Origin of the sequence: Saccharopolyspora rhizosphaerae (genome assembly GCF_003931915.1) — a bacterium.
Taxonomy (GTDB): Bacteria; Actinomycetota; Actinomycetes; order Mycobacteriales; family Pseudonocardiaceae; genus Saccharopolyspora; species Saccharopolyspora rhizosphaerae.
In genome coordinates, this window is sequence record NZ_RSAA01000001.1 from 341,038 (window position 1) to 455,254 (window position 114,217).

The 114,217-nt window shown below is 71.2% G+C and carries 104 protein-coding genes and 4 pseudogenes (1 of these 108 cut by a window edge); 54 read left to right on the forward strand and 54 right to left on the reverse strand.

From position 1 onward, the window contains the following. Positions 1-192, forward strand: partial view of a tartrate dehydrogenase gene (locus tag EIL87_RS01605; RefSeq protein WP_125088301.1) — the 3' end only. The gene continues 876 nt to the left of window position 1, outside the view; 192 of the gene's 1,068 nt are visible here — the last part of the coding sequence; its start codon lies off the left edge, out of view; it ends in the stop codon at positions 190-192. On the opposite strand, the gene EIL87_RS01610 is transcribed toward EIL87_RS01605, so the two are convergent. Together EIL87_RS01610 and EIL87_RS01615 are read right to left on the reverse strand one after the other, a co-directional pair. After that, positions 182-1,525 carry an amidase gene (locus tag EIL87_RS01610; RefSeq protein WP_125088302.1) on the reverse strand — a complete coding sequence of 448 codons (1,344 nt, stop codon included), beginning with the start codon at positions 1,523-1,525 and terminating at the stop codon, positions 182-184. The genes EIL87_RS01605 and EIL87_RS01610 overlap by 11 nt on opposite strands. 61 nt (positions 1,526-1,586) lie before the next feature. Beyond that, on the reverse strand, positions 1,587-2,366 hold the full coding sequence (locus tag EIL87_RS01615) for a hypothetical protein (RefSeq protein ID WP_125088303.1): 780 nt from the start codon (positions 2,364-2,366) through the stop codon (positions 1,587-1,589). A 260-nt stretch (positions 2,367-2,626) separates the two neighbouring features. Here EIL87_RS01615 and EIL87_RS01620 point away from each other — a divergent pair, with 260 nt between their 5' ends. After that, complete coding sequence (locus EIL87_RS01620) at positions 2,627-3,313, forward strand: GntR family transcriptional regulator (RefSeq protein WP_125088304.1); 687 nt, start codon at positions 2,627-2,629, stop codon at positions 3,311-3,313. A gap of 261 nt (positions 3,314-3,574) precedes the next feature. Here the strand turns inward: EIL87_RS01620 and EIL87_RS01625 are convergent, their stop codons facing one another. Next, on the reverse strand, positions 3,575-4,696 hold the full coding sequence (locus tag EIL87_RS01625) for an acyl-CoA dehydrogenase family protein (protein ID WP_125088305.1): 1,122 nt from the start codon (positions 4,694-4,696) through the stop codon (positions 3,575-3,577). A gap of 61 nt (positions 4,697-4,757) precedes the next feature. Then, entirely contained in the window at positions 4,758-5,765 is a 1,008-nt protein-coding gene (locus EIL87_RS01630; protein ID WP_125088306.1) for a 2-dehydropantoate 2-reductase, read from the reverse strand. 302 nt (positions 5,766-6,067) lie between these two features. Between EIL87_RS01630 and EIL87_RS01635 the strand changes: the two genes are divergently transcribed. The 5 genes from EIL87_RS01635 to EIL87_RS01655 all read left to right on the forward strand — a co-directional run bounded on the left by EIL87_RS01635 (position 6,068) and on the right by EIL87_RS01655 (position 13,372). After that, a complete protein-coding gene (locus EIL87_RS01635; RefSeq protein ID WP_125088307.1) occupies positions 6,068-7,765 on the forward strand; it encodes a thiamine pyrophosphate-binding protein in 1,698 nt (565 codons plus the stop codon). Between the two features lie 169 nt (positions 7,766-7,934). Further along, positions 7,935-9,161 carry a formyl-CoA transferase gene (gene frc, locus EIL87_RS01640; protein WP_125088308.1) on the forward strand — a complete coding sequence of 409 codons (1,227 nt, stop codon included), beginning with the start codon at positions 7,935-7,937 and terminating at the stop codon, positions 9,159-9,161. 1 nt (position 9,162) lies between these two features. Then, positions 9,163-11,292: an acetate--CoA ligase family protein gene (locus EIL87_RS01645; protein ID WP_125088309.1), complete on the forward strand. Its 2,130-nt coding sequence runs from the start codon at positions 9,163-9,165 to the stop codon at positions 11,290-11,292. Positions 11,293-11,553: 261 nt separating this feature from the next. Next, a complete protein-coding gene (locus tag EIL87_RS01650; RefSeq protein WP_125088310.1) occupies positions 11,554-12,960 on the forward strand; it encodes an Nramp family divalent metal transporter in 1,407 nt (468 codons plus the stop codon). Position 12,961: 1 nt separating this feature from the next. Next, positions 12,962-13,372: a hypothetical protein gene (locus EIL87_RS01655; protein WP_125088311.1), complete on the forward strand. Its 411-nt coding sequence runs from the start codon at positions 12,962-12,964 to the stop codon at positions 13,370-13,372. A gap of 25 nt (positions 13,373-13,397) precedes the next feature. Here EIL87_RS01655 and EIL87_RS01660 read toward each other — a convergent pair whose 3' ends face one another. Next, positions 13,398-13,586, reverse strand: a complete 189-nt coding sequence (locus tag EIL87_RS01660) for a hypothetical protein (protein ID WP_125088312.1) — start codon at positions 13,584-13,586, stop codon at positions 13,398-13,400. 115 nt (positions 13,587-13,701) lie between these two features. On the opposite strand from EIL87_RS01660, the gene EIL87_RS01665 reads away from it, so the two are divergent. The 3 genes from EIL87_RS01665 (at position 13,702) to EIL87_RS01675 (ending at position 17,764) form a co-directional block, all read left to right on the forward strand. After that, positions 13,702-15,003 (forward strand): MFS transporter, encoded by a 1,302-nt coding sequence (locus EIL87_RS01665; RefSeq protein WP_125088313.1) that lies wholly within the window; start codon positions 13,702-13,704, stop codon positions 15,001-15,003. A 544-nt stretch (positions 15,004-15,547) separates the two neighbouring features. Further along, a complete protein-coding gene (locus tag EIL87_RS01670; RefSeq protein WP_125088314.1) occupies positions 15,548-16,069 on the forward strand; it encodes a lytic polysaccharide monooxygenase auxiliary activity family 9 protein in 522 nt (173 codons plus the stop codon). Between the two features lie 111 nt (positions 16,070-16,180). Beyond that, the gene (locus EIL87_RS01675; protein ID WP_125088315.1) at positions 16,181-17,764 is read left to right on the forward strand and encodes an alkaline phosphatase D family protein; all 1,584 of its coding nucleotides are present in this window, start codon (positions 16,181-16,183) and stop codon (positions 17,762-17,764) included. Between the two features lie 9 nt (positions 17,765-17,773). Here the strand turns inward: EIL87_RS01675 and ilvA are convergent, their stop codons facing one another. Both ilvA and EIL87_RS01685 read right to left on the reverse strand, forming a co-directional pair. After that, on the reverse strand, positions 17,774-19,021 hold the full coding sequence (gene ilvA, locus EIL87_RS01680; RefSeq protein ID WP_125088316.1) for a threonine ammonia-lyase IlvA: 1,248 nt from the start codon (positions 19,019-19,021) through the stop codon (positions 17,774-17,776). Between the two features lie 46 nt (positions 19,022-19,067). After that, positions 19,068-19,463, reverse strand: coding sequence for a DUF5313 family protein (locus EIL87_RS01685; protein WP_125088317.1), 396 nt, complete (start codon positions 19,461-19,463; stop codon positions 19,068-19,070). 99 nt (positions 19,464-19,562) lie between these two features. Between EIL87_RS01685 and EIL87_RS01690 the strand changes: the two genes are divergently transcribed. From EIL87_RS01690 to EIL87_RS01710, 5 genes are all read left to right on the forward strand, one after another. Then, positions 19,563-20,897: a nickel pincer cofactor-dependent isomerase, group 22 gene (locus EIL87_RS01690; protein WP_125088318.1), complete on the forward strand. Its 1,335-nt coding sequence runs from the start codon at positions 19,563-19,565 to the stop codon at positions 20,895-20,897. Between the two features lie 194 nt (positions 20,898-21,091). Beyond that, entirely contained in the window at positions 21,092-21,658 is a 567-nt protein-coding gene (locus tag EIL87_RS01695) for a GNAT family N-acetyltransferase (protein ID WP_125088319.1), read from the forward strand. Between the two features lie 250 nt (positions 21,659-21,908). Then, positions 21,909-23,369, forward strand: coding sequence for an LCP family protein (locus EIL87_RS01700; protein WP_233575940.1), 1,461 nt, complete (start codon positions 21,909-21,911; stop codon positions 23,367-23,369). A gap of 567 nt (positions 23,370-23,936) precedes the next feature. Then, the gene (locus tag EIL87_RS01705) at positions 23,937-24,659 is read left to right on the forward strand and encodes an Ltp family lipoprotein (RefSeq protein ID WP_125088320.1); all 723 of its coding nucleotides are present in this window, start codon (positions 23,937-23,939) and stop codon (positions 24,657-24,659) included. 507 nt (positions 24,660-25,166) lie between these two features. After that, entirely contained in the window at positions 25,167-25,781 is a 615-nt protein-coding gene (locus EIL87_RS01710) for a LysE family transporter (RefSeq protein WP_125088321.1), read from the forward strand. Positions 25,782-26,015: 234 nt separating this feature from the next. Here EIL87_RS01710 and EIL87_RS01715 read toward each other — a convergent pair whose 3' ends face one another. Then, a complete protein-coding gene (locus tag EIL87_RS01715; protein WP_125088322.1) occupies positions 26,016-26,480 on the reverse strand; it encodes a CAP domain-containing protein in 465 nt (154 codons plus the stop codon). A 197-nt stretch (positions 26,481-26,677) separates the two neighbouring features. Here EIL87_RS01715 and EIL87_RS01720 point away from each other — a divergent pair, with 197 nt between their 5' ends. Then, a complete protein-coding gene (locus EIL87_RS01720; RefSeq protein ID WP_199740142.1) occupies positions 26,678-27,565 on the forward strand; it encodes an alpha/beta hydrolase in 888 nt (295 codons plus the stop codon). A 167-nt stretch (positions 27,566-27,732) separates the two neighbouring features. Here EIL87_RS01720 and EIL87_RS01725 read toward each other — a convergent pair whose 3' ends face one another. Then, the gene (locus tag EIL87_RS01725) at positions 27,733-29,154 is read right to left on the reverse strand and encodes a pyridoxal phosphate-dependent decarboxylase family protein (RefSeq protein ID WP_125088323.1); all 1,422 of its coding nucleotides are present in this window, start codon (positions 29,152-29,154) and stop codon (positions 27,733-27,735) included. Continuing rightward, positions 29,151-30,467: an MFS transporter gene (locus tag EIL87_RS01730; protein WP_233575941.1), complete on the reverse strand. Its 1,317-nt coding sequence runs from the start codon at positions 30,465-30,467 to the stop codon at positions 29,151-29,153. The genes EIL87_RS01725 and EIL87_RS01730 overlap by 4 nt, the downstream gene beginning before the upstream one ends. A 266-nt stretch (positions 30,468-30,733) precedes the next feature. Here EIL87_RS01730 and EIL87_RS01735 point away from each other — a divergent pair, with 266 nt between their 5' ends. The 4 genes from EIL87_RS01735 (at position 30,734) to EIL87_RS01750 (ending at position 35,720) form a co-directional block, all read left to right on the forward strand. Then, positions 30,734-31,906 carry an aminotransferase-like domain-containing protein gene (locus EIL87_RS01735; protein ID WP_325049381.1) on the forward strand — a complete coding sequence of 391 codons (1,173 nt, stop codon included), beginning with the start codon at positions 30,734-30,736 and terminating at the stop codon, positions 31,904-31,906. Between the two features lie 127 nt (positions 31,907-32,033). Further along, entirely contained in the window at positions 32,034-34,400 is a 2,367-nt protein-coding gene (locus EIL87_RS01740; RefSeq protein ID WP_125088324.1) for a xanthine dehydrogenase family protein molybdopterin-binding subunit, read from the forward strand. Continuing rightward, positions 34,397-35,248, forward strand: a complete 852-nt coding sequence (locus tag EIL87_RS01745) for an FAD binding domain-containing protein (RefSeq protein ID WP_125088325.1) — start codon at positions 34,397-34,399, stop codon at positions 35,246-35,248. The genes EIL87_RS01740 and EIL87_RS01745 overlap by 4 nt, the downstream gene beginning before the upstream one ends. Then, positions 35,241-35,720, forward strand: coding sequence for a (2Fe-2S)-binding protein (locus tag EIL87_RS01750; RefSeq protein ID WP_125088326.1), 480 nt, complete (start codon positions 35,241-35,243; stop codon positions 35,718-35,720). The genes EIL87_RS01745 and EIL87_RS01750 overlap by 8 nt, the downstream gene beginning before the upstream one ends. Positions 35,721-35,904: 184 nt before the next feature. On the opposite strand, the gene EIL87_RS27790 is transcribed toward EIL87_RS01750, so the two are convergent. The 3 genes from EIL87_RS27790 to EIL87_RS01760 form a co-directional block, all read right to left on the reverse strand. Further along, positions 35,905-36,243 carry an ATP-binding domain-containing protein gene (locus tag EIL87_RS27790; protein WP_325049382.1) on the reverse strand — a complete coding sequence of 113 codons (339 nt, stop codon included), beginning with the start codon at positions 36,241-36,243 and terminating at the stop codon, positions 35,905-35,907. Beyond that, positions 36,198-37,946: a HelD family protein gene (locus tag EIL87_RS01755; RefSeq protein WP_325049383.1), complete on the reverse strand. Its 1,749-nt coding sequence runs from the start codon at positions 37,944-37,946 to the stop codon at positions 36,198-36,200. The genes EIL87_RS27790 and EIL87_RS01755 overlap by 46 nt, the downstream gene beginning before the upstream one ends. A gap of 97 nt (positions 37,947-38,043) precedes the next feature. Beyond that, entirely contained in the window at positions 38,044-38,529 is a 486-nt protein-coding gene (locus EIL87_RS01760) for an SRPBCC family protein (protein WP_125088327.1), read from the reverse strand. Between the two features lie 196 nt (positions 38,530-38,725). Here EIL87_RS01760 and EIL87_RS01765 point away from each other — a divergent pair, with 196 nt between their 5' ends. Beyond that, on the forward strand, positions 38,726-39,484 hold the full coding sequence (locus EIL87_RS01765; protein WP_125088328.1) for a dienelactone hydrolase family protein: 759 nt from the start codon (positions 38,726-38,728) through the stop codon (positions 39,482-39,484). Positions 39,485-39,524: 40 nt separating this feature from the next. Here the strand turns inward: EIL87_RS01765 and EIL87_RS01770 are convergent, their stop codons facing one another. Next, positions 39,525-39,755 (reverse strand): zinc finger protein, encoded by a 231-nt coding sequence (locus EIL87_RS01770; protein WP_125088329.1) that lies wholly within the window; start codon positions 39,753-39,755, stop codon positions 39,525-39,527. A gap of 248 nt (positions 39,756-40,003) precedes the next feature. Next, on the reverse strand, positions 40,004-40,768 hold the full coding sequence (map, locus tag EIL87_RS01775; protein ID WP_125088330.1) for a type I methionyl aminopeptidase: 765 nt from the start codon (positions 40,766-40,768) through the stop codon (positions 40,004-40,006). Positions 40,769-40,855: 87 nt separating this feature from the next. On the opposite strand from map, the gene EIL87_RS01780 reads away from it, so the two are divergent. After that, positions 40,856-41,122 carry a helix-turn-helix domain-containing protein gene (locus tag EIL87_RS01780; protein ID WP_125088331.1) on the forward strand — a complete coding sequence of 89 codons (267 nt, stop codon included), beginning with the start codon at positions 40,856-40,858 and terminating at the stop codon, positions 41,120-41,122. 2 nt (positions 41,123-41,124) lie between these two features. On the opposite strand, the gene EIL87_RS27795 is transcribed toward EIL87_RS01780, so the two are convergent. Further along, positions 41,125-42,756, reverse strand: coding sequence for an FAD-dependent oxidoreductase (locus EIL87_RS27795; RefSeq protein WP_125088332.1), 1,632 nt, complete (start codon positions 42,754-42,756; stop codon positions 41,125-41,127). A 577-nt stretch (positions 42,757-43,333) separates the two neighbouring features. Between EIL87_RS27795 and EIL87_RS01790 the strand changes: the two genes are divergently transcribed. Beyond that, the gene (locus tag EIL87_RS01790) at positions 43,334-43,537 is read left to right on the forward strand and encodes a hypothetical protein (protein ID WP_125088333.1); all 204 of its coding nucleotides are present in this window, start codon (positions 43,334-43,336) and stop codon (positions 43,535-43,537) included. 129 nt (positions 43,538-43,666) lie between these two features. Here the strand turns inward: EIL87_RS01790 and EIL87_RS01795 are convergent, their stop codons facing one another. From EIL87_RS01795 to EIL87_RS01815, 5 genes are all read right to left on the reverse strand, one after another. Further along, positions 43,667-44,068, reverse strand: coding sequence for a VOC family protein (locus tag EIL87_RS01795; protein ID WP_125088334.1), 402 nt, complete (start codon positions 44,066-44,068; stop codon positions 43,667-43,669). Positions 44,069-44,283: 215 nt separating this feature from the next. Then, complete coding sequence (locus EIL87_RS01800; RefSeq protein WP_125088335.1) at positions 44,284-44,631, reverse strand: hypothetical protein; 348 nt, start codon at positions 44,629-44,631, stop codon at positions 44,284-44,286. A gap of 373 nt (positions 44,632-45,004) precedes the next feature. Next, positions 45,005-45,682 (reverse strand): GntR family transcriptional regulator, encoded by a 678-nt coding sequence (locus EIL87_RS01805; protein ID WP_233575942.1) that lies wholly within the window; start codon positions 45,680-45,682, stop codon positions 45,005-45,007. Positions 45,683-45,780: 98 nt separating this feature from the next. Continuing rightward, positions 45,781-46,569, reverse strand: coding sequence for an alpha/beta fold hydrolase (locus EIL87_RS01810; protein WP_125088337.1), 789 nt, complete (start codon positions 46,567-46,569; stop codon positions 45,781-45,783). Positions 46,570-46,646: 77 nt separating this feature from the next. Next, positions 46,647-47,462, reverse strand: coding sequence for a peptidoglycan-binding domain-containing protein (locus EIL87_RS01815; protein ID WP_125088338.1), 816 nt, complete (start codon positions 47,460-47,462; stop codon positions 46,647-46,649). A 35-nt stretch (positions 47,463-47,497) separates the two neighbouring features. On the opposite strand from EIL87_RS01815, the gene EIL87_RS27650 reads away from it, so the two are divergent. The 4 genes from EIL87_RS27650 to EIL87_RS01835 all read left to right on the forward strand — a co-directional run bounded on the left by EIL87_RS27650 (position 47,498) and on the right by EIL87_RS01835 (position 50,584). Continuing rightward, positions 47,498-47,800 (forward strand): zinc-binding dehydrogenase, encoded by a 303-nt coding sequence (locus EIL87_RS27650; protein ID WP_125088339.1) that lies wholly within the window; start codon positions 47,498-47,500, stop codon positions 47,798-47,800. Positions 47,801-47,885: 85 nt separating this feature from the next. Continuing rightward, positions 47,886-48,338 carry an NUDIX domain-containing protein gene (locus EIL87_RS01825; RefSeq protein WP_125088340.1) on the forward strand — a complete coding sequence of 151 codons (453 nt, stop codon included), beginning with the start codon at positions 47,886-47,888 and terminating at the stop codon, positions 48,336-48,338. Positions 48,339-48,422: 84 nt separating this feature from the next. Beyond that, positions 48,423-49,625 (forward strand): cytochrome P450 family protein, encoded by a 1,203-nt coding sequence (locus EIL87_RS01830; protein WP_199740144.1) that lies wholly within the window; start codon positions 48,423-48,425, stop codon positions 49,623-49,625. Between the two features lie 173 nt (positions 49,626-49,798). Further along, positions 49,799-50,584 carry an NPP1 family protein gene (locus EIL87_RS01835; protein ID WP_125088342.1) on the forward strand — a complete coding sequence of 262 codons (786 nt, stop codon included), beginning with the start codon at positions 49,799-49,801 and terminating at the stop codon, positions 50,582-50,584. A 588-nt stretch (positions 50,585-51,172) separates the two neighbouring features. On the opposite strand, the gene EIL87_RS01840 is transcribed toward EIL87_RS01835, so the two are convergent. Both EIL87_RS01840 and EIL87_RS01845 read right to left on the reverse strand, forming a co-directional pair. Then, on the reverse strand, positions 51,173-52,021 hold the full coding sequence (locus tag EIL87_RS01840; RefSeq protein WP_125088343.1) for an SMP-30/gluconolactonase/LRE family protein: 849 nt from the start codon (positions 52,019-52,021) through the stop codon (positions 51,173-51,175). A gap of 20 nt (positions 52,022-52,041) precedes the next feature. Further along, positions 52,042-53,046 carry a zinc-dependent alcohol dehydrogenase gene (locus EIL87_RS01845; protein ID WP_233575944.1) on the reverse strand — a complete coding sequence of 335 codons (1,005 nt, stop codon included), beginning with the start codon at positions 53,044-53,046 and terminating at the stop codon, positions 52,042-52,044. Between the two features lie 176 nt (positions 53,047-53,222). On the opposite strand from EIL87_RS01845, the gene EIL87_RS01850 reads away from it, so the two are divergent. Continuing rightward, positions 53,223-54,437 carry an MFS transporter gene (locus EIL87_RS01850; RefSeq protein ID WP_125088344.1) on the forward strand — a complete coding sequence of 405 codons (1,215 nt, stop codon included), beginning with the start codon at positions 53,223-53,225 and terminating at the stop codon, positions 54,435-54,437. A gap of 148 nt (positions 54,438-54,585) precedes the next feature. Here EIL87_RS01850 and EIL87_RS01855 read toward each other — a convergent pair whose 3' ends face one another. Continuing rightward, positions 54,586-55,584, reverse strand: a complete 999-nt coding sequence (locus tag EIL87_RS01855; RefSeq protein WP_125088345.1) for an iron-siderophore ABC transporter substrate-binding protein — start codon at positions 55,582-55,584, stop codon at positions 54,586-54,588. Between the two features lie 206 nt (positions 55,585-55,790). On the opposite strand from EIL87_RS01855, the gene EIL87_RS01860 reads away from it, so the two are divergent. The 5 genes from EIL87_RS01860 (at position 55,791) to EIL87_RS27255 (ending at position 60,857) form a co-directional block, all read left to right on the forward strand. Further along, entirely contained in the window at positions 55,791-56,561 is a 771-nt protein-coding gene (locus EIL87_RS01860) for an SDR family NAD(P)-dependent oxidoreductase (protein ID WP_125088346.1), read from the forward strand. 96 nt (positions 56,562-56,657) lie between these two features. Further along, positions 56,658-57,983, forward strand: coding sequence for an amidohydrolase family protein (locus tag EIL87_RS01865; RefSeq protein WP_158628563.1), 1,326 nt, complete (start codon positions 56,658-56,660; stop codon positions 57,981-57,983). A gap of 81 nt (positions 57,984-58,064) precedes the next feature. Continuing rightward, positions 58,065-59,072: a Gfo/Idh/MocA family protein gene (locus EIL87_RS01870; protein ID WP_125088348.1), complete on the forward strand. Its 1,008-nt coding sequence runs from the start codon at positions 58,065-58,067 to the stop codon at positions 59,070-59,072. 214 nt (positions 59,073-59,286) lie between these two features. Next, positions 59,287-59,940 (forward strand): SMP-30/gluconolactonase/LRE family protein, encoded by a 654-nt coding sequence (locus EIL87_RS27250; RefSeq protein ID WP_233575945.1) that lies wholly within the window; start codon positions 59,287-59,289, stop codon positions 59,938-59,940. Next, positions 59,937-60,857, forward strand: a complete 921-nt coding sequence (locus EIL87_RS27255; protein WP_233575946.1) for an NHL repeat-containing protein — start codon at positions 59,937-59,939, stop codon at positions 60,855-60,857. The genes EIL87_RS27250 and EIL87_RS27255 overlap by 4 nt, the downstream gene beginning before the upstream one ends. 53 nt (positions 60,858-60,910) lie before the next feature. Here the strand turns inward: EIL87_RS27255 and EIL87_RS01880 are convergent, their stop codons facing one another. Then, positions 60,911-61,114, reverse strand: a complete 204-nt coding sequence (locus EIL87_RS01880; protein ID WP_199740198.1) for a DUF397 domain-containing protein — start codon at positions 61,112-61,114, stop codon at positions 60,911-60,913. 13 nt (positions 61,115-61,127) lie between these two features. Next, positions 61,128-61,749, reverse strand: a pseudogene (locus EIL87_RS27890) (DUF5753 domain-containing protein). 319 nt (positions 61,750-62,068) lie between these two features. On the opposite strand from EIL87_RS27890, the gene EIL87_RS01890 reads away from it, so the two are divergent. Then, on the forward strand, positions 62,069-62,287 hold the full coding sequence (locus EIL87_RS01890) for a hypothetical protein (protein WP_125088349.1): 219 nt from the start codon (positions 62,069-62,071) through the stop codon (positions 62,285-62,287). A gap of 1 nt (position 62,288) precedes the next feature. Here EIL87_RS01890 and EIL87_RS01895 read toward each other — a convergent pair whose 3' ends face one another. From EIL87_RS01895 to EIL87_RS01930, 8 genes are all read right to left on the reverse strand, one after another. Next, entirely contained in the window at positions 62,289-62,699 is a 411-nt protein-coding gene (locus EIL87_RS01895) for a VOC family protein (RefSeq protein WP_125088350.1), read from the reverse strand. After that, positions 62,696-63,562, reverse strand: coding sequence for a helix-turn-helix domain-containing protein (locus EIL87_RS01900; RefSeq protein ID WP_199740150.1), 867 nt, complete (start codon positions 63,560-63,562; stop codon positions 62,696-62,698). Before EIL87_RS01900 ends, EIL87_RS01895 begins: the two co-directional genes overlap by 4 nt. Positions 63,563-63,602: 40 nt before the next feature. Then, on the reverse strand, positions 63,603-63,860 hold the full coding sequence (locus EIL87_RS01905) for a hypothetical protein (RefSeq protein WP_125088351.1): 258 nt from the start codon (positions 63,858-63,860) through the stop codon (positions 63,603-63,605). Between the two features lie 20 nt (positions 63,861-63,880). Next, positions 63,881-64,978 (reverse strand): transaldolase, encoded by a 1,098-nt coding sequence (gene tal, locus EIL87_RS01910; protein ID WP_199740200.1) that lies wholly within the window; start codon positions 64,976-64,978, stop codon positions 63,881-63,883. A gap of 35 nt (positions 64,979-65,013) precedes the next feature. Then, the gene (locus tag EIL87_RS01915) at positions 65,014-65,511 is read right to left on the reverse strand and encodes a hypothetical protein (RefSeq protein WP_125088353.1); all 498 of its coding nucleotides are present in this window, start codon (positions 65,509-65,511) and stop codon (positions 65,014-65,016) included. Positions 65,512-65,699: 188 nt separating this feature from the next. Then, positions 65,700-66,791, reverse strand: coding sequence for a baeRF2 domain-containing protein (locus EIL87_RS01920; protein WP_233575947.1), 1,092 nt, complete (start codon positions 66,789-66,791; stop codon positions 65,700-65,702). Between the two features lie 90 nt (positions 66,792-66,881). Continuing rightward, entirely contained in the window at positions 66,882-67,688 is an 807-nt protein-coding gene (locus EIL87_RS01925) for an SAM-dependent methyltransferase (protein ID WP_233575948.1), read from the reverse strand. Positions 67,689-67,779: 91 nt separating this feature from the next. Then, the gene (locus tag EIL87_RS01930) at positions 67,780-70,842 is read right to left on the reverse strand and encodes an amidohydrolase family protein (RefSeq protein WP_125088355.1); all 3,063 of its coding nucleotides are present in this window, start codon (positions 70,840-70,842) and stop codon (positions 67,780-67,782) included. 371 nt (positions 70,843-71,213) lie between these two features. Between EIL87_RS01930 and EIL87_RS01935 the strand changes: the two genes are divergently transcribed. From EIL87_RS01935 to EIL87_RS01945, 3 genes are all read left to right on the forward strand, one after another. Continuing rightward, complete coding sequence (locus EIL87_RS01935; protein WP_125088356.1) at positions 71,214-71,546, forward strand: hypothetical protein; 333 nt, start codon at positions 71,214-71,216, stop codon at positions 71,544-71,546. Positions 71,547-71,607: 61 nt separating this feature from the next. After that, on the forward strand, positions 71,608-72,060 hold the full coding sequence (locus EIL87_RS01940) for a hypothetical protein (protein ID WP_125088357.1): 453 nt from the start codon (positions 71,608-71,610) through the stop codon (positions 72,058-72,060). Positions 72,061-72,326: 266 nt separating this feature from the next. Further along, entirely contained in the window at positions 72,327-72,557 is a 231-nt protein-coding gene (locus EIL87_RS01945; protein ID WP_125088358.1) for a hypothetical protein, read from the forward strand. Positions 72,558-72,648: 91 nt separating this feature from the next. Here EIL87_RS01945 and EIL87_RS01950 read toward each other — a convergent pair whose 3' ends face one another. From EIL87_RS01950 to EIL87_RS01980, 7 genes are all read right to left on the reverse strand, one after another. Continuing rightward, entirely contained in the window at positions 72,649-72,960 is a 312-nt protein-coding gene (locus EIL87_RS01950) for a hypothetical protein (RefSeq protein ID WP_125088359.1), read from the reverse strand. Between the two features lie 361 nt (positions 72,961-73,321). Beyond that, the gene (locus EIL87_RS01955) at positions 73,322-74,017 is read right to left on the reverse strand and encodes a DUF899 family protein (protein ID WP_125088360.1); all 696 of its coding nucleotides are present in this window, start codon (positions 74,015-74,017) and stop codon (positions 73,322-73,324) included. 110 nt (positions 74,018-74,127) lie between these two features. After that, entirely contained in the window at positions 74,128-74,946 is an 819-nt protein-coding gene (locus EIL87_RS01960; protein WP_125088361.1) for an Rv0361 family membrane protein, read from the reverse strand. A gap of 148 nt (positions 74,947-75,094) precedes the next feature. Continuing rightward, positions 75,095-77,101: a neutral/alkaline ceramidase gene (locus EIL87_RS01965; RefSeq protein WP_125088362.1), complete on the reverse strand. Its 2,007-nt coding sequence runs from the start codon at positions 77,099-77,101 to the stop codon at positions 75,095-75,097. Positions 77,102-77,185: 84 nt separating this feature from the next. Next, a complete protein-coding gene (locus tag EIL87_RS01970) occupies positions 77,186-77,944 on the reverse strand; it encodes an SDR family NAD(P)-dependent oxidoreductase (RefSeq protein WP_125088363.1) in 759 nt (252 codons plus the stop codon). Between the two features lie 16 nt (positions 77,945-77,960). Further along, positions 77,961-79,520 (reverse strand): AMP-binding protein, encoded by a 1,560-nt coding sequence (locus EIL87_RS01975; RefSeq protein ID WP_125088364.1) that lies wholly within the window; start codon positions 79,518-79,520, stop codon positions 77,961-77,963. Positions 79,521-79,547: 27 nt separating this feature from the next. After that, the gene (locus EIL87_RS01980; RefSeq protein ID WP_125088365.1) at positions 79,548-80,078 is read right to left on the reverse strand and encodes a phenolic acid decarboxylase; all 531 of its coding nucleotides are present in this window, start codon (positions 80,076-80,078) and stop codon (positions 79,548-79,550) included. 94 nt (positions 80,079-80,172) lie between these two features. On the opposite strand from EIL87_RS01980, the gene EIL87_RS01985 reads away from it, so the two are divergent. Further along, a complete protein-coding gene (locus EIL87_RS01985) occupies positions 80,173-80,637 on the forward strand; it encodes a MarR family winged helix-turn-helix transcriptional regulator (protein WP_125088366.1) in 465 nt (154 codons plus the stop codon). Positions 80,638-80,686: 49 nt separating this feature from the next. On the opposite strand, the gene EIL87_RS01990 is transcribed toward EIL87_RS01985, so the two are convergent. The 3 genes from EIL87_RS01990 to EIL87_RS02000 form a co-directional block, all read right to left on the reverse strand. Next, a complete protein-coding gene (locus EIL87_RS01990; RefSeq protein ID WP_199740152.1) occupies positions 80,687-81,961 on the reverse strand; it encodes a NupC/NupG family nucleoside CNT transporter in 1,275 nt (424 codons plus the stop codon). Positions 81,962-82,112: 151 nt separating this feature from the next. Continuing rightward, complete coding sequence (locus EIL87_RS01995; protein ID WP_125088367.1) at positions 82,113-83,057, reverse strand: ring-cleaving dioxygenase; 945 nt, start codon at positions 83,055-83,057, stop codon at positions 82,113-82,115. A 415-nt stretch (positions 83,058-83,472) separates the two neighbouring features. Next, positions 83,473-84,276: a siderophore-interacting protein gene (locus tag EIL87_RS02000; protein WP_125088368.1), complete on the reverse strand. Its 804-nt coding sequence runs from the start codon at positions 84,274-84,276 to the stop codon at positions 83,473-83,475. Positions 84,277-84,520: 244 nt separating this feature from the next. Here EIL87_RS02000 and EIL87_RS02005 point away from each other — a divergent pair. After that, positions 84,521-85,553: pseudogene (locus EIL87_RS02005) on the forward strand (alcohol dehydrogenase catalytic domain-containing protein). A gap of 388 nt (positions 85,554-85,941) precedes the next feature. On the opposite strand, the gene EIL87_RS02010 reads toward EIL87_RS02005, so the two are convergent. Together EIL87_RS02010 and EIL87_RS02015 are read right to left on the reverse strand one after the other, a co-directional pair. After that, positions 85,942-86,577, reverse strand: a complete 636-nt coding sequence (locus tag EIL87_RS02010; protein ID WP_125088369.1) for a TetR/AcrR family transcriptional regulator — start codon at positions 86,575-86,577, stop codon at positions 85,942-85,944. A 74-nt stretch (positions 86,578-86,651) separates the two neighbouring features. Next, the gene (locus tag EIL87_RS02015) at positions 86,652-87,413 is read right to left on the reverse strand and encodes a 3-hydroxyacyl-CoA dehydrogenase (RefSeq protein ID WP_125088370.1); all 762 of its coding nucleotides are present in this window, start codon (positions 87,411-87,413) and stop codon (positions 86,652-86,654) included. 131 nt (positions 87,414-87,544) lie between these two features. On the opposite strand from EIL87_RS02015, the gene EIL87_RS02020 reads away from it, so the two are divergent. After that, on the forward strand, positions 87,545-88,735 hold the full coding sequence (locus tag EIL87_RS02020) for a thiolase family protein (RefSeq protein ID WP_125088371.1): 1,191 nt from the start codon (positions 87,545-87,547) through the stop codon (positions 88,733-88,735). Between the two features lie 75 nt (positions 88,736-88,810). Continuing rightward, positions 88,811-89,548 (forward strand): annotated as a pseudogene (locus EIL87_RS27265) (enoyl-CoA hydratase-related protein). 44 nt (positions 89,549-89,592) lie between these two features. On the opposite strand, the gene EIL87_RS02030 reads toward EIL87_RS27265, so the two are convergent. Further along, positions 89,593-90,252 carry a TetR/AcrR family transcriptional regulator gene (locus tag EIL87_RS02030; protein WP_125088372.1) on the reverse strand — a complete coding sequence of 220 codons (660 nt, stop codon included), beginning with the start codon at positions 90,250-90,252 and terminating at the stop codon, positions 89,593-89,595. A gap of 103 nt (positions 90,253-90,355) precedes the next feature. Here EIL87_RS02030 and EIL87_RS02035 point away from each other — a divergent pair, with 103 nt between their 5' ends. After that, entirely contained in the window at positions 90,356-91,279 is a 924-nt protein-coding gene (locus tag EIL87_RS02035) for an oxygenase MpaB family protein (protein ID WP_125088373.1), read from the forward strand. A 71-nt stretch (positions 91,280-91,350) separates the two neighbouring features. After that, positions 91,351-93,507, forward strand: coding sequence for an acyl-CoA dehydrogenase (locus tag EIL87_RS02040; RefSeq protein ID WP_125088374.1), 2,157 nt, complete (start codon positions 91,351-91,353; stop codon positions 93,505-93,507). Positions 93,508-93,596: 89 nt separating this feature from the next. Here the strand turns inward: EIL87_RS02040 and EIL87_RS02045 are convergent, their stop codons facing one another. Continuing rightward, positions 93,597-94,739, reverse strand: coding sequence for a thiolase family protein (locus EIL87_RS02045; protein ID WP_125088375.1), 1,143 nt, complete (start codon positions 94,737-94,739; stop codon positions 93,597-93,599). Positions 94,740-94,752: 13 nt separating this feature from the next. Next, on the reverse strand, positions 94,753-95,517 hold the full coding sequence (locus EIL87_RS02050) for a crotonase/enoyl-CoA hydratase family protein (protein WP_125088376.1): 765 nt from the start codon (positions 95,515-95,517) through the stop codon (positions 94,753-94,755). Positions 95,518-95,982: 465 nt separating this feature from the next. On the opposite strand from EIL87_RS02050, the gene EIL87_RS02055 reads away from it, so the two are divergent. Beyond that, positions 95,983-96,483: a pyridoxamine 5'-phosphate oxidase family protein gene (locus EIL87_RS02055; protein ID WP_199740156.1), complete on the forward strand. Its 501-nt coding sequence runs from the start codon at positions 95,983-95,985 to the stop codon at positions 96,481-96,483. A gap of 164 nt (positions 96,484-96,647) precedes the next feature. Further along, positions 96,648-97,589: an agmatinase gene (gene speB / locus EIL87_RS02060; protein ID WP_125088377.1), complete on the forward strand. Its 942-nt coding sequence runs from the start codon at positions 96,648-96,650 to the stop codon at positions 97,587-97,589. 98 nt (positions 97,590-97,687) lie between these two features. Here speB and EIL87_RS02065 read toward each other — a convergent pair whose 3' ends face one another. The 3 genes from EIL87_RS02065 to EIL87_RS02075 form a co-directional block, all read right to left on the reverse strand. Then, positions 97,688-99,265 carry a phospholipase D family protein gene (locus tag EIL87_RS02065; RefSeq protein ID WP_199740158.1) on the reverse strand — a complete coding sequence of 526 codons (1,578 nt, stop codon included), beginning with the start codon at positions 99,263-99,265 and terminating at the stop codon, positions 97,688-97,690. Next, a complete protein-coding gene (locus tag EIL87_RS02070; protein ID WP_125088378.1) occupies positions 99,252-99,512 on the reverse strand; it encodes a GlsB/YeaQ/YmgE family stress response membrane protein in 261 nt (86 codons plus the stop codon). Before EIL87_RS02070 ends, EIL87_RS02065 begins: the two co-directional genes overlap by 14 nt. A 99-nt stretch (positions 99,513-99,611) precedes the next feature. Continuing rightward, positions 99,612-102,515: an FAD-binding and (Fe-S)-binding domain-containing protein gene (locus tag EIL87_RS02075; RefSeq protein ID WP_125088379.1), complete on the reverse strand. Its 2,904-nt coding sequence runs from the start codon at positions 102,513-102,515 to the stop codon at positions 99,612-99,614. A 219-nt stretch (positions 102,516-102,734) separates the two neighbouring features. On the opposite strand from EIL87_RS02075, the gene EIL87_RS02080 reads away from it, so the two are divergent. From EIL87_RS02080 to EIL87_RS02115, 8 genes and pseudogenes are all read left to right on the forward strand, one after another. Then, entirely contained in the window at positions 102,735-103,145 is a 411-nt protein-coding gene (locus EIL87_RS02080; RefSeq protein ID WP_125088380.1) for a DUF7144 family membrane protein, read from the forward strand. A 33-nt stretch (positions 103,146-103,178) separates the two neighbouring features. Next, positions 103,179-103,811 (forward strand): GAP family protein, encoded by a 633-nt coding sequence (locus tag EIL87_RS02085; protein WP_125088381.1) that lies wholly within the window; start codon positions 103,179-103,181, stop codon positions 103,809-103,811. A gap of 281 nt (positions 103,812-104,092) precedes the next feature. Then, a complete protein-coding gene (locus EIL87_RS02090) occupies positions 104,093-105,265 on the forward strand; it encodes an MFS transporter (RefSeq protein WP_233575949.1) in 1,173 nt (390 codons plus the stop codon). A gap of 666 nt (positions 105,266-105,931) precedes the next feature. After that, entirely contained in the window at positions 105,932-107,746 is a 1,815-nt protein-coding gene (locus tag EIL87_RS02095; protein WP_125088382.1) for a hypothetical protein, read from the forward strand. A 65-nt stretch (positions 107,747-107,811) separates the two neighbouring features. Beyond that, positions 107,812-108,570 carry a Crp/Fnr family transcriptional regulator gene (locus tag EIL87_RS02100; protein WP_125088383.1) on the forward strand — a complete coding sequence of 253 codons (759 nt, stop codon included), beginning with the start codon at positions 107,812-107,814 and terminating at the stop codon, positions 108,568-108,570. Positions 108,571-108,639: 69 nt separating this feature from the next. Then, positions 108,640-109,738 (forward strand): annotated as a pseudogene (locus EIL87_RS02105) (AAA family ATPase). Continuing rightward, a complete protein-coding gene (locus EIL87_RS02110; protein ID WP_125088384.1) occupies positions 109,638-110,585 on the forward strand; it encodes a DUF58 domain-containing protein in 948 nt (315 codons plus the stop codon). Before EIL87_RS02105 ends, EIL87_RS02110 begins: the two are co-directional and overlap by 101 nt. Beyond that, complete coding sequence (locus tag EIL87_RS02115; RefSeq protein WP_158628564.1) at positions 110,582-111,511, forward strand: VWA domain-containing protein; 930 nt, start codon at positions 110,582-110,584, stop codon at positions 111,509-111,511. Before EIL87_RS02110 ends, EIL87_RS02115 begins: the two co-directional genes overlap by 4 nt. Positions 111,512-111,543: 32 nt before the next feature. On the opposite strand, the gene EIL87_RS26705 is transcribed toward EIL87_RS02115, so the two are convergent. After that, positions 111,544-111,852, reverse strand: a complete 309-nt coding sequence (locus EIL87_RS26705) for a zf-HC2 domain-containing protein (RefSeq protein ID WP_158628565.1) — start codon at positions 111,850-111,852, stop codon at positions 111,544-111,546. Positions 111,853-112,206: 354 nt separating this feature from the next. On the opposite strand from EIL87_RS26705, the gene EIL87_RS02125 reads away from it, so the two are divergent. Beyond that, on the forward strand, positions 112,207-112,743 hold the full coding sequence (locus EIL87_RS02125) for an RNA polymerase sigma factor (RefSeq protein ID WP_233575951.1): 537 nt from the start codon (positions 112,207-112,209) through the stop codon (positions 112,741-112,743). Positions 112,744-112,769: 26 nt separating this feature from the next. Here the strand turns inward: EIL87_RS02125 and EIL87_RS02130 are convergent, their stop codons facing one another. After that, on the reverse strand, positions 112,770-113,672 hold the full coding sequence (locus tag EIL87_RS02130) for a S1C family serine protease (RefSeq protein WP_199740160.1): 903 nt from the start codon (positions 113,670-113,672) through the stop codon (positions 112,770-112,772). Positions 113,673-114,217 lie beyond the last annotated feature (545 nt).

Genomic DNA, 114,217 nt, shown 5'->3' on the forward strand with positions numbered 1-114,217 from the left:
AACCCGATCGGCCAGATCTGGTCGGCGGCCATGATGCTGGACCACCTGGGCCTGACCGAGGCGGGCGCCGACGTGGTCGCCGCGATCGAGCAGGTGCTCTCCGACGACAGCACCCCGCGCACGCCCGACATGGGCGGCACGGCCCGGACGGAGGACCTGGGGAAGGCGATCGCCGAGGCGGTCAAGGACTGACGCGGGAGGCCACGGCGAAGAGCCGGTCCTCCTGGCCCGGTCGGCCGACCAGCTGCAGGCCGACCGGGAGCCCCCGCACCGCACCGGCGGGCAGCGAGAGGGCCGGGACACCGGCGAGGTTCCACGGCCGGGTGAGGCCGATGAGCGCGCCGCGCAGCGGGATCCGGGCGCCCTGCACCTCGACCTGGCGCTCGTCGACCTCGGGCGCCGGCACGCAGGTGGTGGGCAAGGCCAGCAGCTCGACCTCGTCGAGCAGGGCGGCGACCACGCCGCGCCACTCGTCGCGCTCGGTCAGGGCCCGCACGTACTGCCACCCCGCGGTTTCGCCGGCCTTGCGCAGGATCGCCAGCACGTCGTCGGTGAACAGCTGCGGGGCGTCGGCGACGCGCTCGGCGTGCACGGCGTGGGCTTCGCTGAACTGGATCGCGCCGAAGGCGCGCAGCATCCCGTCCAGCCCGGCCGGCCGGACCTCGCGCACGTCGAGGCCGTCGACGTCCAGCGCGGCGCGCGCGGTGGCGGTGACCTGCGGGTCGGTGGGGTGCAGCACGTCCGGGGGGATCCAGCCGATGCTGACCTCCGAGCCGTGCTCGCGGCTGGGCATCGGCCGCAGACCGGCCAGGGCGCGGTAGCCGAGCCGGCAGTCCTCGGTGGTGGCGGCGAGGACGCCGACGTGGTCGAGGGTCTGCGACAGCGGGAAGACCCCTGCGGTGGGGACCGCCCCGTAGGCGGGTTTGAAGCCGGCGACCCCGCACAGCGACGCGGGGATGCGCACCGAACCGCCGGTGTCGGTACCCAGCGCCAGCGGCACCATCCCGGCTGCCACCGCCGCCCCGCTGCCGCCGCTGGACCCACCGGTCATCCGCGTCGGGTCGTGCGGGTTGCGGGACGGGCCGTTGCAGGCGCGGTCTCCGGTGGCGCCGAAGGCGAACTCGTGGGTGGTGGTCTTGCCGACCACGACCGCACCGGCTTCGCGCAACCGCGCCACGCACTCGGCATCCTCTGTGGACACGTGGTCGGCGAAGTGGGCCGACCCCATGGTGGTGCGCACTCCGGCGACGTCGATGATGTCCTTGACCGCGACCGGGATCCCGTGCAGCGGGCCGCGGTCGCGGCCTTCGGCGAGCTCGGCGTCCGCCTTCTCCGCGGCGCGCAGCGCACCTTCCCGGTCGACGGTGACGAAGGCGTTGATCCCGCCGTCGAGCGCGTCGATGGCGCGCAGCGCCGCCTGGGTGAGGTCGACGGCCCGCACGTCCCCGGCGCGCACCTGCCCACCGAGCTCATCGATGGTGCGGCTGTGGAAGAAGCCCGTCGTCTGCTGCGTCCCAGTGCTCACCGCGCCTCCCGCCCCCGACTGGCCAGCGAAGGGCTCATCTTGCGCGTGCGCACCGCGATCGTCAACGCCCCGCCCGCACCGCGGTGATCGCGCTGAGCAGCACCACCAGCACCGTCATCGACAGGCACAGCACCGTCACCGAGACGTCTTGCGCGGGGCCACCTCCGGCCAGCCCGGTCAGCAGCGCTTCGAAGCCGACGAAGACCAGGACCGCGGAGAACGCCACGGCCACGTCGGGCACCCGCACGCACACCCGGGCGGTCAACCGCACCAGCCGGACCGCGCCGAGCAGCGCCAGCAGGTTCGCGCACAGCACGAGAACCCCCGCACCGCCGGCGGCGACGGCGAACGCGCCGAGCACGACGGCGACCGGGATCGCGATGAGCGCCGCCGGCCCCGCCTCGGGCAGCCCTCGCTCGCCGTGCCGGAACAGCCACCAGGACCCGGCCAGCACCACCAGCCCGAACAGCGCCGAAAGCCACGCCACACCGGGAACTCCGGTGGTCACCAGCAGCGCGCGGGTCAGCACCGAGGCCCCGACGGCGACCGCGACGAGGCGTTCCGCGCCCGGTGCGCGGTGGGTCAGCACCACCAGCAGGACCACCAAGTCGACCGTGAGCACCCACGCCGATCCCCAGGCCGCGAGGAACTCCCCCGCCAGCGCGGGCGCGGCGAACGACGTACCCAGGGCGAGCAGCAGTGCGGCGGCGATCCCGGAGCCGATCACGGGCAGGTCGTGGCGGGTGGGAGCACGTCCTCGGGCGCAGGCGAGCAGGTCGGCGGCCACCGCTGCGAGCAGCACGGCCACCGCTGCGGACGGGAATAACGCGGGCACGCTCATGGGCGCCTCCGGCTTGGGGAGCGATCGTTGGTCCCCGCAGGCCTCGGCGATCGGCCTGGCACCGGTGGTTGTAGTCCGGCGGACCCGAGGTGTCCAGGACCACACCGGTGATCCATCCGTTCGGCCCAAGCGCTGCTCCACACTGGACGAAGTCGTTCCGCCACGCGCCAGACGGCCGGATCAGGCGGCATACTGTATGCTAAAGCCACACGGGCGCCAGCCCGCGGCCATCATCGGCACGAGCAACCGGAGCTGACCGCATGTCGCTGACCTCGAAACTGTCCGAGGGCCTCGCCGCCCGTCAGGTGGCACGCCCGGTGCCGCTGCGCGAGACGGTCTACGAGGCCATCCTCGAGCTGATCATCACCGGTGAGCTCAAGCCCGGCCAGCACCTGGTCGAGAAGGAGCTCGCCGAGGCGCTGGGGGTCTCGCGCCAGCCCGTCCGCGAAGCGCTGCAGTGGCTCAAGAAGGACGAGTGGGTCGACCTGCGCCCCGGGTACGGCGCCTTCGTCCACAACCCGACCGTCGAAGAGGCCGACCAGCTCCTGGGCGTGCGCACCCTCCTCGAGGCCGAATCCGCTCGGCTGGCCGCGCTGAACTCCACCAAGGAGGGCGTGGCCGAGCTCAAGCGCATCTACAAGTCCGGCCTGGCCGCGCTCAAGGCCGACGACGTCGACGCCGTCGTGGCGGCCAACGCCGAGCTGCACGCCACGATCACCGAGATGTCGGGCAACAAGGTCCTCAACGAACTCGCCGCGCAGATCAACCGCCGAGTCCGCTGGTACCACACGCCAGTGGCCAAGACCCGCGGCAAGAAGGCCTGGGACGAGCACTCCGCGCTCATCGACGCCATCGCCAAGAAGGACGCCGACACGGCGGCCCGGCTCATGCGCGAGCACACCGAGCACACCCGGCAGAGCTACCACGAGCAGAGCTCGGAGGGGTAGGTCGCAGCCTCCGCTCGCGAGGACTTCTCGTGTGAAAGCCCCGAGAAAGCCGGATCGGGCACCATCCTTGGTGCCTGCCTGGGGCACAGGGCGTCCGCATGAGTCGATGTGGCGGTCGCCCAGGTGGCCGGGTGCCGGTTCGGTGGGTCATGGGGGATTCCACCGCGCCGGCGCCGGCGTCACCGTCAGGGAGGGGGACCACGGGGCAGCCGCTTGTGGGGAGCGGCTGCCCCTCCCCGTCGGCGCACCTCGGCACCGGCCTCAGGACAGCAACGCGCTCCCGCAGGTGATCTTCGCGAGGTGGTCGAGCGCCCGCTCCGCGGGCAACTGGCCGTGGAGCGCCGTGTGGGCGTCCCGGAAGCGGCGTTCGACGCCGTAGTCCTCGCGGAACGCGTGCTGCCCGCAGACCTTGATGCCGAGTTCGGCGACGTGGATGGCGTTCTCGCCGGTGAGCGCCCGGGCCTCGAGCAGTCGCTCGAGGCCGTCGGGCTGCCAGCTGCTCTGGACGGCATCGGTGAGCACCAGCCTCGCGGTGTCGACCTTCGTGCGCATCCGGGCGAGGTCGGCCCGGACCTCCGGCTGCCGGGTCGGCGGTTCCTGCCACCGCGACCAGGAGGGTTGCGGGCCGGTGACGCAGTCGACGCTGCGGCTGAGCACCGCTTCCACCAGCCCCAGCGCGAGCGCCGCCTGCAGCGCGCACGTCCACGGCAAGAGCACCTCGACCAGAGGGTGAGCGCCCTCGCCGTCGGCGCCGATCGCGGCTGATCCGGGCACCCGGACGGGATCGGCGGTGACCGTGGCGGTGGCGCTGCCGCGCAGGCCGACCGCGTCGACGGAAGCGGGGATGCACAAGCCGGGCGCTGCGCCCGGAACCAGCCACAGCGACAGGCCGCCCCGCGCCCCGGCGGGCAGGCTCGACCAGACGTAGCTGTCGGCTTCACCGGCGGAGGTCACCCAGTTCTTGCGCGCTGACAGGGCGACGACTCCCCGCCCGGCCACGGCCTGACCGGCGGGGACGAGTCCGGGGTTGCCGGTCTCGACCAGTGCCAGGGTGCTGAGGTGACGCCCTGCGGCGATGGTGCGGAGCAAGTCCTCTCCGGCGTGCCGGGCCAGCAGTGCCGTGGCGGCGTAGTGCGAAGCCACCACCGCCGCGGTGGAACCGCAGACGCCGGCGAGCCGGCGGACGACCTCGACGGCTTCGCCGAGCCCGTGCCCGGCGCCGCCGTGGCGCTTGGGCAGGGTCAGGCCCAGCAGACCGGCCTCACCCAGGGCGTTGACGTTCTCGCGCGGGAACCGCCCTGCGTCGTCGACCCGGCGGGCGCGCGGTTCGACGCTCGTGCGCACGACCCGTTCGAGGTCGTCGCGGTGGTTGCGGCCCGTCATGCCGGGCCCCGGGACGGGCCCGCCGGCGCGCGGCGGGCCCGGGTCGTCGGGTCGAGCATGCTCACTCCCGTGGAGTCGGCACGGCGGCGGCGGGTTCGCGCGGTGCGAGGCGCCGGCCGAGCAGATCGCCGAGTGCGTTGATGGTGCGCAGGGTCGGGGCGTTGGCGCCCACCAGGTCGGCGAGTTCGACGACCGCGGTGAGCATCGCCGCCAGCTCCAGGGGTTTTCCCCTCTCCAGGTCTTGCAGGGTCGAGGTCTTGTGCTCGCCGGTGCGCTCGGCACCGGCCAAGCGCCGTTCGATGGCGATGTCGGGGTGGCAGCCCAGGGCGTTCGCGATGTCGAGCGTCTCGCGCATCATCGCCGTCACCAGCTCGCGCACCCCCTCGTGGCGGCACATCCCGGCGAGGGTGGCTCCGGTGAGCGCGCTGATCGGGTTGAAGGCGACGTTGCCCATCAGCTTGATCCAGACGTCGCGGCGGACGTCGTCCTCGACCGGGCACTTCAGCCCGCCGGCGACCATGGCGTCGCTGAACTCGCGACAGCGCTGGGAACCGCTGCCGTCGGGTTCACCGATGGAGAAGCGGGTGCCCTCCCGGTGCCGCACCACGCCGGGGGCGTCGAGCTCCGTGGCGGCGTAGACCACGCAGCCGATGGCGCGGTGCGGTGGCAGGACCCGGCTCACGGCACCGCCGGGGTCGACGGCTTCGATGCGGTGGTCCTCGTGGGGCCCGCGCAGTCCGTGGAAGTACCACCACGGAATCCCGTTCTGCGCGGCCACGATCGAGGTCTCCTCCTTGAGCAGTGGCTGGACCAGCGGTCCGCAGGTGGCGTAGGAGTAGGCCTTGAGGCCGAGGATGACGTGATCGACCGCTCCGATCTCGGCTGGATCGTCCGTGGCGTACGGCCTGACCTGGAAGTCCCCTCGGGGGCTGAGCACCCGCACGCCGTGGGCGCGCAGTGCGGCCAGGTTGTCCCCTCGGGCTATCAGGCTCACGTCCGCGCCCGCCCTGTGCAGGCAGGCACCCATGTACGCGCCGATCGCACCGGCGCCGACAACAGCGACTCTCACCTGTGATCTCCACTCTGGTCATGCGGCCAGGCGTGGGTGTCGGTGGCATTCAGTATACAGTATGTGGCTTGTCGGACAAGATTCTCCGGTCCGGCCACTGCGCGATCCACCCGACGGGGAAGCTCGCCACCTGGGCGAACATCTTGCAACGCGTCCACATAGGACGGTTTTGTGCCGTCGTCGCTCCCCCACCCTGCCTATGGACACCCGCCCTTCGCTGCGGTATCCCTGAGACACACCTCATACGGTATGCAGTATGTCGCCGACCGTAGACGCGGCTTCTTCAAAGGGGATGAGCGCACATGGCCCAGTCACCCGACAACGCAGGCGAAACCGAGCAGATCTCCGGCGGACACCTCGTCGCCAAGGCGCTCAAGGCCGAAGGCGTGGACACGATCTTCACCCTCTGCGGTGGCCACATCATCGACATCTACGACGGCTGCGTGGACGAGGGCATCGACGTCATCGACGTGCGCCACGAGCAGGTCGCCGCCCACGCCGCCGACGGCTACGCGCGCATCACCGGCAAGCCCGGGTGCGCGGTGGTGACCGCCGGGCCGGGCACCACCGACGCCGTCACGGGTGTGGCCAACGCCTTCCGGGCCGAGAGCCCGATGCTGCTCATCGGCGGCCAGGGTGCGCTGTCGCAGCACAAGATGGGCTCGCTGCAGGACCTGCCGCACGTGGACATGATGAACCCGATCACCAAGTTCGCCGCGACCGTGCCGCACACCGAACGCGCCGCGGACATGGTGTCGATGGCCTTCCGCGAGTGCTACCACGGCTCCCCCGGCCCGTCGTTCCTGGAGATCCCGCGCGACGTGCTCGACGCGACGGTCCCGGTGGACAAGGCCCGCATCCCGCAGCCGGGCGGCTACCGCGCCAGCACCCGCTCCGCGGGCGACCCCGACGCCGTGCAGAAACTGGCGGACCTGCTGGTCAAGGCCGAGAAGCCGTGCATCCTGCTGGGGAGCCAGACCTGGACCTGCCGCGCCACGGACTCCGCGGTGAAGCTGGTCCGCGAGCTCAACGTGCCCGCCTTCTGCAACGGCGCCGGCCGCGGCACGCTGCCGCCCGCGGACCCGCTGCACTTCCAGCTGGCGCGGCGCTACGCCTTCCAGAACTCCGACCTCATCATCATCCTGGGCACGCCCTTCGACTTCCGGATGGGCTACGGCAAGCGCCTCTCGCCCGAGGCCACGGTGGTGCAGATCGACCTCGACTACCGCACGGTCGGCCGCAACCGCGACATCGAGCTGGGCATCGTCGGCGACGCCGACGCCGTGCTCACCGCCCTGTCGCAGGCCGCCTCCGGACGCACCGACAACGGCGCGAGCCGGAGGAAGAGCTGGGTGCAGGAACTGCGCGAGGTGGAGAACGCCGCGCTGCAGAAGCGCTTGCCGCGCCAGCACTCCGACTCCTCCCCCATCGACCCCTACCGGCTGGTGCACGAGATCAACGAGTTCCTGACCGAGGACTCGATCTACATCGGCGACGGCGGCGACATCGTCACCTTCTCCGGCCAGGTCATCCAGCCCAAGTCCCCGGGGCACTGGATGGACCCCGGGCCGCTGGGAACGCTGGGCGTGGGCGTGCCGTTCGCGATGGCCGCCAAGAAGGCGCAGCCCGACAAGGAAGTCGTGTGCCTGTTCGGCGACGGCGCGTTCAGCCTCACCGGCTGGGACTTCGAGACGATGGTGCGCTTCGACCTGCCGTTCATCGGCATCGTCGGCAACAACTCGTCGATGAACCAGATCCGCTACGGCCAGATCGCCAAGTACGGCGAGGACCGCGGACGGGTCGGCAACACCCTCGGCGACGTCCCCTACAGCACGTTCGCGCAGATGCTCGGTGGCTACGGCGAAGAGGTCCACGACCCCGCCGACATCGCCCCCGCGCTGCAGCGCGCCCGCGAGTCCGGCAAGCCGTCGTTGATCAACGTCTGGGTCGATCCCGAGGTCTACGCCCCGGGAACGATGAACCAGACCATGTACAAGTGACCACCCCGTCCGCGGGATCCCCTGCGCAGCAGCGGAGGCCCGCCGCTGCTCCGGGACCCCACCACGGCGCGGGGCCGGAGCCCTCCGCCCCAACACGAACTCCCAGAACCCGCGGCGGTGCCGGTCGACCCGGCGGCTCGGCCGCTTCGAAGGTGAAGAGGTGCCAGTCATGAGTGCATTGGAAGGTGTGCGCGTCCTGGACATGACCCACGTCCAGTCCGGGCCGTCGGCGACGCAGGTCCTGGCCTGGCTCGGGGCCGACGTGGTCAAGCTGGAGGCCCCCACCGGCGACATCACCCGCAAGCAGCTGCGCGACGTCGACGAGGCCGACAGCCTCTACTTCACGATGCTCAACTGCAACAAGCGCAGCATCACGCTGAACATGAAGTCCGACGCGGGCAAGGAGATCTTCACCAAGCTGGTGGCCGACTCCGACGTGCTGGTGGAGAACTTCGGCCCCGGCACGGTGGACCGGATGGGCTTCACCTGGGAGAAGCTGCGCGAGATCAACCCGAAGCTCGTCTACGCCTCCATCAAGGGCTTCGGCGATGGCCCCTACACCCACTTCAAGGCCTACGAGGTGGTCGCCCAGGCGATGGGCGGGTCGATGTCGACCACCGGCTTCGAGGACGGTCCCCCGCTGGCCACCGGCGCGCAGATCGGTGATTCCGGCACCGGGATCCACACCGTCGCCGGCATCCTCGCCGCGCTGCTGCAGCGCGAGCGCACCGGTGCCGGCCAGCGGGTGTCGGTGGCGATGCAGCACGCGGTGCTCAACCTGTGCCGGGTGAAGCTGCGCGACCAGCAACGGCTGGCGCACGGCCCGCTGCGCGAGTACCCCAACGCCGAGTTCGGTGACGAGGTGCCGCGCTCGGGCAACGCCTCCGGCGGTGGCCAGCCGGGCTGGGCGGTGCGCTGCGCACCGGGCGGCGACAACGACTACATCTACGTCATCGTGCAGCCGCAGGGCTGGGCTCCCATCGCGAAGCTCATCGGCCGTCCGGAGCTCATCGACGACCCGGACTGGGCGACCCCGGAAGCACGTCTGTCCAAGTTGGACAAGATGTTCAGCATGATCGAGGAGTGGACGCTCAACCACGACAAGTGGTCCGTGCTGGCCGCGCTCAACGAGCACAACGTGCCGTGCGGCCCGATCCTGTCGACCAAGGAGATCATCGAGGACACCTCGCTGGCCGCCAACGACATGATCGTCAGCGTCGACCACCCCGAGCGGGGTGAGTTCAAGACGGTCGGCTGCCCGATCAAGCTCTCCGACTCCCCCGTCCAGGTCCAGCGCTCTCCTCTGCTCGGCGAGCACACCGCCGAGGTCTTCCGCGAGCGGCTGGGCATCGACGAGTCCGAACTGGCCGAGCTCAAGGCGAACGGAGTGATCTGACGTGGCTTACGACGGTGCCCGCGTGCGGCAGGTGCTCGACGCGGTGCGGTCCGAGGGCCGGGCTGCCCTGACCGCTCCGGAGGCCAAGCAGCTGTGCGACGCCTACGGCATCCCCACCGCCGGGGAGGGCCTGGCCACCAGCGCCGAGGAAGCGGTCGCGCTGGCCGCCGAGATCGGCGGCCCGGTGGCGCTGAAGATCGTCTCGCCGGACATCCTGCACAAGACCGACGCCGGCTGCGTGCTCGTCGACGTCAGCGGCGAGGCGGACGTGCGGGCCGGCTACGAGAAGATCCTGGCCAACGCCCACGCCCACACCGAGAACCCGGCCATCAGCGGGGTGCAGGTGCAGCAGATGGTCAGCGGCCAGGAGGTGATCGTCGGCGCCACCACCGATCCCACCTTCGGCAAGGTGGTGGCCTTCGGCCTCGGCGGCGTGCTGGTCGAGGTGCTCAAGGACGTCACCTTCCGGCTCGCCCCGCTCACCGCCGACCAGGCGCGCTCGATGCTCGAGGACATCGCCGCCGCCGACGTGCTGCGGGGTGCCCGGGGCGCCGAACCCGTGGACGCCGACGCGCTCTCGGAGGTGCTGCGCCGGGTCTCGGACCTGGTCAGCGACTTCCCCGAGATCGCGGAGCTCGACCTCAACCCGGTGTTCGCCACCCCCAGCGGGGCCACCGCGGCCGACGTGCGGATCGTGCTGAGCACCGAGGAGCCGGTGCAGGCACCGCAGCGCACCCCTGAGGAGATCCTGGAGTCGATGCGGCGGCTGATGACGCCGAGCAGCGTCGCGGTGATCGGGGCCTCCAACGAGGAGGGCAAGATCGGCAACTCGGTGATGAAGAACCTGATCAACGGCGGCTACGCGGGCGAGATCCACCCGATCAACCCCAAGGCCGACGAGATCATGGGCCGCACGGCCTACAAGAGCATCACCGACGTGCCCGGCCCGGTCGACGTCGCGGTGTTCACGGTACCGGCGAAGTTCGTCGCCTCCGCGCTGGAGGAGTGCGGCGCCAAGGGCGTGGCGGCCGCGGTGCTGATCCCGTCGGGGTTCGCCGAGACAGGCAACCACGACCTGCAGGAGGAGGTCGTGGCGGTCGCCCGCGAGCACGGGATCCGCTTGCTCGGGCCCAACATCTACGGCTACTACTACACGCCGCAGAACCTGTGCGCGACGTTCTGCACGCCCTACGACGTCCGCGGCGGCGTGGCGCTGACCTCGCAGAGCGGCGGCATCGGGATGGCGATCCTGGGCTTCTCGCGCACCACGAAGATGGGTGTGTCGGCGATCGTGGGTCTGGGCAACAAGTCCGATGTGGACGAGGACGACCTGCTGACGTTCTTCGAGCACGACGACAACACCAACGTCGTCGCCATGCACCTGGAGGACCTCAAGGACGGGCGCGCGTTCGTCGAGGCCGCCCAGAACATCACCAAGAAGAAGCCGGTGGTGGTGCTCAAGGCCGGACGCACCGACATGGGCGCCCGGGCGGCCAGCTCGCACACCGGGGCGCTGGCGGGCAACGACAAGGTCTACGACGACATCCTGCGCCAGTCCGGCGTGGTCCGGGCACCCGGGCTCAACGAGATGCTGGAGTACGCCCGCGGCATCCCGGTGCTGCCCACGCCGAAGGGCGAGAACGTCGTGATCATCACCGGTGCGGGCGGCTCCGGGGTGCTGCTCTCGGACGCGTGCGTGGCCAACGGGCTGCAGCTGATGGACATCCCGCCGGACCTCGACGAGGAGTTCCGGCGCTACATCCCGCCCTTCGGCGCGGCCGGCAACCCGGTGGACATCACCGGCGGGGAGCCACCGAGCACCTACGAGGCCACGATCCGGCTCGGTCTGCGCGACCCGCGGATCCACGCGCTGATCCTGGGGTACTGGCACACCATCGTCACCCCGCCGATGGTGTTCGCCGAACTGGCTTCCCGCGTGGCCCAGGAGGCCCGCGCGGAAGGGATCGACAAGCCGATCGTGGTGTCGCTGGCAGGCGACACCGAGGTGGAGAAGGCGGCGGACTACCTGTTCGACCACGGGATCGTCGCCTACCCCTACACCACCGAGAAGCCCGTCGCGGTGCTGGGCGCCAAGTACCAGTGGGCCCGTTCCGCAGGACTCCTCGGCTGATCGGCTGGCCGTCAGGCGCAGGGCGGGGTCGTTCCCTCATCCCTCCCTGGGGGTTCGGCACCGCGCGGGTGCTCCGGCGACTGGCAGGCGGTCCGCCAGGCCGCCGGAGAACCCGCCACCTGCACCGCCAACCAAAGCTCCACAGCTCGACAATGGACAAGGAGGTCCGATGTGGACGCTGAGAAGGCGCCTGGGAGAGACGATCAAGAACCGGTATTAGAAGGGGACGGCCGGGTCTGGCACGCGGGCGGGCTGGAACCGATGCCCATCCGCAAGCTGCCCGAAGCACCGCCGTCCATCCACCTGCTCGGCCCCACCGTGTTCCTCGTGGCGCTCGGTGTGGGCATGGGCGAGTCCTACATGTGGCCTCGCCTGGTGCTGATCTTCGGCCCCGAGATCCGCTGGCTGTTCCTGATCGGGGTCACGCTGCAGGCCGTCGTGATGCTGGAGATGGCCCGCTACGCGATGGCGACCGGGGAGAGCATCTTCTCCGGGGCGGCGCGCGTGGCCAAACCCGTCATGTGGTTCTTCTTCATCACCGCCATCGCCGTCTACATCTGGCCCGGCCACCTCTCCGCGGGAGCCGCTGCGCTGGAGCAGATCACCGGGATTCCCTGGTACGTCTCGGGATGCGCCGGTCTGCTGCTGGTCGGGGTCGTCTTCACGATGGCCAAGGTGATCTACAGCCTGCTGGAGAACGTGCTGTCGATCCTGATCGGCCTGCTGGTGGTCGGCACCGCGGTGATCGCATCGCTGGTGGGCAACCTGCAGGACCTGACCAGCACGATCGCCGGGATGTTCCACTTCGGGTACTTCCCGGAGGCGGCGATGTCACCGGAGTGGTTCCCGGTCGTGGTCGGCGCGATCGCCTTCGCGGGACCGTCGGGCATGCAGCAGATGTGGTACACGCTGCACCTGCGCGACTCCGGTGCCGGCATGGGCTCGCACATCCCCCGCATCCGCGGCCTCAGGCACGCGGGCGAGGAGGAGGCCATGCCCTCCCGCGGTTTCATGTTCGACACCGACGACCCGGCCGAGATGGCCAAGTGGAGGGGCTGGCGGCGCTGGGTCACCTTCGACGCGTTGCTGCTGTTCTGGGGCGTGACGATGCTGGTCACGATCTCGTTCACGGTCCTGGCCCAGTCGGCCTCGCGCGAGAACCCGGACGTGAAGACGCTGATCGAGACCGGTGAGCGGGAAGCCGCGCTGACGGCGATGTCGGACGCGTTCTCCTCGGCGGGATCGCCGGTGCTGGGCACGGTGTTCCTCGGGTTCATCGCCTTGATCGGGCTCAACGCGACGCTGGGCCTGTTCGACTCGTTCTCCCGGGGCCAGGCCGACATGACCTACAACTTCGTTCCCGGGGCCAAGCGGTTCGGGATCTCGCGCCTGTACGCCGCCTTCCTGTGGGGCGTGATCCTCTTCGGCATCCTCATCCTGCTGTTCGGGCCCGCCGACGGACCGAGCGCGATCCTGGACGTCCTCGCGTTCCTGTCCACCTTCGCGATGGGCGCCTACTGCGTGGTCCTGCTGCTGGTGAACAACCGGATGCTGCCCAAACCGATCCGGCCGCGGTGGTGGTCCAACCTCATCATCGGGTTGGGCGCCTTCTTCTACCTCGGCATGCTGTTCTACAGCCTGGTGCAGTTCGGCGTGGTCGTGAGCTGACATGACCCTGACGACGAGGATCACCGCACCAGGTCTGGTCATCGGCACCGTGGCCGGGGTGTTCACGGCGCTGTTCATGCTGGTGGCCGGAGCGCCACCGGCGTGGGCGGTGACCGGCGGGCTCATGCTCGCGGCACCGCTGGCCGCCTTCGGCGCCGGATGCAGCGCGCTGCGGCTGCGCGGGGTGTTCCGCGGCGGGGCGTTCGCCCCCGTCGCCCTGTACTGGCTGATCGCCTTCCCGCTGGCGCGGCTGGTGCAGGAGGTGGGCACCAGGTTGGTGGTCGGCGACAGCTTCGCGCTGCCGCCGCAACCGGTCTCGTTCCTGGTCTACCAGGCGCTGATCAGCGTCGGGTTCGCGATCGGGTTCGTGTGGGTGCAGGAGCGGCTGGTGCGGGGTGGTGCCGACAGATGAGCGGACCAGGCACCACCACCGACGATCAGCCGTGCGCGTCGACGAGTCGCCCCTCGTCGTCGCGCTCCGGCTCGGGCCGCGCGCCGCCACGGCGGTCGTGCTGACGAGCCGATCGGACCGCGGCGGACGTGGCCAGTCCCAGCTTGCGCCCGTCCGCCGCGTACCCGCGCGGCATGCGTTCCAGGTGACGCAGGATGGTCCCGATGATCCGCATGCACCTCACCTCCTCTCTTCCTCTCCTCGTGCATACAGTATGCCGACGTGGTGCGTTGTTGATGTAGTGCTTGTGAGCAGCAACACCTCCCCCGCTGACGAAGCTGGTGATGTCCATGCCCGAGCAGTGGACGATGATCGGGCTGCACACCCCGACGCTGGAGGTGCGCGACCACCACGGCCGCCGCTACCGCGTCGGTGAGCAGCCGCGCGAGCTCACCGGCCGCTCGCGCGCGGCGATGCTGTGGGCCTGCTGGCTGCCGATGCTGCTGGTGGGGACCATGCAGTACGCCTTCGGCGCGGCGATGCCGGGACTGCTGGCCGCCGGGCACGAGCTGCCCGTGCTGTGCTGGACCTTGGCCGGGTGGACGGTGCTGCAGGCCGGAGCCGGGTTCCCCGCCGCGCTGCTGCGCCGGCACGGCCGGGTCGGCCCGCGCACGCTGCTGGTGGTCGGCGGAGCGCTGTGCGCGCTCGGGATCACCAGTCTCGGACATGGCGTCACCACCGGGTACTGGCTGCTCGGCGGGACCGGGGCGGGGCTGGTCTACGCCGCCTGCACCTCCACCGCCGAGAAGTGGTTCCCGGAGGGCTCCGCCGCCCGAGTCGGTGTCGTCACCGGCGCGTTCGCCTACGGCGCCACCCCGTTCGTCCTCGCGCTGTCCCTGGCACCCGGCCACGTCGAGGCCGGGCTGACCGCCTTCGCCCCCGTGCTGCTCGTCGCCGTGGCCGGATGCGCCCTGGTCGTGGCCGACCCGCCTCGGCACTGGTGGCCCGCGCACGTCGACCACCGCGACTGGGCGCGGTCCAACCCGCCTGCCGCGCGCGAGTTCTCCGCCACCGAAGCGCTGCGCACCGCGGCGTTGCCGGTGATGGCCGCCTGCTTGTTCTGCGCGGCCGCGGTGTCGCTGTTCGACGCGGCCTTCCTGGCACTGCTGGCCGCTCCCCTCTCGCCGGTCGCGGCGATCGCGGTGTTCGTGGCCACCAACGGCGCGGGCCGGGCCGTGGCGATCCCGGTCACCAGGAAGCTGGGGCGTCGGCGAACGCTGCGGTGGGTGGTGACCGTGCAGGCGGTGGGCCAGCTCCTGCTGCTGGCGGGCATCGCGCAGGCCTCGGCCGGGTGGCTGCTGGCCGGGGCGACGGTCGCGGGCATCGGCGGCGGCGCGTTCTACCCGCTGTTCGCCGCCCTGGCGCGGGAGTGCTTCGGCCAGCGCCGCAGCACCGAGGTCCACGGCCTGGTCTACAGCGCGAAGGCGGTCAGCGGCGTGGTCGGCATCGGCCTCGGGTGGGCAGCTCTGGCGACCTGGGGCCCGTCCGTCGCACTGGGTCTGTCCGCGGTCCTCTCCCTGACCTCGGCGGTGCTGTGCGGGCGGTTGCGCAGGCCCGGGTTCCCGCGAACCCTTCCCACCGGCAGGCCCTGACCGGTCGGCACCACTCGCCTGGTCCACGCCACTCCGAACCTCGGGTCGCCAGGCCCAGGCACGGCCGAGGCCCGGTCATGCCGTCGCCCTGTTCGAGGCGCGCCCCGCTGCATCTGCACGCCGTCGCAGGGGAAGGGAGCATCCGATCGCGCGCCGAGCTTCGTTCACACATGCGCGCCTCGACCACCCGTTCCGCCGCGAACCACCCCTGTCCGGCGCCTTTTCGGAGGGCGGATCCGCATCCGCGGCGCCCGAGTGATCAGTTCATACCTTCGTCCAAGAAAAACGGGAATGGCGCTGGGAATTTTCAGAACAATTCACAAGAACTGACGTCCTCGCAGGCCACAAAGCCTCTGCTAACGTTCCCGGCGATGACGCCGTCAATTCGTCCTTGACTCGCCACCTGAGCCGAATTATGGTCCAGACCACTAACCGATCGGCGAAACCCCTTCCGCGGCAGTTATTCCGACAGCGGTCACCGGGCACGGACCCACCGCTTCGGAATCGATTCACACTGCCGCGAATTCCCCCGAAGGAGCTCACAATGGCCAATCGAAAGATCTCCGCAGCCGTGGTCGGTGCCGCAGTGGCACCTTTCCTGGTCGCCATCCCCGCCGGGACCGCCAGCGCCCACGGCTACGTGGACGCTCCGCCGAGCCGCCAGGCCCAATGCGCCGCGGGCACCGTCGAGTGCGGGTCGATCACCTGGGAGCCGCAGAGCGTCGAAGGCCCGAAGGGCCTGAAGAGCTGCAGCGGCGGCAACGAGGCCTTCGCGGAGCTCGACGACGACTCCAAGGGCTGGACCGCCACCCCGATCGGCGCCCAGGCCACCTTCAACTGGAAGCTGACCGCCGCGCACAAGACCACCACCTGGGAGTACTACATCGGCGACCAGCTGGTGGGCTCGTTCGACCAGGGCGGCCAACAGCCGCCGCAGGAGCTGTCGCACAACGTCGACCTGTCCGGCTTCAGCGGCCCGCAGAAGGTGCTCGCCGTCTGGAACGTCGCCGACACCGCCAACGCGTTCTACGCCTGCATCGACGTCAACGTGGGCGCGATCGAGTAACCCCCGCGCTGGGGCGGGCCCGGGCTCCGACGCCGGGCCCGCCCACCCCGCACGAGCCACAGTGGACACGACCGAGTTTCCGGCTCCCCGCATGTGGTGTATCCAGGTGCGGTGACCGAGTTGGTGCTGGGACCACTGCTGCGCTTCGTCGACAGCAGCCGCGCCACCGTGTGGGTGGAGACCGACGCCCCCTGCACGGTCGAGGTGGTCGACACCGCCGAGCACACCTTCCAGGTCGGCGGCCACCACTACGCCCTGCTGACCGTGCACGTCACCGGACCGACGCCCTACCAGGTGCGGCTGGACGGGCGCGTCGTCTGGCCCGAGCGGGACGCCTCCCCCAGCGTCATCCGACCGGTCACCGCCACCGACCGGCTCACCGCCCTGTTCGGTTCCTGCCACTTCGACCGGCCCACCTCCGGACGCGACCGGCTGGGCCCGGACGCCTTGACCGCGACCGCCTCCCGCGTCGCCGGAACGCCTGAAGACGAACGACCGGACGTGCTCCTGCTGCTCGGCGACCAGGTCTACGCCGACCAGACCACCCCGCGCGTGCGCCGCCACCTGGCCGCGCAGCGCGACCTCTCCCGCCCGCCCGGCAAGGAGGTCGCCAGCTTCGACGAGTACGCGCTGCTCTACCGCTTCTCGTGGCAGGACCCGCCGGTGCGCTGGCTGCTGTCGACGTTGCCCAGCATGATGATCTTCGACGACCACGACGTGCGCGACGACTGGAACACCTCGCTGGCCTGGCGCACCGCGATGTCCGAGCTGCCGTGGTGGCGCGAGCGCCTGCTCGGCGGGCTCGTCGCGTACTGGATCTACCAGCACATCGGCAACCTCGACCCCGACCAGCTCGAGTCCGACCCGGTCTTCCGCGAGGTGCGCGAGGTCGGCAGGCACGGCGACGCCATGCCGGTGCTGCGGGAGCTGGCCGCGCAGGCCGATCGCGAGGAACACGGTGAGAAGGGCGTGCGCTGGAGCTACTCCCGCGACCTCGGCGGGGTGCGCTTGGTCGTGCTCGACACCCGCTGCGGCCGGATCCTGGAGACCGACGACCGCGGCATGCTCTCCCGCGGAGACTTCACCTGGCTGCGCGAGGTGATGGCCGCGGACCGGAAGCACCTGGCCCTGGCCTCGTCGCTGCCGTGGCTGCTGCCCCACGCCGTGCACCACGCGCAGTCGTGGAACGAACGCGCCTGCACCGGTCGCCACGCCGACCTCGCCGAGAAGCTCCGCCAGACAGGCGATCTGGAGCACTGGGCGGCGTTCCGGGACTCCTTCGACCAGCTCGCCGAACTCATCGGCGAACGCGGCGCCGGTCCCGACGCGCCGAGGACCATCAGCGTGCTCTCCGGCGACGTCCACCACAGCTACCTCGCCGAGGCCGACTACCCGCGCCGGCTGGACTCGCGCGTCACCCAGCTGACCTGCTCACCGCTGCGCAACATGATCCCGAAACCGCTGCGCGCACCGCTGCGGGCGGCTTGGTCGAAGGCCCCGTCACGGCTGGTGCAGCGAATGGCTCTGCGCGCCGGAGTGCCGCCACTGCCGGTGGCCTGGCGCCGCACCGACGGGCCGTTCTTCAGCAACAGCATCGCCCAGCTCGACTACCACGGCCCTCACGCGCAGGTCACCCTCTGGGGCGCCACGTCGGACGACGCCCTGCAGGAGGTCTGCGTGCGGCGGCTCTCCTAAGCAGCGCGCTCAGACCAGGAAGGAGAACAGCGGCGAGCCGGGCGAGACCTGCTCGATCTGCAGCGGCGACTCCTTCATCCGCGTCAGCAGGTCGTCGAGGTCGTCGGCGTTGTCGAGCTCGATGCCGACCAGCGCCGGTCCGGTCTCGCGGTTGTTCTTCTTGACGTACTCGAAGGCGACGATGTCCTGGCCGTCGACGAGCACGTCGTCGAGGAAGTGCCGGAGCGCGCCGGGCTCCTGCGGGAAGGTCACCAGGAAGTAGTGCCGCAGCCCCTCGTGCAGCAGGGAGCGTTCGACGATCTCGCCGTAGCGGCTGAGGTCGTTGTTGCCGCCGGAGACCACGCACACCACCGGGCCGCGCGGCGTGCGCTCGAGCATCCGGGCGGCGGCGCTCGCCAGCGCGCCCGCGGGCTCGGCGATGATCCCCTCCGTCTGGTAGAGCTCGATCATCTCGGTGCACACCGCACCCTCGGGCACCGCCACGAGCTCGTCGACGAGTTCGCGGGCCACCTGGTAGCCGAGGTCACCGACGCGGCCGACCGCCGCACCGTCGACGAAGGTGTCCACCCCGGGCAGCTTCACCGGCGCGCCCTCGTCGAAGGCCGCCCGCATGCTCGCCGCGCCGGCGGGTTCGGCACCGACCACGCGGGTCTCCGGGAAGTGCTCCTTGAGCCACAGCACGATCCCCGCGATCAGGCCACCGCCGCCCACGGGCACGATCACGGTGTCGATCGGACCGTCGTGCTGCTCGGCGATCTCCAGGCCCACGGTGCCCTGACCCGCGATGGTGCGCGGATCGTCGAACGGGTGGACGTAGACCGCGCCGGTCTCCTCGGAATCGGCCTTCGAGGCGGCGCTGGCCTCGTCGAACGACGAGCCCGCGATGATCGGGTCGACCCACTCGCCGCCGATGGTCGCGATGCGCTTGCGCTTCTGCCGCGGCGTGTTGGCCGGCAGGTACACCCGGCCCTTGATCTGGAGCTCCCGGCAGGCGAAGGCCAAGCCCTGCGCGTGGTTGCCCGCGCTGGCGCAGACCACGCCGCGCACGCGCTCGTCGGCGTCGAGCCCGGAGATCAGGTTGTAGGCACCACGCACCTTGTAGGAGCGGCAGACCTGCAGGTCCTCGCGCTTGAGGCGCACCGGTACCCCGAGCTCGGCGCTGAGGCGGCTGCTGGTCTCCAGCGGCGTGCGCCGGACCACCTGTCGCAGGCGGGTACCGGCCCGGAAGATCGCGGCGGGATTGAGCTCAACGGACACCTGCCGATACTAAAGGCGCTGGTGAATCCGGCGGTCGCCGGGTGGCTCAGCTCTCAGGTGGGTTCTGCCGCCACACGGCCCGGTACCGCTCCGCGGCCTCGGCGTCGCGCTGCCGCCGCGCGGCGGAGCCGTACCCGGGCGGGAACCCGTACTTCGTGAGCCGGCTGTCCACGCTGTCCACCGAGCTGGTCAGCACGATGCGCGCCACCACCAGGACCCCCAGCAGCAGAGCGCCTGCCGCGATCGGCCACGCCCCGCCCAGGAACCCCAGCCCCAGGAACAGCGCCAGCCCGATCGGTGCGATCTGCAGCAATCCGCGGATCAGCACCCTGAGCACCCAGGTCCGGCAGGTCGCGTCGTGCAGCACCCAGTCGCGGTACTGCTCCGGCAACCGTCCCCCGAACTGGTAGTGCAACCACCGCACAGGCCCGGGACGAATCATGCGGCCAGCATAGGACCCGTCCCCGGTGAGACGAGCACCACCGCAGGTTCCGCGACGAAGGCCGGAAGGAGGGTGTCCTCGCCCGTTCGAGCTGCCAAGGTGAGCGGGAACCCCTGGTCACAGCGCGCGGAGAAGAAGATGTTCAACGTGGAGAAGGTAAGGCTGGCTGGTGCTGGTGTGGAACTCCCCCGGATGTTCCCCATCGAGCAGCGCTTCGCCGCTGAGTCGGTCGAGGACCTCGAGGGCACGATCCGCTCGCAGGTAGCCGAGCACGACCGGGCCCACCCGGTCAGCGGCAAGCGCATCGCGGTGACGGTGGGCAGCAGGGGCATCGCCCAGCTCGACCGGATCGCGATCACCCTGGTGGGCGCGCTGGCCGAGCACGGGGCGAAGCCGTTCGTGGTGCCGGCGATGGGCAGCCACGGCGGCGGTACCGCGGAGGGCCAGCGTCACGTGCTGGCCGAGTACGGGGTGACCGAGGAGACCGTCGGGGCTCCGATCACCTCGTCGATGGAGACCGTGGTGATCACCGAGCTGGCCGACGGCACCCCGGTGCACTTCGACGCCGAGGCCGCGCAGGCCGACAGCGTGGTCGTGCTGGGCCGGGTCAAGCCGCACACCGACTTCCGGGGCACCCACGAGAGCGGCCTGGCGAAGATGATCGGCATCGGGCTCGGCAAGCACGCCGGTGCGGCGACGCTGCACCGGCACGGGTTCGAGAAGTTCGACACCTTGATCCCGGAGGTCGCGAAGGCGGCCCTGGCGGTGGTGCCCTTCGAGTTCGGCATGGCGGTGGTGGAGAACGCCTACGAGGACATCGCCCGGCTGGAGCTGGTCCCGACCGAGCGGATGCTGGAGCGCGAAGCGGAACTGCTGGCCGAGGCCAAGTCGCTGATGCCGAAGCTGCTGATGTCGGACATCGACGTGCTGGTGGTCGACGAGATCGGCAAGGACATCAGCGGCGCGGGCATGGACCCGAACATCACCGGCCGGGCTCCGGTCAACACCGACAAGTTCCAGGCGACGCCGGTGAAGCGGATCGTGGTGCTCGGGCTGACCGAGCACACCAACGGCAACGCGTGCGGGCTGGGCATGGCGGACATGACGACCCAGGGGTGCCTGGACCAGATCGAGTTCGGCTCGTTCTACACCAACTCGCTGACCTCGGGCGTCCCCGACGGTGCGCGGATCCCGATGGCGCTGGCCAACGACCGCGACGCGATCACGGCGGCGCTGCACCTCACCCGAGGACCGCACGAGCGACCGGCGAAGGTCGTCCGCATCCGCAACACCCTGTCGATGCCGCGCGTGGAGGTCTCCGAGGCCTACGCGCAGGAGGTCGCCGAGCACCCGGACATGACGGCGCTCGGTGAACCGCGCGTGTGGGAGTTCGACGGCGACGGGCACCTGCCGAAGCTGCCGCAGATCCACTGATCTCCTCCACTGCCCGCCCGGGTCCGGTCCCTTGGCCCCGGGCGGGTTCGTCATGGTTGGGCGGGAATTGATTTTGGTCGACACTGAAATGACAGTCGCGAGAAACATGTAGCTGCGGATAGAATTCCGGGTGAGCTCCCCCACATCGTTCGATCCGGCGGGCTCCGCCGGTGCGTGGAAGGCGAGGGCCGACGATGCAACTTCCGCTGACCACTGACCGGCTCGTGGTCCGGCCCTGGACCACCGAGGACTCCGACGTGCAGGCCGCCCTGGACCTCTACGGCAGGCCCGAGGTCACCGAGTGGCTGACCCCGGTGATCTCGAGCGTCGCCGACCTGGCCGCGATGCGGGCCGTGGTGCAGTCCTGGACCGAGTCGCAGCCCAACCTCATCCCGCCGACCGGCCGCTACGCGATGGAACGCCGCGAGGACGGGGAGGTGGTGGGCGGTCTCGTGCTGCGGTTGCTGCCGCCCTACGACCACGACCTGGAGCTGACCTGGCAGCTGCGTCCCGCCGAATGGGGCCACGGTTACGCCACCGAGGCCGCGATCGCGTTGCTGCACTGGGCTTTCACGTTCGACATCGACGAGATCTTCGCCCTCGCACGGCCGAACAACACGCGCGCGATCGCCACCGCGCAGCGCATCGGCATGGAGTGGGTCGGCGAGACCACGAAGTACTACGACACCGCGCTGCAGGTCTACCGGGTCCGGCAGAGCGACCTGCCGGAAGTCCCGGAAGGCGGCTATTCCGCAGACTGACCACGACCAGGCCACATCACGGTGGGTCGCGAAATCAGCCGCCATCGGGTGATCAGATCAACCCCGGCCAGCGGTTCCTCGATGCGATCCTGGAGTGGTCGACCGAGCGCCGACCCAGTGGGGCGCACCCGACGGAGGAACCTTGCCAACGCCACGCGACAGGAATCCGGTCCCGCCTCGGCGCCCCCGCGGGCGGCCGCCGGCGCGCCCGCTGCCGCAGCGCCGGCGCCCGAAGCCGGTCGCTCCCAAGGTGATCGCCACGATCATGTCGCTGGTGATCCTCCTGGTCACCGGGTACGGCTGGAGCAACTACCGGCACCTGCTCGCCGGCCTGGCCACCAGTGATGTCGCCGAAGGCGGTGGCGCGGACGGCGCGGTGGACATCCTGCTGGTGGGCATGGACAGCCGGACCGACGCGCACGGCAACCCCCTGCCGGAGGAGGTCCTGCGCGAACTGCACGCGGGCGCCAGCGACGCGTCGCTGACCGACACGATCATCATGCTGCACATCCCCAACGACGGGACCAGCGCGGTCGGCTTCTCCTTCCCCCGCGACTCCTACGTCTCGATCCCCGGGCAGGGCCAGCACAAGATCAACTCCGCGTACGGGCGCGGCAAGGAAGCCGAGGTCGTCAGCCAGCAGAGGCGCGGCGTGACGGATCGGGCGACGCTCGAGCGCGAGGGGAACGAAGCCGGCCGCAAGGTGCTGCTGCGCACGGTGGAAAACCTCACCGGCTCCTCGATCGACCACTACGCCGAGGTCAACCTCCTCGGCTTCGCCGAGATCACCGAGGCGGTCGGCGGTGTCCCGGTGTGCTTGAACTCCGACACCAGCGACTCCTTCTCCGGCGCCGACTTCAAGGCGGGGAAGCAGACCATCTCGGGGCCGGACGCACTGGCGTTCGTCCGCCAGCGCCACGGGCTTCCGCGCGGCGACCTGGACCGGGTCGTGCGGCAGCAGGCGTTCCTGGCGGGCCTCGCGCAGACAGCGCTGTCCGGCGGAGTGCTCGCCAACCCCAACAAGCTGCGGGAACTGATCAACTCGGTGCAGGACTCGGTCGTGCTCGACCTCGGCGAGGAGTCGGACGTGCTGGCCTTCGCCGAACGCCTGCGCGGCCTGGCCGGTGGCGCGATCAAGTTCAACACCATCCCGATCGAGGACGCCGCCTACGACACCCCGGACGGCGAAGCGCTCAAGGTCGACCCGCGGGCGGTCAAGGCCGCGGTGCGCGCGTCGACGCTGCCCCCGGGCGCTCCCGGCTCACCCGCTCCGACCCCGCCGCCGACCTCGGAGACGGCGGGAACGGAGTCGCAGGAACCGGTGAGCGCGCGGGTCGACGTGCTCAACGGCACCCGGACCACCGGTCTGGCGGCGAAGGTGCAGGACCAGCTCGGAGCCCAGGGCATCGACGTCGGATCGGTCGGCAACGCCAGCAAGCGCAGTTCGTCGGTCGTGCGCTACGGGTCGGGCGCCGGAGCAGCGGCGCACGAGGTGGCCTCCTTGCTGGGCGGGATGCCGACCGAGTCCGACTCGTCGCTGGCGTCGGGCCGGGTCCAGGTGCTCATCGGTTCGGACTACGACGGGCCGGCCGGCCCGCGCTTCTCACCCGGTGGCACGCTCGCGCTGGACGGGACCGCCCGGCAGCAGCAGGACCCGGAAACCCCGGACCAGGCTCCGATCAGCGCAGCAGGAGTCCCCTGCGTGAACTGACGTCGTTCCCGCGTGGTCTCCCGGGTCGGTGTCGTGCGGTTCGCGCCACCACAGGCTTTCACCGGGCGGCTCGGTCTCGCACGGGCGGTCGAGGCACCGCGGTCGAACCGCGTTGGTCGACCAGGTACCACGCAGCACCGAGTCGTGGTCTTCCGCGCGTGCGCCGAAACGCCGACCTGATTCCCCCCACGTGGTCCACGTCGTCCGGACTGAGCACTGACGCTGCCGCCCAGCGACACGCCCACGAGTCGAAGTCCTTGGTGCAGCCCCACGGTGACCGTGGCGTTGCCCCCGCCTTCGGGTGCGGTGCCAGCGAGCGGAACGAGCCCACCTCCGCCACGCCCCACCGGGACGACGGTCAGTGTCCGCATCTCCGAAGGTGGGTGCGTCGAACGGCGGTACGTCCACGCGGGCCTCCCCGCGAACGCACGTGCGTCCTGGTGACGCACGGCGGCGGGACTTCCGGCACGGGTGCGACTGCACCACGTGGTGCACCGTCCGTGAGGTGGGGGAACAGCTGGGGAACACCCACGACACCGCGACTGCCCGGGTTGGCAGGTCGGGTCGGTGAACTCGTGGCTCGTGCGCCACGACATCACCAGCGCCGCGTCACTCGTGTTCCGCGCGGACGCGCCGTGGAGCGAATACGACCCTGCCGATGAGCGGGCGCGATCAGGGGGAACCATGAGTGAGCAGGTCGTCTACCAGCAGGGGTTCGGTCGTGCCGCCTTGACCCTCGGATGCATCGGGTTGCCGCTGGCGTTCGTGCCAGTTCTCGGGTTCCTGGCGTTGCCCGTGGTGGTTGTGGGCGTGACGCTGGGGTTCTTGGGGGTGAAGCGGGTCAAGCGCGGACTCGCCACCAACGAGCGGGCTGCTTGGGCGGGAACCGCGCTCTGCTTGTTCGGTCTGGTGGTGTGCCTGACCGGGGGTCCGGCCGAGTCCGGACCCGTGCAGCAGCAGGCCACGTCCAGTGGCGGCTTCGTTGTCAGCGAGCCGCAGTACCCATCACGTGAGCACGAGAACGCGGTCGAGTCTGCCGAGTCGTACGTCCGGTCCGGCGACTTCTCCCGGGCAGGACTGGTCGACCAGCTTGCCTATGAGCAGTACCCGTCCGAGGTGTGCGAATGGGCCGTAGCGCATGTGCAGGTCGATTGGAACGCGGAAGCGCTCGGATCTGCCGAGTCCTACTTGCGGTCCGGCAGCTTCTCGGATGCTGAGCTGCGCGATCAGCTAGCCTTCGAGCACTTCGCCCCGGAACAAGTCGACTACGCGATGACGCACCTCCGCTGAAGGATCACGGGACAACACCTCCCGTGCGTGCGGCCGCGGGAGGGAGCGGCGCCCAGGCCATCGCTCCGCTCCGTTCGAGAACGTCCCAACCCGGCAGGTGTCCGAGTTCAGGTCCAGGTCTCCGTCCACCTGATCCACCGAACGACCCGGGGTCTCAGGCCGTCCACGAGCGGCTCGGTGTCGCACGCGCAGTCGAAAACCCACCAGTCGAGCTGATCGGGCGAACGCCCCGTGAGCGTGGCGGCGCGTCCGGGGCCCGATCGGCGTTGCCACGGAAGCCCCGGACCGCGCAGACCGTCGACGCGGACCGCCCCGCCCCGTTCTTGCACCTGTCGCGCCGCGGCGCGGGGCTGGTGTCCGTGGTCTCCGACAAAACCGTTCGCCGTGGCGGGGTTCGGGTTCCTAGGTTGTCGGGATGGAAATCGGTCTTGTCCACTTGTCGACTTCGCCGGCGACGGAAAAGGCACGGCAGCAGCTGTGCTGCGGGAGGCGAGTGCGGATCGTGCCGTGACTTCGGCTGCCGTGGCCGGGCTGCTGGCCGGTTTCGGCATCGCGGTTCCGGTGGGGGCGGTAGGCGCCTACCTCGTCTCGCTGTCGGCGCGGACGTCGTTCGGCGTCGGGTCGGCTGCCGGGCTCGGGGTCGCCACGGTCGACGGCGGTTACGCGCTCCTCGCCGTGCTCGGTGGTGGCGCGCTGCTCGACGGAGCGCGTGCGTGGGCCGAACCGCTGCGGTGGACGTCGGTCGTCGTCCTGGTCCTCGTGGCCGTGCACCTCGCCGTCGGCGCGTGGCGCAGGCACGTGCGGATCCAGGAGGTGCCTGCGTCGCACACCCCGCTCCGGGCCTACCTCGCCCTGGTGGCGATGACGTCGGTCAACCCGACGACAGTGGTGTACTTCGCGGCGATCGTGGTCGGCGGCGGAGCCGCGATCGCGGACACCGCCGGTGAGCGGCTCGTCTTCGTGCTCGCAGCGACCGCCGCGTCCGCATCGTGGCAGCTGTCCCTGGCCGCCTGCGGAACGATGCTCGGGCGAGCCCTGACGGGCAGGCGCGGGCAGCTCGTGACCGCGGCGGTCTCGAGCTTCCTCATCGTGGTCCTCGCGGCGCGCACGGTCCTCGGGTGATCGCGACCAGTGCACCGGGGCATCGGCCGCTGCGCGCGGCTCGGCGTCGTGGTCGGCTGCCGGGGTGTAGACGACGTCGCCCGCTGTTTCGGTGCACCCGTCCAGGTGTCGACGGCGCTGTTCTGATCCACCGCCTCCTGCCCCGATTCCGGGAACCGCACGCGAAGAGCGGTTCGGCACACGAGTCCTGGCGTCACCGTGCAACTCCGCTGGTGCACCGCTCGGCTCCGGTGGTCAGCGGCCGAAGTCCTGGGTCCAGTACGTGCCGCCCTGGTCGACCCCCACCCCGATCGTGCGGAACGAGCAGTCCAGGATGTTCTTGCGGTGGCTCCGGGACTTCAGCCAATCCTGCACGACCTGCTCGGCGTTGGCGTGGCCGCGCGCGAGGTTCTCGGCGCCGGGCTTGGGGTATCCGGCCCCGCGCACACGCTCGGCGAAGGTGACGCCGTCAGGCGTGGTGTGGCTGAAGTAGCCGCGTCGGGCCATGTCGGCGCTGTGATCGGTGGCGGACTTCACCAGCCGGCCATCGACGGTCAGCGGAGCGCAGCCCGCGCTCTCCCGGGCTTCGTTCACCAAGGACAGCACCTGGTCCTGCGGTGGACGCGCAGTGGCTGCCGTCATGGACGCCGCCGCGATGCTCATCCCACCGCCGACCAGGAGCACGCCGACAGCTGCGCAGAGCGTTCTCTTCGGGGTCATGGCTTCGAAAGCTACGGCAGCTGCCGGAAGCGCGTTCAGATCAAAAAGGCCTCTGAGCGGGTACTTCACACCATCTCGCTACTCTGAGTGATCAATTTCGCGCGTCGCTCGACCCGCTCCACGCCCCTGTGCCGAGCGGGAGCGGATCACTCACCATCCACTCCCGTCGGCGGTCCCGAGTGACTACCTTGATCGTCATGCCCGTGCTGAGCCGAACCACTGTCACGCGTGCCGCCGCGGTGGTGATCCAGGGCGTCACGTCGCTGGCCTCCCACAGCCGCCGCAAGCCGCGATTCCCGGAGATCCCCAGCAGGACCCGCGACGTCGTGGTCCCCACCGCCTACGGTCAGGTGCCCGCGACGCTGTACCTGCCGCCGGAGAGTGCCGCCCCTCCCCCGCTGCACGTCAACCTCCACGGTGGCGGCTTCGTGATCCGCTACCCGGAGCAGGACGACGCGCTGTGCCGGTACCTGGCCGCCCACGCCGGGGTCGCCGTGCTCAACGTGGACTACCCGGTGGCACCGCAGAACCCGTTCCCCATCCCGCCGAAGGCGTGCTTCGACGTCGTGCGCTGGGTCGCCGAGCACGGAGCCGAACTCGGTGTGGACCAGAACCGGTTGAGCGTGGGCGGCGCCAGCGCCGGTGGCTCGTTGGCCACGGCGGTGGCGCGGCAGGCGCGTGACGCGGGCGGTCCTCGGCTCGCGCTGCAGGTGCTGCACTACCCGGCTCTGGACCTGGTCGCGTCGGCCCGGGAGAAGCTGCGGGTGCGCAACCGTGCTGAGCCGACGTTCCTCAAGCCGTGGATGGCCGCGGTTTTCAACGACTCCTACCTGCCCGACCACGCGTTGCGGTCGGACCCGCTGGCCTCGCCCGCGCACGGCGACAACGGCCAGGACCTCGCCGGGACCGCACCCGCGGTGTTGATCACCGCCGAACTGGACCTGCTGCACGCGGAGGGGTGCGCTACGCCGAGTCGTTGCGGCGCGCCGGGATCCTGCGCGAGCACCGCGACGTTCCCGGCGTGGATCACGGCTACGACCAGCTCCGAGCCGGCGAAGCACAGGTGCGGGAGGTCTACGACCTGATCTGCGAACACCTGAGGCGAGCGCATTTCGAAGGCTAGGGGCTGTTCGAGCACGCGGACGAGCCACTGGGGCCGCGGCACGTCCTGAGCGCCGTCGCGGTCGGTGCACCGCGGCTGAGCACGCGGATCCGCCGAGCCGCGCAGTGTGGCACCGGAGCGGACCAGCCCCTAGGACGGTTGGTAGAGCAGGCCGAGGAACTCCTGCAGGAGGCGTTCGCGCAGGGCCGGGCGGGCGAGCGCGAGCATCGCGTTGACCTCGGCCATGCGCTCGGGCAGACCGGCGCCGCCACCCATGCCCGCCGCGGCGAGCAGCTGGCCGAACTCCTCGGACGTGAGGGCGTCGGGGTCGAGGTCGGCGAGGAAGGCCGCGATGCCCTCGTCGACCACGACCGGTCCCGCCGCGCGTGCGGCCCTCACCGAATCCCGCAGGGCCGCAGCGAAGTCGCCCTCGCTCCCCCGGTTCGACGCGGTGATCGTCAGGTGCAGGTTCGCCGGCGAGCTCTGGTGGGCGAACTGCGGTTGCACGTACCAGCCGCGCGCCGCCATCTCGTCGGCGACGACGAACAGGTCGAGACGGTCGTCGTCCGTGGTCAGTGCCAGCAGCGTCGCACCGGGCTCGGCGACGAGCCGCAGTCCGTCGAGGGCCTCCACCTCCGCCCGGACCGCCTCGACCGCCTCCAGCGTGGCTTCGGCCAGCGCGAGGTAGCCGTCGTCGCCGATGTGGTGCAGCACGGCCCACGCCGCCGCCAGCGGACCACCGGAACGGGTGGACTGCAGCGTGGAGTTCAGCATCGTGTAGCCGGGCCAGTCCGCGCTGGCGAAGTAGTGGCCGCGGCGCAGTTCGGCGTCAGCGTGCAGCAGCACCGAGGTGCCTTTCGGGCAGTAGGCGTACTTGTGCAGGTCGACCGACACGCTCGTGACGCCCTCGACGGCGAAGCCGAACTCGGGCACAGCTCGTCCGAGCCGGCGGAAGTACGGGAGCACCCACCCGCCGATGCACGCGTCGACGTGCGTCCGCACCCCGCGGGAGGCCGCCGCGGCGGCGATCTCCGCGATCGGGTCCACCACGCCGTGGGCGTAGGAGGGGGCGCTGGCGACCACGAGGACCGTGTCGTCGTCGATCGCGGCGGCCATGGCCTCCGGGTCGGCGCGGAAGGTCTTCGGGTCGACCGGCACCACCACCGGACGGACCCGGAACAGGTGCGCGGCCTTGTGGAACGCGGCGTGCGCGGTCGCCGGGAGCACCACGTTCGGCTCTGCGACGCCGGAGTTCCCCTCGCGCGCGGCGAGCACGGCGAGCACGCAGGACTCGGTACCGCCCGAGGTCACCGACCCCACCGTGCGCGGTGTGCCGCCCACCAGCTCGGAGGTGGCGGCGACCAGGTCGTTCTCCATCCGCAGCAGGCTCGGGAACGCGGTCGGGTCGAGGCCGTTGGCACTGGAGGCCAACGCGTGCGCGGCGGCGGCGAGGTCGTCGACCCCGTCGAGCCCGCTGTCGTAGACGTAGGCGAGGGTGCGCCCGCCGTGGGTGGGCAGGTCACCGGCACGCAGCGCGCGCAGCTCGGTCAGGATGTCCTCGGCGGATCTCATCGCCCCTCCAGCACGTCACGCCGCAGCAGCGGCAGTCCCAACAGCACCAGCGCACCCGGCAGCAGCGAGAAGCCGAGCAGGATCGCGGTCACCGCACCGTCCGGCTGCGCCACCATCCCGTCCACACTGGACACGTAGCCGCCCGCACCCAGGACGAGTCCGAAGAGCCAGGGCCCCAGCGCCATGCCCAGCGTCTCGGCCCCGGTCCACACTCCGGCGGCGACCCCGGCCCTGGTCTCCCCGGTCCGCTCCTCCTCGGTGGTGATCAGGTCCGGCATGATCGCCAGGGGGAAGACCTGGATGCCGGCGTAGCCGACACCGGCCAGGCCGACGAACACGAACGACACGGCCACCGGGAGCACCAGCGCCGCGCACAGCCCGGTGCTGGCCACGCCGAACGTGATGCAGGCGGCGCGAAAACCCCACAGCTTGCCCCACCGCTCCCCGAGCCGCGGCCACAACGGCATCGTCAGCAACGCCGGCAGCACGAACCCGACGAACAGCCAGGTCTGCACCGCCGGATCCCCGAAGACGTACCGGGACGCGTAGTTGACTCCCGCCAGCAGGGTCGCCAAGCCGAGGGCCTGCACCGAGTAGACGAGCACCAGGCGCCGGAACGACCGCCACCGCCGCATCGTGGTCACCAACTCGCGCCAGCCCCGCGCGCCCGGGCGCAGCCGTCCCACCGGTGCACCGCGCACGCCCAGGACCATCAGCACCGCTCCGAGCAGGATGACCAGACCGACCACGAGCCCCATGACCCGGTAGCCGGTCACCCCTCCCACGCCGTTGGCGACGGCGGGCGCACCGGCGCCGGAGAGCAGGACGGCCACCGCGAGGAAACCCATCCGCCAGCTGGTCAGCCGGGTCCGCTCACCGCGGGAGTCGGTGAGTTCCGCGGGCAGGGCGTTGAACGGCACCTGGAAGAGCCCGAACGCGGTCGCGCACACCAGGTACACGACCATCACGTACCCGGCGTCCAGCGCGGTGCTGCCGAACCCGGGGTGGGCGAAGATGCCGGCGAACAGCACGGCCACGCCGATGCCGCCCCAGAGCAGGAACGGTCGTCTGCTGCCGTGTCGCACCAGGCTCGCGTCCGAGAGCCGCCCGGCGATCGGGTTGAACACGACGTCCCACACCTTCGGCACCAGCACGATCGCGCCGGCGACCGAACCCGGCACGGCGAGCGCGTCGGTGAGGTACGGCAGCAGGAGCAGGCCCGGCACCGTGGTGAACGACCCGGTCACCAGCGAGCCGAACGAGTAGCCGATCCGGACGCGAGGTCCGATCCGCTTCTGGACGGGAACTGCCACTGGACTCCTCCGGGCTCGCTGACCTTCCCGCATCCTCGCACCGACGGCGATCCTCGCGAACAAGATCGGATCGTTTCGTCACCCAAGACCGCCATCCGGGTCGAACGGTGAGTGAGCCGCACCAAATTCCGATGACCCGTGGGGTCCGGTGTTCTAGGCTGACCGCAGGCTCCTCGAACAGCGAAGCCCTTCTGCGTGGCGTGCCAGCGGCAACACTGCGGCCGACGCTCCGCTCTCGCCACCCGCACTTCGTTCCAGGAGCACCTGTGCCTTCTCCCGCCCTCGCCCGCCGGATGGACGGCGTCACCAGTTCCCCGGTGCGCGATCTGCTCGCGCTGACCCGCCGCTCGGGCGTGATCTCCTTCGCCGGCGGTCTGCCCGCCCCGGAGCTGTTCGACACCGACGGTCTGCGAGCCGCGTTCGCGCGAGCGCTCGGTGACCCCGACGCGCCCCGCACGCTGCAGTACTCGCCCACCGAAGGCGATCCTGCCCTGCGAGCGATCGTGTCCGAGCGCCTCACCGGCCAAGGCCTGCCGACCAGCGACGAGGACCTGCTGATCACCACGGGATCCCAGCAGGGCCTGAGCCTGATCGCCTCGGCACTGCTGGATCCGGGCGCCGTGGTGCTGGTCGAAGAACCCGCCTACCTGTCGGCCCTGCAGTGCTTCCAGCTGGCGCAGGCGCGCGTCGTGCCCGTCCCCTGCGACGACGAGGGTCTCGACCCCGAGGCGCTCGACCGCATCGCCGCACGCGAAACCCCCGCGCTGCTGTACCTGGTGCCGACGTTCTCCAATCCGACGGGCCGCACCGTCGGCGCCGAGCGGCGGGACCGGATCGCGGACGTCGCTGCACGGCGGAACTTCTGGCTGGTCGAGGACGACCCGTACCGCGAACTGCGCTACAGCGGCCGGCCGTTGGTGCCGCTGTCGGCACGCGTGCCCGAGCGCTCGATCTACCTGGGCAGCTTCTCCAAGCTCGTCGCACCGGGGATGCGGGTCGGGTGGCTGCGCGCACCGGCGCAGCTGCGGCAGCGCCTGACCGTCCTCAAGCAGGCCGCCGACCTGCACACCTCCACGATCGACCAGGCCGCGGCCGCGGAGTACCTGGCGACCACCGACCTCGACGCGCGGTTGCGGGTGCTGCGCGAGACCTACCGCCCCCGCCGGGACGCCATGCTGGACGGGCTCCGCACCACCGCTCCGCCGGGGTCGACGTGGACCGAACCCGAAGGCGGGATGTTCGTGTGGGTGCGGCTTCCCGGTGACGTGGACACCGGCGAGCGGCTGCACGACGCGTTGCGCCACGACGTCGCGTTCGTGCCGGGAGCGGCGTTCCAGGTCGGCGAACCGGACCGGGCGACGATGCGGTTGTCGTTCACCACCTTCGAGCCCGCCACGATCGCCGAGGGCCTGCGCAGACTCGCCAAGGTCCTGGACTGATCGCGCTCCGGGACCGAGCCGTCCGTCCGGAGGATTGCGCGCGCTCCGGAGCTGCAGCAGGCTACCCGGAGTATCACCCACCGTGACGGTGATCCCCGTTCTCGGTGGGAGTCACTGGGGAGGCTTGATGCAGGCGATGGACGCCGGACGCCCGACACTCCTGGGGGAGAGCTCACCGCGGATCGAGGACGACCGGTTGCTGGCCGGGCGCGGTCGCTTCATCGCGGATGTCGCGATGCCGGGGATGCTCGACGCCGCGTTCGTCCGCAGCGACGTCCCGCACGCCCGCTTGCGCGGACTCGACTCCGCGCAAGCGCGTGAATCACCCGGTGTGCACGCGGTGTTCGGCGGAGCAGATCTCGACGTGCGTGCTGTTCCGGACCGGATGCCGTGGGTGCGGCCGGTGCGGCACTTCCCGCTCGCGCGGGACCGGGTCCGCTACGTCGGCTGCCCGCTGGCCGTCGTGGTCGCCGAAGACCGCTACCTCGCCGAGGACGCCGCCGAACTCGTCCACGCCGACCTCGAACCACTGCCCACCGTGGACACCGTCGACGGCGCCCTGTCCCCGGACGCCCCGCTGCTGTACCCGGACTGGGGCGACAACGTGCTGCTGTCGGTGGAGGCCGACGGCAGCGCGGTCGAAGCCGACTTCGCCGAGCTGCGCACGATCAGTGGCACGTTCACCACGAACCGCCACTCGGCCGCCCCTCTGGAGGGGCGCGGCGTGGCGGCCGAGTTCCGCGACGACCGGCTGACGGTGTGGACCTCCACGCAAGCCGCCTTCGTCGTGCGCGCGATGCTCGCCGCGGTGCTGGGCCTGCCCGAGCGGAACATCCGGGTGATCACGCCGGACGTCGGCGGCGGTTTCGGCCAGAAGAACGAGGTCTACCCGGAGGAGTACGTCGTCCCGTGGCTGGCGATGCGGTTGCGCCGCCCGGTCCGCTGGATCGAGGACCGGCACGAGCACCTGATCGCCGCCGGCCACGCCCGCGACACCACCACCGACCTGTCCGCGGCCGTCCGCGAGGACGGCACGATCGCGGCCTTGCGCGGGCGGGTGCGCACCGACCTCGGGTCTGGTGAGATCTTCCCCGCGGGCTACGGACCGAGCCTGGTGGCGGTCGGTTCGCTGTGCGGGCCCTACCGGATCCCGAAGCAGGCCATCTCCGTGCAGGGAGTGGTCACCAACAAGACCCCGACCGGCGGCTACCGCGGTTACGGCGCTCCCGAAGGCACGTTCGCCCTCGAGCGGCTGGTCGACAAGATCGGCCGCGAGCTGGGCATCGACCCGCTCGAACTGCGCCGCCAGATGATCCTCTCGCCGCAGGACCTCCCCTACGAGACGGCCGCAGGGGCGGTGCTGCGGTCCGGCACCCACCGGCACGCCTTCGAGCGCGCGGTGGAGGTCGGCGACCGGATGCTGGCGGAGGAGCGCGAGAAGGCGGAGCCCGGTGCTCTGCTGGGCTCCGGGTACGCCACCTACGTCGAGGGCGTCGCCGCCACCGCGTTCTCCATCACCGGGACGTGGAGCAGCCAGGACTCCGCGGACGTCCGCTTCGACGCCGAGGGCGGCGTCACCGTCGCGGTGGGCGTGTCGGCGATGGGCCAGGGTGCGCACACCACGGTGGCCACCCTGGTCGCCGAAGCGCTGTCGCTCCCGGTCGACCAGGTGCGGGTCACGATGGGAGACACCGACACCGCGCCGTACGGCCTCGGCAGCTGGGCCAGCCGCAGCGCGCTGGTCGCCGGGGGTGCGGTCGAGCGCGCGGCGGACGTGCTGCGGCGCAAGGGAACCACCATCGCCGCTCACCTGCTGGAGGCCTCGCCGGACGACCTCGAGCTCGTCGACGGGCGGTTCCAGGTCCGCGGCAGCCCGGGCAGCGCGGTGTCGTGGGCGCAGATCGCCCAGTCGGCGCTGAACCGGACCTTCGAACTGCCTCCCGGCGTGGATCCCGGTTTGGAAGCCCGCGCCACCTACGAGCCCGCGGGCCTGGACCACGTGCCGCGTCCCGACGGGAAGATGAACGCCGCGGCCAGCTACACCAACGCGACCCACACCGCCGTCGTCCGCGTCGACGCCACCACCGGGGTGGTCGAGGTGGTGCGCTACGCGGTGGTGCACGACTGCGGCCGCGTGATCAACCCGCTGACGCTGGCCGGGCAGATCCACGGCGGGGTCGCGCAGGGCATCGGCGGGACGCTCTACGAGCACCTGCCCTACGAGGACGGTCAGCCCCTGGCGACGACCTTCACCGAGTACCTGGTGCCGGGTGCGTGCGAGGTCCCCGACGTGCTGGTCGAGGAGGTGGGCGGCCCCGCCCCGGACACGCCGTTCGGGGTCAAGGGAGCCGGCGAGGCGGGAATCATCGGTCCACCGGCCGCCATCGCCGGCGCGGTCGAGAACGCGCTCGCGCCCTTGGGCGTGACCGGCATCGACTCCACACCGCTGACCCCGTCGGTGCTCCGCCGGCTCATCGAGGAGGCCCGGTCGTGAAGCCGCCACCGTTCGACTACGTCCGCCCCGCCAGCACCGCGGAGGCGGTCGAGGTGCTGGCCGCCGACGAGGACGCCAGACCTCTCGCCGGTGGGCAGAGCCTGCTGCCGATGATGAACTTCCGGCTCGCCCGCCCGAGCACGCTGGTCGACATCGGCCGTCTGCCCGGCCTGGCGGACCTGCACCGGGACGACGGCGTGCTGGTGATCGGTGCTGCCACCCGGCAACGCACCGTCGAAACATCCCCGCTGGTCGCGCGGAGCTGTCCGCTGCTGGCCGCCGCCCTGCGCCACGTCGGCCACCACCAGATCCGCACCCGCGGCACCCTCGGCGGGTCGCTGGCCCACGCCGACCCGGCGGCCGAGCTCGGCGCCGCTGCCGTCGCTCTCGACGCCGAGGTCGTGGCGACCGGTCCGGCCGGCGAGCGCACCCTCCCCGCCGCGGAGTTGGTCGTCGCGCCGTACCAGACGTCGCTGCGCCAGGAAGAGGTCCTCACCGCGACGCGGTGGCCGGTCAGGGGTGGACAACGCCACGGGTTCGCCGAGATCGCCCGTCGCGCCGGGGACTTCGCCCTCGCCGGAGTGGCCGCCGTCCTCGAGCTCGACGGTGCCGAGGTCGCCCGGGCGCGGTTGGTGGGCCTGGGCATCGGCGGTACCGTGCGCCGCCTCCCCGAGGCCGAGCAGGCGCTGCACCACCGCCCGCTCACCGACGAGTCGATCGACGCCGCTGCGGAAGCCGCCGCCGAGTCCGTCGACCCGCCGGAGGACGTGCACGCCGACACCGCGACCCGACGAGCCGCCCTGCGTGCGGCCGCACGGCGAGCTTTGGAGCAGACCTGCCATGACTGAGAACCCCGCTCCGACCAGGGACATCAGCCTGACGGTCAACGGCCGCGCGGTGCGCCGTACCGTGCCCGTCCGACGGCTGCTGGTCGACTTCCTCCGCGAGGACCTGGTGCTCACCGGCACGCACGCGGGCTGCGAGCACGGGATCTGCGGTGCCTGCACGGTCCTCGTCGACGGTGAGCCCGCCCGGTCCTGCATCACGCTGGCCGTGCAAGCCGACGGCTGCGAGGTCGTCACGGTGGAAGGGCTCACGCCCGAAGACGGGTTGAGCCCGCTGCAGCAGGCGTTCAAGGACTGCCACGGGCTGCAGTGCGGGTTCTGCACCCCGGGCTTCCTCGTGACGGTCGCCGCTGCCTCACCGGACGAGCACCCGACCGACCCCGACATCCGGGAACTCCTCAGCGGCAACCTCTGCCGCTGCACCGGGTACCAGCACATCGTCGACTCGGTGAAGCGTGCCTGGGGCCGGTCCTGAACCGTGAGTCTCCGTGGACTTGTCACACAGCAAGGCCGCTCACGCGCCGGCCGTGGCCACCCGCGCCTTTCGAACGACTGTTCCCATGGTGCAGCCGTTCGGGCGAGAAAGCGAGCACCACGCTGTCGCCGGATGAGGTGATCATGTGGGTCACTCTCCGGAACCGGTTGGGTGGAGCCGCTTCTCAACCCGTGGTGATCGGGCTGTCGCGCCGCTTCAGGCCCGCCAGCGGTTCGGGCACCGACTCCACGCAGATCACACCGAGCCCCTGGGTCGCGCGGGTCATCGCCACGTAGAGATCGCTGCGCCCGAGGCTCCCGGCTCCGAGGATCGCAGCGGGTTCCACGATCAGCACCCGGTCGAACTCCAAGCCCTTGCACTGCGCGGGTTCCAGCACCACGACCTGCTCGGTCAGCTCGGCCGGCAACGGCACGTCCAGCACCGCGGCGAGTTCGCGGGCCAGGTCCGGTGGCGCGATCACGACGAGCTGGCCGTGCTCGCGCTCGGCGACGACCTCGCGCACCAGGCCCCGAGCCCGTCCCTGCGGGACTGTTCCAGCCAGGGCTCGTCCCCGGAGGAGCGCACCGATCGTGGCGGACGCAGTCCCGTGCCGGCGAGCAGGTCGGCCGTCGCCGCCATGACCTCCGAGGGCGTCCGGTAGTTCACGGTCAGCTCGGCCAGCCTCCAGCGGTCGGCCACGTGTGGAGCCAGCACCTGCTCCCACGACCGGGCACCTGCCGCGCTGCCCGTCTGCGCGAGGTCGCCGACCACGGTCATCGACCGGGAGGGGCAGCGCCGCATCAGCATCCGCCACTGCATCTCGGAGAGCTCCTGCGCCTCGTCCACGATGACGTGGCCGAACACCGCCCGGGGTCCGCCGTGGCCGAGCAGTGCTGCGGCCTCGTCGAGCAGCGGCACGTCGGCGGCGGTGCGGGGACCGCTGCCGACCAGGTCCGTGATCACCTCCTCGGGGGTCAGCTCGGGCCACAGCTCGTCGAGCGCCGCGGTCACTCGCTCGTCGGCCAGCAGCGCCGACCGCAACGCCTCCTGGTCGGCGGAGTCCACGAGCTCGCGCGGCTCGACGTCGTCCGGGTCGACGATCACGCCGGCCGCGGCGAGCGCCTTGAGGTCGGAGGCTCCGAGCTTGCCGTCCGCGCTACCGCCGTCGAGGGCCTGTCCTTCCTCGGTGAGCAGGACCGACTCCATCCGCTGGACGAGCAGCTCCGCGAGAGAGGCGACCAGTTCCTCCTGGAAGACCAACCGGGCCTGGTTGTGCGGCAGGCCTGATTCGCGCGCCACCTGCGCGGCCGCGCGGCAGGTCGCCGGGTCCAGCGACAACCGCTGCTCCTCGAACTCGGCCTCCCACGGCTGGTCGGGAACGCGCACGCGGCGGCGGACCTGCTGCGCGATGAGCTCGGCCATCCGGGCCGAGCCCTTGCGTTCCGCCTCCGGGTCCGCCGCGGTGATGTCGGTGCCCGCGTGCAGCTCGGCGAGGGTGGCGGCGACCACGCGGTTCTCGCCCAGCCCCGGCAGCACCTGCCCGATGTAGTCCAGGAAGATCCTGCTCGGTCCGATCACCAGCACGCCGCGGTTGCGCAGGTGCTCGTGGGTGTAGAGCAGGTAGGCGACCCGGTGCAGCGCGACCGCGGTCTTGCCGGTCCCCGGACCGCCCTGCACGACCAGGATCCCCCGCTCCTCGGACCGGATGATGGCGTCTTGCTCGGCCTGCAGCGTGGTGACGATCTCGCGCATCCGGCCGGTGCGCTCAGCCGTCACGGCCGACAGCAGCGCGGCTTCGCCGACGAGGTGGTCCTGACCTTCGGTGCCGTCGGAGTCGAGCAGCTCGTCGTCGACGGCGACCACGGTGCGGCCCTGCGTGGTGATGCGGCGCCTGCGGCGCACGCCCTGCGGGTCGGCGGCGGTGGCGGTGTAGAAGGCGCGTGCCAGCGGTGCGCGCCAGTCGACCAGCAGCTGCGCGTCGTCGGACTCGCGGAACACGCCGATGCGGCCGATGTAGGACCGGCTGCCGTCGACCATGTCGAGACGTCCGAAGTACAGGCCGTTCTCGACGCCGTCGAGGCGTGCCAGCTCGGTCTTCCACACCGCGACGGTGTCCGGATCACCCCCGGCCTCGGCGCGGGCCGCGGCGTGCTCGCGCAACGCGTCGACGTGGCCGTACAACTCGGCCAGGTGCTGTTGTTCTAATTCGAGCTCGTCGGCGCTCAAGCCCTGGACTCCCCGCGTTCGCTCGTTCGACTTGCCCAGAGTGCCCGAGCGCGGCCGACAATTCCAGTCGCCCCGCGCAGTCCGGTGTGGACGGAGCTCACGCGGGCAGGACGGCTTCGATCCGCTCCACCTTCCGGCGGAGGCCCTCCGCGACCCCGGCCGAGACCATCTGGTCGAGCTGGTCGACGGAGGAGAAGGAGCTCAGCAGCACCATCCGGGTCCGCCCCTCGGCGGGTTCCAGCGTGATCCTGACGTGGGTGACTCCGAAGCAGGTGGCACGGACGCCGTTCTCCACGGTGACGCCGTCCTCGAACTCCAGCCGGTGCGGTTCGTCGATCGCGCTGATCTGCCACCAGCCGCGTGATTCGCTCCCGTCCGGGCGTGTGGTGCGGTAGCGCGCCTGGCCGCCGGGCCTGAAGTCGTGCTGCTCGAAGGTCGTCGACCCGTCCGGCGGCCCCCACCACCGTGCGAGTTCGCGCCGATCGGCCCACACCTGCCACACCCGCTGGACGGGCGCCGCGAACTCCGCGGTGACCGTCACGGTGAGTTCTTCGGCGTCGGTGACGACGTCCAGCACGGTCATGCTCACTCCCGGTCTGGTGGGCTCCTGCAGCCTGGTTATCGCTCGCCCACCCGGCGCGCAACCTGCGAACGAGTGCTCCTCCCCCAGGAAAGGGGCAGATCAGGCATACCGCGCGGGCTCGACTCCCTGCCACCGGCGGCAGGTGAACGGGTGTTTAGATCGGGCGAGCACCGACCACGAGGAGGGACGAGCGCCCATGACCGCAGCACGCGGGACCACGGTGGACATCACCACACCGGATGGTGTGGCCGACGCGTACCTGACGCACCCGGAGGGCGACGGGAGGCATCCCGCCGTGCTGTTCTACATGGACGCCTTCGGCGTGCGACCGCACCTGCAGGGCATGGCCGACCGCTTGGCCGCCGAGGGTTTCACCGTGCTGGTGCCCAACCTGTTCTACCGCGCGGGCCGCACGCCGGTGTTCGAGCTGCCGGAATTCATCGACCCGGGTGCCCGGCCGGAGATCTTCGAGACGATCGGGCCGCTCATGCAGCAGCTCACCCCCGAGCGGGTGGTGCGCGACGCGGGCGCCTACCTGAGTTGGCTGGCCGCCAGCCCGCTGACCACCGGGGAGCCGGTCGGCGTCACGGGCTACTGCATGGGCGCGGTGATGGCGCTGCGCACCGCGGGCGCCTACCCGGACCAGGTCGCCGCGATGGCCGGTTTCCACGGCGGGAACCTGGCCACCGAGGAGCCCGACAGCCCGCACCTGGTGGCCGACAAGATCACCGCAGAGGCGTACTTCGGCCACGCCGACCAGGACCACGCGCTGCCGCCGGAGCAGATCGACCGCCTCGACGAGGCGCTGCGGAAGGCGGGAGTGCGCTTCCGCACCGAGGTCTACGAGGGCGCGCCGCACGGCTTCACCCAGGCCGACACCGCCGCCTACGACGAGGTAGGCGCGGAACGCCACTGGTCCGCTCTGCTGGAGCTGTTCCACCGCACCCTGGGCTGATCACCGGTCGACGCCGGCCCGCCGCGGTGGGCCGGCGTCGTCATTCCGCGGGGTCCGCGCCGTGTGCGGCCCCGGCGAGCTCGTGCGCGCCGGCGTTGCAGGACGGGCAGGTGGGCCAGAGCCAGCCGAGGTCGGAGTTGTCCACGGTGAGCGCCTCCGAGCACAGGGTGCGCACGACGATCCCGTGGTAGCCCTGGCGCGGCTTGGGGTCGGTGGTGGCGTGGCGCTGGCCGTCGGCAGGCACCCAGCTGAAGGGATGCGGGCGGTACATCAGCTCACCGCCCCGGGCGGGCGCGGACCGCGGCGTGGGATCGCGTCCCCACCCGACTCGATCACGCGCGTCACGATCATGAACGCTACCCGAACGTCGAGCGATCATGCGCAACCCGTTCGGAGTAGTCGATCTGCCCGCAAGCACGAGGGACCACCCGAGACCAGCACGCGCGGTGACCGCCGCCGTGCTGCGGCTCCGCAACACCCCGAAGAGCCCAGGGGCGCTTCACGGGCGGTGTTCACCGGTCAGAGCCGGGTGAGGACGCGGGCTCCCTCGGACGTGATCGCGATCGTGTGCTCCGAGTGGGCGGTGTTCGAACCGTCCGCCGAGCGCAGGGTCCAGCCGTCCGGATCGGTGTAGATGCGAGCGGTGCTGCGCGCGAACCAGGGCTCGATGGCGATCGTGAGTCCCGGCTGCAGCTTGAGCCCTCGTCCCGGTTTGCCGCGGTTGGAGATGTGCGGGGCCTCGTGCATGGTCCGCCCGAGCCCGTGCCCGCCGAACTCGGTGTTGACCGGGTAGCCGTAGTCGTTGGCCACGGCCTCGATCGCCGCCGAGATGTCACCGATCCGGTTGCCGGGCCTGGCGACGTCGATCGCCGCCTCCAGCGCCTCCTCGGTGGAGCGCACGAGCCGGTGGTCCTCGGGGTCCCCGGTGCCGACGACGACCGTGCGGGCGGCGTCGGCGACCCAGCCGTCGATGCTGACCGCGAAGTCGGCGGTGAGCACGTCCCCTTCGCGGAGCACGTAGTCGTGCGGGAGACCGTGCAGCACGGCGTCGTTGACCGACAGGCAGATGACGTTGCGGAACGGGCCTTCGCCGAACGCCGGCGCGTAGTCCCAGTAGCAGGACTTCGCGCCGCGCTCCTCGATCCGGCGGCGGACGTGGTGCTCGAGGTCCACCAAGTTGACACCCGCCTCGGCCCGCTCGCCGACCTCGGCGAGGATCTCGGCGACGAAGGTGCCGGTGACGGCCATCTTGTCGATCTCGGCCGGCGTCTTCAGCTCGATCACGCGCACTCCCACGACCTCACAACACGACGGTATTTTCATACCACGCTACGCTTGCCGGTATTGAAATACCACCGTAGCCTTCCCCACGTGGTGCGCCTTCCCCTCACCCCCGAGCAGGTCGAGTCCGGTGCGCGCGTCGGCAAGCTGCTGCGGGACGCGCGAGCGGGACGCGATCCGGTGGAGATCGCCCGAGCGGCGGGGATCTCCCCGGAGACGCTGCGCAAGATCGAGTCCGGCCGGCTGCCGACTCCGGCGTTCGGCACCGTGGTGGGCCTGTGCGATGCCCTGGACCTCCCGGTGCACGAGGTCGCCGAGGCGTGGCGCGGCGGAACGAGCCTGCGCAGCGCTTCCTGACCTCAGCGCAACCGGCGCGCTTTGAGCACCACGTCGTGCGGGTGGCCCTGCTTGCCCTCGCCGGTGCGCGGGCGGACCTCGTCGAGCTCGACCTCCCAGTCGTCGTCGAGCAGGGCGGCGAGGTCGCCGGGCTGGACGTACTCGGCGGGGTCGAACTCGGTGTCCGGCGGGAAACCGGCCGGATCGTGCCCGACGTAGAGCACCGTGCCGCCCGGGACCACCGCGTCCAGCAGCGCGCGCAGCGGCCCGTCGCCGCGGTCCTTCTCCAGCGCGAAGTACTGGGCTGAGACCAGGTCGAACGAGCGTGCAGGCGGGCGTTCGACGGCGAGGTCGGCACGCGCCCAGGCGATGTTGGCGGCGACCTCGGCAGCGGCCTCGGCGGCGATCTTCGCCGCGCGCTCCACCGCCACCTTCGAGATGTCGATGGCGGTGACCTGCCACCCCTGCCGGGCCAACCAGATCGCGTCACCGCCCTCACCGCAGCCGACGTCGAGGGCCTGTCCGGGGGGCGTCCCGGCGACCTCGGCGACGAGGACGTCGTTGGGGTCATCGCTGAACAACCGCTCCTGCCCCCGGTACCGCTCGTCCCACTCCTCCGCGCTCATCTGCGACTCCTCCTCGGTGTGCACGCCGTGGCGCCGGTTCCCCACCGCGACCTCGCAGGGACGAGTCTCCGCCTCCGGCGAGAAGGGCGCGTGGGCGACGGCGTGCGCCGTCTCCTCCTCGACCAGGTCCGCGTTGATCATCCCGCCGGCCGTGGCCCCGGACGCAGCAGCGACGACGACGGTGGCGCGCAGATCGGTCGTGTTGCCCGCGACCCACACGCCGGGCACCGCGGTGCGGCCGTGCTCGTCGGCGGGGATGTGCTCGCCTCCGCTGGGGTGCGCGGCGGTCTCGAGCCCGAGCTCTGCGGCGAGCTCCGCGCGGGCGACCACGCGGGGCGCCACCGCCACGGCGCGCAGCGGCTGGACCCGCCCGTCCGCGAGCCGGACGCCGGTGAGCTCGTCATCCACGACCTCCAGCCCCTCGACCCGCTCCGGCACGACGTCGATCCCGCGCGCGGCCAGCTTCGCGGCCTCGTCGCCGGTGGGCGGTTCGGACCCGTTGAGCAGCAGGGATGTTCGGTCGCTCCACTGCCGGAACAGCAGCGCCTGGTGCACGCTCATCGGACCTGCGGCGAGCACGCCGATCGGCTCGTCGCGGAACTCCCAGCCGTGGCAGTAGGGGCAGTGCAGGACATCACGGCCCCAACGCTCGGCGACGCCCGCCACGTCGGGCAGCTCGTCCCGCAGGCCCGTCGCCAGCAGCAGACGCCGTGCGGTCACCTGCCGGCCGTCGGCCAGCTCCACCGCGAAGCCCGAACCCGCCCGCGACGCCGAAACCACTTCTCCGGCAACGATCTCCACCCCGTACTGGGCCACTTCGCGGCGACCGGCCTCCAGCAGGTCGCCGGGCGTGGCGCCGTCGCGGGAGAGGAACCCGTGCACGTGTTCGGCGGGTGCGTTGCGCGGCTCCCCGCTGTCGACCACGAGAACCTCGCGACGCGCTCGCCCGAGCATCAACGCGGCGTTGAGCCCCGCCGCACCACCGCCCACGACCACCACGTCATACCTGGTCACGCCCTGTTCTGACATCACTGACCACCTCCAGGGGCCACCATGCCGAGACCGCCACCATCCCAGCAAGGTTCTTTGCCAGTCCGGCAAAGTGACTCCCCGCCCCTCCGGACGCCCGGATCCGTGGTGGAGGCCCCTGGGTTCGATCAAGGACGTGCCAGCGCTCTCGTCGGGCACCGCTACGTGGACCGCCTCCGCGCTGCCAGCGCCCGCTGTTGCTGACCACTCACCGCCGCACCACCCGGAGGTGGCGCTCGTCCTACTCCCCCTCTGATCGCTGCGTCCGCTCCGTGGCGCCCACCACCGTTCCGGTTCCCCCGAGAACGCTGCACTCCCCGCACCGCAGCGCCCAGGAGGCGCTGCGACTTCGTGCGCCTCGGCCTGTCCGCACTTCCCGCCACCACCGTCCTCAGCGGATGCACCGCCACCTCCGCTGCACCCGGAGCGGAGGCGGAAGCCGTTCGCCACCGAGGGTGGTCTGGTCAGATGACCTTCCCCGAGCTCGCCGATGACCTCGGACTGCTCGGCCACGTGCGCCTGAGGTGGAGCGACACCCCCACGAGCGGGACGCAGGACATCCAGGCCGCAGTCACCGATGACATCGGCGGGCGCCTTCACCGGTGCCCTCCTGCGTTTGGTCGCCGCGGGCGCGCCGGTCGCGGCGGTGGTGTCCTGGTGCGACTCGGACGCGCTGGGCAACGCCGGGCTCTCCCCCACCACCAGGACGTCTACCGGGACCTACTTGCGCCGCAACGGGTTGGCCGATGCTGAGACCAGCCAGTGGTGGTGCCGCCAGTGAGCTCGGAGCAGGCGCGGTGGAACCCGGGCCGGCGACGCCTCCGCCCCTCCCCGCTCCCGCCTGACACGCCGGTCTGCGTGCGCCTTGCGCGGGCCCAGCATGACTTGGGCGGTGGCTGCTGGTGAGCGCTCAGCGCGGTGGGGAGAAGAACTCCAGCTGGATGTTGTCGGGGTCGCGGAACTGCACTCCGGAGCCGTAGTGGGCGTCGACGATGCCGCCGTGCTGGATGTCGAGGTCGTCGAGCCGGTGGCACCAGCTCTCCAGTTCGGTCCGGTCGCGGCAGGTGAAGGACACGTGGTCCAGGCCGGGCCGGTGTTCGTCGAACGCGACGGGCCGAGCGCGTCCGGGATGCGCGTGCAGCCCGAACAGCTGTCCGTTGGCCAGCGCGAACAGCGTGTGGTGGAAGCCGCCGCTGGTCTCGTCCTCGTCGAGCACCGGTTCGGACGCGAGCAGTGCCCGGTACCAACGGGTGCTGCGCTGCAGGTCGGACACGGTGATCGCCACGTGCGCGATGGGTGGGAACTCGGCCATGCCAGCCTCCTCGGGACCTGCGCTGGGAGCCCGCCCGGCGCGTCACACTCATGGTGCACACAGCCCGACGCCCGCGGAACCTCCGCCCGTTCGCGTCGCCACCGCCGACCAGCGATGGCGGGTTCCCCCGGGCTCGCTCGGAGCCCGGAGCCAGGCGGTGCGCAAACCCCGGTGTTCGAACAAGCAGCTGCACACCCGCTCGGGCACGCCGGTTCCTACTCCGGGAGCTTGTACGGGTCCGCCTCCGGATTGGTGTAGAGGCTGCCCGGTCCGTCGTCGTAGGGCGTGTTCGCGCTCGCACAACCGTCGAGGACCGTCAGCTCTCCGGACTGGCACCGCTCGGTGAAGCGCTGCTCCTCTCCACCGGACGTCTGCCCCGACTCGTACCCACCGTCGGTCGAGCCTTCTTGCTCACCTTCGTACGGGGTGGGCTCTCCGTCCGACGAGTTCCCGGTGCTCTCGGTGTCCTCGAACTCGGACACCACACCGCACTGCGCCTTGGTCGTGTCGTCCATGTCCGCCGGGTCGAGGCCGCAGTTGTCACGCAGTGCCGGCTCCTCCACCGGAGGTGGTGGAACCGGCAGAGCTGGCGCAGGGACGTACGCCGTCGGCGGCGCCGGAGCCTGAGCCGGCTCAGCAGCGGTCACACACCCTCCTGCGAGTGCGAACGTGCCGAGGACGAGTCCGGTGAGAAGCGTGGTCCGCATCGGTGCCCCTTCAGTGAGTCCTTCACACCGCACGCCAGTGAACGCTGAAGAAGCCACTCAACCCCGGGCCGGAAGTCCCACGGGATTTCGCCAGGACTTCACCGCGAACCCGAGTCGCACACCCGAGCGTCGCGCCTCCGACTGCCGTGCACCGAGGTGCGTCGACGCGGGACGACTCACCCCGCCCAGGCGGACCACCCGACGACTGCCAGCGCCGACCCGCCGGAGGTCAGAGGACGTTGAAGCGGGACTGGGTCTTGTCGACTTCGGGGAGGGCTTCGATGACGCTGCCGAGGTGGGTGCGCGTGGCGGACTCGGCGGCGTCGGCGTCGCCCGCGCAGATGGCCTCGATGATGGCCAGGTGCTGCGGCAGCGAGATCGTGGGACGGCCCGGGTGCATGGCCAGGCGGAACTGGTGGCGGACGTTCTGGCCGCGCAGCCGTCCCAGCACGTCGCAGGCGGTCTCCTGGCCGCTGGTCCGCAGGACCAGGTCGTGCAGGCGCTTGTTGAGGTCGGAGTAGCCGAGGACGTCGCCGGCGGCGACGGCCTGCTGCATCTGCTCGCCGATCTCGCGCAGCTCGCGGTGCTCGGCCTCGGTGGCGCGCTGGGCCGCGCGCGCGGCGCAGAGCCCTTCGACGACCATCCGCACCTCGGTGATCTCGATGGCTTCCTGCAGCGACACCGCGCGCACCCGCGCGCCCCGGTTCTGGATGCGCTCGACCAAGCCCTCAGTGGTCAGCTGCACCAGCGCGTTGCGCACGGCAGCTCGGCTGACCCCGAACTGCTCGGAGAGCTCGGCCTCGACGAGCCGCTGGTTCGGGGCGAAGTCTCCGCTGGTGATCGCCTCGCGGATGGCGTCCACGACCGGTGCGTCCTGGCGGCCGGCGTCCCGCTTCGCTGTCGTCACTGCGCCTACCCCGAGATTGGTGACAATTTTGTGCACCAATCCTAGCGTGCGGGGCCGCCGCGCCTGCGTCGGCGGAGCTCCACGCGGTCGCGACCTGGTCATCCGGTGAGGAACTCGGCGACGAGCCGGCTCGCTGCGGGGCGGCCCGCGTGGAAGTAGGCGTGACGGAGACCGGGCAGCACGTGCGCGCGGGCGTCGGGGATGCGTGAGGCCAGGAGGTCGGCGTTCTCGGGCGGGGTCATCCGGTCGTCGGCGCCGTGCAGGACGAGGGTGCGCGCGCGGAGGTCTGCCAGCCGGCCCCAGGCGTCGTGGTCGTTGCTGGCGGCCAGGTGGTGGCGTCGGGCGTGCGGTGGCATGTCCGGGTCGCCGAGCACGGTGCGCGGACCGTGGTGCTCGGCCAGCCACGCCGGGCTGTACATGAGCTCCAGCAGCGCCTGCTCCGCCGCGCGCCGGTCGGGCTGTGCGAGTGCGCGGCGCACCGCCGCGTCGCGCTCCACGGCGTGCGGGCCGCCCGGCGAGGTGCAGCCCAGCACCAGTCGCCTGACCCGTGCAGGGTGGTTGATGGCGAGCCACTGGGCCGTGCGCCCGCCCATGGAGGTGCCGTAGACGTCGGCGGAGTCGATGCCCAAGGCGTCGAGCACCGCGATGACGTCATCGGCGAAACCCGCCGTGGAGCACGGCTCGTCGGGTTTGCCGCTGGCCCCGGTACCCCGGTAGTCCAGGGTGATCGTGCGGTGGGCGTGCTCGAAGTCCTCGCGGACACCGTCCCACCAGTGGTGGTTGTTGTCCTGCCCGGCCAGCAGCACCAGCGAGCGCCCCCGGCCGCCGACCTGGAAGGCCAGCTCGGTGCCGTCGGCGGCACGCGTGCGCTCCTGCACTGCTGGCATGCGTTCCTCCCGGCGGTGATCCTCCGGGAGGAACCCTACGCACGCGCGCTGCCGCCCGGCGCGGTCTGCGCTGCAGCTCACCCGCGCTCGTAGGCCTCCCACCAGGTGAACGACGCGCGGTAGCCCTCCGGCGTGTTGTCCGGCGCATGGCTGGCCAGGCCGTTCTTGCCCGCGTGGTAGTCGGCGACCTGGTCGGCGGCCTCCCGGTGGGTGTCGGTGTCGCCCACCGCAACAGCGTGGACGTGGTACGGCCAGTCGGCCTGCTCCGGGGTCCGCAGCCAGGCGGCGAAACCGACCTCGCGCAACGCCTCCACCGTCTTCCAGCGCTGCTCGGTGCTCAGGTCCTTCACCGAGATGTCGATGGCACCGCCGCCCGCGTGGGTGCACGCGGAGGCATCGCTGCACCCCTGGTAGGAGCCTTGCGTGACGGTGATCCGCCAGCTGAGCGCGCCGTCGGCCTCCGCGAGCATGTCCGCGGTGCGTTGGTTGACCGGCTTCCCGGAGTAGGTCGTGCGGTCGCCCACGTCGATCACGCGCTGGACGTCGAAGCGCCCGTCCCCGAGCTTCACCAACGAGCTCGGACCGGGGATGCCGTTGGCGCCGATGCCGGTGAAGCCGAGGTCCTCCTGCCACTGGGAGTAGGCTTCGACGGTCTCGTCGCCGTACCAGCCGTCCGCCCCGGTCTGGTGGCCCTTCGCCGACAGGGCCCGTTGCACCTCCTCGACACCGGCATCACCGGGCAGCTTCGTCTGCCCGGTCACCGGCTCCACTTGGGACTGGACGACGACCTCGTCCATGTTGACCGCCGCCGCTGCCTCGGCCCGGGGTGCGCCGAGGGCACCGGCGCCCACCACGAGCACGAACGGCAGCGCCCCTGCGCGAACAGGCATCATCGGAATTCCTCCACCCAGTCGGGAACGCCCCGATCATGCGCCGTCACGAGCCGAGAACCACCACCCCGAGCCGGGTTTCAGGGGTTTCCCTGCTCCAGACGGCCTGCCGATGTCCGCCACTCGGCCGATCGCCACGGCCGCGGCGAGCCGCTCGGCCCGGCCTAGGTGTGGCGCGGTTCTTCCGGGCCGGTGCTCAGACCGACGAGCTGACCGAGGCGCGCGAGTCCGGGACGATCCGCCCCGCGGTCGACTCCACCTACCCGCTCGCCGAGTTCGCGGCCGCGCACCGGGCGCTGGAGAACGGTGGGGTCCGCGGAAGCTCGTCATCCGGGGTGTGACGACTTCTCGGCACCGGGGAGCGTTTCCGGGGAGTAGACGGCAAACTGGGCGGCGAGCCGCACGGGACTGAGGGGGCCGCGACTCATGAACAGTGCACAACTCGCCGAGATCGTCGCTCGCGACGCCGCCGACGGCGTCGGTCAACACGTGGTCCGCGCGCTGATCGTCCGCTCGGGCCGCGCGTTGATGCTGCGTCGACCGGCCCACGAGTTCCGCGGCGGCGTCTGGGAAATGCCCGGCGGCAAGGTCGAACCGCACGACGGCGACCTGCTGGACGCGCTGCGCCGCGAGGTCCACGAGGAAACCGGGCTGGCCGTCACCGGATTCACCCGCTACCTGGCCGCTTTCGACTACACCAACCGCAAGGGGCGCTACGTCCGCCAGCACACGTGGGCCGTGACGGTCACCGGCGAACGCGTGCAACTCTCCGAACACGACGCCTACACCTGGACGAACGCCAGCGACACCCACCCGATCAGCCCGGAAGATCGCGATCTGATCAACCGGCACGCGCTGCGACCACGGGCACTCCCGTAGCGGTCACCCGTTCCGCCGACGACAGCACGACCCGTTGACCACAGGATGGACTGCACGGCTTCCGCAGTCTCCTGGAGGACGACGATGTCCGAGGTTCCGCTGATCACGCTCGACCCGCTGGCCACCGATCACCACGGCGAAGCCGCACGCATGCGGCGGGCGGGCACCGTCGTGCGCGTGCTGCTGCCGGGCGGGGTGCGCGCCTGGGCGGTCACCGAGCACGCGGCGCTGGCCGAGCTCGTCGCCGATCCGCGCGTCAGCAAGGACTGGCGGAACTGGACCGCCGTGCGCGAGGGCGAGATCGCCGACGACTGGCCGCTGATCGGCATGGTGAAGGTGACCAACATGGTCACCGCCGACGGCGTCGAGCACCAGCGGCTGCGCCGGCTGGTGACGCGCGCGTTCACCCGCGGTCGCGTGGAAGACCTGCGCCCACGCGTGCAGCAGATCATCACCGAGCTGCTCGACGACCTGCCCCGGCACGCCGAGGACGGTGTCGTGGACCTGCGACCGCACTTCGCCTACCCGGTGCCGATGAACGTGATCTGCGAACTCGTCGGCGTGCCAGTGGAATGGCGCCCCGAGCTGCGCGAGCTGGTCGACAGCACCTTCCGCACCAACACCAGCCCCGAGGAGGTGCTGGCCACCCAGAGCGCCCGGCACCGCCTGCTCAACCAGATCGTCGACCTGCGCCGCGACTCCCCGGTTGCCGACCTGACCAGCGCGTTGCTGGCGGCCGGTGAGGCCGGTGCGGAGGCGCTGACCCCGGAGGAGCTCGTCGACACGCTGTGGCTGTTGCTCACCGCCGGGCACGAGACGACGCTGTCCCTGGTCCTCAACACCACCCGCGCGCTGCTCACCCATCCTGACCAGCTGGAACTCGCGCGCACCGGCGCGTGGGCGGAGGCGGTCGAGGAGACCCTGCGCTGGGACGCGCCCATCGGCAACTTCCTGGCGCGCTACCCGCTGGAGGACATCACCATCGCCGGGGTGACGATCCCGCGCGGTGAGGCGATCATCGCGCCTTACAGCGGAGTCGGGCGCGACCAGGCGCACCACGGGCCCGACGCCGACCGGTTCGACCTCTCCCGCGCTCAGGAGCGCCACCTGGCCTTCGGTGGCGGGCCACACTTCTGCCTCGGTGCGCACCTGGCGCGGCTGGAGGCCGTCGAGGCCGTGTCGGCGCTGTTCGCCCGCTACCCGGGCCTCGCGCTGGCCGAGGACCGGTTGTCGCCGGTGCCGTCGTTGTTCAGCAACTCGGTGCAGCAGCTGCCGGTCCGCTTGTGACCGACCGTTCCCACCGCTCGGCGCGATCTCGCCCTCCCGACTGGTGAAACCGGGAACACCGCAGGCCAGATCGCTCCTCGCGCACAACTGTTCAATTCGCGTCCTCCTGTCCGCCACGGCGATCGACTTATGATCAGCGCGGTTCCGAAGAGCGGAGAGGGGCGGTCGCCTTGATGAGCACTGTGGACGGAAGGCACCCTCGCAAGGGCCGGGCGGCCGCCGCCGGGGTCGCGGGGGCCGGGCTCCTGTTGCTGGCGCTGCCACCGGCGATCGCCGTGGCCGAACCCCCCACCGCCTTGCCCGCCAGCGCCGCCGAGGCGGATGCGAAGTGGCAGCCGGCCCTCGACTACGACGGCGACGGTTGCTACCCGACCCCCGCCATCGGTTCGGACGGCACCATCGCGCCGGGGCTCGACACCACCGGCGCGGTCAGCGGCAACTGCCACGACCAGTCCGACCTGGACAACACCAACGCCTACTCGCGCGCCGAGTGCAACAGCGGCTGGTGCGCCTACGTCTACGACCTGTACTTCGAGAAGGACCAGGCCGTGGACGGCAGCGGTCTCGGCGGGCACCGCCACGACCTCGAGCACGTCATCGTGTGGGTGGAGAACGACGAGGCCAAGTACGTCTCGACCTCGGCTCACGGCGACTACTCCACCCACCCGGCCGAGGTGGTCCAGTGGGAGGGCACCCACGCGAAGGTCGTCTACCACAAGGACGGCGTCAGCACCCACTGCTTCCGCTTGGCCGGGGCTGGTGAGGAGCCGGAGAACCACTACGGCACCTGGCAGTACCCGGCACTGGTGAGCTGGGACGACTGGCCCGACACCGGACTGCGCGACACGCTCACCTCCGCTGACTTCGGCAGCGCGAGCATGGCCATCAAGGACGACGCCTTCGCGAGCAACCTCGAGAAGGCCAAGCCGGAAGGCATCCCCTTCGACCCCCACGGTTGAGGTCTCACCCGCGGAGCCGCTTCGCCGGCCGGGCCCAGTGGCAGGGCTTGAACGGGCCCCCGTGGACGCGGTGCGCCGCACGGGCCCCGCGAGCGTGTGCGCACGACGTCCCAGCCGCCCTGCCACGGGGCCGTCGGAGAACCTGAACCGTGCCGGCTGAATCCCGCGTCGAACTTCGCGAGAACTTCGACGCCCGAAGTACCCCGTCGAACTTCTCGCGAAGTTCAACACCTCGGTTGAGGTCTCCACTGCGGAACCGCCTCGCTGGGCGGTGCCGGTAGCAGGGCTTGAGCGGCTCCATGGACACGGTGCGCCGCACGGACTCCACGCGCTGCTTCACGCAGCGTGTGCGCGCGGCGCCCCGGCCCACCCCGCCAAGCAGCTGCAGAATGGCCGGTGCCGGACTGAGTCCCGCGTTCGAACTTCGCGAGGACTACGACGCCCGAAGTGCCCCGTCGAACTCCTCGCGAAGTTCGGCCCCTCGGTACCCCGCCGAACTTCGCCCGAATTTCGACGGTCTCCGCGGCGCGTGGGAGGCCGGAGCGGCGGGGCCGCTGCGTTCCTGCGCAGTTGGGCTTCGAGGGTGGTTCATCCCGCGTAGGTGCGGACCGCCAGGCCTCTCACTCCTGGGTCGGTGGCGAAGACGGCGCCGGCTCCGGGGTGCTGGTCGAGGTCGGTGTCGGTCTGGGAGGTCGTGATGTAGAGGCGGTCGAGGTCCGCGCCGCCGAAGGTGCACGAGGTGACCTTCGGCGCGGGCACCTCGATGACCTCGGCGAGCGCCCCGTCGGCGGTGTAGTGGCGGACGGCGCCGCCACCCCACAGCGCGACCCACACCCCGCCTTCGGCGTCGACGGCGAGCCCGTCCGGGGACCCGTCGGCGGGATCGACCTGGGCGAAGGGCCTCCGGTTGACCAGCCTCCCCTCGTCGAACTCGAAGACGTCCACGCGCTGGGTGGGCGTGTCCGCGTAGTAGGCGCGGCTTCCGTCCTGCGTCCACATGAGACCGTTCGAGATGGTGACCTCGTGCAGCACGGTGTCGACCCGGCCCTGCGGGTCGAGGCGGTAGAGCGCACCGGCGCCCGGTGTTTCGGCGTAGGCCATGGAACCGCAGTAGAACGCCCCGTCCGGGCCGCAGCCGCCCTCGTTCATCCGGACGTCGTGCCCGCTCCACAGCTCTGGCAACGGGCGGACGTCCTGCAAGGCGTCGTCGGCGAAGGCGAAGCCGCGCTCCAGCGCCAGCACCGCTCCGCCGGATTCCCGCGGGCGCAGCGCGGCCGCGACCGTTCCGACGTGGTCCCGCCGGACTTCGCCGGTGTCCTCCACCAGGGTGAGCACGTCACCGGCGAGCATGTCCACCCACCGCAACCCGGGCCACCGCGGGAACCACACCGGGCCTTCCCCGTGGGCGGCCAGCGGATCCGTGACCTGCTCCAACATCGATGGACCTCCGCGTCGCGTCATGGGTGCAGCAGCACCTTCCCGGTGGGCACGGCCGGATCGGCCAAGATCTCCAGCGCTCTCCCGGCATCCTCCAACGCGAACTCGTGCGTGACCAACGGGGCCGGGTCCAGCCGTCCGGTTGCGAAGGCGCGCACCGCGTGCGCCCACGCGCGCGAGGAGGCGCCGAACACGGTCTCCACGGTGACGGCGGCACCGACCAGTTCCGCCGGGGTGATCGGTTCGTGCTCCTCCGGGGCGAGGCCGGTGAGCACGGTGCGCCCGCCCCGGCTGGTGGAGCGCACGGCGAGCCTCCCGGTTCCCGAGGCGCCCGCGGCTTCCAGCACGACGTCGAAGCCGCCGCCGAGCTCGTCCGGGGTGCAGAACTCGCTGGCACCGCAGGTTGTCGCTGCTTCAGCGCGCTCGGCGCGCGGGTCGACCACCACCAGCCGACCGGCACCGGACGCGGCGAGGAGCTGGGTGGCGAGCATGCCGAGGGTGCCGCCGCCGATGACCGCCACGCTCTCGCCGACCTGCACACCGGCTTTGAGCACCGCGGAAGCCATGCACGCCGCGGGTTCCAGCAGCGCGGCCGCGCGTAGGTCGGCCTCATCGGGCAGCGGGTGCAGCAGGCGCGCGGGGAGTCGCAGGTGATCGGCCCACGCGCCGGGCTGGGTGAACCCGGTTTCGTCGTAGACCGCCGAGCACAGGTTCGTGTCGCCCTCACGGCAGGAGGTGCAACGGCCGCAGTTGCGGAACCCCTCCCCCACGACCTTCCGCCCGACCAGCGCCGGGTCGGCCCCAGCACCGACCTCCAGCACCGTCCCGGACCACTCGTGGCCGGGCACGACGGGGTAGCGGACGAACTCCGCGGGGCGCGTGCCGTGGTGGACCTCCAGGTCGGAACCGCAGATCCCCGCCCACGCCACCGCGACCAGCGCCTCCCCGTGCCCAGGAGGCTCGGGTTCGGCTGCGACCACGCGCAGCGCGTGCGGAGCGTCGACCTGGACCGCGCGCGGCACCACTGCTCACACCCCTCCGACGATCACCATCTCCCGAGCCGAGCCTCCCCCGCGGAACACCCGCTGTCCAGAGGACCGTTCACGCTCAACCAGGAGGTCGGCCGATGGGCATCCGACCCGATCAACGCGCCCCCTCCGACTCGGGTCGTTGCCGTTGCTAACGGTCTAGTGTCCGGGCCATGCTCGTTCCGCCGTCCACTCGCGTGCCGAACCGGTGGTTGATGCTGGCGGTCTCGATGTTCGCCCAGCTGGCCGCCACGGTCTTCACCAACGCCGCACCTGCGCTGATCCCCAACCTGCACTTCGAGCGCGGGTTGTCGTTGTCCCAGGCGGGCCTGGTCGCCGCGGCGCCGTTGGCGGGGACGATGTGCACGCTGATCATCTGGGGTGCGGTCGTCGACCGGATCGGCGAGCGGATCTCGCTGCTGGTCGGGCTGAGCATGCTGGCCCTCAGCGCGGCGGCAGCTGCGCTGGCCGGGTCGCTGGTGCTGCTGGCCGTGCTGCTGTTCTTGGGCGGGGCGGCCGGGGCCAGTTCGAACTCGGCCAGCGGCCGGGTGGTCTCGGGGTGGTTCCCCCCGCAACGCCGCGGCTTGGCGATGGGCATCCGGCAGACCGCGCAGCCGCTCGGGGTGGGGCTCACCGCGGTCCTGGTGCCGAACCTGGTCGAGGCGGAGGGCCTCGCGGTCACGATGCTGGCCGTGGCCGCCGTGTGCGCGGTGGCGGCGGTCCTGGTGGCGGGGTTGATCGTCGACCCGCCGCGGCCTCCGGTGCACGGATCGCCCACCACCGGGCGCGGCGACAACCCCTACCGCGGGGACCGGCGGCTGCTGCGCATCCACGGCGTCTCGATCGCCCTGACCGTGCCGCAGCAGACGGCGTGGACCTACATGCTGGTCTGGCTGATCAGCACGCAGCACTGGAGCACCGCGGCGGCCAGCGCGCTGGTCGGCACCACGCAGCTGATCAGCGCGCTGAGCCGGGTCGGCGCAGGCGTCTGGTCGGACCGGATCGGCGACCGGCTGCGCCCGATCCGCCACTTCGCCTTCGGCTCGGCCCTCGCGATGGGCGGACTGGCGGCCTTCTCCGGCACTCCCCTGGCTTTGTCGTTCATGATCGTCGCCTCGATCATCGCGGTGGCGCACAACGGCCTGGCCTTCACCGCGGTGGCCGAGATCGCGGGCCCGCACTGGAGCGGCCGGGCCATGGGGGCCCAGAACACCGGGCAGTCCCTGACCGCGACCGCCGTCCCGCCGATCATGGGAACGCTCATCGCAGCGGCGGGCTACCCGATCGCGTTCGCCGCGGCCGGCGCCTGCGCCCTGCTCGCGGTCCCACTGGTCCCCGTCAAGCGAGCGGAACCTCGCACGACCGCCAGAACTCCCCGAGCGCGCTGATGCGGTCAGGCGCTCGGTCGTCTCGTCCGAGCAGAGTCCCACCGCAGCGCCCGAACCGCTCGGGACCGGCACCCTCCCCGGGACGAGGGAGTTGCGCGTGACCTGTCCGTCCCGGCCGAGGCGGAGCCTCCAGCCGTGGAGCAGCGGGTCAGCCTGCCTGGGCTCGTTCGATCAGCGGTACCACCTCGTCCAAGGCGTAGGACATGCCTCCGGCGGTCCCGGCCGAGAAGGCTTGGGCGACCTGCTCGTCGTGCAGCACCACGGCTCGCCCTTCGCGGACCGAGGGCACCGCCTGGACCGGCGGGTCGCGGTCGATCTCGGTGGCGGACAGCCCGATCGGGAACAGCACGGTCAGGTCGGCGTTGAACAGGTCCACGCGTTCCGGGGAAACGCTGATGAAGAAGTTGTCGCCGGCCTGCGCCTGCAACGCCGGAGACTGGCGGAAGCCCAGCCGCTCCACGAACTCCAGACGCGATCCGCCGTTGACGTAGGCGCCGTAGGAGCCGACCATCTTCGCGCCGACGGCCGCGGTCTTGCCCGCGAACTGCGGGTGCGCCGCAGCGGCCTGCTGGAACTTCGCCTCCAGGGCGGCCTTCTGCTGGGCCGCCTCGGCGGACTTGCCGAGGGCCTTGCCGACCATGTCGAGCTGCCGGTCCCAGGTGGTCAGGTACGACTCACCCCCGGGCGGGATGCTCACCACCGGCACGCCCAGCCGGGAGAGCAGGTCGTAGCGCTGCGGATCGCCGCTGGCGCGGGTGTCGAGGATGAGGTCGGGCTCGAGGGCCGCGACTGCCTCGACGTCGACCTCCATCGTGCCGAGCATCGTCGGCGGCGTGGTGTAGCGCTTGTCGGCGGGGACCCACGGCGGGACGCCGTCGCCGCCGACCGGCAGCCAATCGGCGGCACCCACCGGCTGCACGCCGAGGCTCAGCGCGGTCTCGGCATCGCCCCACCCGAGGGCGACCACGCGCTGGGGCCGCTCGGGAACCGTGACCTCGCCGAACGCGGTCGTGATCGTCACGGGGAACTGCCCGTCGGCCGAAGGTCCGGCTGATTGGTCCGACCCGGGACCGGGCGCACCGCACCCGGCCAGGACGATCCCCAACACGACCACGATCATCATCCGCAGAGCGCGTGTCCGGCGCATTTCCCCACCTCACAGCTAGTTAAGCGTGCCTAACCTAACCGGCGCTCCGCGGGGGAGTCCAGACCGGGAAGCACCCGGCGCCACCGACGTTCGTCACATTCGTCCTGTCCGGACGGCCGCGCTCCGGAAACCTCGCCGAGCAACTTCCGGTCGGTTCGCGCGTTGACCTTCACGAGGGTCCGGTCGGGCTTGCGGAGGGACGCGATATGGACAGGCTCAACGGCAAGCGCGTGCTCGTCACAGGCGGAGCGTCGGGGATCGGTCAGGCCAGCGTGCTGCGCCTGCTCCAGGAGGGCGCTCGGGTGCTCGCCACCGACGTCGACGAAACAGGGCTGAAGGAGACCGCCCGACTGGCGGGCGAGGCCGGCACCTGCGACCGACTGGGCACGCTGCCGCTGGACATCGCCGACGAGGACGCGGTCGACGCCACCGTCCCGGCCGCCGCAGAGCAGTTGGGCGGGCTGGACGTGCTGGTCAACGCGGCGGGCGTGCTGCACGCGGCGCGCACCCACGAGTGCTCGCTGGAGCTGTGGAACACGATCCTGACCGTCAACCTCACCGGCACGTTCCTGGTCACCCGCGCAGCGCTGCCGGCACTGCTGGCGACCCGCGCCGGTGTCGTGATCAACTTCAGCTCGACATCGGCGAACTTCGCCCACCCCTACATGGCGGCCTACGCGGCCAGCAAGGGCGGCATCCAGTCCTTCACCCACGCCATCGCGCTCGAGTACGCCAAGCAGGGTCTGCGCGCGGTGTCTCTGGTGCCCGGCGGAATCCGCAGCGGGATCACCGAGACCACCGGCGACAAGCTCCCGGCCGACGCCGACTGGGACCTGTTCACCAAGCTCTCCCCCGCCTTGGGCAGCGGCTTCGCGCCACCGGAGCACGTGGCAGGCGTCGTGGCGATGCTCGCCTCCGACGACGGGGCCTTCATCACCGGCACCGAGATCCGGGTCGACGGCGGCACCCACCAGTAGACCCTCCACAGTGGAATCCTGTGCGTGCTCTTGACCGTGGTGGTTCCCTGGTCGCAGCGATGTTGCGCGACTGGGGGGGTGGTGATCATGTGCTCGGTGTCCGCTCGTGCTCGGATCAGCAGACGCACCGCGCTGGCGGCGGCGGCCGCGTCGGTGGCGACCGCGGGAACGGCCACAGCATCGGCCGGTCGCGGGCTCACGGCCGGCGTGGGGGCGCAGGTCTTCGACGGCCGACGTGCGCTGGGCCGCGCGACCGTCCTGGTCGAGGGGGCGCACGTCCTCGCCGTCGGCCCGGAGCCGGTGGTGCCGCGCGGGTTCGAAGTCGTGGACGGCCGGGGCCGAACGCTGCTGCCCGGGCTGGTCGACGCGCACATCCACGCGCCGCTGAGCGCGGACGCGCCGCGCTTCGGCACCACCACCGAGCTCGACATGTTCGGCTTCCTGGACCAGCTCGGCCCGTACAAGCGGCTGCGGGAGTCGACCGCGCCGAACGCGTTGTCGGACCTGTGGTCCGCGGGCACGCTGCTCACCGTGCCCGGCGGGCACGGCACCCAGTTCGGGCCGATCCCGACACTGCGCCCGGAAGCCGGCCGAGCTGGGATCGACGCGTTCGTGGCCGACCGGCTCGCCGAGGGCTCGGACCACGTCAAGGTCGTCCGCGAGGACGGCAGCCTCTACGGCGACGAGCGGATGCCCACGTTGACCCACGAGCAGGTCGCGTGGGCCGTCGACGCCGCGCACCGGCGCGGCGCCCGCTGCGTCGTGCACACCACGACGCAGCGCGACGCGGCGGCCGCGTTGGGCGCCGGCGCCGACGGCCTCACGCACGTACCCGGCGACCCGCTCAGCGACGAGGCGCTCGAGGTCGCGGCTCGCAGCGGCGCTTTCGTCATCGCCACGCTGTCCGTCTTCAACGGCATCGGCTGTGCCGGCGCAGCCGATGAGGTGCTCACCGACCCGCTGATCGCGCCGCTCCTCTCCCAGGAGCAGCGGGACGGGCTGAGCCTCGACGGTGTCCAGTGCATGCCGGAGATCTTCCGAGCCGCTTCCGCGAACATCGGTGCGTTGCACCGGGCCGGTGTCACGGTGCTCGCCGGGACCGACCTCGGCAACCGGGGTGTCGCCCGGGGTGCCAGCCTGCTCTCCGAGATCGGCCTGCTGGTCGACGCCGGTCTGCCGCCGACAGCAGCCCTGCGGGCGGCCACCGGCGCTCCGGCCGACCGGTTCGGCCTGCACGACCGAGGCGTGCTCGAACCCGGCCGACGCGCGGACATGGTGCTGGTCAACGGCGATGCCACCCGCGACGTGCGTGCGGTCCGGGACATCGAGGTGGTCTGGCGCAACGGGCACCGGATCGACCGCACACCACGGGATCAGTCCGGTTCGAGCTTCGTGGCGGTCAGGCAGGCGCTTCCGGAGTGATCGGCGCCGGCCGGTCTCCCGGCGCGACCGGACTCGTGCGGTTCCCGCGCGATCTCCTCCGCTTCCTCTAGGCTGCGGCTGATGGACGCGTTGAGGGTGCGATGGGGTGTGCTCGGCTGTTCCGCGATCGCCGAGCGGCGGGCGCTGCCCGCACTGCGCGAGATCGACGGGTCCGAGGTCGTCGGCGTGGCCAGCCGGACGACCGAGCGGGCCGAGCGGTTCGCCGCCGAGCACGGTGGGACCGCCCTGAGCTACCAGGAGCTGGTCGACGCCCCGGACATCGACGCGGTGTACCTGTCGCTGCCGAACTCGCTGCACTTCGGCTGGGCCGAACGTGCGCTGCGGGCGAGCAAGCACGTGCTGTGCGAGAAGCCGATGACGGTGTCGGCCGACCAGACCGACGCGCTGGTGGCGTTGGCCGCCGAGCGCGGACTGGTGTTGCGGGAGAACTTCGCGTTCCTGCACCACCCGCAGCACGACGTGGTGCGTGCACTCCTCGAACGCGGCCGGCTGGGCCGGTTGCGCACCTTCAGCTCGGCGTTCGGCGTGCCGCCGCCGAAGCCGGGCGACATCCGCTACGACCCCGCCCTGGGCGCGGGGTGCCTGCTCGACGTCGGCGTGTACCCGATCCGGGCCGCGCAGCTGATGCTCGGCGACGGGCTGACGGTCGCCGGTGCGACGCTGCGGGTGGACACCGAGACCGGTGTGGACATGGCCGGGCACGCGTTGCTGGTGTCGGAGAACGGGGTTTTCGCCGACCTCGAGTTCGGTTTCCAGCACAGCTACCGCTCGCGCTACGCGCTGTGGGGAGACGCCGCGCACCTGAGCCTGGAGCGCGCGTTCACGCCGCCCGCCGAGCACCGCCCGCAGCTGCTGCTGGAGGAGCAGGACCACCGCGAGGAGTTCACCCTCGACGGCGCCGACCAGTTCCGCGCATCGCTCGCCTCCTTCGCGACGGCCGTGCGCGAGACCCGGGGAGCGGAGGAGGAGCGGGAGTGGCTGCGGAGCGCGCGCGAGACCGCCCGTCTGGTCGAGGCCGTCCAGCAGACCGCGGTGCGGGTCAGGCAACGCGGGGCCGTCCCGTCCTGACCCCGGCGGGGCACCCCTTGGTACCGTTCTTAAGTCATACGACTTACGAGGGGATGCCTGTGCACGAGGCCGTCGAGCTCGCGGTGATCGAGGTCGGTCGACGGCGCACCGGTTCCGGACGCGCGTCGGACCTGGGATGTGACGGCGCTGGGCGTCGCCTCGGGTTCCCCGCCCTGCGGATCGGCGTCCGGGGTGTCGAGGCCCCGGTCGCACGGTGACCACGCGCTCCCCCGGCTTCGGCGAGCCGCGCAGCGAGTGGTGGCGGCTGAGCAGGCTCACCGAGCCGAGCCCGCTGTGGGGCTCGAACGGCATCACCTTCGGCCCGGACGGACGCTTGCACGTCGCGCAGTTCCTGGCCGGGCAGATCAGCGCCGTCGACGTGACCACGGGCGCGGTGGAGGTCGTCGTCCCGGCCGGCGGACCGGTGCAAGCGCCGGACGACGTGGCCTTCGGCGCCGACGGGTCGATGTACATCGCCGACCTCACCCCGCAGCGGGTGTGGCGGCGTTCCCCGGACGGCGAGTTCACACTGCTGTCGGAGGAGGTGCGCGCGCCCAACGGGATCACCTGCGTCGGCGACCGGGTTTTCGTCAACGAGATGCGCCCCGGAGGGCGCGTGGTCGAACTGCTCCCGGACACCGGTGGACTGGTCGTGCTGGCCGAGGGGCTGGCGATGGGCAACGCGATGCAGCAGGGGCCGGACGGGTCGCTGTACTACCCGCACATGATGACCGGGCAGGTCTGGCGGGTCTCGCCCGACGGCGGAGCACCGCAGGAGGTCGCCGACGACGTGCACGAGCCGGTCGCGGTGCGCTTCGACCACGACGGCACCCTGGTGGTGCTCTCGCGGGCCCCGAGGGCGTCGTGACGCGCATCGATCCGGACACAGGGCGCCGCAGCACCGTCGAAACCGCCGTGGCGGGCATGGACAACGCGGCGTTCGACCGGGAGAACCGGATGCTGGTGTCCAGCTACGGCAGCGGCGGCGTCACCCAGGTCGACGCGCACGGCACGCGGGCGGTGGTGGGACGCGGCCTCCTCGGCCCGTTCGGCGTGACCGCCGACGAGGCAGGACGGGTCTACGCGGGCGACCACTTCCGGCTGGCCGACGGCGATCTCGTCACGGGCGACCTGGTCCAGTCGGTCGCGGGAGGGGCGAGCCACGGTGTCGCCGCCGGTGGCGGGCTGGTGCACATCACCTCGATGCTCGGTGACGTCCGGACTTTCGACCCCGGCACCCGCGAGGTGCGGCTGCGCGCGAAGGGGTTGTCCGAGCCGACGGGCATCGCCGTCACCGGCACCGGCTTGCTGGTCGCGGAAACCGGTGCGGGCCGGGTGGTGCACGTCGACGAGGCCGATGAGCTCACCACGATCGCCCACCTGCCGCGCCCGGTCGACGTCGCCGTGGATGTCCGCGGCTGCTGCTACGCCTCCGACGACCACCTGGGCGCGGTGGTCCGCCTCGAGGAGGACTTCCCGGTGACCGTGGTGGACGGCCTGGAGCAGCCGCAGGGCATCGCCGTGCTCGACGACGCGCTGCACGTCGTCGAGGTCGGCCGCAGGCGCCTGCTCGCGGTCGACCTGACCACGCCAGCGACGAGGGTCGAAGCCGATTCGCTCCCGGTGGGCGTGCCACCCGGCCTCGTCCGGGAAGTTCCGGCACCCACCCTCTTCCCACCGGCCAGGCCCCGCCCGTTCGCCGGCCTGGCCACCACCCCGGACGGCGCGCTCCTCCTCGCCGCCGACGGCGAGGGCACGGTCCTCCGGCTCACGGGCGGATCCTGAAGCCGGGCACGAGGAACGCCCCCGCTGCGGCGAGGGCGTTCCTCGTGCGCGGGTCAGCGGTCGAAGCGACCGGTCTTGAGCGCCGCGATGAAGTTCTGCCACTGCGGAGCGGTGGCGGTGAAGTGGCCGCCGGCGCGGTCCTTGGTGTCGCGCACGGCCGCTCCGGCATCGGAGGTGCGTCCGACCTCCACGCAGTTCTCCGCTCCCTGGCTGAAGCTCGAGGTGCGCCAGTTCGACATGGGCGAGGCCAGGGGCATGATCACCACTCCACTAGGTCAGCTCCTTGATCCTGCGGTCCAGCATCTTCACGGTCGCCCGGTCGGACGCTGCGACCATGCGCAGGTTATCGAAAGCCGTGACGTAGCGGTCGGTGTGGGTGCGCTTGTCCAGGTAGTCGCCGCTCGTCAGCGCTTCGACGTAGACGTAGGTGGCCTCGGGTTCGTCCAGGTGCAGCAACCGGAACGACGAGCCGAGCGCGACGTGCTCGCCCGCCTCGAACGGCAGGATCTGCAAGGTCACGTTCGGCCGCGCGGCACTGTGCGCAAGTGCCGCAACTGGTCTCGCAGCACCGGCTTCCCGCCGACCTGCCGGTGGAGCACGGCCTCCCCGAGCACGGCTCGTTCAGCGCGCGCTCGGCCCGCTCCACGCGCTCCGCGACCGCTGGTGCCACGTTCTGGCTGTCGTCGAGCGGGTTCGAGAGGACGGCAGTCGGGTAGAACTCGGTATGCAAGATCGAGGGGACGACTTCCGGGTCGTAGTGCTTGACCTGCGCTGCCGCACCCTCCAAGGCGACGTAGGTCGCGGCCCAGTCCGGGACTCGGGCCGGCTGATCTCGGCGGCGGGTCTCCTTCGCGAGAGCCCGGAGCCGGTCGGCCTCGTTCCGGTTCTCCACCCCGTACAGGCGGACGAGCTCGTTGACCTCCGCCGCGGAGACCGTGAGATTGCCGGATTCGACCTTCTGGAGCTTGCCGACGTACTAGTCGAGCGTCTCGTTGATCTCCTTCGACTTCACGCCGGAGCGCTCGCGCATCGCGCGGCGCATCAACCCGACCTGCACCCGCCGGACCGCCGGCCACGTCTTCGACATGGAGCTGGATCTTGCACGAGTTCCACATCGACGATCAAGCAGATCGCCCGTTGGGGTAACTAGCGAACTGCAATTGCCGTCCGCTGTGTTGCACCTAAAGCTGATCACGAGCGGGAGGACCCGGATGCTGCCCGAGCAGGCGCAACGCCACTACTGGCTTCCGATACCGAACGAGGAGCTACCGGGCGGCGTGCGGCACGCGTTCCGCGGAGTCCGCTGGGATGGGCTCGCCTCCGCCGACACGGTCTGCGGCGAACTCGTCGGCATGGCCCAGCCCAGCGAGCTCGACTGGATCTTCTTCCCCACTTGCGCCGAGTGCCACTCCCGGCTCAAGGAGGGATGATTCACGGGCGCGGTTCGCCGCGGTAGTAGCCGAAGGACCAGAGGTTCCCCTCAGGGTCCCGGACGCAGAACTCGCGGTTGCCGTACTCCTGGTCCGCGATCTCCCGGAAGATGTCCGCTCCCGCGGCACGCACCCGTTCGTAGAGCGCGTCCGGGTCGTCGGTCACCACGTACATGCCCGCTGTGCCCGGTTGACGGGACCAGTCGTGGTCGGGCTTGTAGGAACCGAGCATGATGCCGCCGCCTTCCGGCCAGTCCAGCTGCGCGTGGGCGACCAGGTCTCCGTCGGTGTAGGCGGCGGTCTTGACGAATCCGAGGGTGTTCACCAGGAAATCGATGAGCGCGGGTGCGTCGTGGGCTTGCAGGGCTGGCCACACCGTGGGGGCGGGCCTGGTTCTCGGCGTCGTGGTCATACCGGGAATTCTTGCGCCGGCTGACCGGCTCCGGCTTGGATGTTTCGGAGCTCGTCCCCGATCCAGCGAGTGGGGCTGCACCCGGCGTACTGCTGGAACTCGCGGACCAGGTGCGAGTGGTCGTAGTAGCCGCAGGAGTGCGCCACCGCGGCCAGGTCGAGCGAGCTCGCCTCGCGGACGGTCCGGGCGATGCGCTGGCGGGCGTGCTCGAAGCGCATCAACCGCGACGCGGCCTTCGGGGTCACGCCGAGCTCGGCCTTGAAGATCGAGGTCAACTGGCGTTCACCGAGGTGGACGTGCCGGGCGAGCGCGCTCATCGAGCCGGTGCCGCGGTGCCAGGCGATCCACTTCCACGCCTCGACGACCTCTGGCCGCGGACCTGCGGTGACCCGGTCGGCGCCGGCACGCAGGTACGCGGCCAGAGCGGCGAAGCGTTCGGGCCAGGTGGTCAGCTCGGCGAGCCGCTGGCGCAGGTCCTCCGCGCCCTCCCCCAGGACGGCGCGCGCGTCGACAGCCTGGTCCCGCAGCTCACCGGCGGCAACGCCGAACAGCTGCCGCAACGCCAGGGGCCGGACCGCGAGCTGGATGCCGCTCTGGACCCGCGGTTGGGCGATGTAGGCGGGCCTGGTGTGCAGTCCGCCGAGCACCAGGTGGCTGCTGCCGGCGTCCTCGCCGGTGGGTTCGAACCCGGAGGTGACCGGTTCGTCGAAGGTCAGCACCAAGGTCAGGGCCGGGGACGGCAGACCTCGGTGCAGGACCGGGCGACGGAGGTGGGAGGTGTAGCCGACCGCGGAGACGACAGCCTCGGGCACCAGCCGTCCGCTCTCGACGAACCGCCACTCCCCCTGGTCCAGCTCGGTCACCTGTCCCATCATCCACGCGCCACCGATGACCTGCCGATGATCAGTCGGTTTCGGGACGCTCCTCGGCGATGCGCTCGTCGAGGGTGCGACCCTCGCGCTGCTCGCGCGGAGTGGGCCGTTCCGCGGTCGTCCTCGACCAACCCTCGGGCGGTTCGACCCCGCGCTCCAGCGGGTCGGTGCCGAGCTCGTCCTCGTCGAGGCCCTCCGCCGACTGCAGGTTGCCCGGGTCCTCCGGGTCCTGCGGGTCGGGTTCGGTCTCGTTCGGCGAAGGCGTGGAAGCCTCCACGGGGTCAGACATCCTCATCCTCCTCTGTGGATTCAGGAGAGCCGTTCGCTGACGGTGTCGAGGAGTTCGTTCCAGGACTTCTCGAACTTCTCGACACCCTCCTCCTCCAGCACCTTGAACACGTCGTCGAGGTCGATCCCCGCCGCAGCCAGGTCGTCGAAGACCCGCTGCGACTCCGCGGCCATGCCCGTCACCCGGTCACCGCGCACGTCGGCGTGGTCCGCCACGGCCTCCAGCGTCGACTCCGGCATGGTGTTCACGGTGTTCGGCGCAGCAAGCTCGTCGACGTAGCGGGTGTCGGAGTACGACTTGTCCTTCACCCCGGTCGAGGCCCACAGCGGACGCTGCACCCGAGCTCCCTCGGCCTCCAGCGCCTTCCACTTCTCCGAGGAGAAGACCTCCTGGCAGGCGGCGTAGGCCAGGCGGGCGTTGGCGATCGCGGCCTCACCGCGCAGCGGGTGGTTCTCCTGGATCGCGTCCAGCCGCTTGTCGACCTCGGCGTCCACGCGGGAGACGAAGAACGACGCCACCGACTCGATGCTCGCCAGGTCGTGCCCCTTGGACTTCGCCTGCTCCAGCCCGGCCAGGTAGGCGTCCATGACGTCCCGGTAGCGCTCGACGGAGAAGATCAGCGTGACGTTGACGCTGATGCCCTCGGCGATCACCTTCGTGATCGCCGGAAGACCCGCCTCCGTGGCCGGGATCTTGACCATCAGGTTCGGCCGGTCGACCGTCTTCCACAGGTCGATCGCCTCGGCGACCGTCTTGTCGCTGTCGTAGGCCAGCCGCGGGTCCACCTCCAACGACACCCGGCCATCCACACCACCGGTCCGATCGTGCACGGTGCGGAAGATGTCCGCGGCGTCGCGCACGTCGTCGGTCGTGATCGTGCGGACCGCGGTGTCGGTGCTCGCTCCCGCCCTGGCCAGTTCGTCGACCTGCTGGTCGTACTCGGTCTCCCTCGACAGCGCGTTGGCGAAGATCGTGGGGTTGCTGGTCGCGCCGACCAGGCCGTAGTCCTTGATGAGCTCGTCGAAGTGCCCGGTCTTGATCCGCCGGCGCGACAGGTCGTCCAGCCAGATCGACACACCGAGGTCGCTCAGCGCCTTGAGGTTCGCATTGGCCACCAGGTGTCCTCCAATCCCGAATCGGGGCTCTTCCCCGCCTACCCGTTCGGGGCGCGAGGCATGCATCCCCCCAGGCTTGTGTTCGGTCCGCGGAGCTCCGACTCCGCTTCGCGGAAGGACATCGCCGGCATCGCGGTGGGAACCCATGTCAGCTCGCGGCGGGCTCGGGCCACCCCCGCGAAGTCGGCCACCGGGAGCCGCCGCGCCGTGAGCCGGGAGTAGCGACATGCCGCCGAGCACCAGCCGGTTCCGGTTCGGGTCGTGCACGTGGCGCAGCACCACGTCCGAGTGGGTCCGCAGCAGCTGTGACCCGGTTCCCGGCCCGCTTCCAGCTCGGCCACCGGGTCGTCCAGGTCCACACCGCTGCGCCGGACCGCGACCAGCGTCTGCGGCAGCCACGGCGGGTCGAACGCGGCGGCCAGGTGGACCAGGGCGCCGTGCGAGGCGCCCACGAACACCACCGGGTGACGACGGCACGGGTACCGGTCGACCGCCCAGTCCACGAGGTCGTCGGCGTCGACGTAGCCAGCCGGCACGGCCTCGCTGACGCTCCGCGCGCTCGGCGGGCGACGGACTGTTCGGGCCTCCGAGCAGCGCCGAGATCACCGGCACCGCTCCGCGCGGGGCCGCGCCCCACACGGGACGTCCTGAGCTGGCAGGAAGCTCGACAGCGCGGAGCATGCCGCGGCCGAGTCGAACGAGGCCACCGCGCGATCAGCGCGCATCACGCCGCCCGGTAGCGCAGGACCGCGCCGATCCCCCCGGTCAGGTCGACGGCGTCCGGATCGGTGATCACCAGGCCCGCGTCGGCACCGGCCAGGGCCCGCACCACCGCGGCGCTGGCGGGAACGTCGCCGATGATCTCGCCACCGGTCTCCTTGATGCTGCGCTCGTCGGCGGCCAGCTCCATCGGGCCGGCGCCGATGTGCAGGTCGCCCGCGTGGTCGTCGTCGGTGGTCCACAGCAGGGTGCGGACCTGCCCGCGGCGCAGCGCCTCGACGGTGTCCTGCCATCCCTCCACCGCGCGCCCGCCGCGGCCCGCCTCCCGCCGGAACTCCTCGACGACCTCCGAGATCTGCGCGGCGTGGACCGCGCGGGTGATCTCCTGCCGGAGCTCCTCCCGGGAGACCTGCCGAGATTGGGGTTCCACCACCAGGTCCTGGGCGTCCCCCAGCAGTGCGTGCACCAAGGACCGCTGCTGGTCCTCGCCGGTCAGCACGACGGCTTGCGCGCCGATCTTGCGAGCGCGCTCGGTGATCTCGCCTGCGGTCGCCTCGGCGTTGCGCTTCCACCGCTCTTCGACGGCCATGTGGAACCGCTGGTGGTTCTCCTCGTCACCGCTGCGCGTCTTGTGCACGGGGTGCTGCTCGCCGTCGACGCGGATCTCGTCGGTCTCACCCGGGCCGCGCACCAGCGTCAGGTCCGCGCCGGTGTGCTCGACGTCGGCGATCAGGAACGGCACCTTCGTCATGCACCGCCGCAGGTAGGGCATCAGGTGCGGCAGCGGTCCGACGTAGGCCTGCTCCTCGGCGGGCAGGTCGGTGGGCGGTGCGGGCAGTTCGTCCTGCAGCACGACCTCACCGCCCTCGGCGACCAGCACCTGCCCGCGCTGACCGGTCTGGGCGCGGTGCTCGCGCACGTGCTCCTCGATCGCCGTCAGGTCGGCGTCGTCGGCTCCCTGCTCCTGCAGCCCCTCGCGGACCGCACGCCAGCGCAGTTCGATCGCCTTGGCCGCGTCCTCGGCATCACCCGAGGTGTCCAAGTAGGCGGTGACGAACGGACCGGGACGCTGGTAGACGTGCTGCAGAGGACCCATCTCCACGGCTCCATCACCCCGTTCGTGCTCCACGACTCGCCTCCGGCCTGCGGAGGCCGTGCCCCGGAGGTTCCCGGACGGGACTTCGGGCTAAACCCGGCGACCGAGGGCCGCGTAGGCGTTGGAGCGCGCGATGTCGTCCTCGCTCGGCGGCTGGTCGGGGTGCCAGGACGGCGTCGGGACCAGGCCGGGCGGGACGAGCTCGTAGCCGTGCAGCAGTTCGGCGATCTCCTCCGGCGGACGCCAGCGCACGGGCGTGGGCGTGCGGGCCATGACCTCCTCCGCCGCGACGACCTGTTCGTCGGTGGCCGCGAGCTGCGAGATGTGCGTGACGGCGAGGTAGCTACCGGGGACGCACGCCTCCCGGTAGGCGGCGGTGAGGGCGGTCGCCTCGTCCTGGTCCGGCACGAACGGCAGGATCGCGACCGCCAGCACGGCCACCGGACGCGAGAAGTCGATCTGGGACACGCCGGGGGCGCGCAGCACCGCCTTCGGGTCGCGGATGTCGGCCTCGTCGATGGTGACCAGCGGGTTCTCGTCCAGCAACGCCCGCGCGTGGGCGACGGCGACGGGTTCGTGGTCGACGTAGGCGATCCGCGCGTGCGGGTCGTGCCGGTGAGCGATCTCGTGCACGTTGCCGACGGTGGGGATGCCTGAGCCCAGGTCGAGGAACTGGTCGATGCCCTGGTTCGCCAAGTAGCTCACCGCGCGGCGCAGGAAGGCGCGGTTGGCCACCGCGTAGTCGCGGGCGTAGGGCATCGCCTGCAACCCGGCTTCCGCGGCCTCCCGGTCGACCTCGAAGTTCGTCGACCCACCCAAGTAGTAGTCGTACATCCGCGCCGAGTTCGGGCGCTCCACGTCCACTTCGCCGCCTGTCCGCTTCGACTCCGGGAACACCAGCACTTCCTCCCCACCACCTGGCCCGAGCCACCAGGCTACCGATCGAGCACCGTCCGTCACAGCCCGCGTCCCGCTCGGCGGGCCGCCCTCAGCGGGAACGCGGTGCCCGGCGCGCGGAACCGGCGAAGCGAGGGCGTTCGCAACAAACCCGGTGGGTCCACTCGGGTTCGTGCCACCAGCGCGCGGGGTCGGTCTCCGGGCTGGCCCGGCGGGAACCGGTGACGACCGCGGAGCTGGTCGACGCGGGGACCTCGAACGGGGCGAGCAGTGATCCGGTGGTGTGCCGTACTCCGCCGCGGAACACCGTGCGGACCGCGGCCGCCGCAGCGATGTCGGCGAGCGGGTCCCCGTCGACCAAGGTGAAGTCGGCGTAGGCGCCCGGGCGGATCTCGCCGAGCTCTCCTGCCAGCCCCAGCCAGCGGGCCGGGTTGCGGGTGGCCGTGGTGAGCGCTTCGTGCGGGGTGAAGCCGTGGGCGACCATCGCGCGCAGGTTCATGTGCAGCGAGATCGCGACGTTGTCCAGCGGGGAGTCAGTTCCGGCGATGACGAACCCGCCGCCGCGGTGGATGCGCAGCAGCATGTCGACCTGGTGGGCCAGCTGCGCGCGGGTGACCTCCCCGTCGGGGCCGGACGCGGTCTCGGCCTCCTCCAGCAGCCGCTGGAACTCCCACGGCGGGAACAGCACCCGGGTTCGGTGGTCGTCGATCAGCGAGCGGTCGGAGGCGTAGAGCCCCGAGGAGCTGAACAACGTGGGGGTGATGGACATGCCGCTGGCGATGAACAGCTGCACCGCGTCGTCGTAGGAACGGCCGAGCTCGTCGCAGGTGTGGGAGTAGCCGAGCCGGTTGGTCGCGCCGGTGTGCTCCATGCCGTCCATGCCGATGTTCGCGGCCGGGTAGACGTAGTGCGAGCTCAGCGGAACGCCCCGCGCGTGCGCGTGCTCGATGGCCGCCTGCTGCAACCGGACCGGCAGCCGCACGTAGGTCTTGACCATGTCGTAGTCCAGTGTGGACGCCCGGCGCATCTCCAGCCGCAGCTGCTGCTCGCTGAGGGTCGGTCGCATGAAGTTGTAGTAGATCCGCCCGCCGTCGACGGCTTCGCCGGTCGCGAAGTACCGCGGCCCGACCCGGTCCCCGGAGCTCAACGCCTCCCGGGTCTCCTGCATCTGGTACGCCGGGTCGCCGGGCGAGCGGGTCGTGGTCACGCCGTAGGCCAGCCACGCGCGCCCCTGCCGGTCTCCCCACTGCCTGCCGCGCAGGTGCCAGTGCACGTGGGCGTCGATCAGACCGGGCATCGCGGTGCGCTCCCGGGCGTCGACCTGTGCTCGCCCGTCCTGGGCCGGCAGCACGGCGGCGATCCGCTCCCCCTCCAGCACGATGTCGACGTCGCGGCGCAGTTCCTGCGACACCCCGTCCCACACCGCTCCGGCGCGCACCACCTGGTGCTCGGCGGTCCGGGCCGGACTCCACCGCAGCTCCACCGGGATCGAGCTCACCTCGCCGGTGCCGATGTGCACCGAGCGCAGCTCGCCGCCGTTGAGGAACAGCAGGTGTTCCGAGTCGCGCCAGCTAGGCGAGTCGGTCAGCTCGGTGGTGACCTGGCGCGGAGACCCGGTGAACGCTCCCGACGAGTCGACGGGGACGACCCAGGCCGTCGACTCCACGACGAAGGCGAGGTGCCTGCCGTCCGGGGACCACACGGGGCCGTCGTCGCCGCGCGTGGCCAACGACCGGAACGGCTGCACCTCCGTGTAGTGCAACGCCCCGGTCTCCACGTCGACGCGCACGACCTGGCTGGTGCCCTCGCGGAACCGGGTCCCGTAGGGCTTGACCGCGGCGAGCACCAGCGTCTTGCCGTCCGGGGACCAGTCGGGGCGACCAGGCTGGAACATCGGGGGCGTGAGCTGGCGCGGTTCGCCGCCGTCGAGCGCGGCGACCCAGGTGGCACCGTCCTGGTCCTGGTAGGCGACCTGGGTCCCGTCGCGGGAGAACCGCGGGGTGATCGCCGCTCCGGCGACGTCGGTGATCCGCCGCTGCTCGCCGGTGCCGAGGTCGAGCAGCCAGAGGTCCGCGGTCCCCGCGCGGTCACTGCTGTGGAGGAGGTGGCGGCCGTCCGGTGAGAAGTCCGGGTCCGAGGCGAAGTACCCGTCCGCGACGACCCGCCGCGGGGGCTCACCGATCGGCATCACCCACAGCGCGTTCAGGGCGCGGAAGGCCACCTGGGCCCCGTCCTTCGAGCACACGGGTCCGGCCACCCCGGTGACCTCCGGGCCGCTCAGCCCCGAGCGCCGCTGCCGGTAGGCGCGGCGTGGTAGCACGGGAACCGTTGCGGCGAAGGGAACCTCGCTGCGCGCGCCGGACAGGGCGCGCCGGCGCACCACCCCGTCGGCCGTGTAGAGCAGTTCGTCCGGACCGACCCACCGCGGCGTGAAGCCGAAGACGTCCTCGCCCTCGGTCACCGCGCGCTCGTCCACCACGAGGTCCCGCCGTGCACCGTCCAACCGGACGTGGGCCAGCCGTCCATCGCGGGCGAGGCTCGGCCCGAACAGCTCCACCTCGTCGCCACCGTCGACCAGGGTGCTGATCTGACCGGACCCGAGCTCGACGCGCTCGATGACGGTGTCACCGGCGACGTAGACCAGCGCGGTGCCGTCCGGTGACCAACTCGGCATCGACACGTCCGGCCGGTCCCGGGTGACCTGGTCGACGACACCGGAAGCCAGGTCCAGGACGAAGACCTGGTAGCCGTCCCCGCGGTCGGAGGTGAAGGCCAGAGCCCTTCCGTCAGGCGAGAACTTCGGCTCCCGGTGGTCGTCCGGTCCCGCGGTCAGCTGCCGCAGGCCGGACCCGTCGGCGGCCATCGTCCAGAGGTGGAAGTTGCCGTCGCGGTACGACTGGAACACCAGGCTCCGGCCGTCCGGGGAGAAGTCGGGTTGCGTGGCGTCCTGGAGCTCGTCGGTCAGCTTGCGCGCCTGCCCGCCACCGGGTTCGAGCAGCCAGATCGCGTTGACCAGGTCGAAGGCGATCCGTCCATCGGGCGCCGCGGTGGCGCAGATGTTCGTCCCCTGCCGCAGCGTCACCTCGGTGGCCGCCGCGGCGGCGAGACCGCGCGGCACGAACGCCAGCGCCGCCGCACCGGTTCCGGCCTGCAACGCCCTCCGCCGGGTGATCCTGCACCGTGGAACCTCCGCCGTCATCGCCACACCCTCCGACGTGCCGTCGACCTGAGCGAACCGCTCGATCGTCCGCGTTCGTCCTGCGACGCACAATCCGCCGACGAGTGACACCTGCTCGCTCTCCCCTCCTCGGGAATCGGCGCCTCACGCGCCTTTCCGCACACTCGATCGTGTAGCGCGGAGAACGTGAGCGGATGTCGATGATCAGGTGTGGTCGTCTCGCGATCACCTCCGGAACTGAGTGACATCCCTCCCCGCGCCGCGTGCGCGCACGTCCGACCGCAGGTCGCCGCACCTGGTGGTGCGGCGTGCGGGCGGCTCTCACCGTGCCCGTCGGGCTTGGTGGCGTGGGCGCCGCTGGCACCGGCGCTGCCGTGGTGGTGGCGGTGGTGGGCCGACCGCAGTCGGCGCGGCGGCGGGGTTGGTGCTGGCCGCGGCCGGAAACCGCCCTCGTCCCCGTGGCTTTCGCCGACGCGTCGTTCGGCGACGTCGTCGAGGCGACGGAGGTGCACCGCTGGTACTACGGCTCGTTCGCCTGGTACGAGGAGTGGCGGCACATCGACACCCTCATGGCCGGGCCGTGGGCCCTGCGCCTGCCGGTGCTGATGACCGTCGGCGTGGGTCTGCTGGTGGCGTGGGGCCGGACCGCCGCACCGCCGACGGCACGATCCGCTCGTTGATGCTCACCAGCGCGGCCATCACGGCCCTGGCCATGGCGCTCCTGGGGTTCAGCCCCACCAAGTGGGTGCTGCACTTCGGCGCTCTCGCGGCCCGGCGGTGGTGCTGCTCACGACCGCGCTGCTGCGCTCGCCGCTGCCGCGCACCACGGGCGTGGTGGCGAGCACCGCCGCCACAGGTGTGCTGATCGTGGTGGCGGCGGGGTCCTCGGGCCCGAACACCGGGAAGCCCTGCAGCGACCGCGGGCAGTCGTTCGGCAACCACCTGCCGGCGTCGTTGTCCAAGGTCGAGCTGAGCGAGACCACGCCGCACCTCGGCGAGGTGTCCCTGCGCGACGCGAAGCTGTGGATCGCGCTGGCGGCGGCGATCGCCGCGTTCGGCCGGTGGCGGCGTCGCCACCACCGGGGGGTGCTGCTGCGGCCGGAGCGCGGCTTGCTGATCGCCACGGCGCTGCCTCTGGTCACCGGCGTGGTCGTGGTGTTCGTCCTCGCGCCGTTCCGGCAGGCGCCGGGGTGAGTGTCGCCGGCGGCGGCGTCGAGCACGCCACCACCGGTCGCACCGGGGGCTCGCCGACCACGTCCAGGTCCTCGCCGACGCCGACGCGCAGCCGATCCCGCCCGGCAAGCCTCCTGCTGTGAGCGGTGACTTCACCACCGCTGAGCCGCTGCCCGTGCTCCACTCGGCTCCTGGCCCGGAGTGGCACAGCCGCACGACCCACCCGACCGGGACGGGGTCGCTGGTTGGTACCGGGCGCCGGCGAAGGGGAAGGGCACGCAGTCACCGTGCCGGTGCTCGGCGAAGGGCTGCCCGCGCACCGGCTCACCGTGGAAGCCGCGAGGGCGACCGGCCTCAAGTCGATCCCGCTGAGCGCGGACGGCGCGCTGGGCGCCCGGCACTGGAAGGAACTGGCGGTGGCGCTGCCGCACCAGACCCGCGCGTCCGAGTCGTCGTGGAGCAGCACGGCCCGTGGCTGGCGGTCGGTCAGCCGAGGCCGACGAAGGCCCAGCCGGTGACGGTGGTGCTCGGTTGAAGATGCGGGTTCCGTCGATGCCTTCCCAACCGCAGGTCGGGCACCACCGGGGGCGCCAGCGTGTTGACTCGAGCTCAGCGAGGACGAGGGCGACGACTCACCGACGAGCGGATCGTCCTCGCCGACCAGCTCTCGGCGGTGCTGTGGCCCGACGTCGACCACGCCGAGGTGGCGTGCGGCATCACCACGCCACCCGAGGTGCGGGTCGGCGCCGCCGAGCACATCGACCCCGGCGTGCTGTCCCACGCGACGTTCACCGCCTGGGGCGGCAACTTCGCCACCAGCACCCACACCACCACCTGCGTGCGGCTGGCCTCAGCGCTGCCGGCGCCGACCGGATCCTCTACGCGCACGAACCCGGACTGGTCGACCTCGAGCAGCGCCACGACGACCGGGCGGGCTGGACGCAGCTGCCGACGCTGGCGGCCGAGGAGTGCACAGGCCGCAAGCACACCGGCTGAGCTGTCATCGTTCTGGAGGGGTCGTTCTGCGTGGCGGTGCGGGTGGCAGGACCTGAGCGGCTCCGTGGTCTCCGTGCGCCGTTCCTTGAGCGTTCGTGCACGCAGCGTCGCAGCGTACTCGCCACGAATCCGTTCAGACCCTGCGACGGTGCCGGTTGCGTCCCACACCTGACGAAGCGGCTGCCGCCGCGGCCGCCACGATCCTGCGGCGGTGCGAGCTGCGTCCCACACCTGAGTACAGCGGCTTCGCTGCTATGGGCACAGGCCTGAGGGCGCCGCCGGGTGTTCAGGCTTCGGGGTCTCCGTAGCGCTCGGCGATCGTGGGCGCCGACGCCCAGCGGGCACCGGGCTCCTCGCCCTGGGGCCAACCGGGCGGTGAGTCCTGCCAGGCCTCGCGGCGGCCGTAGGGCAGGGTGTCGATCAGCGCGAACGTGTGCGCCAGCTGCTCGATACCCCTGCCCGAGGTGTGCCAGGTGCGGTAGACGGTGTTGCCGGTGCGCAGGAAGACGTTCAGCCCGAACTCTCCGCCCGGGGGCGCCCCGACGTCGGCGCCGAAGGAGCTGTTCGCCGTGGAGTACCAGGGGAAGGCGTTGCCGACGCGCAGCTTGTAGGCCACCGCCTCCTCGATCGTGCCCTGGGTGACGATGACGAACCGCGCGTCGTAGTCGCGGAGGGGTTCCAGGCGGGTGAACTGCGCGGTGAACCCGGTGCAGCCGAAGCACTGCCACTTCTCCCCCGGGGTCCACATGTGGTGGTAGACGATCAGCTGCGACGCGCCGTCGAAGACCTCGGCCAGCGTGACCGGCCCGGACTCGCCCTCGAGGACGTAGTCGGGCATCTGCACCATCGGCAGACGGCGGCGCTGCGCGGCGATCGCGTCGAGTTCTCTGGTCGCGGCCTTCTCGCGAACGCGCAGCGCGTCGAGCTCGCGCTGCCAGGTGTCGGCGTCCACGACGGGCGGCACGGCGTGCGTGGTGGTCATGACCTCTCCCGCGGATGAGTGTCGATGCGGTCACCCATGTCGACCGCCCCCACCCCGGAAACTCATCGGGGGCCGGCCGCCGAAGCGACCGGCCCCCGAGAAGAGGGAGATCAGGCGCAGAGCTTCCAGTCGCCGTCTTCCTTGACCAGCTTGAGCTCAGCGGACTGCGGAGGCTGGCCCGGCACGGTCGACTCGATCGTGGCGGTGCCGTTGTCACCGCTCTCCTGGACGCCCTTGACCGACGTCTTGACCTGCTTGAGCATCTCCAGGTCCTGCGGCTTGGCGACCTTGAGGAACTCCTCCTTCTGCTTCTGCAGCTCCTCGATCTGCGGCATCGCGCTGCTGCAGACCACGGACCGGTAGTCGTCCGCCTTCACGCTGCGCGGGTCCTGGGTCTCCTTGGTCGACAGGGCCGCGTAGTCCTCGGCGGCCGACTGCGCCGAGTTGCCGGTGAACAGCCAGAAGGCACCGACGGCGACGACCGCGATCACCAGCACGGAGGCGGCCACCGCGACGACCATGCCGACCTTGCTCTTCTTCTTCGGCTGCTCCGCCTCAGAAGTCCCATCGGCCGCACCCGTCTCCGGCGCCGCAGCGGCCTCGACCTCCTCGGTCGGCTCCGACTTCTCGGCAGCCGCTGACTTCTCAGCGGCCTCCGGTTCCTCGGCGGCCTGGGTCTTCTCGGCTTCGGAGGCGTCGGGCGACGAGCCGGTCTGCTCGGCCTTCTTGGCCTCGCCCTCCGCGTCCTGGGTTCCGCTCTGCCCGGCACCAGTCTGCTCGGCGCCCGACTGCTCGGCGCCGGACTCGGCGTCGCCGTGGCCGGCTGCGGTCGAGCTCTCCGAGGCCTGCTCCGGGGCCGAAGTCTCGGTCTCCTCAGCGGGCTGCTTCTCGGAGCCGCTCTGGCCGGGCTCGTTCGGCGAAGAGGTCATGAACACCTTCCTGGTTCGGGCTTTACAAGTGCTGCCCCCAGGTGTACGTGACGGGGACTGCGAGTTCCACCCGTGTCGAACGACCAGCACGGCATTTCCCGCGCTGGGACATTACGATTCGACCACGCACGCGGTGGAGCTCTTCGATTCACGCCACCCGGAAGTCACGGCTGGTTCCGCTGAACGGCGCGATCTCTCCGGACCCCGCGGCCTTCCAATCTCCGCTGTGGACGATCCGGTACCGACCTGATGGGACAGCCGCCGGGATGTCCCACGTGATGGTCGCGGTGGAAGATGCGACGCCGTTGCGCTTCCAATGGTACTTGGTCGCCCAGTGCCGGTCGTCGGCCACCGTCCGCCACCGGTCGTGCACCCAGCGTTGCACCTCGACGTAGGTGCCGCCGCGGTGCAGGTCGTTCTTGGGGTGACCGGTGACGAACTCGACCACGACCTGCTCACCGCGGTGGTACCCGGTCGCGGGTTCGGTGAGCACGTCGCCGAAGTCGCGTCCGGGTGGCGGCGCGTCGAAGACCACGCCGGGCTGGAAGTTCGGCAGCGTGCCGGTCATGTCCGGCGGGACCGGGCCGAGCGGGACCCGCCGACCGGCGCGCATCGCCGCTGCCAGCCTGGTGAACTCCTGCTGGTACGCGGGCAGCGTGTAGCGGCCGAAGAGCGTCGAGGCGCCTTCGTACTGCTGGGCGTCGTACTCCTCAGGTGTGGTGACGTACTGGCTGTAGGCGTTCGCGTAGCCCTGCACCAGCACGTTCTCCAGCGGAACGCCGAGTTCCGCGGCAACGCTGCGGCGGATCCGCAGCCCCGCCACGATCGTGAACTCGGCGGGTCCGGCGACCAGGTGCACCTCGCCGATGCGCATCAGCTGCAACGGCAGCACCTGCGGGCACCACGGATGTGGTTGCATCGCACCGAAGGGGACGGCCACCGGTTTGGGCGCTTGCTCGTCGGCGAGCTCCGGCGGGATCGGCACGTCGGTTCCGCCGAGCCAGTCCGCCAGCGGGTTGCGGACACCTTCGCCGACCGGGAGCCCAGGTCCGTCCTCAGTGCTCCCCGCCAGCATCGACACGCCGATCGCCGCGGTGCAGGTGCGGTGCGTCTTGCCGTCCGGGGTGAACCGGCCGTCCACAGTGACCTCGGAGAGGTCGACGTAGCACAGCAGCGATCCGACCGGCCCGCTCACCGGCGTGGTGGCGGCGTCGAAAGCCCGCTTCGCTGCGCGGAACTGGCGTTCGCCGATGATCCGGGTGTTCTCGAACTCGTCGTCGGTCGGGCCGGAACCGGGATCCAGCTCCAGGTTCGGGGACATGTCCCCGGCGTTGGTCTGGGCGAAGCAGGCCACGAACTCCGGATCGTCCTGCTCCCACGCGAACGCGGCGTAGCCCTTGTTGTCCGAGCTGATCAGGTGGTTGCCGTTGGTCATCGAGGTGCCGTGGGTCGCGAACCACGCGATGGCGCCGACGTCGCGCCCGTCCCGGCTGAAGCGCAGCACGGTCACGGCCGGGTCGATGGCCTGCGGGAAGTGCGCGGTGTCCTGCGGCGGGTTGAGGTCGAAGGCGCTCCGGGAGCGGTTGACGCTCGCGTCGGTGAGCTCGGCCCGGCCGACCGCGAGGGCGCCGGGCGCGAGGTCGTCGTGCGCTCGGCCGATCGCCTCCACGACGCCGTCCACGACCGCGTCGAAGACCTGCTGCTGGAAGCCGAGCGTCGCCAGGTCGTAGGCGGCGTAGTGCGAGTCACCACCGCACGCGGCGTGCGTGTGGGTGGCGTTGAGCAGCACGTTCTGCTCGGTGTAGACATCGCCGTACGCCTCGCCCAGCCGCCGCAGGACCTCCTGGTGCACCGACTGGAACAGCGCGCCGAGCTCAGCGGTCACGAACACCACGCGGTTCACGCCGTCATCGATCAGGAAAGCGCGCGCGAGCGTGCGCAGGTGGACGCCGGCGGTCTGCTGCTGCGGCATGGAGTAGCCCATCATGCCGTTCTCGGCGGCCGGGCCGGTCACGTCGGCGACTCCGCGACCGATCCGGTACCCCGTCGATCCCCGCGCGGAGGCAGCGGCGCCGAGAGCCGCGGGACCGAACGTCGTGGCGGCGAACGGCGCGGCAGCGGCGGTGGCCAGCACTCGCCTCCGGGCAACGGGCATGGGCCTGCTCCTCAGTGAATGTGAAGCATGTTCACCTTCATGGACGCGAGCAGGCTACGCCGATCATGATCTGCTGCCAAGATCTCACTTCGGCGCGAAGCGCTGCCCGGCGTCGAGGCGCAGGCACTGGCCGTTGAGCATCGGGTTGTCGACGATGGCGCGCACCAGCTTCGCGTACTCCTCCGGGTGGCCCATCCGCCGCGGGAACGCCGCGTCCTTGACCAGCGCCGCCTTCTTCTCCTCCGGCGCGCCCCGCACGATCCCGGTGTCGAACAGGCTGGGCGCGATGGCCAGCACGCGGATGCCCATCGACCCGAGGTCGCGAGCCATGGTCAGGCACATCCCGGCGATGGCGGACTTGGCCGCGGTGTAGGCGACCTGGCCTACCTGCCCTTCGAAGGCCGCGATCGAGGAGGTGTTGATGATGACGCCGCGCTCGCCGTCCTCGGGTTCGTTGGCGTTCATGTGCGCGGCGGCGAGACGGCTGATGTTGAACGTGGCGACGGTGTTGAGGTCCAGGATCCGGCGGAAGGCGTCGAGGTCGTGCGGCCCTTGCTTGCCCAGGGTCCGCTGCGCGAGGCCACCTCCGGCCGTGGTGACGGTGATGTGCAGTCCACCGAGGTCGGCCACGGCGGCGGCGAGCACCCGCTCGACACCGTCGAAGTCGGTGACGTCGACGGGGTGGAAGGTCCCGCCCAGCTGCTGGGCGACCTCCTCGCCCGCCGAGCCGGCGAGGTCGGCGATCGCGACCGACGCGCCCTGCGCCGCGAGCAGTTCCGCGCTGGCACGGCCCATGCCCGAGGCTCCGCCGAACACGACCGCCTTCTTGCCGTTGATCTCCACTGACTCCTCCTTGAGTTCAGCGAACCCGCTGCTGGAGCTCGCGCTTGAGGACCTTGCCCGCCGCGTTGCGCGGCAGCTCGGGGACGATCAGCACCTGACGCGGGCACTTGTACCCGGCGAGGTGCTCCGCGCAGAACTCGCGGATCTCCTGCTCCGCGGGAGGTTCGTGGCCGTCCGGCTGGACGACCGCCACGACGCGCTCGCCCCACAGCTCGTCCGGGGCTCCGACGACGGCCGCCGCCGACACCGCGGGGTGCTGGTGCAGGACGTCCTCGACTTCGCGGGAGTAGACGTTCTCACCACCGGTGAGGATCATGTCCTTGCGCCGGTCGACGATGGCGAAGCGACCCTCGGCGTCGCGTCGGGCGAGGTCGCCGGTGCGGAACCACCCGTCGCGGAACGCTTCCGCGGTCGCCTCGGGGCGGTTCCAGTAACCGGAGAAGACCTGGTCGCCGCGGACCTCCAGTTCACCGACCTCGTCGGGCCCGCACTCGACGCCGTCGTCGTCGACGGTGCGGGCGGCCGTGAGCAGCATCGGCCTTCCTGCTGAGGCCAGCAGTTCCGGGCGTCCGCCGGCCGCCGCCCGGTGCTCCTCCGGCCCGTGGGCCAGGACGTTTCCGGCGAGTTCGGTCATGCCGAAACCCCCGCGGAACCCCGCGTTCGGGAAGCGGGTCATGGCCTTGCGCAGCGTGGCCACGGGCATCGGCGCCGACCCGTAGCCGATGCGGGTGATCGACGTGGTGTCGACGGTGTCCAGCGCCGGGTGGCGCAGCAGCATCTCCAGCATGGTCGGCGCGACCGTGGTGGCGGTGACGCGGTGCCGCTGCACCGCGTCGAGGAACCCTTCGGTGCTGTACCGGCGCAGCAGCACGACGGTTTCGGCGGCCAGGTGCGCGACCAGGACGTTGTGACCGGCGACGTGGCACAACGGCCAGGGCACCAGCACCACCGGGCGCTGCTCGACCGCGCGAGGCCAGCTCAGCACGGCGTTGACCACCCCGGCGACGACGTTGCGGTGGGTCAGCACGGCACCTTTGGCGCGGCCGGTGGTGCCGGAGGTGTAGAGCAGCCAGGCCGCGGAGATCTCGTCAGGGCGCTCGGGTTCGTCCTCCGGACGGCCCTCGAGCAGGTCCGGCAGTGCCACGCCGTGGCTGCCGTCGACGGTGACGACCGTGCTGATCGAGGGCACCTCGGCAGCCGCCCGGCGCGCCGTGCCGAGGTGCTGCGCCTCGGTGATGAGCACCGTCGGCCTGGCGTCGGCCAGCAGGTCGACGACCTCGCCGGGTGCGAGCCGGTAGTTCACCGGCAGCAGCACCATGCCGGCCAGCGGGACCCCGTAGTAGGCCAGCACGTGCTCGGGACCGTTCTCGCCGAGCACGGCGATGCGGTCGCCAGGACGAGCCAGCTCCGCGAGTGCGTGCGCCAGCCTGCACGTCGCCGCGCGCAGCTCTTCGAAGGTCCAGGTGAGGTCCCCGAAGTGCATCGCGGGGACGTCGGGCGCACGCCTGGCGGCGAGGGCCACCACGTCGCTGATCAGCATCTCGCCTCCCGCGTCCGCACCGACGACCAGAGGCACCGTACCAAACGATCGCTTGGTAACCAGTCAGTTCGCGCGGTCGGCCCAACCGGCCGGGAGGTCGCCGGGAGCGGTCGCGATGACGGTCTCGTCATCGACCCCGACGTGCTCGAAGAGGGTGATGCGGGCGAACTCCGGGACGACGTAGATCGGGTAGGTCGGCCCGGCGTCCCGGTAGGCGCGCATCTCGTCGAGGTGGTCGTTCTGGTACAGCACGGTCCGCTCGCCGTGCTGCCGGATCCACTCCGGGAAGAAGATGACGCCGTGCAGGACCCGCTCGTCGGGGATCACGTTGACCGACACCGAGGTCCCGGTCGGCTCGGTCCAGGACACCTTGTAGACCCCGCGGGTCAGCCGCACCAGGTCGACCTCCTGGTCCTTGACCCAGCGACCGCCGACGTGCCCGGTGTGGATGCGGTAGTCGATGGTCGTCGCGTTCTTGACGTACATCTCGTACTGCCAGCCGTTGGCGTAGGTGTAGGTGAAGCGGTGGCCGACGATGCCGGACAGGTTCTGCTCCGGGACCGGCTGCTCCACCGTGGTCGGGTGCTCGCTCACGCCTCTCCCCTCGTTGTGCCGGTTTCCGCCATTTAATTTTTGCTACAAACCTGTTTTGCTGCAAAACTAATGTGGGGTCGGGCACAATGACGTCGTGACCAGCGACCTCGACGACTCCGCCATCGAGTTCAGCCGGCTGCTCGGGCCGTTGCGCCGCGCCGTGCTGCGGCTGTCCCGCCAGGCCGCCGACCTGCCCGACCTCCCCGAGGCGCAGATCGAGCTGCTCCGCCTGCTGGTCGCCGAGGGCTCGCTCAGCCCGCGCGAAGCGGCCGGTGCGCTCCAGGTCGCGCCGTCGACGATCAGCAACCTGGTCAAGGCGATGCGGGCCACCGGACTCGTCGCCCGCGACACCGATCCCGAGGACGCGCGCACCGCACGGCTCAGCGCCACCCGGACCGCGCTGGACCTGCTCGACCGCTACGACCGCGCCAGCGCCACCGCTCTGCAGCGCAGCCTCGCCCAACTGCCGCCCGGCGAACGCGCACGCCTCGACGCGGCCCTGCCCGCGCTGCGCTCGCTGACGGCCACCTTGGACTCGGACATCCGGGCGGGAAGCTGAACGGCCCGCCTCGGCAGGAGCCGCGACGGGCCGTTCGAAGCGGGAGCGGTCAGGCGAGGACGCCCGCGATCGTGGCGCTGAGCAGGTTGGCCAGCGTCGCGGCGAAGACCGCGCGGAGGCCGTCCCGGGCGATCCAGCTGCGCTTGCTGGGAACCAGCCCGCCGAGACCGCCGAGCAGGATCGCCAGCGAACCCAGGTTGGCGAACCCGGTCAGCGCGAAGGTGACGATGGTGGCGGTCTTCTCGCTGAAGGCGCCCGCCTGCGGACCGAAGTCGCCGAAGGCGACGAACTCGTTGATCACCAGCTTCTCGCCGACGAAACCGCCCGCCGCGACCGCCTCGTGCCACGGCACGCCGATCACCCACATCAACGGCGAGAACACGTAGCCGAGGATCTGCTGCAGCGTCAGGTCCGGCAGTCCGAAGAGGCCACCGACCGCGCCGACGATGAGGTTGAGCAGCGCGATCAGCGAGACGAACGCGAAGAGCATCGCGCCGACGTTGAGCGCGAGCTTGAGCCCGTCGGAAGCGCCGGTGGCGGCGGCGTCGATGACGTTGCGCGGCTTCTCCTCCAGCGCGGGGGCGGCGGTGCCGAAGGCGACCTTCGTGGACTCCTCGCCCTCGGCCTCCTCGTCGTCGCGGGCCACCGGTGCGTCGTCGGAGGTGGTTCCGTCCTTGGTCTCCGGCATGACCAGCTTGGCCATGAGCAGACCCGCCGGCGCGGCCATGAAGCTGGCGGCGATGAGGTTCTCCAGCTTCGCGCCCAGCATCGCGTAGCCGACCATGACGGTTCCGGCCACGGTCGCCAGTCCACCGACCATGACGGCGAAGAACTCCGAGCGGCTCATGCCGGCGAGGTAGGGCCGCACCAGCAGCGGGGCCTCGGTCTGGCCGAGGAAGATGTTGCCGGTCGCGTTCAGCGACTCCGCCCGCGTGGTGCCCAGCGCCTTCTGCAACGCGCCACCGATGATCCGCACGACCCACTGCAAGACGTGCAGGTGGTAGAGGACCGCGGTCAGCGAGGACACGAAGATGATCAGCGGCAGCACCTGGAAGGCCACGACCGTGCCCTCGGAGGGCATGATCGGCCCGACGAGGAAGTCGATGCCCTCCTGGGAGGACTCCATCACCTTCGTGACGCCCGCGGCCAACGTGGCCAGCGCCTTCTCCCCCAGCGGCCAGCGCAGCACGACGAGGGCGAAGAGAACCTGGATCGCGAGCGCCCCGAGCACGGTGCGGTAGTTGATCGCCCGTCGGTTGGTGGACATCGCGAACGCCAGCAGCAGCACGACGAGCATGCCGCCGATGCCCCACAAGACCTGCACCTGGAACCAGCCTTTCCTCGAACCGCCGCTGCCGCGACGCGCCGTTGGGTTCGAGGGATGCTCGCACGCGAAACCAGGCGAACGCACCCGGGTGGCGTGTTTGTGACTCCGCTAACGGCTGGTCACGGGCACTCGAAGCTCCACAGTGCACTCACTCGGGGATTTCGAGCGGGGGCAGCGCGTTCTCGACGTCCTCACGGGTCGGTTCCAGCCACGGCGGCAGCTTCAGGTCGCGGCCGAGCTCCAGGAGCGGTTCGTCGATGTCGAAACCGGGGCCATCGGTCGCGAGCTCGAGCAGCACACCACCGGGTTCGCGGAAGTAGATCGACGTGAAGTACTGCCGGTCGCGGATCTCGGTGACCTCCAGCCCGCGCTCGACGAGCTCCTCGCGCCACAGCTGCTGGGTGGCCGCGTCGGGCGCGCGCCAGGCGACGTGGTGCACGGTCCCGCCGGCCACGAAGCCCTCCGGGGCGGTCGGGTCCACCCGGACGTCCACCAGCGCCCCCGGACCGCCGTCACCGGCGGCGAAGCGCAACCGGTCGCCGTCCTGGTGCCGGAACTCCAAGCCGAGCCCGTCGACGAGCAGGTCGGCCGTGTCGGTTTCGCGTGCGACGGTCATGGTCACCGAGTGCAGCCCGCGGACGGCGTGCTCCGCCGGCACCGACGGGGTGTCCCACGGGTCGCGCGGGTCGCCCTGCGGGTGCGCCACCAGGGCGAGCTCCAGTCCGTCGGGATCGCGGAAGCCGAGGACGTCCTCCGCGTCGCGGTTGGTCACCCGCGTCGTCTCGACACCGGCCGCATCCAGGTGCTGCTTCCACCACCCGATGGAGTTCGGCGGGACGGAGAACGCGGTCGTGGTGGCCTGCCCGGAGCCGGTCCGGCCGTCCTCGATCGACTCCCACGGGAAGAAGGTCAGCAGCGAGCCCGGCTGACCGGCGGTGTCGCCGTAGTAGAGGTGGTACACGCTCGGCAGGTCGAAGTTGACCGTCGTCTTGACCAGGCGCAACCCCAGCGTGCGCCGGTAGAAGTCCGCGTTGTGCTGCGGGTTCTCGCCGATCGCGGTGACGTGGTGCAACCCGCTGGTCTTGATCGCCATGACGGCCTCCTGCCTCCCTCAACTGCCAAGGAAGACATTAACAGTAATATATCTTTCGCTCAAGATGATTTCGCGCAAGACTGTCCGGGTGCTGCGGCACCGAGGCGGTTCCCGCAGGCACCGCGGCGCGCAGAGGAGGATGCCACCCCCGGCCAGGAACGTCGAGGTCGTCGCAGCGCCCTCACCCTGGAGGAGCGCGAAGAGCCCGGGACGGCCGAAGCCCGATCACCGAGCGCTGGGCACGCCCCGCGCGTGCTCAGAGCCGGTGCGCCAGGAGCACGCGTGGCCCCCGCAACGCGGGACCCGGGACGTCAGAGCCGACCGCTGGTTCGAGGGGCTTGCTGAGGGCGGCCGGACTCGGCCGAGCCGCAGGTGGCGCCCGGCTCTGGCCGGGCGCCACCAAGGTGAGAGCTGATCAGCGGGCTGCGCCCTCGGACTTGGCGAACTCCGCCTTCCACTCGCGGAAGGCCTCTTCGTCACGGCCGCGCCGCCAGTACCCCGAGATCGACGCCTGCTCCCGCGCGACGCCGCGCTCGCGGAACAGGTACGGCCGGACGCGGCGCATGACCTCGTGGGCCTCGCCGTGCACGAAGGCGTGCACGCGACCCGGCAGCCACTCCAGCTCGCGCACCGCCTTCTCCAGCGCGCCGTCCTCGCCGACGTCCGAGCGGTAGATGAAGTCGACCTCGCCGTCCTGCGGCAGCGGCAGCTCGGGCGCTTCGGCCGGGGAGTCGACGAGCAGCACGACGCGCACCACCGCGTCGGCGGGCATCGCGCGAAGGGCCGCGGAGATCGCCGGCAGCGCAGCCTCGTCACCGGCCAGCAGGTGCCAGTCGGCCTCCGGGTCGGGCCGGTAGGCACCGCCCGGACCGTTGACGATCAGCCGGTCACCCGGCTCGGCCCGGGCCGCCCACGGACCGGCCACGCCCTGGTCCCCGTGCATGACGAAGTCGATGGCCATGGTGCCCCGCTCGACGTCCGGGAACAGCGCCGTGAACGTGCGCACGGTGGGCATGTCCTCGGCCGGGACGGTGCCGCGCATCGCCTTGACGTCCAGCGGCTCCGGGTAGGTCACGCCCTCCTTGGGGAAGACCAGCTTGACGTACCGGTCCGTGTGCACGCTGTCGGCGAAGGCGGACAGGTCGTCGCTGCGGAACCACAGTCGCCGTACCCGCGAAGTCACCATCTCCGCGCTGGTCACGGTCAGGCAGGTGGCCATCGATCTCCTCACACGCGCTCACGAGATTAGGTCAGCCTAACCCATCCACGCGGCGCTCGGCAGCGCCACTCCGGCCCGCTGGGCCCCCGGTCGATCGGGTTCCTCGAGAGCCGCTCATCCCCGCTGCTACCAGCTGGCGACCTCGTGGGGAGTCCCGCAGAGTACCGGGATGAACAGGCGCTCCGGAGCTTCCCGGCATGCGGTTCGCTGATCTCGCACTCGACGACGAAGGGCCAGTGCCGCGATGCGTGCGACGATGATGTACGGAGCGGGCGACGTGCGCGTGGAGGACGTGCCCGACCCGGTGCTGCAAGAACCGACCGACGCGGTCGTGCGCGTGTTGCGCGCCTGCGTGTGCGGCAGCGACCTGCACCCGTACCACACCATGCCGCCCTCGGAGCAGGGAGCGCCGATGGGGCACGAGTTCCTCGGCGTCGTCGAGAACCTCGGCTCCGAAGTGGACGGTGTGAGCAAGGGCGACGTGGTGATCGCGCCCTTCATGTTCTCGGACGGCACCTGCGAGTTCTGCCGGGAGGGACTGCACAGCTCCTGCCGGCGCGGTGGGGTGTGGGGAACCGGCGGGGTCGGAGGCGGTCAAGCCGAGGCGGTTCGCGTCCCGCACCCCCGGCACGTTGGTCACGGTCCCGGCCGAAGTGGACTCCTCCCTGCTGCCGTCGCTGCTGAGCCTGTCCGACGTCTTCCCGACCGGGTACCACTCCGCCGTCAGCGCCGGCGTCCAGGAGGGCAAGACGGTGACGGTCATCGGTGACGGAGCGGTCGGCCTGTCCGCGGTGCTGTCCGCCCGACTCCTGGGCGCCGACCTGGTCATCCTCATGGGACGGCACGAGGACCGCACGAACCTCGGCGTGGAGTTCGGGGCCACCGACGTCGTTCCCGAGCGCGGCGAGGAAGGGATCGCCAGGGTCCGGGAGCTCACCGGGGGTGACGGCACGCACGCGGTGCTGGAAGCCGTCGGCTACGAGAACGCCTACGACATGGCGATCGGCGTCGCGCGGCCCGGCGGAGCGATCAGCCGCGTCGGGGTTCCGCAGTACACCGAGGCCAACGTCGGTCTCGACCTGTTCATGAACAACGTGACGCTCACCGGCGGCGTCGCCCCCGCCCGCGCCTACATCGAGCGCCTGCTGCCCGACGTCCTGGAAGGACGCGTCGAACCCGGCAAGGTCTTCGACGACGCGGTGGACGTCGAAGGAGCCCCCAACGCCTACCGCGCCATGTCCGAACGCCGCTCCCTCAAGGTCATGGTCAAGCCCTAGCAGCGCCAGCTCTGCACGGCGGCACCACGGCCTGCGGAACCACCGCGACACCACGGACTCCGCGCGCCACCCTGGTCCGTGGCCCGGTGCACGGCGATCCGACGGAGGACCCCCGCGACCGCGCTACGCCACACCGCAGCACAAGCCCTGCCGGGATGACCGTGCAGCTCTGCAGAACCCGCGGCGCGCCCCACCCCTCCTGGGCCCCCTTCGAACTTCGCGAGAACTTCGAGGGGGCTCTTCGGGGGTCGAACTTCTCGCGAAGTTCGAGGGGGAGCTTCCGCCGTCGAACTTCGCGCGGAATCTGGACGCTCCGGCCCGGTGCAGGGGGCTCGGGCGGGGTTGCTCCACCCCGGTCAGAGGAGGGTGGGGCGGACGGTGGTCCAGGTCAGCGCTGGAGGCGGGGGTGGGCGCCCACGGTCATCAGGGCGATGTCGACGTAGCGGGCCGCGAGCTCCTCGGGGCTCAGCGGGCCGTCGGGGTGGTACCAGCGGGCGACCGACTGGCACATGCCCAGCAGCGCGCGGGAAGTCTCGACCGGGTCGTCGACGAAGAAGGTGCCGTCCTCGCAGCCCATCTCGATGACCTCGGTGAGGACGTTCTCCACCGCCTTGCGACGAGCGCCGTAGCGGCGGCGGTTGCTGGTCGAGAGGTAGCGCATCTCGCTGTCGATGGCGGCCAGCCGGAACCGGTAGGCCATGTGCAGCACGATGGCTTCGATGACGCTGACGAACTGCTCGCGGGGACGCCCGGGAGACTCGTCGGCGGCGGCGCGCACCCGCCAGGCGACCTCGCTGGTGCCCAGCTCCAGGAGGGCGACGAGCAACCCTTCCTTGTTCTCGTGGTGGTAGTACAGCGCGGGAACCGTCATGCCGACGCGACGCGCGATCTGCCGCACGGTCGCGCCGTGGAAGCCGCTCTCCCGGAACTCGTCCAAGGCCGCGTCGAGGATCGGCGTGAGTTCCAGCGGTCCGAACTCCCGCCACCCGGCCCCGGTCTCGGGTTCCGCGTTCGGCTGAGCCATGACGTCTCTCCCTCTCCCCCGCTCGCGGGGGACCTTACCGGCCGGCGCCGGGCGCCGGCCGGTTCGGGCCTCGCTCAGCGGGGCGCCATCCGGATGGCACCGTCGAGACGGATGGTCTCACCGTTGAGCATCGGGTTCTCGACGATGTGGCGCACCAGCGATCCGTACTCGGTGGGGTCGCCCAGCCGCGAGGGGTGCGGCACCTGCGCACCGAGCGAGTCGATGGCCTCCTCGGGCAGCGTGGCGAACAGCGGCGTGTGGAACAGGCCCGGCGCGATCGTGGTGACCCGGATCTTCAGGTTCGCCAGGTCGCGCGCGATGGGCAGCGTCATGCCGACGATCCCGCCCTTCGACGCCGAGTAGGCGGCCTGCCCGACCTGACCGTCGAAGGCGGCCACCGACGCGGTGTTGACGATGACCCCGCGCTCCTCGCCGACCGGGTCGACCCGGGACATCCGCTCGGCGGCCAACCGCAGCACGTTGAAGGTGCCGATGAGGTTGACGTTGATGACCTTGGTGAAGTCGGCCAGCGGGAAGGCGCCCTGCTTGCCGACGGTCTTGGCGGCGTTGCCGATGCCCGCGCAGTTCACCGCGACCCGCAGTGGTCCCAGCGAGTCCGCCGCGTCGAGCGCCGCGGTGACCTGCTCCTCGTCGGTGACGTCGGCGGCGGCGAACACGACGCCGTCGCCGAGCTCCTTGGCCACGGTTTCGCCCTGCGAGGACGGCAGGTCTACGATGACGACCTTCGCACCCTGGCCGTGGAGTTCCTTCACCGTCGCCAGCCCCAGCCCGGAAGCACCACCGGTCACCAGCGCGACAGCATCCTTGATGTCCACTTCCACTCCTCACTTCTCGACCGACTGCCCGCAGTGTACTGAGCGAACGCTAAGTAACCAAGACCCGCGTGCAGGTTGACACTTCCGACTCGCTTAGCGATCGTTCAGTAGACCATCGAAGGAGGAGCGCCATGGACGCCGTCATCGTCGACGCGATGAGAACCCCGGCAGGCAAGGGCAAGCCCGGAGGGCAGCTGTCCGGCATCCACCCCGCTGAACTGCTCACCCGCACGCTGCGCGGCCTCGTCGAGCGGACCGGCATCGACCCGGGCGAGGTCGACGACGTCATCGGCGGCTGCGTCAGCCAGGCCGGCGAGCAGGCGCTAAACATCACGCGCAACGCCGTGCTGGGCGCCGGGTTCCCCGAGTCCGTGCCCGCCACGACCATCGACCGGCAGTGCGGTTCCAGCCAGCAGGCCGCGCACTTCGCCGCGCAGGGCGTGCTGTCCGGGACCTACGACGTGGTGATCGCCTGCGGTGTGGAGTCGATGAGCCGCGTGCCCATGGGCACGGCTCCGATGGGCACCAAGCCCTTCGGGCCGTCGGTCGCGGAGCGCTACCCGGAAGGTCTTGTCAACCAAGGTGTTTCAGCTGAGCTGATCGCCGCGCGGTGGAAGTTCGGCCGCGACGAGCTCGACGAGTTCTCCGCGCGCTCGCACGCCCGCGCCGCCCTGACCGCCGCCGGCGGCGCCTTCGACGACGAGGTCCTGCCGATCACCGTCACCGGCGAGGACGGCACCGAGCACACCGCGAACGCCGACGAGACCGTGCGCGTGTCCACCACCGCCGAAGGGCTCTCGGGGCTGCGCCCCTCGTTCGCCAACGACGCGCTGGCGCAGCGCTTCCCGGAGATCGACTGGCGCATCACCCCGGGCAACTCCTCGCCGCTGACCGACGGGGCCTCGGCGGTGCTCATCATGAGCGAGGCCAAGGCACGCGCGCTCGGCCTGCAGCCGAAGGCGCGGTTCCACAGCTTCGCCGTGACCGGCAGCGATCCGCTGCTCATGCTCACCGGCGTCGTCCCGGCCACCCAGAAGCTGCTCGAGCGCTCGGGGGTCTCGATCGACGACATCGACGCCTACGAGGTCAACGAGGCGTTCGCGCCGGTGCCGCTCCTGTGGCAGCGGGAGTTCGACGCCGACCCGGCGCGGCTCAACCCGCGCGGTGGCGCGATCGCGCTGGGCCACCCGCTGGGCGCCTCCGGCACCCGGATCCTGACCACGCTGGTCAACCACTTGCAGGCCACCGGCGGGCGGTACGGGCTGCAGACCATGTGCGAAGGCGGCGGCATGGCCAACGCCACCCTCGTCGAACGGCTCTGAGCCGCCTCGGCTGTCGAAAGGCGACGTGTGTCCACGACTTCCACGTACGACCTGCTGGTCGAACGCGACGGCGCGGTGTTGCGCCTCAGCTGGAACCGCCCCGACGCGTTCAACGCCCTGACCGGCGAGATGGTGCTCGGCGCCGCCTCGGTGATCGAGGAGGCCGCCGGCGGTCCCGCCGTGCGTGTCATCCTCATCACCGGTCAGGGGCCCGCCTTCAGCGCCGGAGCGGACCTGGAGGAGGTCTACCCGGAGCAGGCGGTCGGCGAAGCCACGCTCGACGCGGCCAACCGGCTGATCCGCGCCATCCGCGCGGCGCCCCACCGGTGCTGACCGCGGTGAACGGCCCGGCCGTGGGTTTCGGCGCGTCGATCGCACTGGCCGCCGACCCTCACCCTGGCCGCGTCCTCGGCGTACTTCCTGCTGGCCTTCGCGCACGTCGGGCTCATGCCCGACGGCGGTTCGACGGCGCTCGTGCCCGCCTCGGTCGGGCGAGCACGGGCCATGCGGATGGCCGTGCTCGGCGAACGCGTCGACGCCGCAACGGCCTTCGACTGGGGACTGGTCACCAAGGCGACGAGCGATGAGGACTTCTCCGCGGAGGTTGCCAAGCTCATCGCCAAGTTGGAGGCCGGTCCCGCGGCCGCCTACCCGCGGATCACACGCGCCCTCGACGCGACGTCGCTGTCCACGCTGGACACAGCGCTGGAGACCGAGCGGGAAGGCCAGCTCGCCCTCTTCGAGTCGCACGACTTCGCCGAGGGGGCCTCGGCCTTCCGCGAGAAGCGCACACCGCAGTTCCAAGGCCGCTGACGGTCCGTGCTCGCGTCACGCCCCGTGGCGCGGGCACGGGCAGCTCACCGCACCTCGCCGAGGGCTTGGGTTTCCCGGTCGAGCGCGGCGGCCAGGTCGGTGTTGGTCAGCAGGAGGGCGACCAGGAAGCTGGCCAAGTGCTCCCGCGTCACCGGGAGATCACCCCTGATCCACATGGTGAACACCTCGAAGGCGCCGCCGACCAGCGTGAGCCCCAGCAGTTCGGCGTCCTGGGCGGGTGGCGCCTGGTCGCCGAGCAGTTCCCGGGTTTGATCGGCCGCGATGGTGGCGAGCATCCGGATGGTCGCCGAGCGTCGCTCGCGGAGCACCTCGGTCGCCTGGGACTCGACGAGCAGCCTGCCGCGTCGCGGATCTTCCTCCAGGAAAGCGATCCCGGCCTCGACGACCGCGCGGACGCGCAGCCGGACGTCCTGCGACGTGCCCTCCAGCGCCTCGACCACGACGCGCGTGCACTCCGCGGTGACCTCGTCGAGGACGGCGAGCAGGAGTTCGTCGCGGTCGCGGAAGTTCTCGTGGAAGTAGCGGTCGTTGAGCTTGGCCTTGGCGCACACACCGCGCACCGTGACCCGCTCCCAGCCGCCCGAGGTGAGCGCATCGAGAGCGGCGTCGAGCAGTGCTGCGCGGCGCTGCGCCCGGCGTTGTTCCGGGGATTCGCCGCGGTAGTAGCGGGCCGAGGTCGTCACCCCGCGATCCTCTCACCCTTGACCTCGAACGCAATCTGGTGGACAGTCGCACCAGATTTTGTGGTGACAGCGTCCACCAGATCGGCTGCGAGGAGCACGTCCCATGAGCCAGACCGCCGACGGCCCGCCACTCGTCGACCAGCGACCCGTCGAACCGACCCCACGACGCCGGCCGTTCGGCCCCGGCTCCTACCTCTGGGACCACGCCGGTCTGATCACCTTCTCGCTGACCACCGGGGCGGGTTTCGCTCTGCAGCTCATGCACCCCTCGGTGGGAGCGGTGGTCGACGAGCACTCGGTGTTCCGCACCGACGCGATCGGCCGGGCCTCGCGCAGCATCGCCTCGGTGCAGACCTGGGTCTACGGCGGCGAGGAGGCGCTGGCCGAGGGCGACCGGCTGCGCGCCATGCACGCTCCGCTGAAGTCCACCGACGCCGCCGGCGTCACCCACCACGCGCTGGCCTCCGGGCCCTGGGCGTGGATCACCCTGACCGCGCCGTACGCGTTCACCACCGGAGCTCGCTACTTCTCCCGGCGCCCGCTCGCAGCGGTCGAGCGCGAGTCGGTCTACGGCGAGCTGAAGCAGCTGATGCGCAACCTGCACGTGGTCGAGAAGGAGATCCCGCCGACCTACGACGACTACCTGGCCCGCTTCGACGAGATCGTGAAGTCCCCGCTCGTCGCGCACCCCACCGTCCACGACTTCCTCAGGGCCTCGCGCACGATCCCGCCGCCGCTGACGGTGCCGCGGGTGCTGCGCCCGCTGTGGCGCGCCGCCGCGCACCTCCCGGGCCGCCTGCAGCACTTCGTGACCGTCGGGACCCTGCCCGAGGCGGCCCGCGCCAAGCTCGGCCTAAACTGGACCCGCTCCGACGAGCGCAAGCTGCGCCTGCTCGGCCGCGTCATCGCCGCGGTCGTCCCGTTGCTGCCGGAACGGCTGCGCTACTTCCCCATCGCCTACCGGGCCCGGCGGGCCCACCGCGCCGAGGAAGCCTTTCGCCGCTCCCTCGCCGAGCGTCCGCTCTGAGCAAGGGAATTCGCGGCGACGACCTTCGTTCGCGGGTATCGCCGACAGGTTCGCCAACCTACGCTCGAGTCATGTCGATCGCGATCAACGAAGATCACCGGCTCCTGGCTGACACGGCCTCCGACCTGCTGGCGCAGCGGGAGGCCCGAGGAGCGAGCCGGGACCTGCTGGAGTCGGAGTCCGAGACCCTCCCCGCGTTCTGGCAGGAGGCCGCTGAACTGGGCTGGCTGGGCCTGCACCTGCCCGAGGAGTTCGGCGGAGCGGGTTTCGGGCTGGAGGAAACCGCCGTCGTCGCCGAGCAGATGGGACGGTCCGTCGCGCCGGGTCCGTTCGCACCGACCGTGATCGCCTCCGCGGTGATCGACGCGATCGGCGACGACGCGGCGAAGAAGCGGTTCCTGCCCGGCCTGGCCGACGGTTCCGCACCGGCCGGGGTGGCGCTGGACGCCGAGGTGGAGGTGTCCGGCGGGACCGCAACGGGAACCGCCCCGGCCGTGCTGGGAGGCGGACTCGCGACCCTGCTGGTGCTGCCGGCCGGTGACGACGCCGTGGTGGTCGAGGTCGGTGACGGGGTCTCCGCGGAGGTGCCCGCGAACCTCGACCCGTCCCGGCGCTCGGCGCGGATCGCGCTGGAGGCCGCACCGGTCACCGTGCTGCCCGGCGGACGCCGGGCGCTGGTCGACCGTGCGCGCGTCGTCCTGTCCGCCGAGGCCGCCGGGGTCGCGCGGCAGTGCACCGAACTCGCCGCCGGCTACGCCCGGGAGCGCGAGCAGTTCGGTCGCGTGATCGGCACCTTCCAGGCCGTCAAGCACCACTGCGCGAACATGGCCGTCGCGACCGAGCTGGTCACCAGCGCGGCCTGGGACGCCGCCCGCGCCGCTCAGACCGGTGGTGACCAGCTGGCCTTCGCCGCCGCGGCGGCCGCCGCGCTCGCGGCACCGGCGGCGGACCTGTGCGCCAACCTCGCCACCCAGGTGCACGGCGGGATCGCCATCACCTGGGAGCACGACGCGCACCTGTACATGCGCCGGTCCACGGCTCTGCTCGCGCTGCTGAACGCCGACGAGGCCGCGGCCGAGCTCACCGACCTCACCCGCCGCGGCACCACGCGCGCCCGGACCGTCGAACTGCCGCCCGAGGCCGAAGAGCTCCGCGCGGAGGTCCGCGCCCTCGCCGAGGAGATCGCCGCGCTGCCCCAGGACCGGCAGAAGGAACGCCTCATCGAGACCGGCTACGCGGTGCCGCACTGGCCCGAGCCCTACGGCCGCTCGGCCGGAGCCGTCGAGCAGCTGGTCGTCGAGCAGGAGTTCGCCGAGGCCGGGGTGGAACGCCCCTCCTACGGCATCACCGGCTGGGTGATCCTCACCCTGGTCCAGCACGGCACCGTGCAGCAGGTCTCCCGCTGGGTCGGGCCCGCTCTGCGGCAGGACGTGATCTGGTGCCAGCTGTTCAGCGAACCCGCGGCCGGCTCGGACGCGGCCGGCATCAAGACCCGCGCCACCCGGGTCGAGGGCGGTTGGCGGATCAACGGCCAGAAGGTGTGGACGAGCGGTGCTCACAAGGCGGGCATGGGCTTCGCGACCGTGCGGACCGATCCGGACGTCCCCAAGCACCAGGGCATCACGATGATGGTCATCGACATGCACGCCGAGGGCGTCGAGGTGCGGCCCATCAAGATGCCCTCGGGCGCCTCGGAGTTCAACGAGGTATTCTTCGAGGACGTCTTCGTGCCCGACGAGGACGTCGTCGGACCGATCAACGGCGGCTGGACGGTCGCGCGCGCCACGCTCGGCAACGAGAGCGTCAGCATCGGCGGCGGTCAGGGCAGCACGATGTCGACCCCGGCCTCGGCGATGGTCCCGCACCTCGACGCCCACCCCGAACGGCTCCCCGGCGGCGCCGCCCGCATCGGCCGGTACGCGGCTGAGCACCACGCCATGGACATGCTCAACATGCGCTCGGCGCACCGCGCCGTCGCCGGAGGCGAGCCCGGTCCGGAAGGAGCCATCACCAAGCTCGTGCTCTCCGAGCTGGGCCACGAGGCCGCCGCCATCCTGAACGCCCTCACCGGCCCGGACTCGGTCTACCTCGACGGCCCGGGTGCCTTCAGCGGGGCGCTCGCGCTGCTGCACCGCGGTCTCTCCATCGCCGGCGGCACCAGCGAGATCAAGCGCAACCAGATCGGCGAACGCATCCTCGGGCTCCCCCGCGACCCGCTGATCAAGTGACACGACGAGGCGGGGGTGGGTCCTCACCGGGACCTCCACCCCCGCCTCCCGAAGCCGGTGATCAGCGATCCCCCGCCTGGGGGATCAGCTCAAAGGCGCTCGACGATCGTGGCGTTAGCCGTGCCGCCTCCCTCGCACATGGTCTGCAAGCCGTAGCGCAGCTCCTGCTGCCGCATGCGGGCCAGCAAGCGGGTCATCAGGATGGCGCCGGAGCCGCCGAGCGGGTGGCCCACGGCGATGGCTCCGCCGAGCGGGTTCAGCCGCTCGGGATCGGCGCCGGTGTCGACCAGCCAGGCCAGCGGGACCGGCGCGAACGCCTCGTTCACCTCGTAGGCGCCGATGTCGTCGATCGACAGGCCGGAACGGCGCAGGACCTTCTCCGTCGCCGGGATCGGGCCGGTGAGCATCGTGATCGGGTCCGCGCCGCTGACCGCTCCGCTGTGGTACCGCGCGATCGGCCGCAGGCCCAGCTCTCGCGCGCGCTCGGAGGTGGTGATCAGCAGCGCCGCCGCGCCGTCGGAGATCTGCGAGGAGTTCCCGGCGTGGATCACGCCGTCTTCCTTGAAAGCCGGCTTGAGCCCGGCCAGCTTCTCCGGCGAAGAGCCCCGGCGCAGACCCTCGTCAGCGCTGAACTTCGTGCCCTCGACGTCGATCGGGACGACGTGGTCGTCGAAGAGCCCCCGGTCGACGGCCTCCGCGGCCTTGGCGTGCGAGGACGCCGAGTACTCGTCGAGCCGCTGGCGGGAGAAGCCCCACCGCTCGGCGATCAGCTCGGCTCCGATGCCCTGGTTGAACGCGAACCCGTCGTAGCGTTCGGTCACCGCGGGCCCGTAGGGCTGGCCGGTGGCGCGGGCCGATCCGAGCGGCACCCGGCTCATGGATTCGACACCGCCGGCCACGACGAGGTCCTGCTGACCGGCCATGACCGCGTGCGCTGCGGAGTCCAGCGCCTGCTGGCTGGAGCCGCACGCCCGGTTGATCGTCTGGCCTGGGACGTGCTCCGGCCATCCTGCGGCCAGGGCCGCGAACCGGCCGATGTTGCTGGACTGGTCCCCCACCTGCGACACGCAGCCCCAGACCACGTCATCCACAGTGGAGGGATCGACTCCGGTGCGTTCCACCAGCGCTGTCAGCACCTGCGCGGACAGGTCCTGCGGGTGGACGCCGGAGAGCGATCCGCCGCGCTTGCCGATGGGTGTGCGGACGGCGTCGACGATGACGGCATCCCTCATGACCCGGCTCCTCTCACTCACCTCGCCAGACGGGCTTGCGCTTCTCCGCGAAGGCGATCGCACCTTCCTGCGCGTCGGCGGAGGTGAACACCGGCGCGGCGATCTCGGACTGCCGGGCGAAGGCGTCCTCGTCGGTCCAGTTCACCGCACCGGCCACGATCTGCTTGGTGGCGCGGACCGCGAGCGGCCCGTTGGCGGCGATCCGCGCCGCCAGGGCGCGGGCTTCCTCGAGGGCCTTGCCGGTCTCGGTGAGCTTGTTGACCAGCCCGTGCTGGTGGGCGACCTCGGCGCTGATCGGGTCGCCGGTCAGCGCGATCTCCATCGCCAGCTGGTACGGCAGCGTCTTGGGCAGCCGCAGCAGGCCGCCCGCCGCGGCGACGAGACTGCGCTTGACCTCGGGGAGCCCGAACTTCGAGTCCTGAGCTGCGACGATGAGGTCGCAGGCGAGGGCGAGCTCGCAGCCGCCCGCCAGCGCCCAGCCCTCGACCGCGGCGATCAGCGGCTTCGTCGGGGGCTTCTCGGTGAGGCCACCGAACCCGCGGCCTTCGAGCGAGGGCCGTTCACCTCGGGTGAAGGCCTTGAGGTCCATGCCGGCGCAGAACGTGCCGCCGGCCCCGGTGATGATCGCGGCGGTCATGTCGGTGCGCGCTTCGAACTCGTCGATGGCGGCCGCGATGCCCTCGGCGACCGAGCGGTCGACCGCGTTGCGGGCCTCGGAGCGGTTGATGGTGATCAAGGCGATCCCATCCGCGAATTCCGTCAGAACACTGTCACCCATGGGCAGCTCTCCCGTGATCGGCTTGGTGGCCCGCCTGTGTCGACCCCTCACCTTAACGGTCGCTAGCTTGGGAAGCGACTGTCAGCGCTGCATCGATCTCGGCGACTGGAGCCGGTTCCGAGCCCGGACCCGGCCCGAGCGCACCCGGCAGACCCTGGAGCGCGGCGTCGGGTGCAGCTCGACGAGCTCATCGTGCGCTCGCGTTCACGCGCGTTCAACGCCCTCCCGCAACTCGGGGACCGGAGCGTTCCTCCGTCCCTGCCGTGGGGAAGGCTTCCGGTGAGCAGCACCCCGGAACACCACATCGGCGCGGGACCGAACCGAGCCGCGCGCAGGGCCTTTCGACGTCCGCAGCGCGAAGCGGGCCCGCCCGGGTGCCACGTCCGGGGAGTTCGTCGCCGCGTGACAACCGTTCACCCCGCCGTCTACGGTCGAACTCGCTCACCGACGAGGCAAGGGGATTCGATGGCGAAGCAACGCGCGCAGGTGCAGATGACACCCGAGGAGGTCGCGGCGTTCCTGGCCACCCGCCGCACCGCGACGCTGACCTCGCTGGGACCGTCCGGGCACCCGCACGCGGTCGCGATGTGGTTCGCGCTCCTCGACGGCGTGGTCTGGTTCGAGACCAAGGCCAAGGCGCAGAAGGCCGTCAACATCCGCCGCGACCCGCGCGTCACCGTCCTCGTGGAGGACGGTCTGACCTACGAGACCCTGCGCGGCGTGTCCCTGGAGGGACGCGCGGAGGTCGTCGAGGACCGCGAGGCCCTCTGGGCGGTCGGGGTCGACATCTGGGAGCGCTACCACGGCCCCTGCACCGACGAGGTGGCGCCGCTGGTCGAGCACATGCTGCACAAGCGCGTCGCCGTCCGCCTCGACGTCGAGCGCACCCGCTCCTGGGACCACCGCAAGCTCGGCTTGGACCCCACTCCCGTCGGCGGCACCACAGCACCCTTCTACGGGCACTGATCAGCCAGTCCTGCTCGGGGCGGGGCGATGCGGTGAGGCGCTGCGGGTCTGATCCGGCGGTTCGCAGAGGGCTTGGCGGTGGCGCGCGTCGTCGACGGCGCGGTTGAATCCTGCAAGCGTGCCGCGGCCGAGGTCCTGGCCGCCCCACCCGAAGAGGAGAAGCAGTGAACGACCCGATCGGCCCGGTGGACGCCACCCGGGTCCCCCGCTACGCCGGAGACACCACCTTCGCCCGGCTGCCCCGGCTCGCCGACGTCACCGACGCCGACACCGTGGTGTGGGGCGTCCCCTTCGACACCGGTGTGACCTACCGTCCGGGCGCCCGGTTCGGCCCCAACCACGTGCGGCAGAGCTCCCGGCTGCTGCGGCCCTACAACCCGGCCCTGGACGCCCAGCCGTTCGCGACGCGGCAGGTCGCCGACGCCGGTGACCTCGGCGTGAACCCGTTCAGCATCGACGACGCGATCAGCACGGTCGAGTCCGCTGCCCGCGACCTGTCGGGCACGCGGCGAACCCTGGTCACCGTGGGCGGCGACCACACGATCGCGCTGCCGCTGCTGCGGGTGCAGCACGAACGCCACGGTCCGATCGCGGTGCTGCACTTCGACGCGCACCTCGACACCTGGGACACCTACTTCGGCGCCCCCCACACCCACGGCACGCCGTTCCGGCGGGCCGCGGAGGAAGGGCTCATCGACTTCGACCACTCGATGCACGTGGGCCTGCGGGGCCCGCTGTACTCGCGGCTGGACCTCGACGAGAGCGAGCGGATGGGGTTCGCCGCGGTGCACTGCCGGGAGTTCGTCCGCACCCCGATCGACACGATCCTCGACCGGATCCGGACCCGGCTGGGCACGCGGCCTGTCTACGTCTCGGTCGACATCGACGTGCTCGACCCCGGTTTCGCGCCGGGCACCGGCACTCCCGAAGCCGGTGGGTTGTCGAGCCGCGAACTGCTGGAGCTGCTGCGCGGGCTCGACGGGCTCAACCTCGTCGGCGCGGACCTGGTGGAGGTCGCACCCGCCTACGACCACGCCGAGATCACCGGGATCGCCGCGGCGCACGTCGCCTACGAGCTGCTGAGCGTCCTGCCCTCCGGCGCCTGACGCGACCGGCAGGCCGGTGAACCGGCACCTGCTCACAACCCGAGTCGCACGTGGGCCGCTGGAGGACTACACGCGCATCAAGCACGTGATGCACAGCTTCAGCTGACGTTCCGGCTCCGCGGTGTCCTCGGGCGTCCGTCCGGGTCGACCACCAACCGCGACACGGGTGCGGCCCACGCCCCGGTCACCGCGGAGTCGCGTGGCCGGGGGTGGCGCCGGACGTGCCCAGGTGGCCGAGGCCCGACGCGACCGGAGGCGTACCAGCGCTCCAGCTCGTCGGCGGCCTTCCGCAGCGCAGCGATGCCGGTGTCCACGTCGGCGAGGTCGGTGTCGTCGGCGCGCTGCAGGTGTTCGCGCCACAGGCGCACGCGCAGCCCCCGGGCAAACGAGCCGTCGGGGGTCTCGTCGACCACGGCGGCGGACAGCTCCGAGTCGTAGGTCCACGACCTCCGGTTGAGGTTCGCCGAGCCCGCGGTCGCCCAGACGTCGTCGATGACGCAGACCTTGGAGTGCACGAAGATCGGCACGTCGTCGCCGTTGACGAGCTCGAGGAAGTCCACCCGCGACCCACCGGCCTCGCGCAGCAGGTCCATGGCACGCCGCTGGTTGAGGTCGTTGACCGCGCGCAGCACGCGGTCGTCCTGGTCGGGCTGGTGCGGCAACACCGCCACCAGGCGCAGCTCGGGGACGCGCCGCAGCGCCTCGGCGAAGGCGTCGGCCACCATCGGCGACCAGAGGAACTGGTCCTCGACGTAGATGAAGTGCTGCGCGCGAGCGAGCGCCTTGGCGTACGCGCGCGCGATGCTGTACTCGCCTTCGGGCGCGAAGCGGTAGGGCGGTCCCTTCTTCTTCGGGTAGGTGCGCAGCACCTGCACCGCGTGGGGACCCGCGACCGGCGGTGGTGGGTCTTGCGCGGGCAGGGCACCGGGATCCCGGTGCCACGTCGAGGGTTGCGCCTGCCGCACGTCGTCCCAGCGCTCCCGGAAGCACGTCTCCACTTCCGCGACCGCAGGCCCGCTGACCGCGAGTTGCAGGTCGTGCCACGGCGGACGGTCACCGTAGGCCTCGGCGATGTCGTCCTGCACCTGGGAATCCCCGCGGTGGGTGCCGTCGTCGCGCCGGCTCGGGCTCGGGTCGATCCCGCCGAGGAAGGCCACGTCCTCCTCCGGCGCGTCCCGCCGACGGATGACCAGGAACTTCTGGTGGTGCGACCCGAACAACCGCACTCGGCGGTCGAGCAGGGCCGACCCACCGTGCGCGCGCAGCAGCTCGATGAAGCGCTCGTTCTCCTTGACGTAGTCGGGTTTCCCGCGCGGCATCGGGGCCCAGAACAGGCCGTGCACCGAGGCGCCGGCGTCCAGTGCCCGGCACATCAGCTTCCCGATCTCGGAGCCGTCGACGGTCAGGCCCTCGTGCGGATCGCCCGCCCACGCGGCGAAGTAGACCTGGTCGCCCGTCCTCAGCCCGTCCAGCGCCGAGGCGACCCGCTCGAAGTACTCGCGTCCGTCGATGAGCGAGTGGACCAGGTTGCCGCTGCTCCACGCGTTCAGGGAGGTGTGCCGGTTGCCGCGCTCGCCTTCGGTGAGGAACCAGGGAGCACGAAGGAGCCCGAGGTCGCCCCTGTTCGGGTCGACCTCGGGCTCCTCGCTCTCGCCGGTGCCGTCAGGCACGGGCACGGTTGAAGATGAGGCGGTAGATGAGCAGCAGGACCAGCGAGCCGATCACCGCCCACACGAAGCTCATCAGGTTGAAACCGGTGACGCCCTGCCCGCCGAACATCGAGCCGAGCCAGCCCCCGAGGAAACCGCCGACGACGCCGATGACGATGGTGAGCAGGATGCCGCCCGGGTCCTTGCCCGGCATGATGAACTTCGCGATCGCGCCGGCCACGAGGCCGAACAAGATCCAACTGAGGATGCCCACTGAGCACTCCCTTCTCCTGCAAGGCCCCACTCACGGGCCCCTGTTCACCTCCCGCATACCCCACGCGTCACAGCGGTATGCACGATCCGATCATGAATTTCACGAGATCGAGTGCTGGTCGTCACCCGGGTCGAGGAGCTGGGCCAGGTGGAGGCCCCGGCGCTCCGGAGCAAGCTGGTCGATCTGCCTGGCGCAGGAGAAGCCGTCGGTGAGCACGGCCGCGTCGGCACCGGTCGCGCGCAGCGCAGGGGCGAGCGCGTTCTCGGCGACCTGCATGCTGACGTCGTAGTGCTCGGCTTCGAAACCGAAGTTGCCCGCCACCCCGCAGCACCCGGTGGCGTCGACGACCTCGTCGACACCCGCTGCCGCCAGGACCGCGCGCTGCGCCTGGGGGCCGAAGACCGAGTGCTCGTGGCAGTGGGTCTGCAGCACCGCCCGCTCCGGGACCTCGCCCGGGGCGGGCTGCCAGCCCGCGGCGACGCGGTCGGCGACGTGGGCGGCGAAGCTGCGCACGCGCCGGGCGACGCGCTCGGCCTGCTCGGTGGGCACGAGTTCGGGCAGGTCCTTGCGCAGCGCCGCCGCGCAGCTGGGTTCGACCACGACGATCGGCCGGTCGGTGCCGTCGTCGAGCGCCGCCGCCGCCCTGGCGAGCATCCGCTTGGCCGTGCGGAGTTGGCCGGTGGAGATCCACGTCAGACCGCAGCAGGCGTCGGCGGAGCAGGACGCGGTGTCACCGGCCTCGGCGAGCACCCGGGACGCGGCTCCGGCCACCTCGGGCCGGAATCCCCGGGTGAAGGTGTCGACGAACAGCACCACCGACCCGGCCGGGTCGTCGACGATCCCACGCCGCCACTCCCCCGCCCGGGCGAAGCGCGGCAGTGCGCGGCGGGTGGTGAGCCCGCCCGCCGCGGCGAAGGCCTTGCCGAGCCGGGTGGCGAGGACCGCGTTGACCGCGCCGGAGACGCGGCCGGTCAACCGGAGCCAGCGGGGCAGCCAGCCGAGCGAGTAGTGCGAGCGCGGGCGCCGGCGCCGGCGGTAGTAGTGGTCGTAGAACTCCGCCTTGTAGGTGGCCATGTCCACGCCCGCCGGGCAGTCGGTGGCGCACGCCTTGCACGACAGGCACAGGTCCAGCACCTCCCGGGCTTCCTCCGAGCGCCAGCCCTCCTCGACCGTGCGCGCACCCCGCACCACCTCCTGCAGGACGCGGGCGCGGCCGCGGGTGGAGTCCTTCTCGTCCCGGGTGGCGCGGTAGCTCGGGCACATGACCCCGCCGGTGTCGGCCCGGCAGCGGCCCACGCCGATGCAGCCCTGCACCGCGTGCACCCACGGATCCCGCCCCGGTGCCGGTGCCGGACCCAGGTCGAAGCTGGTGCGCCACTCCCGCTCCGGGACACCGGCCAGCGCGAGGTGGTCGTCCATCGGATCGGGATCGGTCATCGACCCCGGGTTCAGGACCCCCACCGGGTCCCACAGCCGGCGGGACTCGGCGAAGACGGCCATCACCTCCGGCGAGTACATGATCGGCAGCAGCTCGGAGCGGGCACGGCCATCACCGTGCTCGCCCGACAACGACCCGCCGTGGCGGACGACGAGTTCGGCTGCCTGGCGGGTGAACTCGCGGAAGACCCTGCGCCCGTGCTCGCTGCGCAGGTCGTAGGTGATGCGGATGTGCATGCACCCGGCTCCGAAGTGGCCGTACATGACGCCGGTCAGCTCGTGCGCGGCCAGCAGCTCGCGCAGGTCGGCGAGGTAGTCGGCCAGCCTCTCGGGCGCGACGGCCGCGTCCTCCCAGCCCGGCCACGACTCACCGCCGGAGGCCAAGCGCGACGACAAGCCCGCGCCGTCCTCGCGAACCCGCCACAGCGACGCGCGTTCGGCCGGGTCGGCGGCCTTGCGGCCCTGCACCAACCGCCCGTCGTCGCCGAGCCGTTCCAGCAGCCGGTCGGCCAGGGCGCTGACCGAGTCCGGGTCGTCGCCGTCGAGGTCGACGAACAGCCACGCCTGCCCGTCCGGCAGTCCCAGCACGGAGTCCTCGCCCCGCCGGTGCCGCATCGTGGCGACGATGGCCGCGTCGGTGCCTTCGACCGCGGCGGGCGAGAACTCCAGGATCGCCGGCACGTCCCTGGCCGCGTCGACCACGTCCCGGTAACCCAGGCACACCAGCAGCGCGCTGGCCGGTTTCGGCACCAGCTTCATCCGCGCGCCGACGACCACCGCCCACGTCCCCTCCGACCCGACGACGGCCCGGGCGACGTTGAACCGGTGCTCCGGCAGCAGGTTGTCGAGGTGGTACCCCGAGACCTGGCGCGGGATGCGACCGAGTTCGAGCCGCAACGCGCTCAGGTGCTCCTGGGCGAGCCGGGTCAACGACTCGGTGAGCTCCGCGGCGCGCTGGACCGAGCGCGCGTCGGCGGGGTCGGTGGCGCGCAGACCCGACTCCGTCGCGGTCAACCGAGCGCCCTCCGAGGTGACCAGGTCGATCTCGGCGACGTGGTCGGAGGTGCGCCCGTAGCGCACGGAGTGGTTGCCGCAGGCGTCGTTGCCGATCGCCCCGCCCACCGTGGCGCGGCTCTTCGACGACGGGTCCGGCGCGAAGGTGCAGCGCCCCGCGGTCGCCCGCTCCACGTCGCGCGACAGCGTCGCCAGGACGACACCGGGTTCGACGTCGACCGTGCCCGCGTCCTCGTCGACGGTCCCGACGCGGTCCATGTGCCGGGAGAAGTCCAGGACCAGGCCCGGTCCGACCGCGTTGCCGGCCATCGACGTCCCTCCGCCGCGAGCGATGATCGGCGTGCCCAGCTCCCGGCAGACACCGACCGCCGCCACGACGTCCTCGACCGAGCGCGGGAACGCCACGGCGACGGGTTCCACCCGGTAGTTCGAGGCGTCGTAGGCGTACTCGGCGCGACGCCGAGGTGCGGCGTCGGCCCGCACTCCCGCTCGCGCGAGCGCCTCGAGCAGTTCACCGTCGTGCTGCACCTTCGGAGCGGCGGTATCGGTCATGAGGCAGGATTCTCCCTCACCGTCGGGCCGGACTGCGCGACACGGGTGATCCCCGTGTCGCGGCCGTGCGGTCTCAGACACGCTGCGCTGCCGCGGGCACCAACTCCGCCGAGCGGGAGGTCTTTCTGCTCTGGCGGCAAGTCCGGGCTGCTCACAGGGTGGATTCGCCGGTGACGAGGCGCGCCGGCTCTCGTGGTCCCCACTGCTGAGGAGTTCGACATGGCTACGCATGGAGCCCGCCCCGCACGCACCGGGTGGGTCGGTTGGATCTACTTCGGTGCCGTCGTCCTGGTGGCGGGCGGCATCGTGCAGTTCGTCAACGGGTTGATCGCGCTGGCCGACTCGGGGATGATGTACCTCCTGCCGTCCGGGATGGCCGTGCAGGTGAGCTTCGCCAGCGTCGGCATCAGCTTCATGATCATGGGGATCGTGCTCGCCGCGGCCGGCATCGGCGTGATGAGCGGCAAGACCTGGGCACGGGTGCTGGCGATCACCTTGGCCGTGCTCAGCGTGCTGGGCAACATCGCGTTCTTCACCGCCTACCCGATCTGGTCGGCGATCGTCATCGTGCTCGACGTCCTGGTCATCTACGCACTCGTCGCGCACGGCAAGGAGCTGCGGCACAGCTGACCTGGGGACCGCCGGAGAGGGAGGGGCGAGCGCGTGGGCCTCCAAGTGCTGCCGTTGGCGGTCACGATGATGGCCGGCCCGCAGATCATGTCCGCCATCGTGTTCGTGACCAGCGGTCGCGCGGTCCGGGTTTCGCTGGCCTTCCTCTCCGGAGTCCTCATCGCCACCGTCGCCGGGGTCGGCATCGCCCGCGGTCTCGCCCACCTGCTCGGAAACGCGCTCCCCTCCGGTGGTCTCCAGTCCTCGACGGCGGGCAAAGCGGCCCAGATCGGACTGATCTGCCTGCTGGTCCTGTTCGCCCTCCGGAACTACCTCGGGCGCAAGACCGCTGAGCCGCCGAAGTGGCTGGGCACCCTGCTCTCGGCCACTCCGGCCACCGGGTTGAAGACGGGTCTGCTGGTGGTCCTCGCGATGCCCTCGGACATCGTCATCATGCTCACCGTCGGTGCCAACCTCGAACACCACCGGTCGGGCTTCGGCGCCGCGGCCCCGTTCATCGCAGCCACGCTGCTGGTGGCGTCGCTCCCGCTGCTGCTCTACCTGACCTTCCACAAGCAGGCGATCACCGCCATGCCCAAGGTCCGCGACTGGATGAACACCCGCAGCTGGCTGGTCAACATCATCGTCTGCGGCATCTTCATCGCCCTCATCGCCACCGGCGCCTGACGCCACCGGGCTTGCGAAGGGTCCCGGGCGCCGACGAGTGCGGCGGAATTCCTCCCTCACCTCCACGACCGTCGTCCGGAGCGCTCCTGCGCTCTTCCTCGTGGACCGCGGCGGGGACCACGTGCAGCCCCTGAGGCGGGTCTGGTGCCGTAGGTTGTGATCGACCGCAGGAGGGGTGGGGCGATGGTGGAGTCGGCGGCACCGCGGAGGACCACGAGCGACGTGACGACCGAGCACGTCGACACCCGCCCCGCCACCCGGGTGAGCCGGGGGTTGCGCCGGTGATCAGCGCGAACCGCCAGGTCTGGGCCCTGCTAGGCCACGCCGCGCTCACCCAGCTGCTCACCTTCGTCCTGCGCCCCGCCACCACCTACCGGGCGATCGAGCTCGGCGTGCCCGCGTCCTGGCTGGGCGTGCTCTCCGGCAGCTTCGCCGTGGTCCCGTTGCTGCTGGCGCTGCCCGCCGGGCACGTCGTCGACCGGCTCGGCGAGCGCCGCGTGATGTTCGCCGGCAGCCTGCTGATGTGCGTGGCCGGCACCCTGCTTCTCGCGCTCGGTCACGCGGTCCCCGGCCTGATCGCGGGCAGCGTCGTGCTCGGCACCGCGCACCTGGGTGCGATCGTGGGTCAGCAGGCATTGGTGGCCAACAGCACGACCTCGGGCCGGATGGACTCCGCGTTCGGCTACTACACCTTCGCCGCGTCGCTGGGCCAGGCCGCAGGTCCGCTGCTGATCGTCGCTTTCGGGGGCACGCAGGCGGTTCCGGACACCACGCCGATCTTCCAGGGCAGCATCGCGATCGCACTCGTGCTGTTCGCGCTGACCTTCGCGATCCGGAGCACCGGGGCCGCACGCCGCCGGGCCGTCGCCGAGGACGTCGGCCTGCGGCAGCTGCTGCGCCTGCCAGGGCTGCCGGGCGCGCTGCTCACCGCGTGCACCGTGCTCGCCGCGGTCGACATCTCCCTGGTCTACCTGCCCGCGCTGGGAGCCGAACGCGGCATCGCCTCCTCGCTGATCGGCACGCTGCTGGTGCTGCGCGCGGCCTCGTCGATGGCGTCGCGGTTCTTCCTCGGGCGGCTCTCGGAGGCGGTCGGTCGTCGTCGACTCCTGGTGCTGAGCATCTTCGGCGCCGCTGCCGGTCTCGCCGTCGCCGCCGCCCCGGCACCGGTCTGGCTGCTGCTGGTCGCGGTCACCGTCGCCGGGTTCGGACTCGGCGTCGGGCAACCGCTGACGATGTCCTGGCTGGCCGAGTCGGCGCCACCGGGTGCGCGGGGTCGCGCGATGTCGTTGCGCCTGACCGGGAACCGCGCCGGTCAGGTCATCATCCCCGGCGCCATCGGCATGGTCGCCGCCGGACTGGGGTCGGCCGGCGTCCTCTGGGTCACCGCTGCGGGTCTCGCCCTCACGGGCACCCTCGCCCGCAAGCTCCCGGTCAACCACCCCTCCGGCCGCTGACCCCGCCGCTCCCCCAGCGGCCACCCCGCGCCCTGGTGCGGCCGGCTCCCGACGCCGGCAGAGAGCGAGTCCACTGAGGACCCCACGCCGGGGCCGGGACCTTCGCCCCGGTCTCGGGCGCGAGTTCCCCTCGTGATTTCCTCGCGGCGGCTCGCCGCTCCTGGTGAGGTCGGCACGACACCGTGACCAACCCGCTGGTTCGTCCATGACGGTGGAGGCTTTTCACCACCGGCGGGTTCGTCGCCGGAGGATCACGTCGGCGTCCTGCACCGCGCGCAAGACCCAAAATCGCGGTGTGGAGCCGAAAACCGTCACCGCAGGCGCCGGTGAACCTGGGAAGATCACACTGCACGACGCGTCACCTCGTGAGAGCACCACACGCGACGAGGAATCACGACAACCTCCCACCCGACGTCGAGCGATCACAACGGCTCGCACCGGTCCGGGGTCCTCGCCGATCACCGCCGCGTCGGCGAAAACCGTTCCTCTGCAGGCAGTTCGGAGCCTCGCCCTGCCTGGCACACCACCTCCACCGTCGACCCGGTCGAGGTGCACCGGCAGTGCTCAACGCTCAACTTTGTCCCATTGGGAACATTTCGAAAGGTTTTGCTCCTCGTCGGCGTTCCCTTGTGTACCGATTCGCATGACATGCGGGAGGAGACCGTGATGTCCAACAAACCAGCGCGCACGGAGCGATCGCGTCGAACGGCAGCAGTCATCGCTGCCGCCGGCGCCAGCGGTGTGCTGATCGCGATGGGCGGCACCGGGGTCATGGCCCAGGCTCCGCCCCCACCGCCGGCTCCGCCGGCACCGCCGGCACCGCCGGCACCGCCGAGCCCGCCGCCTCTCGAAGAGCAGCCTCCCGGTGGGCAACAGCCCGACCGGAACGAAGGCAGGGGCGGCCAGATGCAGGGCGGGATCGACACCGGCATGAACGTGGAATCGGTCGAGGTGGTCCACGAGGACCTCGACGACGACGCTCCCGAGCAAGTCCAGTACCGGTTCTCCAAGCCCGTCACCGACGTGGGCAATCCCGCGGCCTTCCAGCTGTCCGGGTTCTCCACCGACGCCACGACCAAGGCGCAGAGCGCGGAGATCGTGAACGGTGACACCAACAGCGTCCTGACCGAGTACGCTCCCGGGACCGACGTCCGTTCGTTCACGGTGGCGATCACCGATTCCCAAGCCGTGGAGAACGAGAGCGGTCGCACGAACCTGCCGAACACCGTCGAGCTCGGCGGCGCCCGAGAGGTCCAGGGCACGGACGCACCTCAGCTCGAGAACGTCGAGACCAACGCGACGCTCGACCAGGTGAGGTACAAGTTCGACCGCAACATCAAGGAAGACGGCGGCGGGGTCGACGCCTCGAAGCTCGGTATGTACACCGAGGACGGCCGGGAGATCGACGGCCAGTCCATCGTCGGCGCCAACGACGACACCGTCACCGTCCAGTTCGACTCCCAGGTCGAGGACGGGGTGCGGCACTTCGCCAAGGCCGGCGCCGTCACCGACACCCGCGGTGTGAGGAACGCGCCGAGCTCCAGCGGGCAGGAGACCACCGCGCCGAGCTTGACCGGTGTCAGCGGACTGATGGGCAGGACCCAGTTCGAGTACACCTTCAACCAGCCGGTGACGGTCGACTCGCCGCAGGGCTTCGTCGTCTACACGCCGGATGGCAAGGCGATCGAAGGCAGCAGCGTCGTCCAGCCCAACGCCGAGACCATCCGCGTCGCGTTCCCGGAGATCCAGAACTACGGCGAGCAGATCAGCCAGGCCACGGTCAACCCCAACGCCGTGAAGTCCTCCGACGGATCGAACACGCCGAACGTCCTGGGCAACCAGGACATCGGCGGCACCCAAGCCGGAGCCCTCACCTCGGGTCCGGACCTCACGGGAGCCTCCGCCGGCCCGGACACCGGCCAGGTCCGCCTCGAGTTCGACGAGGAGATCGACGACGGCAAGACCTACAACGCCGACGGCTTCCAGCTGGTCACGCGATCCGGCGACCGGATCAACGCCAACAGCGTGGTCGAGATCGCCGACAACAGCATCCTGGTCAACTTCAACCGGGCCGCCGCCGACGCCGGCAACTCCGTGACGGTCAAGGCCAACGCCGTCCAGGACGAACAGGGCAACGGCAACCTGCTGGCGAACCGGTCGCTCGGAGAGGGCGGTGCAGGAGAGCCCGGCCTCGAGGAACGGCAACCGGCTCAGCAGAGCAACCTCGACGACCAGGCCGACATCGACCTGAACCAGCAGAACACCGACGAGGACCTCGACCTGAACCAGCAGGACAACAACGAGGACCTCGACCTGAACCGGCAGAGCACTGACGACAACAACCTGAACGACGACGACAGTGATCTGCGGGACGACAACAGCGACCTGAACAACAACGACGGGTTCAGGGACAACGACAACAACAACAACGACAACGACCTGGACAACCAGAACGACTGGAACAACGGTTCTGGCCAGTGACCCCACCGTGTGCCTCGCCACGATCCCGTGGCGAGGCACACTCCACGAGCTGAGGAGGCGCAACGATGTCGGAGACACCGTCGCGCGCCACCGGCGAACCGGTCCCGCCGCCGGACCCGAACGACCCGACGACGGGGCCGGGCTCCGCTTCCCCGGTGCTCCACCGGGATCCCTTGACCGGAACCCGCTCGTTCATCGACCAGCAGCTGCGCAACGCGCTCCGGGTGCTCGCGCCCAACCTGCGGCGGTACAGCCTCTCACCCGGCGACCGGATCTACGGCGTGGGAGCGAACGTGCGGGCGGTCTCCCTCATCGAGCGAGGACTCGTCGCACTGCGCAGTCCGGGATCCGCGACGCTGATGCTGCTGCGCGACAGCGGGATCGTCGGTGACGTCGAAGTGATGACCGAGACCCGTGCGGAAAAGGAAGCGACCGCCCTGCTCGACACCGACATCATCCGCATACCCGGCGACGAGTTCCGGTGGCTGATCCAGCGGTACCCGGAGTTCGCCTTGCGGTGGACCGATGCGATGGCGTGCCGGATGGCCGGTTACGAACGCAGGCTCCTGGACATGCTGGCAGGAGATCTCAGGGCGCAGATCTCGTCCCTGCTGCTGCACGAGTTCGCCGATTCCGACGTGACGCGGCTGACCCACCAGATGATCGCTGAACTGCTCGGTGTGCAGCGCACCAGCGTCAGCCGGGTGGTCAGCCACCTCGTCCAGCACGACATCGTCGAGAGCGGGTACGGGCACATGCGGTTGCGCGACCGCAACGCGCTGGCCCGCGCCGCGCTCGGCTACTCGACGGGGAGCCACACCTGAGATCCGAACCAGGCGGGAGTTCGACCGATGAACGAGAACACGGCGTGGAACCTGGGCGACGAGTCCGAGATGCTCCGCCACCGCGAGGGTGAGGTGATGCGGGGTCTGCTCTGGGAGCTCAAGAAGGTCATCGTCGGCCACGAGCAGGAGACCGAGGAGATCGTCGTGTGCCTGCTCGCCGGTGGGCACTGCCTGCTCGAAGGTCTGCCCGGCGTCGCCAAGACGCTGACCATCAAAACGCTGGCCGAGGCCGTCGACGTGGACTTCACCCGGATCCAGTTCACGCCCGACCTCGTTCCCTCCGACATCGTCGGCACCCGCATCTACCGAGCTTCCCGCGAGGAGTTCGACATCGAGCTGGGCCCGGTGTTCACCAACTTCGTGCTCGCCGACGAGATCAACCGCGCGCCGGCGAAGGTGCAGTCGGCGATGCTGGAGGTCATGGCCGAGCGCCAGGTCAGCATCGGCGGGCAGACCTGGGCGATGCCGCGCCCGTTCCTGGTGATGGCCACGCAGAACCCGATCGAGACCGAGGGCGTCTACCCGCTGCCCGAAGCGCAGCGCGACCGCTTCCTCGTCAAGGTCCTCATCAACTACCCGCAGGCCGGCGACGAGCTGGAGATCGTGCGGCGGATGAGCACCGGGGCGCCGAAGCCCAAGCAGGTCCTCGACGCCGAGAAGCTCACCCAGCTGCAGGAGTCGGCCAGCCAGGTCTACGTCGACCCGCTGGTGATGGAGTACGCGGTGGCGCTGGTGATGGCCACCCGCACGCCCAACGAGCTCGGGTTCAGCGACATCGCCCCGTACCTCGCGGTCGGGGCGAGCCCGCGGGCCAGCCTCGGCCTGATCGCCGCGGCCCGAGCGTTCGCGCTCATCCACGGCCGCGGTTACGCGGTCCCCGAGGACGTGCACCACCTCGCGCCCGCGGTGCTGCGGCACCGGCTGGTGCTGACCTACGAGGCCTTGGCCGACGGCGTCACCGCCGACGACATCGTCACCAAGCTGCTCGACCGGGTGCACCAGCCCCGGCCGGCCAAGACCCGGTCCTCGCTGTGGGGTCGGTCCTGATGGCGCGGCGGGCCCACCACGAGCAACCGGCCACGCGCCGCGTCCTGGCTCAGCTGGAGCTGCTGATCAACCAGCGGCTCGCCGGTGCCGTGCACGGTGACTACCAGGGGTTCTTCCCGGGTCCGGGCAACGAGGCCGGCGAGGGACGTCCCTACGTGCCGGGCGACGACGTGCGCATGATCGACTGGAACCTCACCGCCCGCACCTTGCACACCCACGTCCGGGACCCGATCCGCGACCACGAGCTCGACGTGTGGATCGTCGTCGACCTGTCGGCGAGCCAGTCCTTCGGCACCAGGGGCGGTGAGAAGCGGGAGCTGGCGCTGTTCGCCACGGCCGCGTTCGGCTTCGCCGCGACCTGGCTGGCCAACCGGGTCGGCGCGGTGCTGCTGGTCGACGGGGAGACCGAGGTCTGGCCGCTGCGCTCCGGGAAGACCCACCTGCAGGCGGTCCTGCACCGCATCGCGACGATCAACACCCGCGAACCCCGCCCCGACCCGCCCGGCGGCCGCACCGACCTCAGCCCCGCGCTGAGCCAGGTCGGGACCGTGGCACCCCGCCGCGGGTTCGTCGCGGTCATCTCCGACTTCCTGGTCGAGCCGGGGTGGGCCAACGACCTGCACCGGCTGTCCCAGCGGCACACGGTCGTGGCGGTCGAGCTGGTCGACCCGCTGGAACTGCGGCTCCCCGCCGTCGGATCGCTGGTCGTCGAAGACCCCGAGACCGGCGCGCGGCTGACCGTCGACACGCTCGACAGCGCTCTGCGCGAGCGGTACGAGGAAGCGGCCCGCCACCAGCGGGAACGCATCGCTCACATCATCCGCAACGCCGGGGCCGAACACCTGCGGCTGCGCACCGACGAGGACTGGATCGGGCAGCTGGTGCAGTTCTTCCGGCTCCGCAAGCACCGGCAAACTGGCTATCGGCGGTCATCATGGGTGGGTTGAGCTTCGCATCCCCGGCGTGGTTGTGGCTTCTGCTGCTCGTCCCCGCGCTGGCGGTGGTCTACGTCCTCGTCCAGCGCAGGAGGGTCCGCTACACGGTCACTCTGACCAACCTGGAGCTGCTGTCCTCGGTGATGCCTCGCCGCCCCTCCTGGCGCAGGCACCTCCCGCCGGCTCTGCTGCTGCTCGCGACGCTGATCCTGGTGCTGGGCCTGGCGGGCCCCACCGTGCGGATGCCGGACCCCTCGCGCAGCAGCACCGTGGTGCTGGCCGTGGACGTCTCACCGTCGATGCTCGCCAACGACGTGCCGCCGAGCCGGTCCGACGCCATGAAGACCGCGGTCCGCGACTTCCTGGAATCGGTGCCCCAGGACACCCAGGTCGGGCTGGTCAGCTTCGCCGCGTCCGCCAACGTCGACGTGCCACCCACCCGGGACCACCAGGCGGTCGTCGACGCGCTCGGGCGGTTGCAGTTCCAGTCCAACACCTCGTTGAGTCAGGCCATCCTGACCTCGCTGAACACGGTGCGCACCGCCGGCGGCAGCGCCGCGGGGATCATCGTGCTCTCCGACGGCCTGAGCAACACCGGCCCACCTCCCGAAGCGGCGATCGAGGCGGCTCGCGCGGCGCGCGTGCCGGTGTCGACGATCGCGGTCGGCACGCCGGCAGGCAACGTCCAGCTCTCCCGGGGGCCGGTGGCCGTTCCGCTCGACACGCGGGAGCTCGAGCGCCTGGCGCGCGAAACCGGAGGACTGACGTTCACCGCTGCCACCGAGCGGGAGCTGCAGGCCATCTACAGCAACATCGGTGAGACCGTGTCGCCGCCCATCGTGCCCGTCGACATCAGCCGCTGGTTCTTCCTGTCCGCGCTCGTCGCGATGGCGGCGGCCGGTGCGCTGTCGATGCTGTGGTTCGCCAGGATGCCGTGATCGTCGAGGATGCCGTGATCGTCGGCAAACCCTCATTCCTGCTCGCGCAACCGCATCGCGAATTGCCGCAACCTCGATGCCGCGTCCTGGTCGGACTTCCCCCTGCGTTCGGCGAGGCTGCTCTTGATGTCGAGGTACACCCGCAATTCTGTCCCACAGGCCCGGCACGCTTCGAGGTGCTTCTCGAAGGCCTCGGCCTCGTCGGGGTCCAACTCGCGGTCGATGTAGCGCTGGAGCAGGGAAAGCGCCTCGAAGCACTGCCTCTGGCGCTCGTACCTGGCGCGCTGCGCCCACTTCTGGGACCGCTGGTTGCGTCGCAGGGGCTCGAACCACGCCTTCACCGCACACCACCTTCCCGGCAGTCCACCACACGTGGGTGCAGACAATTCCCAGTCTACACCGCAATTCTCAACCCTTTCACCACCACCGCGTGCCAATCCTCCACATCCGCGGGTGTGACTTTGTGCCCTTTGTGTCCTCTCGGATACCCGGGATCCTTCAGGAGTAAGCCGGATTGCTCCTGAGAACACGAAGAACACGACTGGCACCGGATGGAAGGCAAGCGCACGGGTTCACGGGCGTGGTGAGGGCTGCAGTTCTGCGCGGTCGCGGAATTCCCTGCCCGTCACGTTGAAGCAGGCGTCTTCCACGCAGAAGGGGGTGTCGAGGCAGTGGAAAGGTCCGACACTTTCTCCGTGGTCGAGAAGCAGCAGATGTTCGACCGGTACGTCGTCCCGGAGATCCCTCTGCTGCTGCGAGTGGCGCGGTCGCTCACCGACCAGCCCGCCGACGCGGAGGATTTGGTCCAGGACACGTTGTTGCGGGCTTACCGCGGAATCACCGGGTTCGACGGGTTCTACCCGCGCGCGTGGTTGCTGCGCATCTTGCACAACACCCACGTCAGCAGGCTCCGCCGGCGCAGTCCCCTGCTGATGTTCGGTCCCGCTGATCGCGATGAGGGGATGAGCGATCCCGCCCCGCACGGCACCCCGGAGAGCGTCGTCGTGGACGAGTCCTTCGACGACGCCGTTGAGCAGGCCCTCGGCATGCTCCGACAGCCGAACAAGAAGGTGATCGACCTCGTCGACATCGAGGGCCTGTCCTACGCGGAAGCCGCGATGGCGCTCGACGTCCCCATCGGGACCGTCGTCAGCCGCCTGCACCGCGCCCGCAAGCAGATCCGGGAGCACCTGGTCGACCAGGGCATCGGCCCGCACCGGCACGGGCGTTGATCCGCCGCGCCGGAGCGGTCACCGCATCACCGCACGGGGCCGTCCACCAGGGGACGCGCCTGGTCGATCGGAACCGTGAACCCGAGGCCCGCGGCTTCGGACCCGTTCTTGCCGCTGGCCACCGCCGTGTTGATGCCGATGACCTCACCGTCCATGTTGACCAGCGGGCCGCCCGAGTTGCCGGGGTTGATCGCCGCGTCCGTCTGGATCGCATCGCCCAGTCCGGCCCCCTTGCCCGTGGGGACGCTGCGGTGCATCGCGCTGACGATCCCGCTGGTCACCGTACCGGGCAAGCCCAGCGGTGAACCGACCGCGATGACCTGCTGGCCGACCTCGAGTTCGGACCCGTAGGCGAGCTTCGCCGGCTGCAGGTCCCGCACGCCCTCCGCCTGGACCACGGCGAGGTCGCGTCCGGGGTCCTGCTCGACGACGCGCGCCTGCGCCTTCTTGCCGTCGTTGAAGGTCACGGTGACGGGTCCGCCGCCGGCCTTCTCCACCACGTGGTGGTTGGTGAGGATGCGCCCGCCCTCGTCGACGACGACACCGCTACCGGTGCTCTTGCCCTGCGGGCTCGTGATGTTCAGGGACACGACGCTGGGCTGCACCGCGGATGCGGTCGCCTGCGGGGACGCTGCGGGCTGTGAGACCTGGGAGACGAGCCCGTAGGTGGCTCCGGCCGTGGCTCCGCTGCTCAGCAACGCGGCGCCGAGCACGACAGCGGTCACGCCGCGCTTCTTGCCGGAGGTGGTCTTCTTCGGCTCGGTGCGCTCCGGGAGGCGGGGACGCGGCAGGCGCCTGAAACGCTCGCCCAGACCGTGCAGCAACGAGCCCCGGGCTTCTTCCTCGGGCGTCGCTTCGGCGGCGTCGGCGGTCTCCGCGGGCTCGGTCGTACCCCAAGGGTCGTAGCTCCACGGGCTGTCGTTCCGCACTCGCCGGTACTGGGAGGGTGTGTACGGAGTGTTAGTCGGTGCTTGCTCCATGGCCCTGAGTCTCCGCATCAGCGCGGAAGATCGCCAGAAGCTGCTACGTTCCGTGAATCACTCCACGCCTGGACAGGGCCTTATTACCCGAAAATCAGCCCCCGTTCAGGTGAAGATCCTCAGTCCCCATCTCCGGCTCTTCTCGGCCACCCTACGCGAAAGGCTCGGTGCTACCGGGCTGTTTGGTGCGGGAGTGGTGGAAGTGACGTGCTCCCAGGGAGGTCCACCCGTCAACTCCGTCACCGAGTGTGCTGCCGGGTGGGGCACCCAGCAACGAGACACCTCTCGCGACGGGCATTTCCCAACACGGTAGCAATCCGGTCCGCCGACGTCGTCCGCGGTGGCACCCGGGAGCACATCACACGCCTGAGGTTGGGCATCAGCCCCCTGGCCGTGGGAAAAGCACGTTCCGGCGCCGGAACTCGTGAATCGACCAGAGTCCACGTGCTCTGCCGCGACGGCGCGCCCGGTTGCTCGACTGGACGCCCGCCGCC

Bases quoted from the DNA above. Each gene is read 5' to 3' on its own strand.
- EIL87_RS01615 (WP_125088303.1), bottom strand. From the start codon at position 2,366: ATGAGCGTGCCCGCGTTATTCCCGTCCGCAGCGGTGGCCGTGCTGCTC.
- EIL87_RS01620 (WP_125088304.1), top strand. From the start codon at position 2,627: ATGTCGCTGACCTCGAAACTGTCCGAGGGCCTCGCCGCCCGTCAGGTG.
- EIL87_RS01625 (WP_125088305.1), bottom strand. From the start codon at position 4,696: ATGACGGGCCGCAACCACCGCGACGACCTCGAACGGGTCGTGCGCACG.
- EIL87_RS01635 (WP_125088307.1), top strand. From the start codon at position 6,068: ATGGCCCAGTCACCCGACAACGCAGGCGAAACCGAGCAGATCTCCGGC.
- frc (WP_125088308.1), top strand. From the start codon at position 7,935: ATGAGTGCATTGGAAGGTGTGCGCGTCCTGGACATGACCCACGTCCAG.
- EIL87_RS01650 (WP_125088310.1), top strand. From the start codon at position 11,554: ATGCCCATCCGCAAGCTGCCCGAAGCACCGCCGTCCATCCACCTGCTC.
- EIL87_RS01655 (WP_125088311.1), top strand. From the start codon at position 12,962: ATGACCCTGACGACGAGGATCACCGCACCAGGTCTGGTCATCGGCACC.
- EIL87_RS01660 (WP_125088312.1), bottom strand. From the start codon at position 13,586: ATGCGGATCATCGGGACCATCCTGCGTCACCTGGAACGCATGCCGCGC.
- EIL87_RS01665 (WP_125088313.1), top strand. From the start codon at position 13,702: ATGCCCGAGCAGTGGACGATGATCGGGCTGCACACCCCGACGCTGGAG.
- EIL87_RS01670 (WP_125088314.1), top strand. From the start codon at position 15,548: ATGGCCAATCGAAAGATCTCCGCAGCCGTGGTCGGTGCCGCAGTGGCA.
- EIL87_RS01685 (WP_125088317.1), bottom strand. From the start codon at position 19,463: ATGATTCGTCCCGGGCCTGTGCGGTGGTTGCACTACCAGTTCGGGGGA.
- EIL87_RS01695 (WP_125088319.1), top strand. From the start codon at position 21,092: ATGCAACTTCCGCTGACCACTGACCGGCTCGTGGTCCGGCCCTGGACC.
- EIL87_RS01715 (WP_125088322.1), bottom strand. From the start codon at position 26,480: ATGACCCCGAAGAGAACGCTCTGCGCAGCTGTCGGCGTGCTCCTGGTC.
- EIL87_RS01720 (WP_199740142.1), top strand. From the start codon at position 26,678: ATGCCCGTGCTGAGCCGAACCACTGTCACGCGTGCCGCCGCGGTGGTG.
- EIL87_RS01725 (WP_125088323.1), bottom strand. From the start codon at position 29,154: ATGAGATCCGCCGAGGACATCCTGACCGAGCTGCGCGCGCTGCGTGCC.
- EIL87_RS01740 (WP_125088324.1), top strand. From the start codon at position 32,034: ATGCAGGCGATGGACGCCGGACGCCCGACACTCCTGGGGGAGAGCTCA.
- EIL87_RS01750 (WP_125088326.1), top strand. From the start codon at position 35,241: ATGACTGAGAACCCCGCTCCGACCAGGGACATCAGCCTGACGGTCAAC.
- EIL87_RS01760 (WP_125088327.1), bottom strand. From the start codon at position 38,529: ATGACCGTGCTGGACGTCGTCACCGACGCCGAAGAACTCACCGTGACG.
- EIL87_RS01765 (WP_125088328.1), top strand. From the start codon at position 38,726: ATGACCGCAGCACGCGGGACCACGGTGGACATCACCACACCGGATGGT.
- EIL87_RS01770 (WP_125088329.1), bottom strand. From the start codon at position 39,755: ATGTACCGCCCGCATCCCTTCAGCTGGGTGCCTGCCGACGGCCAGCGC.
- EIL87_RS27795 (WP_125088332.1), bottom strand. From the start codon at position 42,756: ATGTCAGAACAGGGCGTGACCAGGTATGACGTGGTGGTCGTGGGCGGT.
- EIL87_RS01790 (WP_125088333.1), top strand. From the start codon at position 43,334: ATGACATCGGCGGGCGCCTTCACCGGTGCCCTCCTGCGTTTGGTCGCC.
- EIL87_RS01795 (WP_125088334.1), bottom strand. From the start codon at position 44,068: ATGGCCGAGTTCCCACCCATCGCGCACGTGGCGATCACCGTGTCCGAC.
- EIL87_RS01810 (WP_125088337.1), bottom strand. From the start codon at position 46,569: ATGCCAGCAGTGCAGGAGCGCACGCGTGCCGCCGACGGCACCGAGCTG.
- EIL87_RS01815 (WP_125088338.1), bottom strand. From the start codon at position 47,462: ATGATGCCTGTTCGCGCAGGGGCGCTGCCGTTCGTGCTCGTGGTGGGC.
- EIL87_RS27650 (WP_125088339.1), top strand. From the start codon at position 47,498: ATGCGCCGTCACGAGCCGAGAACCACCACCCCGAGCCGGGTTTCAGGG.
- EIL87_RS01825 (WP_125088340.1), top strand. From the start codon at position 47,886: ATGAACAGTGCACAACTCGCCGAGATCGTCGCTCGCGACGCCGCCGAC.
- EIL87_RS01830 (WP_199740144.1), top strand. From the start codon at position 48,423: ATGTCCGAGGTTCCGCTGATCACGCTCGACCCGCTGGCCACCGATCAC.
- EIL87_RS01835 (WP_125088342.1), top strand. From the start codon at position 49,799: ATGAGCACTGTGGACGGAAGGCACCCTCGCAAGGGCCGGGCGGCCGCC.
- EIL87_RS01840 (WP_125088343.1), bottom strand. From the start codon at position 52,021: ATGTTGGAGCAGGTCACGGATCCGCTGGCCGCCCACGGGGAAGGCCCG.
- EIL87_RS01850 (WP_125088344.1), top strand. From the start codon at position 53,223: ATGCTCGTTCCGCCGTCCACTCGCGTGCCGAACCGGTGGTTGATGCTG.
- EIL87_RS01855 (WP_125088345.1), bottom strand. From the start codon at position 55,584: ATGCGCCGGACACGCGCTCTGCGGATGATGATCGTGGTCGTGTTGGGG.
- EIL87_RS01860 (WP_125088346.1), top strand. From the start codon at position 55,791: ATGGACAGGCTCAACGGCAAGCGCGTGCTCGTCACAGGCGGAGCGTCG.
- EIL87_RS01870 (WP_125088348.1), top strand. From the start codon at position 58,065: ATGGACGCGTTGAGGGTGCGATGGGGTGTGCTCGGCTGTTCCGCGATC.
- EIL87_RS01880 (WP_199740198.1), bottom strand. From the start codon at position 61,114: ATGCCCCTGGCCTCGCCCATGTCGAACTGGCGCACCTCGAGCTTCAGC.
- EIL87_RS01890 (WP_125088349.1), top strand. From the start codon at position 62,069: ATGCTGCCCGAGCAGGCGCAACGCCACTACTGGCTTCCGATACCGAAC.
- EIL87_RS01895 (WP_125088350.1), bottom strand. From the start codon at position 62,699: ATGACCACGACGCCGAGAACCAGGCCCGCCCCCACGGTGTGGCCAGCC.
- EIL87_RS01905 (WP_125088351.1), bottom strand. From the start codon at position 63,860: ATGTCTGACCCCGTGGAGGCTTCCACGCCTTCGCCGAACGAGACCGAA.
- EIL87_RS01920 (WP_233575947.1), bottom strand. From the start codon at position 66,791: ATGGGTCCTCTGCAGCACGTCTACCAGCGTCCCGGTCCGTTCGTCACC.
- EIL87_RS01955 (WP_125088360.1), bottom strand. From the start codon at position 74,017: ATGACCACCACGCACGCCGTGCCGCCCGTCGTGGACGCCGACACCTGG.
- EIL87_RS01960 (WP_125088361.1), bottom strand. From the start codon at position 74,946: ATGACCTCTTCGCCGAACGAGCCCGGCCAGAGCGGCTCCGAGAAGCAG.
- EIL87_RS01965 (WP_125088362.1), bottom strand. From the start codon at position 77,101: ATGCCCGTTGCCCGGAGGCGAGTGCTGGCCACCGCCGCTGCCGCGCCG.
- EIL87_RS01995 (WP_125088367.1), bottom strand. From the start codon at position 83,057: ATGGCGATCAAGACCAGCGGGTTGCACCACGTCACCGCGATCGGCGAG.
- EIL87_RS02000 (WP_125088368.1), bottom strand. From the start codon at position 84,276: ATGGCCACCTGCCTGACCGTGACCAGCGCGGAGATGGTGACTTCGCGG.
- EIL87_RS02010 (WP_125088369.1), bottom strand. From the start codon at position 86,577: ATGGCTCAGCCGAACGCGGAACCCGAGACCGGGGCCGGGTGGCGGGAG.
- EIL87_RS02020 (WP_125088371.1), top strand. From the start codon at position 87,545: ATGGACGCCGTCATCGTCGACGCGATGAGAACCCCGGCAGGCAAGGGC.
- EIL87_RS02035 (WP_125088373.1), top strand. From the start codon at position 90,356: ATGAGCCAGACCGCCGACGGCCCGCCACTCGTCGACCAGCGACCCGTC.
- EIL87_RS02040 (WP_125088374.1), top strand. From the start codon at position 91,351: ATGTCGATCGCGATCAACGAAGATCACCGGCTCCTGGCTGACACGGCC.
- EIL87_RS02045 (WP_125088375.1), bottom strand. From the start codon at position 94,739: ATGAGGGATGCCGTCATCGTCGACGCCGTCCGCACACCCATCGGCAAG.
- EIL87_RS02050 (WP_125088376.1), bottom strand. From the start codon at position 95,517: ATGGGTGACAGTGTTCTGACGGAATTCGCGGATGGGATCGCCTTGATC.
- EIL87_RS02055 (WP_199740156.1), top strand. From the start codon at position 95,983: ATGGCGAAGCAACGCGCGCAGGTGCAGATGACACCCGAGGAGGTCGCG.
- EIL87_RS02075 (WP_125088379.1), bottom strand. From the start codon at position 102,515: ATGACCGATACCGCCGCTCCGAAGGTGCAGCACGACGGTGAACTGCTC.
- EIL87_RS02080 (WP_125088380.1), top strand. From the start codon at position 102,735: ATGGCTACGCATGGAGCCCGCCCCGCACGCACCGGGTGGGTCGGTTGG.
- EIL87_RS02095 (WP_125088382.1), top strand. From the start codon at position 105,932: ATGTCCAACAAACCAGCGCGCACGGAGCGATCGCGTCGAACGGCAGCA.
- EIL87_RS02100 (WP_125088383.1), top strand. From the start codon at position 107,812: ATGTCGGAGACACCGTCGCGCGCCACCGGCGAACCGGTCCCGCCGCCG.
- EIL87_RS02110 (WP_125088384.1), top strand. From the start codon at position 109,638: ATGGCGCGGCGGGCCCACCACGAGCAACCGGCCACGCGCCGCGTCCTG.